We start from the raw sequence: 113,819 nt of genomic DNA on the forward strand, positions 1-113,819 counted from the left end.
GACAAAAGGAGGCAAAAGCGCGTCAGGCTTGCCCTAACGGGCGAATATTTATCGTAGTGGGGTCAGGGTGTTGTACGGGTATGAGCTTCAGAGTGCGTCACGCTGCCTGCCGCGTGGGGCACGACCGTGAGAGGGAATACAGCGCTGATTGAACGAGCCCCGAAACTGTCCGTGGACCCTGCTGCTACCGCTATCGGGTGATCGCCTTCGGCTGCGCTACGCGCAGAGTTCAAGTCTGAGCGCGGGAGCCCAGGGCAAACCGCGCCTCGGCAACGATGCCCGCGCTGCATGCGCGAAGTAGAGAGAAGGAGTAGAAAACGGACCTGGGGCGCCCGCCGTTGATGAGCTTGCACCCAGACGACGACGTGCGCGCAGCGCAGCCGAAGGCGTCCCACCACTGACGTTGTTGAAACGCTGTACCCGAGTCCAACTTGGGGATCGTTCAAAAGTCGTACCGCGCCAGGCACAGGTTCTGACTCACATAGCGTGAGCAGGCTTGAACGATGACCACGTCTCGCGAGACCCAAGCCGCTTGATAACAAGAAGCGTACCGTTGATGGCCAGCCGCCAGGCGACGCGTTCTTTGGTTACTTTCTGTCGCTCGGACAGAAAGTGACTCGCCGGCTACGCCGGCGAAACAGCGGCGCCTGTCAAGAACGCCCCCCTACGCTGGCTGGCAGCGGGCCTGGCCTGCCTGGCAGGCCTTGGCTGGTACCAGGCAATCTCGCCGGACTACCGAATCCGCGTTGTGCTGCTGGCATGCACCGTGGCAGCGGTGTGCCTCGCACACGCACGACTGATGTGGCGTCACGGCAAGGGCTTCGGGCCGCGTTTCACTGTGGCGATCCTGCTGCTTCAGGTCCTGATCCTGTGCGGCAGGCTTTGCGCCACACTGACCAGCTCGGCCGCTTCGGCGGCGAGGAATTCGTGGTGCTGATGCCGCAGACCGACCGTCCGACCGCGCTCGCCACGGCTGAACGCCTGCGGCAGGCCGTCGCGAACCAGCAGGCCCGCGACGGCTGGCCCACGTGTACGGCAAGCGTTGGCCTGGCCAGTGTCGAGGCCGGCGAAACCACGCTCGATGGCGTCCTGTCGCGCGCCGACGCGGCGCTGTACCGCGCCAAAGCGGACGGGCGAGACCGCGTGGCGGTGGGCTGACGCTGCACGCCGTCGCGCTGTTTCATGGGTTAACCCCGCCCTTCTTCGGAGGGGTCAAACTTTGCGGAACCTCGCCGTTAGCGGAACAACAGGTTTTGAACGAATGTGGTCATCGTGTGCGCTGTCTCGGCGGCGCCGCGCATGAACCCCTTGCCGGCGTGGCATGGCAGTGGCCGCGCAGGGCTTTGGAACGGGCGCAAGGCGTTACACGGTGGGCATGCCTGCCGGGTCTGTCTGGAGGATTGGCAATCAACCGCAGCGCTTGCGTCCGACGGACGCGAAGGGGGGCATTCATGAACTTCAGGGATTTCTCGATCAAGGCCCGGCTCCTCGCCGGCTTTGGCACGCTTGCCAGCATCGTGCTGGCTGTATCCGCCTATTCCCTGCACGCACTGGGTGAATCGACGGATGGCTTCACACAGTATCTGAACGGTCTCAATGCACGTTCCGAACTGTCCGCGGAAGTGCGTGCCGCAGTGGACCGCCGCGCCATCGCCGCGCGCAATATGGTGCTCGCAACCGTGCCGGCCGAGATCGACAAGGAAAAAGCGGAAGCGCTGCGTGCGCATGAAGATGTGCAGAGCCGCCTTGGCAAGCTCAGCCAGATGGTGCAGGACAAATCCGCCAGCGACGAAGCGCGCCAGCGCATCGCGGACGTGGTTCGCGTCGAGGCCCAGTACGGACCCGTGGCGACGGCCATCGTCACGCTGGCCGCGGACAAGCACGCCGAGGAGGCCATTACCCGCATCAACACGCAATGCCGGCCATTGCTCGCGTCGCTGCTGCGTGCGGTCGACGCCTATGACGACCTGACCCATCGCCGGCAGCGGGATATGGAAGCACAGCTCGCCGCGGATTATGTCAGCCGGCGCAACCTGCTGATCGTGATCGCGCTGGCCGCGGTGGCCCTCGCATGGATCGGCGGTGTGCTGATCACGCGCGCGATCACGCGGCCTATCGGGCAGGCCGTGGACGTGGCGCGCACGGTGGCCAGCGGCGATCTCGGCGCGCGCATCGAAGTCACCAGCAACGACGAGACCGGGCGCCTGCTCGCGGCGTTGCGCGACATGAATGAACGGCTCACCGAAACGGTCACGCGCGTGCGGTCGGGCAGCGCCAGCATTGCCGGCGCGACGCGCGAGATCGCGCAGGGGAATGCGGACCTGAGCAGCCGCACCGAAGAGCAGGCCGCGTCGCTGGAACAAACCGCTGCCAGCATGGAAGAGCTGACCGAGACCGTCAGGCAAAACACCGACAACGCGCGCCATGCCACGGAACTGGCCCGCAACGCGGCCAATGTCGCGCAGGAGGGCAGCGGCACCGTGGGCCGCGTAGTGGAGACCATGCAGGGCATCAGCGCGAGTTCCGCCAAGATCGCCGAGATCACCGGCATCATCGAAGGCATTGCATTCCAGACCAACATCCTTGCGCTCAATGCCGCCGTCGAAGCTGCGCGTGCGGGGGAGCAGGGCCGCGGGTTTGCGGTGGTAGCGAGCGAGGTGCGTGCGCTGGCACAGCGCTCGTCCGGTGCGGCCAAGGAGATCAAGGCTCTCATCGATACGTCGGGCCAGCAGGTTGCCACGGGCGCGGAACTGGCCGGCGAGGCGGGTCACGCCATGGCGTCCGTCACGCAGGCCGTGGCCCAGGTCATGGCCATTGTCGAAGAGATTGCCACCGCATCGTCGGAACAAGGACGCGGCATCGAGCAGGTGAACCAGGCCATCGTCCAGATCGACCAGGTCACGCAGCACAACGCTTCGCTCGTCAGCGAGGCAGCGTCGGCGTCGCGCTCGCTCGAGGAGCAAGGACGCGAACTGAACGAACTGGTGTCGGTCTTCCGGCTGCCTGGGGAATCGCATGCGCGGCATGAACCAGGCACAAGGGCGATTCAGGCTTCGGGGCGCGTTGTCATGGCGTAGTGGAATAGTGCGGCGGCAGGACAGGTGAGGTACGGGTCCTGCCTGTCGCTCCCGTCGCGCAGGACCCGGCCCTGCTGTGTCTTTAAGCGGGTTGTCTTTAAGCGTGTTCCCTGACGCCGGATGCCGGTTTCCTCACTTCGGGATTTGACTGCGGGCCTGACCGTCTAAACTGCAGCCGATCCGACCCGGAGACATCCATGACGCAACAGGCCCGCTACGAACTGCTGAAGACCGACAAGGGCCGCCCGGTCAAGATGTGGACCCGCGGCGTGCCCGTGGAGGAAGAGGCGCGCCGCCAGCTTGCCAACACCGCGCAGTTGCCGTTCATCTTCAGCCATCTCGCGGTGATGCCCGATGTGCATCTCGGCAAGGGCTCGACCATCGGCTCGGTGATTCCTACTGTAGGTGCCGTGATTCCGGCGGCGGTCGGCGTAGATATCGGCTGCGGCATGATGGCCGTGCGTACATCGCTGCACGCATCCGACCTGCCCGATAACCTTGGCCCGCTGCGCAGCGCCATCGAACACGCGGTGCCGCATGGGCGCACCGGGCAGGGCGGCCGGCGCGACGAAGGCGCCTGGGGAAAGATCCCGGACCAGGTCGACAGCGTCTGGGCCGGGATGGCCCCCGACTTCCGCCGCATCACCGACAAGTATCCGCAACTCGCCCGCACCAACAACCGCAGCCATCTCGGCACGCTCGGCACCGGCAATCACTTCATCGAAGTCTGCCTCGACGAGGCCGATGCCGTCTGGTTCATGCTGCATTCGGGTTCGCGCGGCGTGGGCAACGCGATCGGCACCACCTTCATCGCGCTGGCGCAGCAGGACATGCGCCGGCACCTGGCCAACCTGCCCGACCGCGACCTCGCTTACCTGACCGAAGGGTCGGAGCACTATGACGACTATGTGTTCGCTGTCTCATGGGCGCAGCAGTTCGCTCGGCGAAACCGCGAGCTGATGATGGCCAACGTGCTGGCTGCCGCCCAGCGCGTGATCCGCAAGCCGTTCACCACGCAGGCAGAGGCCGTTAACTGCCACCACAACTACGTGCAGAAGGAGCGCCACTTCGGCCAGGACGTGCTGGTCACGCGCAAAGGTGCCGTCAGTGCGCGCGCGGGAGAGCTGGGCATTATTCCGGGGTCGATGGGCGCGCGATCGTTCATCGTACGCGGCAAGGGCAACCCGGAGTCGTTCTGCTCATGCAGTCACGGCGCAGGTCGCACCATGAGCCGCACGGAGGCGAAGCGCCGCTTCAGCGTGGCCGACCAGGTGCGCGCGACCGAAGGCGTGGAATGCCGCAAGGACGCCGCCGTGATCGACGAGATCCCGATGGCCTACAAGGACATTGAAGCGGTAATGGCTGCGCAGTCAGACCTTGTGGAGATCGTGCACACGCTCCGGCAGCTTGTGTGCGTGAAAGGCTAGCCGGACGACAGGCAGTGCGAAGGCGTGTGTCATTTTGTTGCATTGTGTGGCGTATTGTTGTAATTTGAGGAGGACCCCCACCCCTCGGATGACTCCATGCGCCCCTTCTGGCTAGAACAGGCCCTTCTCGGCGATACCGATCTTGCCCCCGCCTTGCGCGGAACCCGACAGGCCGAGATCTGCATCGTAGGCGGCGGTTTCACCGGGCTATGGACAGCGCTGCAGATCAGGCAAAGGCGCCCCGCCGCGAGAATTACCATCCTCGAGGCCGACATTTGCGGCGCAGGCGCGAGCGGCCGCAACGGCGGCTGCATGCTGACGTGGTCTACCAAACTCTTTACGTTGACGCGGCTGTTCGGCGAAGCCGAAGCCATGCGGCTGGTACGGGCGTCCGAGGATGCGATCCCTGCCATCGCGGATTTCTGCCGCCTGCATGGTATCGATGCCGATCTGCGCATGGACGGCACGATCTATACCGCCACCAATCCCGCCCAGGAGGGTTTGCTCGATCCGGTCGTGCAGGCGCTGGAGGACTGGGGGCTCAATAGCTGGCACCGCCTGAGCAGTGGCGAGGTTGCCGCGCGAACGGGCTCGGCCCGCAACCGCTCCGGCTTCTTTTCGCCGTTGGCCGGCACGGTGCACCCCGGAAAGCTGGTGCGCGGACTGCGTCGCGTGGCGCTGAGCCAGGGCATCGACATCCATGAGCGCTCGCCAATGATTTCGCTGGTCGATGCCGCGCGTCCCGCGGTCGTGACGCCATGCGGGCGCGTGGAAGCCGACCACGTCGTGCTGGCGCTCAATGCCTGGATGCCTACGCTGTTTCCGCAATTCGAGCGGTCGGTGGCCATTGTGTCGAGCGACATGATCATGACCGACCGCTGCCCCGACCTGCTGGCAAGCATCGGGCTCGATCACGGCACTTCGGTACTGGATTCGCGCACCTTTGTCTACTATTACCGCACCACGCGCGACGGGCGGCTCATGCTTGGCAAGGGCGGCAATACGTTTTCCTACCGCGGACGCATCGCGCCGGTCTTCAATCAGGCATCCCCGTACGAGACGATGCTCACGCAAAGCCTGCGCGCGTTCTTTCCAGCCCTGAGCGATGTGCCCGTGATTGCCAGCTGGAATGGCCCCTCGGACCGCTCGTCTACCGGCTTTCCGTTTTTCGGCTACCTGAACGGAAACCGGGCAATCTCCTATGGTTTCGGCTATTCTGGCAATGGCGTGGCGCCGAGCTATATGGGCGGCCAGTTGCTGTCGTCGCTGGCATTGGGCGAGGACAATGCCTGGACGCGTTCAGGCCTGGCGAAGGGGCCGCGTGGCCAGTTCCCTCCCGAACCGGTGCGCTATCTCGGGTCGCTGCTGGTACGCAACGCGATTCGGCGCAAGGAAAGCGCCGAAGACCGTCACACGGAACCGTTCTTGCTCGACAAATTTCTGGCCCGTTTTGCCCAGGCCGCTGGCAAAGCCGACAAGGTGGCCTGAGCGCCGGCGGGTATCGAGTCTTGCCTGACAAGCCGCACTGCGGAGCAGCGCAGTGCCAATAAAAAATGGCCAGGATCGCATCGGCTGCTTCGCCGGTGTGTCCTGGCCATGTCAGTCAAGCTCAAATCAATGGCGCAGGCGCCGACCGTCACGCGGCAACGGTCATCCCGATCTCGACGCCCATCCCCGCCAGGACTTCGCCGATGGCCTTCACCGCGCCGGGGATGCCCGCGTCGCCGAAATGGCCGATGCATCCCACGCGGAAGGTCTCGATTTCGGTGAGCTTGCCCGGATACAGGATGTAGCCGCGCTGCTTGACGGCCTGATAGAAGGTCTTGAAGTCATAGCGCGGGTCGGCCGGCGCATGAAACGTGACGATGATCGGGGCCTGTACCTTGCGCTCGAGGTAAGGCTTCAGGCCGAGCGTCTCCATGCCGTCCACCAGCAACTGGCAGTTGCGGGCGTAGCGCGCGCCGCGTGCCGGAAGTCCGCCTTCTTCCACATACTGCTGGAGCGCCTGGTCAAGCGCCGCGACCACATGCGTCGGCGGCGTGAAGCGCCACTGCGTGGTCCGTTCCATGTATTTCCACTGGTCATAGAGGTCAAGCGAAAGGGAATGGCTGTTGCCTTCACAGCGCTCCAGCGCCGTGCGCCGCGCGATTACGAAGCCCATGCCGGGCACGCCTTCCAGGCATTTGCCGGAGGCCGCAATGACGGCATCGAACGGGGTCGTGCGGGCGTCGATGTCGATGGCGCCGAAGGAGCTCATCGCATCGACGATCAGGCCGCGCCCATGCCGGGCTACGACCTGGGCGATCTCGTCCAGCGGGTTGAGCACGCCGGTGCCGGTTTCGCAGTGGACGACCGCGACGTGGGTGATGGTGCTGTCCGCAGCCAGTTGGCGGTCGATGTCCGCTGCCCGCATGGGGCGGTCCTCGGCATAGTCGATGGTGGACAGGCGCCGGCCAAGGGTCTTGCAGATTTTCGCGATGCGCTGGCAATAGGCGCCGTTCACAGGCACCAGCACATGGCCGTCGCGCGGCACCAGCGTGCCGATGGCGGCCTCCACGGAGAAGGTGCCGCTGCCCTGCAGGGGCACGCATTCATGCGTGTCGTCGCCGTGGACGATCGCCAGCACCTGCTGGCGAATGCGGGCGGTAATGGCGTTGAAGTCAGTGTCCCACGAGCCCCAGTCGCGCAGCATGGCAGCGCGGGTGCGGTCCGAGGTAGTGAGGGGGCCGGGAGTGAGCAGGATGGGGTAGGGCGTGGCGGTCATGGGTGTCTCCTGACGTTGGGTTCTGGTCTGTCGGCTTGTCGGTATCTCGGTATTCCGGGATCGCGGCGCTCAGTGGCGGGCCAGGTCGCGCCAGCCCTGCGTGCGTCGCAGCAGCACGCGGGTGCACAGGGCATAGACCAGGCAGATGGCGGTGGACGTGAGCACGATCAGGCTGGCAAGCGCCGCCGCGGGACCAATGTCGCCGGCATCGTCCATGTGCATGATGGCGACGGAGGCGAGGATGGTTTCCGGCGTGTAGAGGAAGATCACGCACGACAGCGTCGACATTGACACCACGAAGTAATAGCGGGCGATGTCCAGTACGGCAGGCAGGCATACCGGCAGCGTGACGCGCAGGAACGTGCGCCATTGCGGCACCTTGAGCGAGGCCGAGACCGCTTCGAACTCGTTATCGATCTGCTTGAGCGCGGTGATGGCCGTGAGGTGGCTCGACGTGTAGTAGTGGATGATGGTCGACTGGATCACCAGGATCATCGTGTTGTAAAGGAAGTTGAGCGGGTTCGACGGGTGGTTGAAGAAGATCACATAGCCTAGCCCAAGCACCAGACCCGGCACGGCCATCGACAGCACCGCCAGGAAATGCATGACCGGCCGCATCAGCCCGAGGTTGCGGGTTTTCTCGATCAGGTAGGCGCCGGTGAAGACGATGAGCGAACCCGACAGCGCCGTGGCGGTGGCGAGTACCAGGCTGTTCTTGTAGGCGCCGGCCATATCGCTTTCGAACAGCACGATGTGGTAGTTCTGCAGGCTCAGCGTCAGGTCGTAGGGCCACAGCTTGATCAGCGAGGTATAGATCGCCATGCCGACCACGGAGAGCAACAGTGCGCAAACCAGCATGCAGTAGCCGCCGAGGAGCGCGTTGGCCAAGGCATTGGGCTTGGGCGCGTAGGGTACCGAACGTGCGGTGAGCTGGGCGCGCAGCTTGCGGCGCACCACGGCGTCGATCATGAACGAGAGGACCGACGGCACCAGCAGGAGCACACCGACTACCGCACCCATCGAGAAGTTCTGCTGGCCGATCACCTGCTTGAAGACATCGATGGACAGCACGTTGAAGTCGCCGCCAATCACCTTGGGCGCGCCGAAGTCGGAGATGACATAGGTGAAGGTCACGGTCGCCGCGCTGATCAGGCCGTATTTGCAGGAGGGCAGGGTCACGCTGAAGAACTTGCGCCGGGTACTGGCGCCAAGGGCGCTGGCGGCTTCGTAGAGGCGCCCGTCAGCGAGCGACAGCGCCGTGACAAGGATCATCAACGCATGGGGAAAGGTGTTGTAGACCTCCGCGATGATGATGCCCCGCGCGCCGTAGATCGATGCCCCGCCCAGCAGCGGCTTGAGCACGCCTTGGTTGCCGAACCACTGCACGAAAGAGATGGCGGAAAGCAGGGACGGGGCCAGCAGCGGGATCAGTGCAATCAGCCGGAAGGCGGCTTTCAGCGGCGCTGGCAGCGTGCTGCGTGTCAGCGCATAGGCGAAGACGAAGGCCAGTGGCACGGAGATGCCGACCACGCTCGCGGCCAGCATTACCGAGTTGCGTGCCGACTGCAGCAGCGACGGTGTGCGGATGTAGGCAGCGAAGTGGGCCAGTCCGACGAAATGGCCGTCACGATCGAGCACGGCATTGGCGAGGATGGCGCACATCGGCGCCAGCAGGAAGAGGAACAGCGCTAGCAGCACGCAGGCCAGCACCGCGCGCGCGATGATTTCGTCCCAGTTCCAGCGGGCCAGCCAGCTTGTCGTGGTGGTCTTGGGTGTCTGGGACGGCATCTGGGGAAGTACGATCTCTTTCATCGTTTTGCTCCAGTCGCTGCGAAGGCCTGGATGCGGCTGGCCCGCAGCGCAATACGCAGCGGCTGGCCGGCGCGGATGCCGTGATCGTGGAACTGGTCGAGGGTGAATTGCAGGCACAGCGACTGACCGCCAAGGTGCTCGCAGCTCGCCTCGGCCATGCAGGTGTCACCCAGGAATTCGACCTTCTCGATGTTGACGGTCAGCTGGTTGGGTGTGTCGCCGCCGAACTGTCCGATGTGGCGGTCTTCGGGACGAAGATAGAGATTGACGGCCGTGCCGGGCTCGAATTCGCGGCTGCAGCCCTCGCAGGTCAGCTCCAGCGTGCCCACGCGGAAGCGGCGGCCACCGAGCGCCGTGCCGGCCAGCACATTCACGCGCCCGACAAAGTCCGCCACGAACGGCGTGGCCGGGCGTTCGTAGACCTCCAGCGGCGTGCCGACCTGCTCGATGACACCGTGGTTCATGACGACGATCCGGTCGGCCATGGACAGTGCCTCTTCCTGGTCGTGCGTGACCATGATGGTCGTTACGCCCACTTGCTGCTGCAGGCGCCGGATCTCACCGCGCAGGCGCACACGTTCCAGCGCATCGAGCGCGGACAGCGGTTCGTCGAGCAGCAGCAGGCCCGGCCGGGTCGCCAGCGCACGCGCCAGCGCGACGCGCTGCTGCTGGCCCCCCGAAAGCTGGCTGGGGTACTTGCGTCCGGAGGTCGGCAGGCCCACCAGGTCAAGCAGTTCCTGCACCCGCTGCGCGATCTCGGCCCGGCCGGTGCGACGGTTCACGAGGCCGTAGGCCACGTTATCGGCGATCGTCAGGTTCGGGAACAGCGCATACGACTGGAACACGATGCCGTAGTCGCGCCTGGAAGGAGGCAGGGCGGAGATATCGCGCCCGAGCTGGAGGATGGTGCCGGCGGTCTGCTTCTCCAGTCCGGCAATGATGCGCAGCAACGTGGTCTTGCCGCAGCCCGACGGGCCGAGGAAGCACAGCATCTCGCCCTGGTAGACGGTCAGGTCGATATGCCGCAGGGCGGTGAAGGTTTCGAATTCCTTGCGCACGCCCTGGATCTCGAGGGCGGGCACGCTGCCGGCGCGCGTGGCGACGAACTTGGCGCTGGTCATTTCCATGGGTTCCCCACAATCTGGTGATGGCTGCGATGGCGATGGCGATGGCGATGAGGGTAAAGACAGTACTGATGGGAGCGGCGCGCCCCCCCTCGCGTGGCTTACTTGGCTTCAGCCTTGCTGTCGTAGCGCTTGCTCCACTCGGCCAGGATGCGAGAGCGGTTCTTGGCGGCCCACTGGAAGTCGTTGCGGGCGAAGCGGCTTTCGTAGTTGGGCGGAATGCCGTCCAGTGGCTTGGCGACGCCGGGGTACGCCACCACGGCCCACCACGTGGCGCTGATCTGGTTCGCATCGCGGCTGGCCATCCAGTCGGCGAAGCGCCTGGCTTCCGGCAGCTTCTTGGTCGTCTTCATGATGCTCGTGGCCTCGATGTCCCAGCCGAGGCCCTCGGTTGGGAAGATCAGGTCGACCGGGGCACCGGACTTGCGCACCTGGTGGCCACGGAATTCGAACGAGATGCCGATCGGGAATTCGCCGGTCGCCGCCTGCTTGCACGGCTTGGAGCCGGAGTGCACATACTGGGCGATGTTCTCGTGCAGGCCGTCCATGTACTTCCAGCCATCGTTTTCTCCCCACATCTGCAGCCAGGCCGCCACGTCGAGGTAGCCGGTGCCGCTGGAGGCCGGATGCGGCATCGTGATACGGCCTTTATAGATCGGCTTGGTCAGGTCCTTCCAGCTCTCCGGCTTGGGCAGGCCCAGCTTCTGGGCCTCCACGCGGTTGAAGCAGATCGCGGCCGCCCAGACGTCCATGCCGACCCACTGCGGCGGCCGCGCGGTATCGGAATAGTTGGGACTCAGTTGCTGGAAACCCTTGGGCTCGTAGGCCTGCAACATGCCTTCCTGTGACAGCAGCACCAGGCTGCTCGCCGCCAGCCCGGCTACCACATCCGCCTGCGGATTGGCCTTTTCGGCCAGCAGGCGCGCGGTCACGATGCCGGTGGAGTCACGTACCCAGCGCACTTCAATATCCGGATTGGCTTTCTCGAAGCCGTCCTTGTAGAGCTTCATCGCGTCCGTTTCCAGCGCTGTGTAGACCGTGAGGGTGGTCTTTTGCTGCGCGGAAGCGCTGCCAGCCGTGCATACCAGCGCGGAAGCGCAAAGCGCCATGGCGAGTGAGTGTTTCATGCTCTGTCTCCTGTTAGTCAGATCTGTTGTCTGCACTACGGCCTTCCGCGGTGTGTCGTGCCGCACCCTGCGGTAAGATGAACTCAATGTAGAACGTAGTCTGAAGACTGTCAACGTAAGATTGAAAACTGTTGACAATCTACAGACGGGGAACTTTAATGGAGCCATGGGAATGACCGACGCCATCCAACTGTTGCGTTCAAGCTCGCTGCCGATGCTGGTGCAGGAGGAAATCGAACGCCTGATCATGACCGGCGAACTGCCACCGGGCACGCGTATCAACGAGAGCGATATCGCGGCGCGCTTTGGCACTAGCCGCGGTCCGATCCGTGAAGCGCTGCGCGCGCTGGAGGAAGCGGGGCTGGTCCGCAACGAGAAGAACCGCGGGGTCTTCGTGCGCGAGATTTCGGTGGAAGAGGCCGATGAGATCTATGAACTGCGCGAGGCCCTGGAGGAAATCATCGGCAAGCGGGTGGCGCAGCGCGTCAACCCGACGCTGGTCAGTGAACTGAACCAGCTGTTGGGCGCCATGGAAGACGTCGCCAACAAGAAAGAGGCGGCCGAGTACGCATCGCTGAACCTGCGGTTCCATGAACTACTGCTGCAACACGCGGGCAGCAACAAGCTCACCGAGACCTACCGGCGGCTCGTGAAAGAGTTGCACCTGTTCCGCATGCAGGCGCTGACCCAGGGCGGAGGGCTTGATGTGTCTGCCGACGAACACCGCGCGATCGTGGACGCCATTGTGGCGGGCAATGCCAGGCATGCCGGCGCCGCGCTGCGCGCACACGTGGCCGCCAGCCGCGTACGCATGCTCAAGGCGCACCGCAAGGTGCATCCGGAAAGCAACAACGAACCATGAGCTGACGCTCATCACCAAGGGGATTGGAAATGGGAACGACCAAGGCTGAACGCATTGAAGTCAACGGCAGGACCTACCGCTGGATGAACCGCCCGGTGGTCGTGGTATGCGTCGACGGCTGCGCACCAGAATATCTGCACGCGGCCACGGAAGCGGGCGTGGCACCTTTCCTGCGGACCGTCATGCAGCACGGCACGAGCCTGCTGGGCGACTGCGTGATTCCCTCGTTCACCAACCCCAACAACCTGTCCATCGTCACAGGGGCGCCGCCGTCGGTCCACGGCATCTGCGGCAACTATTTCTTCGATCGGGAACTGGGCGCCGAAGTGATGATGAATGATCCCAAGTACCTGCGCGCCGGCACCGTGCTCGCGGCCTTCGCGAACGCCGGGGCGAAAGTGGCTGTGGTCACGGCCAAGGACAAGCTGCGCAAGCTGCTCGGCCATGGCATGACGGGAATCTGCTTCTCGTCGGAGAAGGCTGACCAGGTCACGCAGGAGGAAAACGGCATCACCGGCGTCGTGGAGATGGTGGGCATGCCGGTGCCGTCGGTCTACAGTGCGGCGCTGTCAGAGTTCGTCTTCGCGGCCGGCGTCAAGCTGATGGAGCGCGAGCGGCCCGACCTGATGTACCTGTCCACCACGGACTACGTACAACACAAGGCGGCTCCGGGCAGCCCGGCCGCCAACGCCTTCTACCAGATGATGGACGGCTACCTGAGCCAGCTCGACGCGCTTGGCGCCACGATCGTGCTGACTGCCGACCACGGCATGAACGACAAGCACGGCGCCACCGGCGAGCCCAACGTCATCTACCTGCAGGACCAGCTCGACAGCTGGTACGGCGAGGGCGCGGCCCGCGTGATCCTGCCCATTACCGATCCCTACGTGGTCCACCACGGCGCGCTGGGCTCGTTCGCGACCATCTATACGCCGGACGCCGAGAGCGCCGCCCGCTGGATTTCGCGGATCGCCGACATCGACGGCATGGAAAGCGTGCTGACCCGCCAGGAGGCCGCGGAGCGCTTCGGGCTGCCGCCAGACCGCATCGGCGACATCGTCGCGGTATCGCGGCAGAACGTCGTGATCGGCACATCGAAGTCCAGGCATGACCTGTCCGGACTTGACGCACCGCTGCGCTCCCACGGCGGGGTGTCCGAGCAAGTCGTGCCGCTGCTCTGCAATCGTTCAATGGTCGGCCTGCAGCCGGACCGCCGCCTGCGCAACTTCGACGCACTCGACCTCGCGTTGAATCACGCCGCCTGACGGCGGCTTCCAGCCTACCTGCCTGCTGTCCTGATACGCCCCTTGCGCAGGGGCGGGGGGACAGTCGCGCCTGCCGAACGAGATCAACAGGAGACAAACATGAGCACGCCAGCCACTTCCAACATCCGCCATGAAGCGCTGCGCATTGCCGGCGAAAAGGTCTATCGCGATCGCGTGATCGAAGTGACCTATCCCTACACCGGCGAAGTCATCGCCACCGTGCCGAAGGCCAATATCGAAGACGTGCGCCGCGCGCTGCGCATCGCGCACCAATACCGCTCGACGCTGACCCGCTACGAGCGCTATCGCATCCTGATGCGTGCCGGCGAGATCATCGCAAAGCGCAAGGAAGAGATCGCGACGCTGATTACGCTCGAATCAGGACTGTCGCTCAAGGACACGCTTTACGAAGTCGGCCGCGCTTCCGACGTGCTGCTGTTCGCCGCTAACCAGGCGCTCGTGGACGACGGCCAGGTCTTCTCATGCGATCTCACGCCCCACGGCAAGAGCCGCAAGGTCTATACGCTCAAGGAGCCGCTGCTGGGCGCCATCTCGGCTATCACGCCGTTCAATCACCCGCTCAATCAGGTGATCCACAAGGTGGCGCCGGCCGTGGCGACCAACAACCGCATGGTGCTCAAGCCGAGCGAGAAGACGCCGCTGGCCGCGTTCGCGCTGGCCGACATCCTCTATGAGGCCGGCTTGCCCCCGCAGATGCTGTCGGTGGTCACCGGCGATCCGCGCGAGATTGCCGACGAGCTGCTGACCAGCCAGTACGTGGATCTGGTGACCTTTACCGGCGGCGTGTCGATCGGCAAGTACATCGCGGCCAAGGCGGCCTACAAACGCCAGGTGCTGGAACTGGGCGGCAACGATCCGATCATCGTAATGGAAGACGCCGACCTGGAGGAAGCCGCCACGCTGGCAGCGGGCGGCTCGTACAAGAACTCCGGCCAGCGCTGCACGGCGGTGAAGCGGATGCTGGTGCAGGAGTCCGTGGCCGACCGCTTTGTCGAGTTGCTGGTGGCCAAGACGCAGGAAGTGAAGTACGGCGACCCGCTGGACCCGGCAACCGATATGGGCACGGTGATCGACGAGGCCGCGGCCATCCAGTTCGAGTCCGTCGTGAATGCCGCCATCGCCGGCGGCGCGCGCCTGCTGGCTGGCCACACGCGCGACGGCGCACTTTACGCGCCGACCGTGCTCGATCACGTGGACCCGGAAATGGCCGTGGTCAGGCACGAGACCTTTGGCCCGGTTTCGCCGGTGATCCGCTTCAAGGATATCGACGACGCCATCCGGATTTCCAACGGCACGGCCTACGGGCTGTCGTCGTCGGTCTGCACCAACCGTCTCGACTACATCACGCGCTTTATCCGCGAATTGCAGGTGGGCACAGTCAATGTCCGCGAAGTCCCGGGCTACCGGCTCGAGATGACGCCGTTTGGCGGCATCAAGGACTCGGGGCTGGGCTACAAGGAAGGCGTGCTCGAAGCAATGAAGAGCTTCTGCAATACCAAGACCTACTCGCTGCCCTGGTAAGACAGCAGCGCCACCGTACCGGATTTGCATACCATTCAAACAGGAGACAGCAATGAGGATCGGAGTACCGAAGGAAATCAAGAATCATGAGTATCGCGTCGGCCTGACGCCATCGTCTGTGCGCGAGATGACGGCACACGGCCACCACGTGCTCGTACAGACGACGGCTGGCGCCGGCATCGGCGCAAGCGATGCCGATTACCGCAAGGCCGGCGCCACCATCGTCGACACGGCGCAGGAGATCTTCGCCAAGGCGGAAATGATCGTGAAGGTCAAGGAGCCGCAGGCCAACGAGCGCGCCATGCTGCGCGAGGGGCAGATTCTCTATACCTACCTGCACCTGGCGCCGGATCCGGACCAGTGCGCTGACCTCGTCCGCAGCGGCGCGGTGTGCATCGCCTACGAGACCGTCACCCAGGCGGGCGGCGGGCTGCCGCTGCTGGCGCCCATGTCTGAGGTCGCGGGCCGCATGTCGGTGCAGGCCGGAGCGCACTGCCTGGAGAAGGCGCGCGGCGGCATGGGCGTGCTGCTGGGCGGCGTGGCGGGCGTGGAGCCGGCCAAGATCGTGATCCTCGGTGGCGGCGTGGTGGGCAGCAACGCGGCGCAGATCGCCGTGGGCACCGGCGCCCACGTAGTGGTGATCGACCGCAATATCGACGTGCTGCGCCGCATGGACCGTCTGCTCGGCGCCCGTGTGACGACGGTCTACTCCAACCAGGACAACGTCGAACGCCACGTGCTGTCGGCCGATCTCGTCATCGGCGGCGTGCTGATTCCTGGCGCGGCCGCGCCCAAGCTGGTCACGGCCGGCATGGTGGACGCGATGAAGCCGGGGTCGGTCATCGTGGATGTGGCGATCGACCAGGGCGGCTGCTGCGAGACGGCAAAGGCGACGACACATGCGGAACCGACCTATCTGGTCGGCCAGGTGCTGCACTACTGCGTCGCGAATATGCCCGGCGCGGTGCCGCGTACCTCGACCTACGCACTCAACAACGCCACGCTGCCATTCGCGCTGCAGATCGCGGACAAAGGCTGGAAGGCGGCATTGGCGGACAACCCGCATCTTGCCAACGGCCTGAACGTGGCGTTCGGCATGGTGACATGCAAGGAGGTCGCGCACGATCTTGGCTATGAATGCCACGATGCTGCGAAACTGCTGGCGCATTGAGTGGGTGGCGAACGAATCGGTCCCTGTGAGGAGATCGCGTCCCGCCATGTCCGGCGGGACGGTTCGCCACGCGCGCATTAGCGCGCGAACTGGCTCAGCACCGTGTTCACCGCGTCCAGTCCCGCTTCGATCATGTGCTGCATGTAGCTGCCCATCTGCGGCATCACCAGCGCCAGCACGAGCAGACCGCCCGACAGCGTGACCGGGAAGCCGACCGCGAAAATCGACAGCTGCGGCGACGCGCGGTTCAGAATGCCCATGGCAAGGTTCAGCGTCAGCAGCGCGGCAATCATCGGTAGCGCGAGCAGCAGCCCCGACGAGAACACCATGCCGCCTGCACGCGCTACCGCGTGCCAGCCTTCGCCCGACACCGGCGTGGCGCCGATAGGCAATCCATGGAAGCTGTCGACGAGCGCGCCAAGCATCAGCAGGTGGCCATCCATGGCCAGGAACAGCAGCACAGCGATGATATTGAGGAAGCGCGCCAGCACCATGGTCTGGCCGCCGGCGGCGCGGTCGAAGAACGAGGCGAAGCCCAGACCCATCTGCATGCCGATGATTTCGCCGGCCTGCTGCACGATCGCAAATACCAGCCGCATGGTGAAGCCGGTAGCCAGTCCGATGCCAACTTCGTTGAGGATGATGATCAGGCCTTCCCACGAGTAGACCGGCACCACGGGCAGGTTGCCGAGCGTGGGCGAAACCACCATCGCGGTGATGGCGGCTAGCCCAACCTTGACGCGGCCAGGGATGGTGGATTCACCGAACAGCGGCGCCGTGCCGATCAGCGCGAGCAGCCGGAAGAACGGCCACAGGAAGGTCGCGATCCAGCCATAGAGCTGCGCGTTGGTGACTTCGATCACGGCAGGATGCGGATTGCGACGAGGACAGCGTCAGTGCGCCATCGCAGGAATGCTCTGGAGGACTTCACGCATGTAGTCCACCATGGTGTTGATCATCCACGGGCCGGCCAGCACCAGCGTGGCGAACAGCGCGACCAGCTTCGGAATGAAGGTCAGCGTCATTTCGTTGATCTGGGTGGCGGCCTGGAACAGGCTCACCACCAGACCGGCGGCAAGCGCCACCAGCAGCGGCGGCGCCGCCAGCATCAACGTCATCTTCATCGCGTGGGTCGCGATGGTCATTACGGTTTCCGGAGTCATGGCCAGGTTCAGTCGGGGCGGGTCAATTCATGAAGCTCTGCGCGAGCGAGCCCAGCAGCAGCTGCCAGCCATCCACGAGCACGAACAGCATCAGCTTGAACGGCAGCGAGATCGTGGCGGGCGGCACCATCATCATGCCCATCGCCATCAGCACGCTGGCGACGACGAGGTCGATGATCAGGAACGGAATAAAGATGGTGAAGCCGATCTGGAATGCGGTCTTGAGTTCGCTCGTGACGAACGCGGGAACCAGGATGCTCATCGGCACCTCTTCGGGGCCCTGCATTTCAGGCGCCTTTGCCATCTGCGCGAACATGGCGAGATCCTTCTCGCGGGTCTGCTTGAGCATGAAACCCTTGAGCGGCTCGGCTGCCTTGGCCATCGCGGTCTCGAGGCTGATCCTGTTTTCGGACAGCGGCTTGTACGCGTCGTTGTAGACCCGGTCGAGCACGGGGCTCATCACGAAGAATGTCAGGAACAGCGACAAGCCCACCAGCACCTGGTTCGGCGGCGACGATGCCGTGCCGAGCGCGTTGCGCAGCAGGCCCAGCACGATGACGATGCGGGTGAAGCCGGTCATCATCAGCACGGCCGCCGGCAGGAAGCTTAGCGAAGTCAGCAGGACCAGCGTCTGGATCGACAGCGACCAGATCTGGCCGCCCCCCGGGCCGGGTTTGCTGGTCACGCCGGGCAGTGCCTGTGCCAGCACGGGTGCCGGCGCGAGCGCCAGTGCCAGCACGGCCACCAGTAGCGCGCTGCCGATGGCCAGCGCACGGAATTGCGTCTTGCGCCGCGGTGTGGCGGCGCGCTCGGTGTTCATGACTTGAAGTTTTCCTGCATCGAGCGCAGCAGCTTTTCGGCAAAGCTGCCGCCGGAAGTCTTGCCGCCGGGGCCGGACGGCGCCGATGGCGTCGCCTGTCCTGCCGGCATGCTGTGCAAGGTGCGGATTTCACCAGCGCTCACGCCGAGCACCAGCCAGGTGTCGCCCACCTCGACCAGCACCAGCCGCTGGCGTGCGCCAAGCATGGTGCTGCCGATCACCTTCATCATGCCTTGCGGGCCGTGGCGCACCAGGCCCGCGCGGCGCGCCACCCAGGCCAGGCCCAGGATCAGCGCAATGACGCCAAACAGCCCGAGCCCGGCCTGGGCCAGGCTGCCCGCGCCGCTGATGGCGGGCCCGTTGCCTTCGGCGGCATGCGCCAGGCACGGCGCCGCCACCGCCGCGAGCGGCAGGGCGGCGCGCCGCAGGCGGCCGACGGCGTTCATTTGTTGAGCTTGCGGATGCGTTCGGACGGCGTGATGATGTCCGTCAGGCGAATGCCAAACTTGTCGTTCACCACCACCACCTCACCCTGCGCAATCAGGTAGCCGTTGACCAGCACGTCCATCGGCTCGCCGGCCAGGCCGTCCAGTTCCACCACGGATCCCTGCGCAAGCTGTAGCAGGTTCTTGATGGGCACCTTGGTGCGGCCAAGCTCGACCGTGAGCTGTACCGGGATATCGAGGATCATCTCGATATCGTTCTGGAAGCCGCTCGGTGCTTCCTTGGCCAGCGGCGGGAAAACGGTGGCGGCGGCCGGGATGGCGGCCGCTACCGGGGCTTCGGCCGCAGTGGCGCTGGTCTGTTCCGCCAGCGCGCTGGCCCAGTCGTCCATCGGATCGACCGGCTTGTCCTCGATGCCGTCAGTCATGATCGGTTTCCTTGTTGGAATCGCTGTCTTGGTGATTGATCATTCGCTCTACCCGCAGCGCGTACTGGCCATTGATCGTGCCGAATCCGCATTGCATGACGGGCACGCCGTTCACCTTGCCGAACACGTGCTCCGGCAGCTCGATCGGCAGCACGTCGCCGGCGCGCAGCGCCAGGACTTCCGCGACGGTGCTTTGCACGTGCGTGAACTCGGCCACGACTTCCACATCGGCCGCGCGCAACTGCGTGGACAGTTTCGCGAGCCAGCTCTTGTCGACCTCCTTCTCGTCCTGCAGCGGATTCATCAGCAGGTCCTTGAGCGGCTCGATCATGGCGTAGGGCAGGCAGACATGCAGCTGTCCGCCCACGGCGCCGAGTTCGATGTGGAAGGCGGTGGTGATCACGGCCTCATTGACCGTGGCGACGTTTGCAAACTTGGTGTGCATCTCCGAGCGGACGTATTCGGTCTCGATCGGATACACGGTGCGCCAGGCATTGCCGTAGCTGGTCAGCGTCATCTCCAGCATGCGCTGGATAATGCGCTGCTCGGTCTGGGTGAAGTCACGGCCTTCCACGCGGGTGTGGAAGCGGCCGTCGCCTCCGAACAGGTTGTCGACCACCAGGAACACCAGGTTCGGGTCGTACACGAATAGTGCCGTGCCACGCAGCGGCTTCATGTGGACCAGGTTCAGGTTGGTCGGCATCGGCAGGTTGCGCGCGAAATCGCCGAACTTCTCGATGCGCACGCTCCCCACGGTAATGTCCGCGCCACGGCGGATGAAATTGAACAGTGCAGTACGCAGCGAACGCGCAAAGCGCTCGTTGATGATCTCGAGCGTGTGCAGGCGCCCGCGGATCACGCGTTCCTGCGTAGCGAGGTTGTACGGGCGCACGCCGCCCTCGTCGGGCGCGGCGGGCTCGCTCGCCTTGGGCGTGTCCGCTTCGCCGGAAACGCCCTTGAGCAGCTCGTCTACCTCGTCCTGCGAGAGGAACTTGTCATAGGCCATCTGGTGTCCTGCCCCTTATGCTGCGGTGTGAATCGAACTGTCCATATCCGCGTCAGCGCGCACGGCGGCCCGCAAGCATGCGGGTGCGGTGGTGGCGTTGCTGGCAGGCGGATGGCAGTTTCATATCGGGTTGGCTGTCGGGGCAGGGCAAGTGCTTACTGCACCACGAAGGAGGTGAACAACACGTCGAGCACGCGCTGCGGCGGCAGTCCTGTCGCGAACGGCTGATTGATCGCGTTGCGGATGTCATCGGCCAGCTTGCGCTTGCCTTCCACCGTGGCGAGATCCGCCGGTTGCCGGGCTGACAGCAGCAGCAGGATGCGGCTGCGGGCTTCGGGCAGGTACTGCGTCATGCGTGCCTGCGTGTCGGCGTCCGCCACTTTGAGCGACAGGCCGGTATGCAGGAAGCGATCGCCGTCCTCGCCCTTGAGGTTCACGGTGAAGGCGTCCAGCGGCACGAAGATGGGCGGCGGGATCACGGGCGCGGCCGGTGCGGCGGGTACCGCCGGCTGCCGGTTGCTCAGGATGCTGCCCAGCACGAATCCTCCGGCGCCCAGAGCCAGGATCAGCACGCCGCCGCCAATCAGCAGCATGCGGCCTCGCTTGCTTGAGGTGCCGCCAATCTGGGAAGGAGAAGCCGTGTTCGCCATGAGAAGCCTGTATCGGAATGCCTGCCATTCTTGCGGAATCGCAGGCCAGCAAAGGGCCGAAAAAAAGGGAGAAACCCTTTCAGCTTGGCCGTTTGAGCGGAAAGGGAGCAGGCATGGCTGCGCCAGCAGGCGTGCGGTGCACGCCTGCTGCATGGTTAACGCGTATTGCTCGCGGAACTTGAGTTGCCGGTGCGCGTCCGGCCCGCCCCCGATCGGCGTGAGTTTCCGGCCGGTGCCAAATAACTGGCGCCACCATCAATCCCCACTACACTACTCGGGTAGTCGATCATGCTGATCGACAGATTTGATGGTTTGTAAGTGGTTGTTAAGAAAGAGATTTTTATTTTTCACTCTTATATAAGATATAAGACATTTGACCGAGGCGGCGCTTCCGACTACAATCGCGACGTCAACGGAATTTCTACAACCCAATTACTAAGCAGGTTCCCATGCTTGAAAACTATCGCGCCCATGTTGCCGAACGCGCCGCGCTTGGCATTCCTCCGCTGCCGCTGTCGGCAAAGCAGACCGCCGAGCTGGTCGACCTGCTGAAGAACCCGCCGGCCGGCGAAGAACAGGTCCTGGTCGACCTGATCACCAACCGCGTGCCTGCCGGTGTGGATGACGCCGCCAAGGTCAAGGCTGCCTTCCTGGCCGCCGTTGCCCAGGGCAAGGACAGCTGCAAGCTGATCTCGCGCGCCAAGGCGACCGAACTGCTGGGCACCATGCTCGGCGGCTACAACATCGCCCCGCTGATTTCGCTGCTGGCCGATGCCGAAGTCGGCACCGTCGCCGCTGATGCGCTCAAGAAGACCCTGCTGATGTTCGACGCCTTCCACGACGTCAAGGAACTCGCAGACAAGGGCAACGCCAACGCCAAGGCCGTGCTGCAGAGCTGGGCCGACGCCGAGTGGTTCACGAGCCGCCCGGAAGTGCCGCAGAGCCTGACCATCACCGTGTTCAAGGTGCCGGGCGAAACCAACACCGACGACCTGTCGCCGGCTCCGGACGCCACCACGCGCCCGGACATCCCGATGCACGCGCTGGCCATGCTGAAGAACAAGCGTGAAGGCGCGGCGTTCCAGCCCGAAGAAGACGGCAAGCGCGGCCCGATCAAGTTCATCCAGTCGCTGGCCGAGAAGGGCAATCTGGTTGCCTACGTCGGCGACGTGGTCGGTACCGGTTCGAGCCGCAAGTCGGCCACTAACTCGGTGCTGTGGTTCACCGGCGAAGACATCCCCTTCATCCCGAACAAGCGCTTTGGCGGCGTGTGCCTGGGCAGCAAGATCGCCCCGATCTTCTACAACACTATGGAAGACGCCGGCGCGCTGCCGATCGAGCTGGACGTGTCGAAGATGGAAATGGGCGACGTGGTGGAACTGCGCCCGTACGAAGGCAAGGCCCTGAAGAACGGTGAAGTGATCGCCGAGTTCAAGGTCAAGTCCGACGTGCTGTTCGACGAAGTCCGCGCCGGCGGCCGCATTCCGCTGATCGTCGGCCGTGGCCTGACCGCCAAGGCCCGCGAAGCGTTGGGCCTGGCCCCGTCGACGCTGTTCCGCCTGCCGCAGAACCCGGCCGACACTGGCAAGGGCTTCACGCTGGCCCAGAAGATGGTCGGCCGCGCCTGCGGCCTGCCGGAAGGCAAGGGCATCCGTCCGGGCACGTACTGCGAACCGAAGATGACCTCGGTGGGCTCGCAAGACACCACCGGCCCGATGACCCGCGACGAGCTGAAGGACCTGGCCTGCCTGGGCTTCTCGGCCGACCTGGTGATGCAGTCGTTCTGCCACACTGCGGCGTATCCGAAGCCGGTCGACGTCAAGACCCACCACACGCTGCCCGAATTCATTTCGACCCGCGGCGGTATCTCGCTGCGTCCGGGCGACGGCGTGATCCACTCGTGGCTGAACCGCATGCTGCTGCCCGACACCGTCGGCACGGGCGGCGACTCGCACACCCGCTTCCCGATCGGCATCAGCTTCCCGGCCGGTTCGGGCCTGGTCGCCTTTGCCGCTGCCACCGGCGTGATGCCGCTGGACATGCCGGAATCGGTGCTGGTCCGCTTCAAGGGCAAGATGCAGCCTGGCGTGACCCTGCGTGACCTGGTCAACGCGATCCCGCTGTACGCAATCAAGCAAGGCCTGCTGACCGTGGCCAAGCAAGGCAAGACGAACATCTTCTCGGGCCGCATCCTCGAAATCGAAGGCCTGCCTGACCTGAAGGTCGAGCAAGCGTTCGAACTGTCAGATGCTTCCGCCGAGCGTTCGGCCGCCGGTTGCTCGGTGCACCTGAACAAGGAACCGATCATCGAATACATCAACAGCAACATCACGCTGCTGAAGTGGATGATCGCCCAGGGCTACCAGGACCCGCGCAGCCTGCAGCGCCGCATCGAAGCCATGCAAGCATGGCTGGCCAAGCCGGAACTGCTGGCTCCGGATGCCGACGCCGAATACGCTGCCGTGATCGAGATCGACCTGGCCGACATCCATGAGCCAATCGTGGCTTGCCCGAACGATCCGGACGACGTGAAGACGCTGTCGGACGTGGCTGGCGCCAAGATTGACGAAGTGTTCATCGGTTCGTGCATGACCAACATCGGCCACTTCCGTGCCGCTTCGAAGCTGCTGGAAGGCAAGCGCGACATCCCGGTCAAGCTGTGGGTGGCCCCGCCGACCAAGATGGACCAGAAGCAGCTGACCGAAGAAGGCCACTACGGCGTGTTCGGCACGGCCGGTGCGCGTACCGAAATGCCGGGCTGCTCGCTGTGCATGGGTAACCAGGCACAGGTGCGCGAGGGCGCGACGGTGATGTCGACCTCGACCCGCAACTTCCCGAACCGTCTGGGCAAGAACACCAACGTGTACCTGGGTTCGGCCGAACTGGCCGCGATCTGCTCGCGTCTGGGCAAGATCCCTTCGAAGGAAGAGTACATGGCCGATATTGGCGTCATTAACCAGAATGGCGACAAGATCTACAAGTACATGAACTTCGACCAGATCGAGGACTTCAAGGAAGTCGCTGATGGCGTGAACCTGTAAGGTTCTCCGCGGCACCCCGACGCCACCACCACCAATGGCGCCCCCTGTTTTCGGGGGCGCCATTGGCGACAACGGATGCATAGTCGGGTGTGAGAATTTTGCCTTGGGCAACCCTTGTGGTTGCCCTTTGTTTTTTATTCAGCCGAAGATCTGCTCTCGTCGGACAGTCTCCTAGCGTGCCGGTGCCGAAGGGCTGCGCGTGTCGCGCTCGGACCGCGGTGCCGGGTACTGGTCATCGCTGCTTGGGATTGGCTGACGAGGCGGAGGCGGCGTCGCAGTGGTATCTCGCGGAACGCCTTCGCAGCCGCCGAGAGCGAGCGCCACCCCAAGGAGAATCGCGGGTCCAACCATCGCGGCGCCCAGGACGTGACAAGCGCGAAACACCTGGCGGCGGGACTGGGACATGGCAAGGCTCCTCCTGTTCGTTCTGTCGAAAGTTTAGGCGAACCGTCCTGTCTTCGCCTTACTCTTGCAGCGGGCTACCCTCATAGGCCGGTACTGGCGTACCATCATCGACGGACTCGTCGTTTGAGAACCTTCGCTTTCCGACGATGCCGCAAGTTAGCGCATGACGCATGACGTTAGCAAAGGCTCTTCCTATGCAAGTTCGGCTGGCCTTAAGAAGAACGCCGCTCATTGCCGCGCTGATCTACTGCGTGATTCTGGTGTGGATGTATGTGCGCCAGGATCACTTCATCTATTTCCCGGTGACGGCCGACGAGTCACTGTGGCGGGAAAAGGCGGTAGAAGCCAAAGCCCGGATCATTCCAGGCTTGAATGCGATCGTGGTGGAGCCTCCGGTCGTTGATGCATCGACGAAAACAGCGCTCTTCTTTCACGGAAACGACGGCAATGCCTTCGAGCGGCTCAGCCTGGCCAAGGTCTTCAACACCAGAGGGTACCGGCTTGTTCTGGCCGAGTATCCCGGCTTTGGCCCCAATCGGGGAAAGCCTTCGCAGGCCACCATTGTTCCCTCTGCGATGGCTTTGATGCGCGAGATTTCCCAGCGCTGGCCCGGCCGCGTGACACTTGTGGGCGAGTCTTTGGGAAGTGGCGTGGCGGCGCAAGTTGCAGCGGCCATGCCAGAGCGTGTTGACAGGCTGGTGCTGATTACGCCGTTCTCCAGCCTGCGAGAGACAGCGGCTCGGAAAATGTGGTTTATCCCGGTCCGCCTGCTATTGAAGTCTCCGTTCGATTCCAGCGTGGCGCTTGCGAACTATCACGGGCTTTCCGCCGTTCTGGTAGCCGGTCAGGACGAGTTGGTGGGCCCTCAGGCGGGACTGGCACTTCAAAAACAACTCGCCAGCCGGGGATCATCCACGCTACTCGTGTTGCCCACGGCGACACACAATACCTGGATATCCGGCATGACAGACGCGCATTGGGACCAGCTGCTCATGGCTCGTACTGCGATAAGTTCCGCTCCCCTGATGCCTCTCCAGGCGACCGGCCGCTAGCGGTTCTTCAACTGCAAGGGGAAGCTCAGGCGATCAAGCCAAGCGAGCAGCTCCGCCGCCCGAAAAGACTGGAGTTTCCCGCAAAGCGCCAGGAGCAGATCTGATTGCGACGTCCCGAGCATGGCGGCGGCGTCCGACAGCGTCAGTCCGGCACACCGAATCCGATCGGTGATGTCCTTCACGATTCCCGCCTTGAGGGGGATTTCTTCGGCGTCCTCGAAGCCAAGCTGTACATAAACATTGCTCGGTCCATACTCGAAGCGGAACATCGGGGCTACCTCTTTATCCTTTGCTGACCACGCCTTGCTGCGCCTGCACGATGGTGGTTGAGGGCGCGATTATTAGGGTAAGGCACGGTCAGGACAATCTCGGGGAAACACCGAGGGGTTGCGAGGCTGTCCGATCTCTGCGCGTCATCATGGTGACACACGGGACAAGCGAGGATCCTTTGAGCGCCGACTCACTCCGTTGGTCCTGTCTGGTCGTCTCCTGTCAGAGCTTTTCATGTTCGGTTTGATTTCGCCCGCTTCCGTGCCAGCGCATTGGCGACGTGGTAGCCGGACGTACCGCCAAGCCCCGGCCCCGGATGGGTAGAGGCGCCGATGTGGTGCAAATGTTTAACCGGCGTTGCATGATTCCTGGCGCCCCGAAGCGGCCGCCAGACCATGAACTGATCAATGCTGCATTCGCCGGAATAAGGATCGCCGCCGACGAGATTGATGTTCATCGCTTCGAGGTCCGCGGGCGACAGGACAGTCCGACCGACGATGCTTGCCTTCAGGTTGGGCACCTGACGCGCAATGCGGTCGATGATCCGGTCGGCGTAGCGCTCTCTGATTTCCGGTGTCCAGCGGCCGTCCGCCGGGGCGTCGATTTCTCCCAAGGCATCGCCTTTGATCGTGCGCGGGCACTCGGGGACCTGGATCCAGAGCACCCAGCCGCCAGCCGGGCTCCGGGACGGGTCAACTGCGCAAGGCTGCGCCACACAGATCGTGCCTTCGGCCGGAAGCAGTCCGCGCTCCGCTTCGCTGACTGCCCTGGAGACGCCGTCCAGACCCGAGGTAAGGTGCAGGTAGATGACGTTCCGCAAATGCGCGTGGGGCCAGTCCGGCGGGGCTGACAACGACAGGTGGATCTGCATATTGCCCTTGCCATACCGATATTCCGCCGCTTGCTGCCGCAGGGCTGGTGGAACATGCGCGGGGGCCAGCAGCTTGCCGTAGAGCTGCCCGGGCGTGACGTTGCAGATGATCTCCTTGCCCATGAATACGCGATCGTCCCGCGTCCGTACGCCGCGCGCCGAGCCGTTTTCGACCAGGACGTCCTCGACGTCGGCATTGACGTGGAAAGCACCGCCGTGGCTTTCCACGATTTGGCGGAATGCCTCCACAGTGCGGGCATTTCCACCCTGGACGATCGGAAGTCCCACCGCCTCCAGGCTGAACGCGACCACTTTACCCATCAGCGCGGACATGGCGCTCTCCGGACCAAGGCCGGTATGCAATACCCAGGGCGCCAGCAGCGCCCGGACCAGGTCGGACCGGATGCGGGTCTCCAGCCAGCTCCGGCAACTCATCAGTGCAGGGGAAAAGAAGGCGACCGTGTCATGCACACCCTGCTTCCAGAGGCGGCCGGCCACCGTCTTTGCTACATCGGCACTCCACAGTTCGTTGCCGAGCAGCGAGAACACGAGGCCGGCATTCTGCTCGACCTCCTGCATGGCGGCCAGATAGGCATCGCCGTCGCCGCTTGCCAGGGCATTGAAGGCGCTGACATTGCGCTCGCGGGACGTAGCCAGAATCAGCGAGCGATTGTCGGGCAGCAATACGCCTGTGGGCGTGTCGTTATTGGCATAGCTGAGTCCCGCCTGATGGAGATCGTCCTTCAGCTCCGCATAGCCGGGCGACGTGACGAACAGCGGGTGTGCCGTGGACAACGTATCGTGCAGGTAGCCCGGTGCGTGCAGGGCCTCGGTGCGAATGCATCCGCCCAGCGTGCTGTTGCGTTCGAGCACGCAGACGCGCTTGCCGCGCCGCGCCAGGACGGCAGCGCAGACAAGCGAATTGATACCACTGCCGACAATCACGGCGTCATAGGTTGACATGGATGATCCCGGGGGCAAGGATAAGAAGGGGCAGGGCAATGCGTCTGGTGGCTGCATTGGCCTGCAGTCGGCCTGCGCGCACGGCCGCGCGTGGCATTCAGGCCGCTGCGACCTGTTCGCTGCGGATGCGTTCTGCAAGGTCGGTGAGCGAGTTGGCGGCGCGGGTATAGCTGCCCTGATAGAAGAGCAGGGATTCGCGGTCCGATGTGTCGAAATGATGGACCTCGCCAATGAATATGATGTGGTCGCCGCCGTCGTACTGCTGTGCGTTGCGGCACTGGAAGACCGCTGCGCAGCCTGGCAGAACAGGGGCTCCCCCGATACCGTCGGTGCACGAGATTCCAGCGAACTTGCCGTCCGTACCGCGCGCAAAGCGGTTCGAGACGTCTTCCTGATCGGACGCCAGGACGTGGATCACGAAACTGCCGGACTTGCGGAATGCCTCGAGGCTGTATGACTTTTTTGCGAGGCTCCACAGCACCAGGCGCGGCTCCAGGGATACCGAGCTGAAACTGTTGACAGTCACGCCCCACGGTTCGCCATCGGCGGTACGGGTTGTGACGATGGCTACGCCAGTGGCGAAGCGGCCGAGGGCATTCCGAAACCCGCGAGCATCGGTCATGGTTGTCTCCTGTGGCCTGCTGCCGCCATGAGGGCGCAAGCAGGCGACTTGTTCTGGTGGGGCGGTGATGTATTCAGGCGGCCCGGGACTGGGACGCTTGTGCGATCCAGGCGTCGGTGGCGTCTTCGTCGAACCAGTAGCTGCCGTAGTCGCGCGGATCGTTGAAGCCGTTGGCTATGCGCTGGGCGACGCGCGGCGCGTGCTGCGCGGTGGCCAGCAGCCTGACGATGTGGTCCGGCGGCGGGAACAGCAATGAGTTGGTCCAACGGATCACAGGCTCTGCGTAGCTCTCGTAAAGGCCGTCGAAGGTGGATTGCATCCAGGCCTTGTCGAAGGGTTTGTCAGTGTTGCGCAGGATGGCGTCGAAATAGTGCAGGGCGCCCTTGGTCGCGTTATTGGAGCCTTGCCCCGTGATCGGATCATTGACCATGACGGCGTCGCCGAGGCCCATCACAATCCGGCCGGAGGGCAGCGTAAGGGTGGGATTACGCACGGTCGGCGTGACACGCCCGCTCAGGATGCCATTCGCATCGGTGAGCTGGACATTGGCGCACCGTTCGATTTCCCAGGGAAGGTAGTCGCGCAGGATACCCAGGCAAACGTCCAGATGCTGGTCGGCAGATTTGACATCCGCCCAGCGGTCCATGGGACCGCCCGGAATGGCTTCGAAGACCATGATGTCACAGGCCTGCGTTTCGCTGCTGCCCTTGGTGGTGAGGGCTGGGAACACGAAATACTCGCCAACGCCGGGAATCAGGTTGAAATTGACGCATTCGAACGGGCCGCTGCGCTCCATCCCCGTCACGTATGCGAGTGCCAGTTGGCGTTGCGGTTGGCGAACGGGAGAGCGCGCATCATTGCGGGTCAGCAGGTTGACGATCTCGCCCTTGCCGCCGGCCAGCAGGACCAGATCATGGCTTTCGCTCAATGCTTCGAGCTGGGGAATTTCGACGTTCTCGATACGCAGATCTCCGCCGCGACGCTCGAACTCCGCCATCCATCCGGGCATCTTGACGCGCTGGTCCACCGACTGTGCATAGGCATTCAGGCGAGCACGCCAGTGGATGGCCATCTCGCCCTTGCCATCGGAAGTCGGGATCGTCAGCCCAATGCCGTTCACGCTGGGGCACTGCGATTCCCACTGGTTCATCCCGAAACTGCGCTCGATCTGGAGCGCCTGGTCGAATATGCACTGCGATGACATCACCTTGCCGCTCCAGACTTCTTCTGCGGTTCGGTTGGTCACCAGCGTGACCGCATAACCTTGATGGAGCAAGGCGCATCCGAGCAACAGGCCGGCCTGGCCTGCGCCGACGATGGCAATCTTGCGCGGCGTGATCTTGGCAAAGGAATGGGTTGTCATGTGTGTCTCCAGTGGGGGCTTGTCTTTGTCTGACGCTTGGGCACGATCCGGACGCCCTCGCGGCGATTCATCTGGCGCTGCTACGCCATGAGGCGTTGGATGGCGGCATGCCGGCCTTCCGGTCCCAACGCGCCATAGCCGCCATCACACGCGTAGTCGGTACCGGTGACGAACGCGGCTGCGTCGGACAGCAGGAACAGGACAACCTGCGCAACTTCTTCGGGCTTGCCGAGGCGTCCGAGCGGATGGAAGTCGGCGGCGACACTGTCGGCCTTTGCCTTGTCGCCGCCGCTGAGAGCGCTGATGACCGAGGACCACGTCCATCCCGGCGAAACCGAGTTCACGCGAATATTGTCCGGGGCCAAGTCAAGCGCCGCGCTGCGGGTGAACTGCTGCATCGCGGCCTTGCTGATCGGATACAGCCAACGCCCAGACTGCGCCACGCCGGCCGAGATCGAGGCAAAGTTCACGACCGCTCCGCCGCCGCGCTTCTTCATCTCCGGCACGCAGGCCTTGAGCATCATTGCCGCGCCGACGACATTGACGTTGTAGGAATCCAGCCACTGCTCCCGGGTGGAATCGGCGCCATTGTCCACATACGTGCAGGCACAGTTGATAAGCAGGTCGATGCCGTGAAATGCCTCGACGGTCCGGGTGATACAGGTCGCGATGTCCGCATCGCTGGTGACGTCCACCGCGGCAAATCGGCAACGCGACGGATGACGCTGCGCAATCTGATTGCCACCTGCCTGGTCGATGTCAACGACAACAACGTTCGCGCCTGCCGAAATCAGGGCCGAAACCACCGCCTCGCCAATCATCGTTGCACCGCCGGTCACGATGGCCGTCTTGCCTTCCATGCCTTGCATGTCTGTCTCCGCTTGTTTTCTGGCTTGTACGTCGCCATGTGGAAGGTAGTTTGGTTTAGCGATGACGAGGTTGCTATCCGGAATCCGCTGGCCTGATATCCGGATTGCGCGCCTTTGCCGACAGCAGGGATGTCGGGCGGAAAGGTGTGGGCGGGGAGGTGGGCGGGATGCAGGCAGACAGGCAGAAAGAAGAGGGCCACCTGGCAGACAGCTCGCCCGCCGGTGCTAGTGTGCGGCGTGCGCTGCCCTATTGTCGTATCAACGACGCAGACCGATGCCTCTCAACGCCGCGTATCGCCGGAAGGGCGTTCCGTCGCCTCGCCACGCAAAGTCGCCGAGGGAGAAACGCCGAAGCGCTGCTTGTAATAGGCCGCAAAGCGGCCCAGATGCGTAAAGCCAAACCGATATGCGATATCCGTGATGGAGGCGTGCTCGGCTCCCGCTGCGGCGATCAGTGCTTGTCGCACCCCGTCCAGCCTGACGTCGCGCAGATATCCAACCGGCGTGGTATTGAGATGACGTCGGAAGCCTTCCTCCAGTGCCCGGACACTGACGCACGCGATCTGCGCCAGATCTGCCACCGTCAGGGGCGTTTCCGCATTCGCGTGGACGTAGTCGATGACCCGCTGCATATGACGCGGCCTGGCCGGTTCGGCGCTGCGCGCGAGGAGATAGGTGTAGGTGTGCGGCTGAAGCAGCAGCAGTGTCCGCAAGAGATAGTCTTCCATCGAAGCCACCGCTGCGGGAAACGCGAGCCAGTGCGTGCCGTGCTGATCGATATTCCGTGCGAGGTCGAGCACAGCCTGCGTCCAGGGGCTGGCAAGACCTGCGTGCTGGGGCAGCGACGGATCGAAGGCGAGCGAGCCCACGGGGTCGCGCCCTGTCAACAAGGCGAAGCGGTGCTCCATTGCCGCCTTCTCTATCCAGAGCAACACTTGCGCGCAGTCCTGGTGCCAGTGCATTCGCGTGGGGGTGTCCGGGCTGAGCAAACTGGCTGTCCTGACGTCAGACACCAGGCTTTGCGCGCCACACTGGATGTCTGCATGGCCTGCGACAGGAATCTGCGCCAGGTAAAAGTTGCCCAGCCGGCCCGGGTCGATGTCTACGTCCGCACCGTACGACAGGAAATTGATAGCGGTGTCATGCAGCTTTACCAGGTTGTGCTGGACGCGCAGATGCTGCGTCGCACCAACGACGCGAAGCACGTGCGGGCAAAACACCGCCGCAACCTTGCCCTGCGTTTCCTCGACATCCTTGGAGCGAAACAAGGGATAGTGGGCGAGCAGATCCGGAAACGCGTCTTGTTCGATGCTTTGACGGGGCGGCATTGCGTCGGAATGTTCGAGGGCTGTCTGTATCGTTGGAGCCTGCGAGGATGATCGCCGCATTCCGGGCTTAGGACAATCATAATTTAAGACTAAATAATTCCAAAATCATATTTGTGGCCGGGCTGACGGAGGGAATGGGATCACGGGAAAGATACGACATCAGCCCCCGATCGTGCGCGGACAAGTCTGCGGTGTGACGGCACGGCTAGCCGCCAGCGCCGGCAGCCTCTTCTACACGGTGCCTGCCCTGCAACCAAAGCACCTTGTGCGCCATGGCAACCAGCCGGTCCCAGGGGCTTGAACGGCGCATCGGTACACTTGGCGACCGGATCGGCGCCGGCGCCGTGTATGCCTGGGCGTGCGCTTGCGTCACAGGCTCCGCCAGGACGGCGTACCGACTGTACTCGGCCAGCAACGCTTCCCGTTCGACTTCTTGCACCCCACCGCCCCAGCCCGGCAGTGCAACCAGGAAGCGCCCATACCCACGACGCTCCAGCAATACGCAAGGCCTTCCCTTTCGCAGCAGCAGGATCGCGGGCAGTACGCTGTCCGCGATGTCGTCGAGCCCCATTTCAACCAGCTCGGTTGACCAGCCGGCATTTGCCGCTGCCGAGCCAAGGAACTCCAATGTGAGGCGGTGCCCTTCGCGTGACAGTGCCTTCACCAGGGCGGCTGGCGAAACCGGGCACTGCCATGTCCGGTTAATGATCAACAAGCAGCCCAGAAACGGATCATCCGCGCCCGACGGATATTTCGCCGGATTTCGCACCGGCGTTCCAGCCATGCCTGACTCCGGCGCCTTGCATAAGGTTGCCTCCGCAGGCTCCCACGGCTCGCAGTCGCAGTCGCTCTGATTCATGTTTCCCCCCGGTTTTAGTGGCGTCGTTGTTTCAGGCAAGCGTATGCCACGAGGCACTCTGTTCCCATCATTCAGACAGGGGAATGCAGGTTGATTCGACTTTGAAACAGGTGCGGAAATCAGTTGCTCCAGCCGCAGCGAGGACGGTGAAAACAGCCGGGAGCCGACCTGGGGCCGAGTAGGTGCTGTACCGTCCTCCTTGTCAGGCGGTGCGGGTTCGTGTGCCAGCGAATTGAGGCCGTTTTGACCCTGTGACGTCCGAATTGGCGAGGGTGCGTGGCACATAAGATGGGGCCGCACACCATCGGGCCTTGTTTGCCGCCGGCCCTCTCCAACCATGAACCGGCCCGCCAACGCGCGCGCGAAAGCGGGAATGCAATGAAAATCGCCGTCACCTCCATTCAGCGCGACCGCAATCCCTGGATTGTCGAATGGCTGGCCTTCCATATGCTGGTGGGCTTCAACCAGTTCTACATCTACAGCCACAAGTGCCGCGACGGTATGTCCGATACGCTGCTGAAGCTGACCCAGCGGTATCCCATCCAGGTCTACGGGCTCGAATCGGATGACAAGCCGCAGCTCGCGGCCTACCACCATGCCTGGAATACGCACGGCCAGGACGTCGACTGGATGGCGTTTATCGACGGCGATGAATTCCTCTTTCCGACGGCACAATCCAGCATGGCCGAAGCGCTGGCGCCGTATGCCGGCAAGCCGCTGTCGGCACTGGCGGTGTACTGGATGTGCTATGGCAGCAGCGGCCATATCGAAGAGCCCGCGGGCCTGATCATGGAGAACTACACGCGCCACAGCGCCCGTTCGTTCCAGGACAACCGCCATATCAAGTCCATCGTGCGGGGCGGGCAGCAGATCGAGATTGCGAGTTCGCACCTGTTCCGGACGTCGCACGGGACGTATGACGAGCAGATGCGCCTGATCACGGACCCGATCATCCGCGACAACCCCGATGCGCAACCGTCCTGGGACAAGTTCCGCATCAACCATTACAGCGTGCAGAGCTACTCGTTCTTCAAGCAGACCAAGCAGAACATGGGCGCGGCGGACTTCAATGCTGCGTACGTCCGGCCGGACGAGTGGTTCCACAAGTACGACCGCAACGAGTGTGATGACGGGGTGTCGTATAACTTCCTGGTCCGGCTCAAGCTGAAGGTGAGGGAACTCGAGGCCGCCATCGAAGAAGTCTCCCTGCAGCAAGCCGCCTGACAGGCGCTGGCACTCGCAGCAAAGAAGAAGGCCCCGCAAATGCGGGGCCTCCTTGCATATTGGCGGTGTCGCGCCTGCAACGCCGCGGTTCGGGCTCAGACCTTCACGTCAACGTTCTGGCCAAGATGGGGCGGGTTGCTGGCCACCGGTGCCGCGGCAGCGGCCGTCTGCACCAGGCTGGCCACGCTCTGGGCCTGCAGGTCCAGCGTCTTGCGCAGCATCAGCAGCGATACCGGGTCCGAGCCCGGATCGGCGGCATTGAGCGCGCTGACAATGGATGTGCTCATGTTTTCAGTTCCTGAAAAAGGTTTAGGGATAAGGGGCGTCCCTGGCATCGCGGCCGGGATGCCCGCATCCTGGTTTTCGTCCGGAATCCTTTCCACCTTGAGCACCATCTCGCATCGCGGGATTTCCGCTGGCGCCGTGCGTGTTACCTACCGCAGCGAACGGAGACCGCGAATGCGCCGTGCGGACAGCGACGATCACGAACGTCATCGCTAGCCCTTCTTTCCGATAACGCCTTAATCCACCGCCACGATCACGCTCGAAGCCTTGAAGACGGCCACGGCTGCCTTGCCCAAGGCGAGCCCCAGCCGGTCGCTGCTGCTGTTCGTGATGATCGCGGAAATCGCCAGGCCCTTGTCGTCGGTGATGGTCACGTCGGTATTGACCGCGCCTTTCTTGATATCGGTAACTTTGCCGCTGACCGCGTTGCGTGCCGACACCTTGCTTGCATCCACATCGACCATGACGATCACGGACGTGGCCTTGACCATCGCGGCCGCTTTCTTGCCGGGGGCGAGCGCGAGCCGCGTGGCGCTTTCGCTGGTCACCGTGGCGACGATCTCCTGGCCGCCGGCCAGACGCAGGATGACTTCATCATTGACCGCGCCGTGGCGGGCCAGGGCGACTTCGCCGGAGAAGTGATTGCGTGCGCTGGTGATCATGGTGTGACTTCCTTGTTCATTCGGATTGACCGGGATCGGCGTGAGGCCTGGGGCCTGGGGCCATGCCAGCCGGACTTCCCTACCGGGCAGCGATAGTGTGCCTGCTCCTCCGGCGATCGGGAAGGATAGGTCGGGCCAACCTGCCGATACCGCGGCGCCACGGCGTATGATCGATGCCATTCCGAACGATCTCTGCGGGACGCCTGCGATGGCCGACGTGCCTCATCTGTCACCGAAGCTCCACCTGACCGCGACACATGGGTTTGCCCTGCACGACAGCCGCCAGCCCGGTTTCCGCCGTGAATGGCACATCCACGACTGCGGCATGCTGCTGTGGCCGCGCATGGGCCGGCTCCGGACGTTGTGGGAGGAAATGCCCGGCGAGTCCGATGGCCGGCATGCCGCCACGCTCGTGCGCGGCACCGCGGTGCTGTTGCCAGCGTCCACGTCGCACCTGACGGCGTCCGAGCCCGGACGCCAGCAGCACGGCGAACTTTATCTGCCGCCGGATCGCCTGGCCGGGTGCCGGCCGTTCGGCGCGGTCAGGCTCGATGCGGCGACCATCGCGATGCTCGAGGCACTGCTTGCGCCGACGATTTCCGCGTCGAGCGCATCGTGGCTGGTGCGCGCCATCGTCGAGCAGATCATGGCGAGCCGGCCGCTTGCGATGCCGGAGGAACCCGCGTCGCTGGCGCTGCGCATGGTACGCCGCTTCACCGTCGCGCTCGAGCGCGATTTGCGCCTGCCGTCGGTCGATGCCGTGGCCGCGGAATTCGGCGTATCGGTCCGCCATTTGCAGCGAGCCTGCCGGATCGAGTTCGGTGTCAGCCCCGTAGCGGTCCGGCGACGCATGCTGGCGACCCATGCGCGCGCACTGATCGCAGCGGGCTGGTCAGCGGCCAGCGTCAGCGTGCATCTCGGCTTTGCCTCCAGCGGACATCTGCATCGGCTGCTGCGTGAGTTGCCCGATGCGCCATAGCCGCGGTATCCGGTAGCGTCAGGGGGCGGTCACGATGGCATCGATTTCGATTTCCGTCCATGCGCAATCAGGCAGGCTGGCCACACCCAGCGCGCTGCGTGCCGGGAGCGGCTGATCGGGGAACGCGACGCGCAGGACAGCGGAGGCCGCGTCGAGTACCGCCGGGTGGCTGCCAAAGTCCGCCGAGGCGCGAATGAATCCATGCAGACGGACGATCTGCGTCACGCGGGACAGCTCGCCATCGCATGCCAGTTGCAGGGCTGCAAGCGCGTTGAGGATGGAGACTTCGGCAGCCCGGCGCGCGGGCTCCAGGTCGTCGCTAGTCCGGCATAGCCCGGACATGGCCACGCCGTCCTCGCGACAGACCTGCCCAGAGATCGACACCCAGCGGCAAGGGCCGACCGGTATCGCGCAGAAGGGCGCGTAGTTGCCGCGCGGTGCGGGCACCGCGGGCAGATCAAAGCCGGCGGCGACAAGCCGCGCTTCAGGTGTGTCGATCGTCATTCCTGGCTCCATGCTGCCTTGCCGCTGAGCCAGCAGCCGTCAGGCTCGCCATCATCTGAGCGGCGTGGCGCAACGAGGATTTCCGACGGGCTGCCCATGGCATCGCCCTGCCATATTGCGATGTGCCCGGCGGGCGCGCCATCGCATGCTAGCGCACCTTCGCCGGCCAGGTATCCCCAGAGCGCGGCTGCCGCAATACCGGTGGCGGCGTCCTCGGGATAGCCCGAGGATTTCGGAAACTGCCGAGCGTGAACCACGGGTCGGCCATCGTCCTGCGGCGTGCCGAATGCATACGGATATAGTCCGGTCGAGCCGATGGCACCGCACAACGCCTCCATTGCCGGGAAGTCGGGTTGCAGGCCATCGAGTTCTGCTACGGACGGCAACGCAACGAGTGTCTTCACGCGGCTGGTCGCGGCGTTGACGATCGTGCGAGTCCCCGGAGGCAGACCGAGCGTTTCGGCCACTCGCGTACTCGCGTGCGCATCGAGTATTTCGGTGCGCACCTCCGGCTGGGAGATCCACGCGCATTCCCGTGCCGCGTCCCAGTAGGCCAGCACCACACCACTGATGGTCGCGATGCGTGCGGTTGGCGTCGTCCAGCGGCCCCACTGGCGCAATGCCCACAGCGTGCCGACGGTTGCGTGGCCGCACATCTCCATTTCGTGCAGCGGGACGAAGAAGCGGAAGCGCCAGTCGCAGCCGGCGTCGTCGCCCGGCAGGACGAACGCGGATTCATGCCCGTATGCGGCGGCGACGGCCTGCATCTGGGCCGCGCTCATGCCGCGGGCGTCGGCAACCAATGGCACCGGATTGCCACCGCCGGCACGACGCACAAAGACCTGGATCAGGTTGACGTCACTCACCGGTCGCTCCTACGGACTTCGCAATGGCGCCCCAGTAAGGGATGTCCTTCTGCACGGCGGCCTGCAGTGCTGCCGGCGTGCCGGGACGCGCGGTCACGCCCTTGCTCTCCAGATCGTTCGCGACAGCCTTGTCGCCAAGCACCTTGTTCAGTGCCGCGTTGAAGCGCGCGACGATGGGCGCGGGCGTTCCCTTCGGGAAGACGATGCCGTACCAGAGCTGTTGTTCGAAGCCTGGCACGCCCTGGCTCGCGAACGTGGGTACATCGGGCAGGAGCGCTGTAGGGGCGGTCGTCGCGATCGCGGCGATCTTTCGTGCCTTGATATACGGTGCGAGACCGACGGGGTTGTCGAACATGAATTGCACCTGTCCGCCGATCAGGTCGGTGTAGGCAGGCGCCGCGCCTCGGTAGGGCACATGAACCAGCGGCGTGCCGGCAAGCTTCTGGAACTGCTCGCCCATCAGGTGCGACACGGTGCCTACGCCTACCGAACCGAAGCTGTGCAGCGACTTGTCGGCCTTGAGCCGGGCGAGCAGCGCCTTGACATCGGTGGCCTGCCACGCCTGGTTGACCGCGAGTACATACGGCGACGTGCCGATGAATCCCGCGTAGGCGAAATCCTGAGCGGGGTTGTAGCCGAGCTTAGGATAGAGTGCCACGCTCACCGCATGCGTGCTCGTGGTGACCACACCGGCGGTGTAGCCGTCGGCCGCCGCACGTGCCACGTAGCCGGATCCGATCGTGCCGCCCGCACCACTGCGATTGTCGATCACGACCGGCTGGCCCAGCTCCCGTTGCAGCATGGGCTGGATCGAGCGGACCACCAGGTCCGTGCCGCCGCCGGCGGGGAATGGCACAACCACGGTGACGGGTTTGGTCGGCCATGTCTCGGCGTAGGCAGGGCCGAAGCAAAGGCCCGCGGCGATCGCAAGCACGGCGCAGCGGGCCTTGCAGGATGGAATGGATGGAACGGATGGAATTGGCACGTGCAGTCTCCTTGTCTGAATGGAAGGAGTCTAGGAACGTGCGCGGCCATTCTCGAACCAGAACACGACAGGTTCGATCCGAAAAGCGGCTGGCTGCCGATCGCGCGGCTGTCTGACGTGCGGTGGCGCGCATCGCGCTATCATGCGGGCCTGTCCATCCGGGCCATCCGGCCCATCCGGACCCCACTCCGACGTACGACTCATGCATCACGCTGTACCGCGCCGGCTGGCGGCCCTGACTTGCCTTGCCGTGGCTTTTGCCGCTTCCGCCGCTTCCGCCGCTTCTTCCGCTTCCGCCGCCGACATCCAGGCCGGCAAGGCGCTGTTTGCTACCCGTTGCGCGTCGTGCCACAGCGTGGGCCCGTCCGCACGCGGCGCCTTCGGCCCGCAGCTCAACGCCGTCTTCGGCCGGCGCGCGGGCAGCACTTCCGACTATCGCTATTCGCCCGCCATGACCGCGTCCGGCGTGGTGTGGACGGCCGACACGCTGCGCGCGTTCATCAAATCGCCGGGCAAGGTCGTGCCAGGTACGCGCATGCGCTTCTGGGGCATCGGCAACGACCAGCAGATCGACGACCTGCTGGCCTACCTGCAGACTTACCGGTAACCGTCCGCCTCGATCGCATCGACGGCATAGACAGCGTCAGGGAAAGCCGTATCCCACCGTGGCCAGGAACTGGTTCTTCTGGCTGACGCCGAAGCGGTTCTTGCCGCCAAGGATCCACTGGATGCCAACATTGAACGGTGTCTCGGGAATCGGGGCCGCAAGCGCCAGCGTGAGATGGCGGAAGGCGCCGCCGACCGGAGCGTTGCCCGCATAGCAGCCATTGACGACAAACGCGGCACCAGGGCCGCAGGACGTGCCGCTGAGCGTGTCGGTCGTGCCGAGATACTTGCCTTCCTTGCGGTAGGTGTAGGCACCAGCCGTGGCGGTGAACGTCATGCCGTACGGCAGGGGCTGGGTGAATACGAGCGTCCAGTACGTGTCGCCCTTGTTGCCCCAAACTACGTCGTTGAGCAGCGTTTGCGCGTTGAAGCTCACCGGCCCGTAGGACAGGCCGATTTTGGTTTCGAGCGCATTGGCATGGCTGCCGTTGATGTAGTAGTACGCGGTCATGCCAGCCGTATAGCCGATGCCGCCGGGCAGCTTGCCACTGTAGGCGCCGTAGAAATCATTCTCGATCGAGCGGTCTTTCTGGAAGTCGGTGATGCTGCGATCGCTGTACGAATTACCGAGCTGCCGGTACGAGTAGTTGATCATCGACGCCCAGTAGCCGACGCTCCAGCCGCTTTCATGGGCAAGATCCGCGCCCCACTGGAGCGCGGGGCGCGAGGACTCGGGCGCGTCACCGCCCGCATTGCCGAGCGGTGTGCCGTTTCCATAGGTGCTGGTGGCACCGCGCAACACATAGCGCGACACCGCCTCGACGTGGCCCGTGAAGGTATACGGGCTTGCCGGGGTTGGGTCGGCCGGCGGCGGATTGTCTTCGGCGTGTGCCGCGGTGGAAAGGTGAACTGCAGCAAGCAACAGGACAGCGGCGCAAAAGGGGCGCGCGAGGCGGTAGGCGGGGAATCCCGACATGAAATGGCTCCGGTCAGTGACAAAGGCAGGGAAGCCACCTCTCTGCGAAGTGAACCTCCCGGGCTTTTGTCCCGCCGTGGAGCCGCCGGCGGATCAGGTGCCGGTGGCCGGTCGCTCTCGGACCAGCCATCGCGCGCATGGCACGACCGGAACCCTAGCTACCCTTCGGTGAGCGACACGCGGCCGCTTCCCCGCTTGCATTCAGCAACATGCATGCCACGTATTTGCCGTGCACGGCGCGCCAGACCGATGCATGGCGCGCGGCCGGCGCACCGATCTGGCGGCGTGGGGGGGCAACGTGCGGGTGCCTCGGCCCCATGCCGGTGCGCGGCGTCATGGCGCCGGCAGCAGCGCTTCCGCCGACATGCCCGGCAGGTTCTCGACACGCAGCGTCTGCGGCATGGTCAGCGAAATGCCGGCGGCACGCAGGCGCTTGAGGATCTCGAACAGCAGATCACTCTTGGTCGACGCGGCAATGCGCGGGTTGGCCACGAAGCCCGTCACACTCAGCGTGATGCCGTTGGGTGCAAGCTGGCTGAAGGTGACCGATGGCACCGGGTGGTCGAGGATGGTTTCGTTATCCAGATAAGTGTCGAGCAGCAGGTCGCGCACCTGCTCCGGATCGGTGTTGAGCGGGAACGTGAGCTGCAATGAGGCCACGCCCTGCGTGCTTTGGCTCATGGTCACGTTGCGCACGTTCTGCGAGATGAGCTGCGAGTTCGGCACGATCATCGTGGAGCGGTCGCCGAGCTGGATCTCGGTTGCGCGCACGTTGATGCGGCGGATATCGCCTTCCACGCCGCTGATGCTGACCATGTCGCCAACCTTCACCGGGCGCTCGGTCAGCAGGATCAGGCCCGACACGAAGTTCTTGACGATTTCCTGCAGGCCGAAGCCGATGCCCACCGACAGCGCGCTGACGATCCATGCCAGGTTCTCCCACTTCACCCCCAGCTGGGCCAGCGTCAGCAGTACGATCAGCACGTAGCCGACATTGCTGAACAGCGTGACCAGCGACGCGCGCAGGCCCGGCTCCATGCACATGCGCGGCAGCAGCTCCGCATCGAGCCAGCGCCGCACCGAACGCAGCAGCCAGATGCCCACCGACAGCGCGATCACGGCATTGATGATGCGCTCCGGCATGATGTTATAGCTGCGCAGCTTGTCGCCGCCGAGCACGGTCAGCAGGCTGTCGAGCAGTTCCGCCGGCGTGGTGCCGAAGCCGCCGGTCAGCAGCGCGATGATGGCAACGATCGTCAGCACGCTGGTGCCAAGGCCCGACAGCAGCGTCGATGCCTGCTCCAGGCGGTTGTCGTCCACGCCGAACAGCTGCCGGATCACGCGGCCGCTTGCGTGCTGCGTCGACAGCAGGCTTTCGAAGATGTCGCGCGTGAGCTGGGTCAGCAGGTACAGCGTGCACAGCACGATGTCGAACCACACCAGTTCGTAGGTCACGAAGCGGGCGAAGCTGACATAGCCCGCGAGCAGCGCAATCAGCGCAACGATGACGGCGAGCGTGACGCCGGCGTGGATCATGCCCGCCAGCGTGGCGCGTGCCTCGGCGCGCTCGCCGGCCGCGGCCAGCCCGCTGCGCACGCGGTTGGCGCGCAACAGCGCGGCGCCGATCGTGAACACCACCACCAGCGACACCAGGCCGCGGCCCAGCAGCGTGAACGGCACGCTGGTATCGGCAATATGGTTCAGCAATTCGAGCGTGCCCGCCAGCAGCAACAGCCCGGCCAGTGCGCGCGGGAACGGCTTGAGTGCGCGCGCCACCGGGTCCGCCATCGCCGGCAGTCGCCACGAAGGGTGATGCGTACACAGCAGCGCGCGGCCGAGCCCCGCAATCAGCGCACTGGTCAGCATGAGCCTGGCCAGTGCGCCGAGCAGGTCCTGCAGGTCAGTCGGCGGCTCGTAGCCGCGCGTGAAGGCGTAGTAGACCAGCTGCACCGCGAGCGCCGTCGTGACGACGGTGGTAAGCGCGGTGGCGAGCGCGAGCGCGCTGCGCCGCAAGCGGGTTTCGGGCAGGCGCGTCAGGCAGAACCAGGCGGCGCCACGTTCGGCAAGTCGCCGGCCGAGCGTCCAGACCGCGAGTGCCAGTACGAGCAGCAGCGCGGTGGCGCCGCGCTGCTCCGGTTCCCATGCGGTCTTGATCAGCGGCACAACTTCATCCACGAACGCTTCCAGGCGGGCGCTGTCGTCATCGGATGGCTTGAACAACGGCGCCCAGAACTGCGGGTTCAGGATGCTTTCCGAGCGCAGCGCAAGCTGGTCCTTCATGCGGCTGCGCTCCAGCTTGGCGAGCTGTGCGTTCAGGTTCTCGATGTTCTCCTTGCCTTCTGCTGCCTGTTTCAGCGCGTTGTCGAGCTGGACCTTGCGCGCATTGAGCTCGGCCCGCTGGCGTGCCACGGCGGGCATTTCCGGCGGCGTGGCGCCCGCTGCGGGCGGGGGGCCGAGCACGTCGAGCTGGGCCTGCAACTGCGCACGCTGCGGCGTCAGCGCGGCGGTCAGCTTGTCGACGTCCTTGGCGAGCTGGTGCAGGCCTTCGTCGAGGTCACCGAGGCGCGTTGTGCCGTTGACGCTTGATGCCGACTGCTTGATGCGATCCTGCTCGGTCTGCAGGCGCTTGAGTTCGGTGATGGCCTCTGCGTGCGTGAGGGCCGGAGGCTGATCCGCTTCGGGCGCGGACGCCGGCTCGGCCGCCAGCGCGACCGGCATCAGGTGGAACAGTGCGGTGAGCACAAGGCTCAGGGCGAGCCAGGAAAGTCTGCGCATGGCGGATTCACGTGGTGACGTGGCCGCCCGGAAACTGCCGCCGCGCTCCGGCAAGCCACTGTGCGCCGGATGGCGGGGAGCGAATGCCTGAGGATGCGGATTGGCCCGGGGGCGCGGGAGACGGACACAGGAAGCGAGACCACGCTGTGGCCGGGCCGCTTCCACGAAATTAGCCAGCGACGTGCGGCGCTGCCGCATGGCTTGGCCTCGGGCCTGTCTGGCGCGCGGCAAGCCGGCTGGTTAAGTGGCGGTCGGTGTGGCTGGCCGCCGGACGGGTGATTATATGAAAGCGTTCAGATCACACGGCCCCGCATGCGCCTTCCTCGTCGCCTCGTAGTTGTAATTGTCCGTTACCGGCGGAAGCGCGCGTTACATCGCTAACAACTGGGGGCGCCGGCCGAAACACCTGACCGCGCGATTCTTGTGCATGATGACATCACGAAATCAGTACCGAAGTACCCCCTGAAACAGGAGTCAGACATGCGCCCCTCTATCCGTATCGCTTCCGCTGCCGCCGTGTCGCTTGCCCTGCTGGCTGCCGGGCCGGCGTCGGCGCATGACCGCTATCACCATAGCGGCGGCTCTCAGGCCGGCGTGGCCCTTGCCGTTGGCGCGCTGGTCGGCCTCGCATTTGGTGCGGCCATGGCCACGCCTGTGGTGGCTGCTCCCGTCGCCGTCGCCCCCGCGCCAGTCGCCTACGCACCGCCCGCCCGCGTGAGCTATGCCGCGCCGGCCGTTCCGCCGGGCTACTGCTATCGCGGCGACATCGGCGGCTACGTGCCGTGCGGCCCGCAGCCGGGCGGCTATTACCAGGCGCCCGTGGACTACGGCTACTAAGCTCAGGTGACAGCGAAGCCGGTATCGAACGTGGCGCGCGCGTCTAGCCGCTGTTTGAGCAGGCCCGTCTTCAGGTAGAAATCGGCGGTGCGCTGCTGCTCGGCAATGAGCGCATCGTCGATCTTCTGCCACTGCGTGTGCCTGCGCTCGAACTGCAGGCGCGCCGCCTCCGGAGAAATCCCAATGATGCGCGCAAGCGTCGCGGAGAACTCCGGCACATGCTGATAGGACCAGGCCTGCGCGCGCACCACGCGCTGCAGGAAATCGGCCAGCACCGCGCGTTTTGCCGCCAGCGCCGTGTCGGTCGCCGCCACATAGCTCAGTCCCGACCACAGGCCGCGCCCGTTGACCAGCACGCGTGCATGGCCGCTGGTTTCCGCCATGGCGGTATAGGGTTCCCAGGTGGCCCATGCATCGACCGAACCACTGGTCAGCGCGAGCTTGGCATCGGCCGGTGGCAGGAAGCGGATGTTGGCATCCTCCGGCCGCAGTCCGGCCGATTCCAGCGCCTTGAGCGCGACGAAATGGCCGATCGAACCGCGATTGGTGCCGATGCTCTTGCCCTTCAGGTCCGCCGCATTCTTCAGCGGCGAGTCGGGGCGTACGAGGATGGCGGTGCCATAAGGATCGGAACGATTGGCGCCGATCAATCGGATGCGCGTGCCTGCGGCGAGCGCGAAGATCGCCGGCGCATCGCCGATCGGGCCGCAGTCGACGGCGCCCGCGTTGAGCGCTTCAGCGAGCGGCGCCGCGGCAGGGAACTCTGTCCACTGGATGTCGTAGGACAGTCCGCGCAGAGCATTGGCGGACTCGAGCAAGGCACGCAGGCCGCCTTTCTGGTCGCCCGCTTTCAATAACGGGCGTCCCTGTGCGCGGACTGCGCCGGCGCCGGGAAGTGCGGCAAGAAGAAGCGTGTCGGTGGCGATGGCGGCGGTAGCCACCGTGCCGTAGCGGAGGAATTGTCTTCGGGATGCAGTCATCGGTTATGCGTGCCATGTCAATCATTCGGACTGCAGCCAGCCCGGTCAGCATGCAACCGTAACGCGATCGATCCCTTGCGCGAACGAATATTGAGGTGTTCTGTCTAGAGCGGACACGTCTGGTTCATGCTGCAGCTAGTCGATTGAGGTAGCTTGCAGCGACTTCGCCTGGCGTTTGGTACCCCAACTTGGAATGCCGCCGTTGGCGATTGTAAAAAATTTCAATGTACTCACGAACAGAGGCCATGGCTTCCATCCGGGTGGCATACCGATGGTGGTACACCAGCTCTGCTTTCAGACTGCCCCAGAAGCTTTCCATGGGCGCATTGTCGTAGCAATTTCCCTTGCGTGACATCGATGCCTGCATGCCGAACTGCGCCAGCAACCTGCGATAGCCGTGAGCACAGTATTGGCTACCCCTGTCCGAATGATGTATCAGGCCGGGCCGCGGCCGCTTGCTACGCACCGCCCGGAACAGCGCCTCGCCTACCAGTTCCTGTGTCATTCTGGGCCCCATCGCGTAGCCCACGATCTCGCATGTGTACAGGTCCTTGATTCCTGCCAGGTACAACCACCCCTCGTCGGTTGCGATATACGTGATGTCAGTCACCCACGCGGCGTTTGGCCTGTCGGCTTCAAACTTCTGCTCCAGTAGGTTGGGCGCCACTGGCAGATTATGTGCCGAGCGCGTTGTCGCCACGAATCGACGCTTTTGCCGACACCGAATCCCCATCTCATTGCGCAGTCGGGCCAGCCGGTCACGACCGACCATGAATCCATCGCCAGCCAGTTCTCGCTGCAGGCGCCGCGTGCCATACGTCTGACGCGTGCGCTTGTGGGCCGCCCGGATCGCCAGATGCAACCGCTCCTGTTCCGGACTGAGCCCGTGAGGTCTGTGCGTCCAGTCGTAATAACCACTGCGCGAGACTCCCAATACCCGGCACATCATCTTCACCGGATACACTTCTCGCCATTGCCTCACGAACGCGTACCGGGCAGTGATTCCCTGGCGAAGTACGCTGCGGCTTTTTTTACAATATCGCGCTCCAGCTTCGCTTCTGCCAGCTCCTTGCGCAGCCTCGCATTCTCCGCCGCCAGCTCCGCCACTGTCACGCCTCCTGGTGCCGCTGTTGCTCCAGGCGCTTTGGCTCTCAACACCCAATTCGTCAACGTGCCCTTCGGAATCCCAAGACGCTGGGCGGCCGACTGCAGCGTCAGCCCCTGTTCCAGCACCAGTCTCACGGCCTCTGCCTGAAACTCTTCCGTGTACGTCTGTCTTGCCTTGCTCATCTTCGCGCGCTCCTGATCCACGATCTTAATCTAAGGACCAGGCGTGTCTGTCTCGATCAGGCTACCTCATATATCCGCGCTTTCTTATGCAGGACGCTTAGGCAGGCGACGTCTGTCCCATGGGACCAGTCCCGCCGATTTCCACGTTTTTTTCCGCGTCCCCGGCGTCAAGCCGTTCCATCGAACGCAATTCGGTTTGCCGGAATACGCCGTCCACGGTGATCCATGGAAAGCGCACGCCGGTCACCACATTCTCGAATGCAATGTAGGGCGTTTCGCCATCGAACACGCACGTGAAGACGCGCGGAGACTCCTGTCCATGGCGCACGCGGTAGCGTGCCCCGTGTTCCAGCCGGAACAGCATGTCGCCCTGGCGCAGCAAGCGCGACGTGGGCTGGCATACGCCGTGGCCGGCCTCGGTCGCAGCGCGCTGGTGCTGTTCATCGAGAACCTGCTGAAGCCAGTCGTCGAAGCCTAGCGTGGTCTTGTGCTGGCCGACCAGCGTCATCCATTCATCGATGCGCCGGCGCTGGCCGTCCTGGCTCTCGGCTGGTGCGCCGACGCTATAGTCCTTACGCCTGCTCATACCGTCTGTCTGGCTATCCTGTCGCGGCCCGATGGGCGTGAAGCGGGCACTATGACGGCAGCGCAGCAGTTCAGGAAAGAGTAGAACTACTCAACTGCCTGCTGCGTACGCGATTCCCGGTTGCACGGCGTCCTGCGCGCGTCCGTCGGATCGGGAAAAAGGCCGGCGGCCGGCCAGCGGCCGCCGGTCCCGAACGATCGGGCAATGTTTGGGGAATCGTGTGCCGCAGTAGCACACTGGATGCAATGACGGTATCCACGCGATGAACCGTATCCCTGCGAAGGTGGGGGCAACTCAGGCGGCGAAGCCACCGTCGATATTCAGGCTGGCACCGGTGACGAAGCCTGCTTCCGGGCCGGCGAGGTACGCCACCATGCCAGCGATCTCTTCGGGCCGCGCGTGGCGCTGCAATGCCATCAGGCCATGCAGCGATGTCGCAAAGTCGCTGTGCTCGGGGTTCATGTCGGTGTTGGTCGGACCCGGCTGCACGTTGTTCACGGTAATGCCCCTGGGCCCGAGATCGCGCGCCATGCCCTGCACCAGGCCCTTCAGCGCGGCCTTGCTCATGGCGTAGGCGCTGCCTCCGGCGAACGGAATGCGATCCGCGTTGACGCTGCCGATATTGATGATGCGGCCGCCGTCGCCCATGTGGGGCAGTGCTGCCTTGGCTGCCACGAACACGCCGCGCACATTCACCGCAAGCGTCTTGTCGAAATCTTCGAGCGAAAAGTCGTCAACCGGGCCCAGCAGCAGCACGCCGGCACTATTGACGAGGATGTCGATCTTGCCGAACTGCCGGGCGGCATCATCGACGGCACGCGTCACGGAAGCCGCGTTCGCCGCATCAGCCTGGAAGGCCAGTGCGCGTCCGCCGGTGGCATGGATTTCCTCCGCCAGTGCGTGCGCACCAGCTCCCGAACTCTGATAGGTAAAGGCCACAGCCGCGCCTTCGCGCGCCAGCCGGCGTACGACCGAAGCGCCGATACCGCGCGCGCCGCCGGTGACGAAGGCAATCTTGCCGGAAAGAGTGGTGCTCATGATGTTTGCTCCTGAAAGCGTTGGGGTTGGTGCGTCGAAGTATGGTCAGTGGATTCCCCTACCGGTAGGCATCGCTGTGGATCATTTTTTTCAACCATTGGTATAAGCTGGGGGCATGGAAGCCCTGAACCTGCTCGAATCCTTTGTCCATAGCGCTGAAACGGGTAGCTTCTCGGCGGCGGCACGCCGGCTGGGGCTGACCCCGGCCGCGGTCAGCAAGAATGTCGCGCGCCTGGAGCGTCACCTTGGGCTGCGGCTGTTCCATCGGAGCACGCGGCGCCTGACGCTGACCTCGGGCGGCGAGCAGTTCTTTTCGCAGGTGTCCAACCCGTTCTCGGCATTGCGCGATGCATTTGCCGGCGCGGCCGAGGATGCTGGCAAGCCCGCCGGCGTGCTCAAGGTCGGCATGGCGCTGGCGTTCGGGCGCGAGTACCTGGTGCCGCTGCTGGGCGAGTTCCTGGCGCTCTATCCCGGCATCGTGCCGGACTGGCACTTCGAGAACCGTCCCACGGACCTGATCCGGGACGGCTTCGATGCCGCCATTGGCGGTGGCATCGAATTGACCGAGGGCGTGGTCGCGCGCGAGCTTGCCCGAACGCACGTGGTCGCGGTGGCATCGCCGGCGTTCATGCAGGGAAAGGCGCTGCCCAGGCACCCGTCGGATCTGCTCGCATTTGACGGCATCGTGCGGCGTTCAGGCGCCACCGGCCGCTTGCGCGCGTGGACCTTGCGCAACCAGGTCGGCGAACAGGCGCCAGCGGAACACCGCGCGCGATTGATCTTCGACGACCCCGAAGCCATGGCCCACGCGGCCATGCACGGGCTAGGCATCGCGCTGCTGCCGATGCCCCATGCCGCGCCACGGCTAGAGAGCGGGGCGCTGATGCGGCTGCTGCCCGGCTGGTACGCCGACAACGGGCCGATCGCGCTCTACTACCCGAGCCGCACGCTGCTGCCGCCGCGCACGCGCGTATTCATCGAGTTCGTGGTCGACGCGTTTCGCAGCAAGGGGTTGTCGCGGCGATTTGATGGGCGGTGAGCGCAACTTCACGTTGCATTCCATGGCATTGGATTAACCTGTAGCCATGCGCGCTTTAGCGCGACACAACCACGAAAGTGGATCCTGAAACACTGCGCTCCGGCTCCCCGTAGCCGGCCGCGCACTCACGGAGGCATGACGATGCGTGTGATGGTGATCGTGAAGGCAACCAGACAGTCAGAGGCTGGCGAAATGCCCGGCACTGAATTGCTTGCGGCCATGGGCAAGTTCAACGAGGAACTCGTCAAGGCGGGCGTCATGCTCGCGGGCGAGGGTCTGCACCCGAGCTCGCGTGGCAAGCGGGTCCGCTTTTCGGGAAGCAACCGGACCGTGGTCGATGGCCCGTTCGCGGCAACCAATGAACTGATCGCCGGCTTCTGGCTGTGGCAGGTCAAATCCATGGACGAGGCCGTGGAGTGGGTCAGGCGCTGTCCCAATCCGATGGACGGCGACTCCGAGATCGAAATCCGCCAGGTGTTCGAGGCCGATGACTTCGGCGAGGCATTCACCCCGGAGCTGCGCGAGCAGGAAGAGCGCCTGCGCGCCGACATCGACAGGAAGTCCGGCAACCCTGGCTGATCCGGGCGCGGATTCGTCTTGCGGCTTGCTGGCTGGATACGGGCCTTCTATATCCGGCAGCAGTGCCAGTGATGGCCAATGGCCGGGTTGTCCCGGCAGAAAGGAAGGGAATGAACATGGAACACACCGGACCCGTCACCACCGTGGACGAAATTGCTGACGGTATCTTCCGCATCTCCACGCCCGTCCCGCCGCAGGACATGCCGGGCGGCTTCTCATTCAACCAATACCTTGTGGTGGATGACAGGCCGTTGCTTTACCACACGGGTCCGCGCAAGCTGTTCACGCAGGTGCGCGCAGCCATCGAGCGTGTGATGCCGGTGTCGCGACTGGCCTATGTCGGGTTCTCTCACGTGGAGTCCGATGAATGCGGCACACTCAATGACTTTCTCGAACTCGCACCCGATGCCGTGCCGCTGTGCGGCCAGATCGCCGCGATGGTGTCGATCGACGACATCGCCATTCGTCCGGCGCGCGCCATGGCCGATGGAGAAGTCATCAGTCTTGGCACGCACCGCATCCGCTGGCTTGCCACGCCGCACGTGCCGCATGGCTGGGAATGCTCGATGGCGTTCGAGGAAACCACGCGTACACTGCTGTGCGGCGATCTCTTTACGCAGCCCGGCGACGCAAATCCGCCGCTGACCGAAGGCGACATCCTCGAATCGAGCGAGGCGTTCCGTCTGCAGATGGACTATTACGCGCACAGCCCGGATACGGGGATGCATCTGCAGCGGCTGGCCGATCTGCACCCGGCTACGCTGGCGTGCATGCATGGCAGCGCGTGGCGCGGCGACGGTGCGGCACTGCTGGGCCGCTTGTCGCAGCGGCTGGCGCAACGGTAGGTGACGTGCACGCGCATGCTACAGTCGGCCCGACATTGGCGAGCATGAGCGTGCACGAATGAAGACCCTGCTGATCGTCTATCACACCATGACTGGCGGTACCGCGCAGATGGCGCTGGCCGCGGCCGACGCGGCCAGCGAGCAACCAGACGTCACGGTCAGGCTGCTGCGTGCGGTTGATGCAGGACCGGACGATGTACTTGCCGCCGACGGCTACCTGTTCGCGACGCCGGAGAACCTGGCCGCGATGTCGGGCCTGATGAAGGATTTCTTCGACCGCTGCTACTACGCCGCACTCGATCGCGTGAACGGGCGTCCTTACGCCGCCATGATCTGCGCGGGTAGCGACGGGCAGAACGCCTTGCGGCAGATCGACCGCATCGCGACCGGCTGGCGCCTGAAGAGCGTGGCGCCGGGTTTGATCGTCTGCACGCACGCGCAGACGCCGGAGCGCATCCTCGCTCCCAAGAATATTGGCGCCGACGATCTGGAGCGCTGCGCTGAAGTCGGCGCGGGCCTGGCGGCCGGCCTTGCGCTCGGCGTGTTCTGAGCCGGAGTGCCGGTCAGATTTGTTCAACTCGCTGTCATTCCGGAGGTAACCATGCTGCTGTATGCGCACCCGTTTTCCTCGTACTGCCAGAAGGTTCTGATTGCCTTGTATGAAAACGGCACGCCGTTCGAATTTCGGATGCTGTCGCCGGAGCATCCCGACACGCTGGCCGAGCACGCCGCGCTCTGGCCAATGCAACGCATGCCGGTGCTGGTCGACGCGGGGCGCACGGTGGTCGAGTCGACCATCATCATCGAGTACCTCGACATCCACCATCGCGGTCCCGTGCAATGGATTCCGCCGGACCCCGACGACGCGTTGGAGGTCCGCATGATGGACCGCTTCTTCGACAACTACGTCATGACGCCGATGCAGCGCATCGTGTTCGACTACATCCGCGCGCCTGGGCAGCGCGATGCGGCAGGCGTGGCCGACGCCAGGCGGTTGCTGGACCGTTCATACCAGTGGCTCGACCGTGCCATGGCCGGGCGCGAATGGGCTGCGGCCGGTGCCTTCGGCCTTGCGGATTGCGCGGCGGCACCGGCCCTGTTCTATGCCGACTGGGTGCATCCCATCGCCCCGGCCCTGACCAACGCGCGCGCTTACCGCAGCCGGCTGCTGGCGCGGCCCGCATTTGCGCGGGCGGTAGACGAGGCGCGCCCGTACCGCAAGCTGTTTCCACCCGGCGCGCCGGACCGGGACTAAGGTTCCGCACAAATCGGGGCGACGTTACTGCTGCGCGAACCGGTCTGTGGCCCGAATCAACTGATCCAGGATACCCGGCTCGGTCCACGCATGTCCCGCACCTTCGATCAGATGGAAGTCTGCGTCAGGCCATGCGTTGTGTAACGCGAACGCGTAGCGCGCAGGGCAAGGCATATCGTAGCGGCCGTGCACGATTACGCCGGGAATCCCAGCCAGGCGATGCGCGTCGCGCAGCAGTTGCCCGTCTTCAAGCCACGCGCGGTGCGTGAAGTAGTGGTTCTCGAGCCGTGCGAAGGCCAGCGCGAAATGCGCATCATCGTGCTTCGCGCTGTTGTCCGCGTCCGGCAGCAGGGTGATGGTTTCCCCTTCCCAGACGCTCCACGCGCGCGCCGCTTGCAGTTGTTTTGCCTCGTCGTCGCCCGTCAGCAGCTTGCGATAGGCGGCCATCATGTTGCCGCGTTCCGCTTCCGGCACCGGCGCCTGAAAGCGCGCCCACTTCTCGGGGAACATCTCCGACACGCCGAACTGGTAGTACCAGTCCAACTCCGCTTGCGACACCGTATAGACGCCGCGCAGCACGAGTTCGCTCGCGCGCTGCGGATGCTTCTGCGCGTAGGCGAGCGCCAGCGTCGAGCCCCATGAGCCGCCGAACACGAGCCAGCGCTCGACACCCGCGAGTTCGCGCAAGCGCTCGATATCGTCGACGAGATGCCACGTGGTGTTTGCCTCCAGTCCTGCATGCGGCGTGGAGCGGCCGCAGCCACGCTGGTCGAACAGCAGCACGTCGTAGTGCGCGGGATCGAACAGCCGGCGATGATCGGCACTGATGCCGCCGCCGGGTCCGCCATGCAGGAAAACTGCAGGCTTGGCGCCAGGCGTGCCGACGCGCTCGTAATGGATCACGTGGCCGTCGCCGACATCGAGCGTGCCCGTGGCATACGGTTCGATGGCAGGGTAGAGGGTGCGAAGGGTTGGCATGGGGTTGGGCTCCGGGTGCGTCATGGTTCAGTGTAGCGCTGGGCGTGCGCGATCACGCGGCCACCGTTGCGTCGATCTTTGTGAAAGGCGAAGCAGTCGCGGCCATAAAGACCCGTGGCGCACGGAGTGACGGAGACTTCAAAAAATCTTGCGCCATCGCTTGACACCTTGCCGGTCAATCGTTGTACAATCCGGCCTCCTCTCAACGAGGAAGCGTTGATTCCCCGATAGCTCAGTCGGTAGAGCGCCGGACTGTTAATCCGTAGGTCCCTGGTTCGAGCCCAGGTCGGGGAGCCAAACAACGCGGGAGTAGCTCAGTTGGTAGAGCGCAACCTTGCCAAGGTTGAGGTCGCGAGTTCGAGACTCGTCTCCCGCTCCAGTGCCCAGCACCGGACGTCGCCCATGTGGCTCAGTGGTAGAGCACTCCCTTGGTAAGGGAGAGGTCGGCAGTTCGATCCTGCCCATGGGCACCACCTCCCTTTTTCCGTATTTTCCTTTTCTCTTTCCGGCTGATTTTCTTCTGCCGGTATCCCGATTTTCTTTTTGCTTTGATTCCGGTGTATCGCGCAATAAGGCCCCGGCCTGCAGCGCCTGCACGGGCGGTTTATCATCGGACATTCAGGCGCGGCATTGATGCCGTGCCGCCAGTTGCCAGGAGTTTTTGTGTCCGACCTGTCCGCCTATCCCATCGCCAGCAAATGGCCAGCGCAGCATCCCGACCGCATCCAGCTTTATTCGCTGCCCACGCCGAACGGCGTGAAAGTATCCACGATGCTGGAAGAGACCGGGCTGCCCTACGAGCCGCACCTTGTGCGCTTCGACCACAACGACCAGTTGTCGCCCGAGTTCCTTTCGCTGAATCCCAATAACAAGATCCCGGCCATCATCGATCCCAACGGACCCGGCGGAAAGCCGCTGCCGCTGTGGGAATCCGGTGCCATCCTGCTGTACCTGGCCGACAAGTCGGGGCAGCTGATTCCTGCCGATCCCGCGGAACGTTACGAGACCATCCAGTGGCTCATGTTCCAGATGGGCGGCATCGGTCCCATGTTTGGCCAGGTGGGATTCTTCAACCGTTTTGCGGGCAAGGAGTACGAGGACAAGCGTCCGCGCGACCGTTATGCGGCCGAGAGCCGCCGCTTGCTCAACGTGCTGAACCAGCGCCTGGCCGACCGGTCGTGGATCATGGGCGAGCAATACACGATCGCCGACATCGCGACGTTCCCTTGGGTGCGCAATCTGGTGGGTTTCTATGAAGCGGGCGAACTCGTCGGCATCGGCGATTTCCCGCATGTGACGCGCGCACTCGAAGCCTTCGTGGCCCGTCCCGCAGTAATCAAGGGCCTCGACACGCCGCATCGCGGCTGAGATATCGCCGCGTAGGCATCGCGGGGCTCGGCACATGTGTCGGGCAACGTCCTACAGCGCGCTACTTGCGCGCTGACAGAGACGGGCAAGGCGCGCACCTATAGTCAAAGCAAGGCCGCTTTGTCCGGAGGTGCCACTATGCCGCATCCACGTCTTTCCGTGTCGCGTTCGCCGGCGAACGCCATTGCCGCGGTCGCCATCGCCATGGCCCTGGCCCTGGCCGGGTGCGGCGAATCGGCAAAGCTTCCGTCGGAAGCGGGCTTCGGCCCCACGCCGCAATTGCCGCCGCCCGATAAGACGCTCATTCCAACCATCCATATCGCACCTGCAAAAGGGTGGGCGGACGGCGCGCGGCCGACGGCTGCCGAGGGTTTGTCCGTGGCGGCGTTTGCCGACAAGCTCGATCATCCGCGCTGGGTCTACGTGCTGCCCAATGGAGACGTGCTCGTTGCAGAGACCAACGCGCCGCCGAAACCGGATGACCACAAGGGCATTCGCGGCTGGGTCATGAAGAAGGTCCAGGAGCGCGCGGGTGCGGGCACGCCCAGCGCCAACCGCATCACGCTGCTGCGGGACACCAATGGCGACGGCGTGGCCGACGAGCGTTCGGTATTCCTCAAGGACCTGCACTCGCCGTTTGGCATGGTGCTCGTGGGCAATGACTTCTACGTGGCCGATACCGATGCCGTGCTGCGTTTTCCGTACCAGCCAGGACAAACCAGCATCACGGCATCCCCGCAAAAGGTAGTGGACCTGCCGGCAGGCACGATCAACCACCACTGGACCAAGAACATCATCGCGAGCCCGGATGGCAGCAAGCTCTATGTGACGGTCGGTTCAAACAGCAATGCGGGCGAGAACGGCATCGACAAGGAGGCAGGCCGCGCCGCGATCTGGGAGGTGGATCGCAAGACCGGACAGCACCGCATCTTCGCAAGCGGCCTGCGCAATCCCAACGGCATGGCGTGGGAACCTTCAAGCGGTGCACTGTGGACCTCGGTCAACGAGAGAGACGAAATCGGCAGTGACCTCGTGCCCGACTACATCACTTCAGTCAGGGATGGCGGCTTCTATGGCTGGCCATACAGCTACTACGGCCAGCACGTCGATACGCGCGTCAAGCCGCCCGCGCCCGACATGGTGGCCAAGGCGATCGTGCCGGACTATGCGGTCGGCGCGCATACGGCATCGCTCGGCATGACCGGGGCCGTCGGCAACAGCCTGCCCGCGCGGTTTCAGCACGGCATGTTCGTGAGCCAGCACGGTTCGTGGAACCGCAAGCCCTTTGCTGGATACAAGGTGATCTTCGTGCCGTTCGACAACGGCCGTCCCAATGGCGCGCCGTTCGACGTTCTCACCGGCTTCGTCGGCCAGAACGGCGACGCGCAGGGCCGCCCGGTTGGCGTTGCAGTCGACAAGCGTGGAGGCCTGCTTGTGGCGGACGATGTCGGCAATACCGTATGGCGGGTGACCGGCGCGAGATAGCGGCTGACTGACCGGCGGTGCGGCGGCGCAGCGCGAACGGCGGTTGCGCGGTGGCTGACCGCGTGGCCCGTGATGACTATACTTCGCCTGTCTGGCGACCGGCGTGCCGGGGGGGCGCGCGCGCCAGACAGGGCGGCAGGCCAGCGCCCCGCAGCGAATTTCGCCAAGGGAGGGTGCAATGGATCACACGGGGGAGAGTTTCCGTGATTTCGAGCTGGCCGGCTGGGAAGATCCCGGCGTCGTCAGCCGCTACCACGAGCAGCTCACGGTCGTCACGACGCAATCAGTCGATGCCTTGCTCGACAGCGCGCACGTCGGCAGCGGCCAGCGCGTGCTCGATGTGGCCAGCGGCGCTGGCTATGTTGCCGCTGCTGCGGCCCGGCGGGGCGCGGACACGGTCGGCATCGATTTCTCTGCCACGCAGGTGGAGCTGGCACGCAAGACCCATCCAGGCCTGCACTTCGAACAGGCCGATGCGCAGGACCTGCCGTTCGATGCGGACAGCTTCGACGCCGTGGTCAATGGTTTCGGCATGTGCCACCTGACCGATCCGGACCAGGCGCTGCGCGAGGCATTCCGCGTACTGCGTCCCGGCGGGCGCATCGGCTTCACGGTGTGGGACGCGCCCGAACGCGCGATCGGCTTCGGCGCCGTTTACGCGGCGATCCGGGCCTATGGGTCGATGGATGTCGGCCTGCCGGCCGGCCCCAACTTCTTCCAGTTCAGCGATCCGCCGCAATGCATCAGCGCCTTGCAGAACGCCGGCTTCACTGGCGCAGCCTGCAGGCAGGTGCCGCAGCTGTGGCGCTTCTCGGCGCCCGACCAGCTCTTCGACGCGCTGGCACAGGGCACCGTGCGTGCCGCGGCCACCATCCGTGCGCAAAGTCCCAAGGCGCGCGATGAGATCCGGGCCGTGCTGCGCGGCACGGTTGCGTCGTACATGAAGGGCAATGACTTTGTCGTGCCGATGCCGGCGGTGCTGGCGTGGGCGGAGAAGCCCGCGTAACCCACGTAACCCGCGCCGCAGATCCGCATTCTAGCGCCGTCGCCTCTGCCGGCTAACCGGGAGGGGGCCTGCGGGACGTGCCGCCAGGCCGGGGGCGCCGAATCCCATTTCAGGCAATTCGCCGAGCCGAGCGTTTTTTCTGGCGGCTGCCTTGATTGTGTTCCGCAAAACACATCCAGACGCACGGAGTGATTGCGCAGCGCGACAAGCTGGCGCAATCTGTGGCATCCCGAGTCCGCCAGGAGACGCGCATGCGACCCCACGCCGCCCTGTTGACCGTCACGGTTGCCGCGTTGCTGTGCGCGTGCGCCCACAAGCAGGAACGCCACAAGCAGGAACCTGTGCCGTCGGCAAGCACGACCGCCGACCAGGACGTGGCCGACGCCTATGTCTACCTGCTCGGGCGCCTGCTGGTATTGCGGCAGGAGCAGGTCGATTTCCAGAAGGAGCGCTTTCGCTGGAACGAGATGCGGCACCGGGACGTTGGCGGCGTGAGCTGGGCCAATCCCAATCTCGACGTGGTGTACAGCGAAGCGTGGATCGGCGTGGACGAACGCACGTGCATGGTGTTCAGCGTGCCGCTGATCAAAGGGCGTTACTACACCGTGCAGTTCCTCAATGGATGGGGCGAGACGGTCGCCAATATCAACCAGCGCAACTATCCGCAGCGGGCGGCAGCGCGCTACGGGCTGTGCCTGAAGGGTGCGAGCGTAGAACTGCAGCCCGATGTCCACCGCATTGACCTGCCTGGCAAGACGGCGAGGGTGCTGGCGCGTGTCGAGATCGGCAAGAACCGCAAGCAGGCGGTGCAGTTGCAACGCCAGATCCAGATCCGCATGACCGGCACGCCGCGCATCGATCCGGTACCGGCCACGCCGGCGTTTGCCAATACGCGGTTGCCGGGCGTGGAGGCATTCGATTCGGCCGCCCTGGCGCTAGACTCGGAGCCCGACATCAATCCGGGCATGGAGCCGTTGCAGGCGCGCGTGCGCCAGATCGCGGCGGACGTGGCGGCCGATCCGGCCCAGCGCGAACGCATTGATCGGGTGATCCGCGACAAGGCGATCCCGCAATTCATGCAGTCGCTGACGACGGAGATCGGGACGGCGCGCAACGGGTGGGCGCGGCCCACGGTCGTCGGACAGTACGGGAGCGACTACAAGGCCCGCACACGGACCAACTTTGCCGGCATCTGGGCCAACACGGCGCAGGAAGTCGTGTACTTTCAGGGCGTGACTGACGGCGAGGGCGGGCGGCTCAATGGGGCCAATACCTACACGATGACCTTCCCGAAGGCCGACCTTCCGGCGGCCCACGTGCGGTACTTCTGGTCGGTCATCGCGGTCGATGCCGTCAATTTTCGGGTGATGGAGAATCCGAAGAAGCGCTACCTGCTCAACAAGGAGTCGCGCCTTCAGTACGGCAGCGACGGCTCGCTGACGCTGTACTTTGCGCCGGCGAAGCCGTCCGGCGCGCCGGATGGCAACTGGTTGCCGACGCCGGGCGGACAGGATTACCACCTGACGTTCCGCACGTATGGACCTGATGCTGCCGTGAGCGGCGGCAACTGGTATCCGCCGCCAATGGTGCGGCCCCGGTAGCGCTACCGCTATCGCTATCGGTATTGACATCGCTCACCGGTTTGTTGGTCCGCAGCCAACACCCCAAACGGCGCCTGTTGGTGCCGTTCGTTCTTCTGGCAGCCCGCGAGTGACGCAATACGTGCGGCAGGCCCCATTCTGTCCGTGGCACGGTCATTGCGAAATAAGCCTCGAGCGCGGGGCCAACGCTCGATGTCCCAACCGGAGCGATGGCTCCCCAGGAGAACCGCAATGACCACCCATACCGAATCCCAAGAGCCGCAGCCGCGCGCCCGTACCGTACTGCGCCGCGCGCGGCGTGCCATGATCCTGCTGCGTGTGCTGGGCATGTGCGCAAACAGCGTGGCGCTGGCGCAAGGCACCTTGCCGGGCCCATCCGCCGTCACGCCCGAACAGAAGTTTCCGTCAGGCTATCTTGAGGCCGTGGCGACCGGTTATGACAACGGCCAGGCCATGCACCCGGCTGAAGGCATGGCGCCATTGCGTCCGCGCGCCGCTGCCACGCGTGTCGAACTGCCGCCCGTGTCGTCGCCGATGGGGCAAGTACGTGCCGTCACGACTGCCGCGCCAGCGCCTGCTGTCCCCGCAAGGTGAGTGGCGCGCCCTCCGCCCGGGCATGGTAAGGTTGGCAGCCACGCCGCCGTGCGGCGCATGGCACTCCACCTGTCCAGCCCGCTTCGTTTTGCATGGATATCGAACTTGCCCGCACCTTTCTGCAAGTGGTACGGACCGGCAGCCTTCTCGCGGCGGCCGACAAGCTGCATGTGACGCAGACCGCCGTCACGGCGCGCATCAAGAGCCTGGAATCGCAACTCAACTGCCGGCTGTTCGACCGCAACAAGGCAGGCGCCAGGCTGACGGCCGATGGTCAGCGCTTTCTCGGGTATGCCAGCCAGCTCGTGCAGACTTGGGAAGCGGCATGCCGAGACCTGCCGCTGCCCGCTGGACTCGGCAGCATGCTGACGTTCGGCGCGGAGATCAGCCTGGGTAACCCCCTTGTGCTGTTGTGGGCTACGCGCCTGCGCCAGCAGATGCCGGATCACGCAGTGCGCGCCGAAGTCGGCGATGGCGCGGAATTACAACGCAAGCTGCAGTCGGGCACGCTGGACGCCGCGCTGGTCTACCAGCCGGAATACGCGGCTGGCCTGCACGTCGAGCATCTCATGGAAGAGAAGCTGATCCAGATCCGCTCCACGCAGCGCGCTGGATCTTATGTCTATGTCGACTGGGGGCCAGAATTCCGCCGGCAGCATGACAGCGCGTTGCCGGGGTACGCCAGGTCATCGCTGTACTTCAATCTCGGGCCGCTGGCGCTGCAGTACATCCTGCAATATGGCGGCAGCGGCTATTTCCGCACGCGGGTTGTGCAGAGCTATCTGGACAGCGGCGTGCTGGAACGCGTCGAGGACGCATCGGAATTCTCGTATCCGGTATTCCTCGTCCATGCCGGTTCGCCAGGGAGACAAGCCCTGGACGACGCGGTCCGGATTCTCCACGACATCGTGCGTGAAGAATCGGACTGGTCGCAGCGCTGGGATTTTCCGCTGTCTTGAAGGGGGCCGAGACGCTCAGGCGCGCACCGGCACCAAGCGCGGGACGGGATGCGCGGCCGGCAAGATGCGCAAGCGCCGGATACGCTTGCCGCCGCCACGGCGCTTTTGCGTCGCTGCGCCCAGACCGGCATAACGCCCATGCTGCTGGGCGCGTTCGAATACCGGTTCCGGCACGGCCATGCCGATCAGGTACGTCACCGTCGCGCCAAGCGCCATCAGGCCGAGCGCCCCGGCAATCCACAGGGTGACTTCCATTTCCCGCTCCATGTCGATGTTTTGTATGCATTGAGTATCGGTGCGGGCGGATGGAATGATTAGTGAAAGTTATGTTGGTTTCATATCAAAAACTCTGCATTGAAGGCGTTTTTGGTTCGTGGCGGCATTGATCAATGCGCAGATAAGTCCTTCCGGACTGGCTACCCATTTTTCCCGCCTTGATCCCGACGTGTACTTGCCGGCGCTACTCGCAGAATTTCCGGTCTCAAGGCGCTAGGCTGTTTTTCGATGCACCCTTGCCCAGCACGGCGCACCCAAAATCATCCTTTCCGACGAACCTGACAACGGCCGCAAGGCCGACACTGGTCCGATTCCGTCAGCCAAAAACGAGAAAGGAGACAACCCATGCAACGCCTAATCTTCGACGCCGAACACGAGAGCTTTCGCGAGTCCGCGCGCCGTTTCTACCAGCGCGAGGTTGGTCCGCACGGCGAGCGATGGCGCGAGCAGGGTTGCGTGGACCGGGACGTGTTTCGCAAGGCTGGGGACCAGGGCTATCTGCTGATGTGGGCGGACGAGAAGTACGGCGGCGCGGGCGTGGATGACTTCCGCTACGAACAGATCCTGATCGAGGAAAATGCGCGCCATGGCGATACGGGTTTCTTCGGCACGCTGCATTCGCGGCTTGTGGCGCCCTATGTCGGCCGCATCGGCAACGAGGAGCAGCGCCAGCGTTTGCTGCCGGCCGCGGCGCGCGGCGAGAAGATCTTCGCCATTGCGATGACCGAGCCGCAGACCGGCTCGGATCTGGCCGGCATACGCACCCGCGCGGAGGATAAGGGCGACCACTGGCTGCTCAATGGCGCCAAGACCTATATCTCGAACGGGCAACTCGCCGACTACGTGGTCGTGGTGGCGCGCACCGATCCGGAACGCAGCCATGGGCTCGGCCTGTTCATCGTCGAGCGCGACATGCCCGGGTTCCAGCGCGGACGCAAGCTGCGCAAAATGGGCCTGCACTCGCAAGATACTTCCGAACTCTTCTTCGATAACGTCAGGGTGCCGAAGTCCAATGTGCTCGGCGAACCGGGACAGGGCTTCCGCTATCTGACGCGCCACCTGGCCGAGGAGCGGCTGATCGGCGCCTGCGGCTACATGGCGTCGGCCCAGGTGGCGTTCGATATCACGCTGGATTACGTCAAGGAGCGCAAGGCGTTCGGCCGGGCGATCGGCACGTTCCAGGATTCCCGCTTCAGGCTGGCGGAGTTGCGTGCGCAGCTCGACGCACTGCAGACCTTCGTCGACCAGTGCGTGCTGCAGCACAACGCCGGCACGCTGACAGTCGAAACCGCGGCTTCGGCCAAACTACTGACTTCGGAACTGCAGGGGCGGGTGGTCGACGAAGGCGTTCAGTTTCACGGCGGCGCGGGTTATATGGAGGAGTACCGCATCTGCCGCATGTACACCGATGCGCGAATCTCCCGAATCTATGCGGGCAGCAGCGAGATCATGAAAGAGATCATCGGCCGTAGCCTTGGACTCGATGACCGGGCGAGGGCATAGCGACCTCGCTGTCATGAATGCACCTATATGGTGCATTCTGTGGGCCGAGCTACTGGGATTTTCCCTTGATTTTGCGTTTTCGCAGCAATTAACGTAGTTTTTTGCAAGGATGAAAGCGCTTTGTAATCCGATTCGGTTTGAATGCGGGCGGGAGATCGTGCGAAGGTCCCGTAGATAGCGGATAACACGCGACGGGAACGCGCCAGATGACGAAATATCGTCAGTTCGGTGCACCAATCGGCGGGCACGGTCGTTTACCTTTGACTGTTGTCGAACCCGAGCCAGATCGAACCGTGCCTTTTCCTGTTTCAAGCGCTACTGCTGCCGCCATCCTGGCGGTCGTGGCCGGCCTGACGGCCCCGTTGGCCCACGGGGCGAGCCAGCCGCTGCCGCCCGATGGGCCCTGCCTGCCGCCGCCCCCGAAGGCCACCCTGACCCTGGCGCAGGCGCGTCAGGATGCTCTGCGCTGCAACCGCGACATCATTGCCGCGCGCCGCGGCGAGGAAGCGAGCCAGGCGGATATCCAGATCGCGTCGCAGCGCCCGAATCCCGTGTTGAGCGTTGGTGTGCAGAACATCAATCCGCACGCCGGCGTCGGCTCCGGCAACCTGCGCAGCAAGACCGTGGATTCCACGTTCCGCATCGACCAGCTGATCGAAACCGCGAACAAGGGCAACCTGCGCAAGGACGCCGCGCAGAAGGCGAGCGTGGCGGCCGGCGAGGCCGTGCAGGCCGTGGTGGCCCAGCAGACCGGCGCCGTCGAGCAGGCGTTCTACGATGCCGTGGTAAGCCAGGAGCGCGTCCAGGTGCTGAGCGAGACCGTAGCGCTCTATACCCGCACGCAGCAGGCTAACGAGACTCGCCTGAAGGCCGGCGACGTGTCGCGCGCCGACGTGACCAAGCTCCAGCTCGACAACCTGCGTGCGCAGAACGACATGCGCCAGGCCATGGCCGACCATATGCGCGACAAGGCGCAACTGGCCCAGGCCATGGGGGTGCCGGGCACGCTGGCCGACAACCGCCTAGTGGCGGACTGGCCGTCGCTCGACGAGCCGACCCCGCCGGTCGATCTCGAAATTGCGCAGCGCCGCCCCGACGTGACCGCGGCCGAGGCCCGTCTGGCTGCCGCCGCCTCGGCGCGTGACCTTGCCCGTGCCGGCCGCGTGCCCGATGTGACCGTGGGTGCGCAATACGAGCACTACCCGATTTCCGAAACCAATACGAACGGCAGCGGCAACAGCTACGGCGTCTTTGTCTCGATTCCGCTGTTCGTGCGCCACAGCAATGGCGGCGAAGCGCGCCGCGCCGAGGTCGACTATTACGCCGCGCTCGACGATCGCAACCGCGTGCTGCTCGAGGCGCAGAATGAGGTCGAACGCTTGCGCAACCAGCTCGAAGCCGCACGCCTGTCGCTGAGGCAGATGCGCGAATCCGTCGTGCCCGCCGCCGAATCGGTAGCAGGAAGCGCCGAATTTGCCTATACGAAGGGCGCAACCGGCGTGCTCGACTTGCTCGATGCACGCCGCGCGCTGCGCCAGACCCGGCTGGACGCCACCAATGCCCAGGGCGACTACGCCAAGGCCCTGTCGGCTTACCGCACGGCGTTGCAGTCCACCACCACTCCCGTCAGCTCCATCCCGAATTCCCAGGTCCGTACCGATGCGCCGCGTCCCTAATCTGCTGTCCGAAGTGTTTCGAGTTTCTCCCGCCGGCCTGCCTGCGCGCGTGGCCGCCTTGTCCCTGTGCGCGCTGGCGCTTGCCGCTTGCGGCAAGGAAGAAGCGCCCAAGGCCGATGACGAGCCCAAGGTCACGGGCGAAACCGTCCAGTTCCCGGCGAGCGTGAAGACTCTGCCCGGCATCGCGGGCGAAGCCGCCCGCACCGGTGGCCAGCGCATGCTGAACCTGCCGGGCCGCCTGGGGTGGAACGAGGACAAGACCGTGCGCGTCTCCACGCCGTTTGCCGGCCGCGTGACGGAAATCCTGGTTCAGCCGGGCGCTACGGTAAAAGCCGGCCAGCCGCTGGCAAACCTGACCTCGTCGGACTTTGGCGTGGCCCAGGCCGATGCGCGCAAAGCTGCCGCCGACAATTCGGTCGCAGCCAAGGCGCTGGCGCGCCAACGCGAGCTGTACGCAGCAGGCGTGATTGCCCAGAAGGACCTGGAGCAGTCCCAGGCCGACGCCGCACGCACGGCGGCCGACCTGGCGCGCACGCAGGCGGCGCTGCGGCAGTACGGCGGCGCGGCTGGCGACGGTGCCAACCGCTTCTCGCTGCGCAGCCCCATCGACGGACTGGTGGTGGAGCGCAACATCAACCCCGGCATGGAACTGCGCCCTGACCAGCCGCCCACCGCGCCGCTGTTCCTGGTAACCGATCCGACCACGCTGTGGGCACAGGTCGATGCCGGCGAGGCCGACCTTGGCCTGTTCAAGCCCGGCGTGACCGTGCAGCTCATCTCTGCCGCCTATCCGGGCGAGACCTTCCCTGGCACCGTGGTGAAGATCGCCGATTATGTCGACCCGACTTCGCGCAGCATCAAGGTGCGCCTTGCCGTGCCCAATGCCGACCGCCGGCTCAAGGCCGAGATGTTCGTCACGGCCCGGCTGCAGGCGGCGTCGTTCCAGGGTATTGCCGTGCCGTCCAAGGCAGTGTTCCTGGCCGACAACCGCAACTATGTATTCGTGCGCACCGCGCCCAACACCTTCGTGCGCCGTCCGGTGAAGCTCGGCGTGTCGTTGCCTGGTGTCAGCGAGGTGGTTGACGGCATCAAGGATGGCGAAACCGTGGTGACCGACGGCAATCTCTACCTGCAGGACATCCTGCGCGACGCCACCGCCGTCAACAACGCGCGCGCTGCGGCCAAGCAATAAGGACGGCCGCCAGATGATTTCGCGTATCGTCAATTTTGCCCTGCACCAGAAGCTGTTTGTCTGGCTGGGCCTGCTGATCTTTGTGGGCGGCGGCCTGGCCGCGTTCAAGAACCTGCCGATCGAGGCCTTCCCGGATGTGTCCGACATCCAGGTCAACATCATCACGCTCTACCCCGGCCGCGCGGCCGAAGAAGTGGAGCGCCAGGTGACCATCCCGATCGAAACCGCGATGGCCGGCACGCCGAATTCGGTGCGCGTGTTCTCGCACACGCAGTTCGGCCTGTCGTTCATGATGGTGACCTTCAACGACAAGGCCACCGACGTGACCGCGCGCCAGCAGATCCTGGAACGCCTGCGCGGCGTGGACCTGCCGGACGGGGTGCATCCCGACCTGGCGCCGCTGTCCACGGCAATCGGCGAAATTTACCGATTCCGACTGACCGGCAAGGGCTACACCGCGCAGGAACTGCGTACGCTGCAGGACTGGGTGGTCGAGAAGAACCTGCGCCAGGTGCCTGGCGTGGCCGACCTGGTGACCATTGGCGGCACTACCAAGCAGTATGAGGTGAACCCGAACCTGGCGCGCATGCGCGACGCCAAGATATCCCTGTCGCAGCTGTTCACCGCGCTGCAGCGCGCCAACTCCAACGCGGGCGGCGGCGCCGTGGCACACGGCCGACAGCAGTTCCTGCTGCGTTCGCTGGGCAGCTTCCGTACCTCGGCCGACATCGCTAACGTGGTGGTGGCGGAGAACAACGGCACGCCGATCCTGGTCAAGGACATCGCCGATGTGAAGATCGGCGCGGCGCCGCCGCAGGGCCTGATGGGGCAGGACGATGAAGACGACATCGTCTCGGGCATCGTGGTGATGCGCAAGGGCGAGAACCCGTCGCTGGTGCTCGAAGCGCTCAAGAAGAAGATCGAGCTGCTCGACGACCAGATCCTGCCCAAGGGCGTGAAGATCGTGCCGTACTACGATCGCTCCACGCTGATCGACAAGACACTGCACACGGTGTTCGGCAACCTGGTCGAAGGCGCGCTGCTGGTGATGGCGGTGCTGTACCTGTTCCTCGCCAACGTGCGCGCGGCGGCCATCGTCGCGCTGGTGATCCCGCTGGCGCTGCTGTCGACGTTCATCGGGCTGACGTGGGTCGGCATCCCGGCCAACCTGCTGTCTTTGGGGGCGATGGACTTCGGTATCATCGTCGACGGCGCGGTGATCGTGGTCGAGAACATCTTCAAACGCCTCGGCGAACTGAAGGAACAGCAGATCCAGGACAGCAAGGCGCGGCTCTACGCGATCCTGCAGGCCACGACCGAAGTCGGCCGTCCGACCGTGTTTTCAATGGTGATCATCATCGCCGCGCACATCCCGATCTTCACGCTGCAACGGCATGAAGGGAAGATCTTCGCGCCGATGGCCTACACCGTGACCGGTGCGCTGGTCGGCTCGCTGATCATCTCGCTGACGCTGGTGCCGCTGCTGTGCCACCTGCTGCTGAAGAAGAACATCGCCCACGACGACAACTTCGTGGTGCGCCATTGCAAGCGGGTGTACGAGCCGATGCTGGCCTGGGCGCTCGACCACAAGAAGATGGTGGTCGGCGTGGCGCTGGGTTTGCTGGTGGCGACCGTGGGCGTAGGCAAGTTCCTGGGCAGCGAATTCCTTCCCGAACTCGACGAAGGTTCGATGTGGGTCAGCTTCGACCTGCCGGCCTCGGTTTCGATCGACGAGGCACGCGACCAGGCGCGCAAGCTGCGCGGCGTGATCCGTAAGACGCCGGAAGTCAACACCACGATTTCCAAGGTGGGTCGTCCCGATGACGGTACCGATCCGAAGCTGATCAATACCGTGGAAATTCTTGTCGACCTGAAGAACGACAAGCAATGGCGCGCGGGCTACGACAAGCGCAAGATCATCGAGGAGATCAACCACAACTTGCGGCAGCTGCCGGGCATCGAGCCCAATTTCTCGCAGCCAGTGCGTGACAACATCCTCGAGTCGATCTCGCAGATCAAGGGTCAGATCGTCATCAAGGTGCAGAGCGACAGCCTGCAGCACAACAAGCAGGTGGCGGACCAGATTCTCGCCAACGTGCAGTCAGTCAAGGGCGTGATGCGTGCGTTCATCGACCGTGACGGCGAACTGCCGCAGTACGTGCTCGAGTTCGATCGTGCCCAGGCTGCGCGCTACGGCATCAACGTGGCCGATGTGCAGGACCTGATGGAAACCGCGCTGGCCGGCAAGGCTGCGACGGAGCTGTGGGAAGGGGAAAAGCACTTCAGCGTCGCTGTGCGCCTGAAGCCGTCGGAGCGCGAGTTGCCGAACCTGCCGAACATCTTCATGCAGACCGCCGATGGCGCGCAGGTCCCGTTGTCGCAGCTGGTGACGTTCCGTGCCGCCTCCGGCGCCATGAACATCAGCCGCGAAAACGGCCAGCGCACGACGTCGATCGGCATCTTCATCCACGACCGCGACATGGGCAGTGTGGTGAAAGACATGCAGGCCCTGGTCAAGAAAAACGTGAATGCTGAAGACGTCAAGATCAGTTGGTCGGGCGAGTTCGAGAACCAGGAGCGCGCCATGGCACGGCTGTCGATCGTGGTGCCGTTGTCGGTGCTGGTGATCTTCCTGCTGCTGTTCAATGCGTTCAAGTCGTTCAAGAGCGCCACGCTGATCATCTCGAACATTCCGTTCGCGCTGATCGGCGGCGTGTTCGCGCTGTTCCTGACGGGCATTCCGCTGTCGGTGTCGGCGGCCATCGGGTTTATCGCGCTCTTCGGGCAGGCCGTGCTGAACGGGGTGGTGATGGTGACCTACTTCAACCAACTGCGCGATGAAGGCATGCCGGTGCGCCAGGCCGTGCTGACCGGATCCATGGACCGGCTGCGCACGGTGCTGATGACGGCGCTGCTGGCCATGCTAGGTCTCTTCCCGATGGCGATTTCTCGCGCCATCGGCGCGGAAACCCAGCGGCCGCTGGCGATCGTGATCATCGGTGGCCTGATTACCGCCACGATGCTGACGCTGATCGTGCTGCCCACGCTGTATGAATGGATGGTCGGAAGAAACTGGCCGGACGAGGAAGTCGACGAGCCGAACAACCGGTTGTCGGATTCGCTGTCATCCTGATACCTGATTTCCCCGATGTAACAAGGCCCGTCCCCCAAGGACGGGCCTTTTTCTTTGGGCGCCGTGGCGTTTCCTGTCGGAATCCTCTGACGCACCTTTCGGAACCCCACTTCTGCATGTCGCACGGCACAAAACCTAACCTGAACACATGCAGTAAGGCGGGCAGCACCCCGCTGTCGGCTGTGCCGGCAAATCCCGCCAATCATTCACTTGGAAGGAGCCCGACATGATGAAGAAATGGCTGTCAGCAGCAGTATGTTCGATGATGTTCGCCGCCCCCGCAGGCTTCGCCGTGGCCCAGACCCACACCGGTTCAAAGGCCGATTACGACACTGCGGTCAAGCAGGCCAACGACAATTACAAGGCGGCCATGGGCAAATGCGATGGCATGAAGGGTAATGCCAAGGACGTGTGCAAGGCCGAAGCCAAGCGCGACCGCGATGTCGCCAAGGCCGACGCCGAGGCAACTCGCGATGGCACGGAGAAGGCGCACGCCAAAGCCCTGAAGACCAAGGCCGACCGCGACTATGACGTAGCCAAGGAAATGTGCGACGACAAGTCCGGCAACGACAAGGACGTGTGCAAGAAGGACGCCAAGACCGCGCATGAGAAGGCGCTCGGCGAAGCCAAGGTAGAGAAGGCAGCTGCGACCGGTACGCGGACCGATGTCGCCGAGGCGCGCCGCGATGCCCGCAAGGACACCACCGACGCTGCTTACAAGGCTGACAAGGAACGCTGCGATGCCATGACCGGCGACAGCAAGGACAAGTGCCAGGCTGACGTGAAGGCGAAGTACGCGCGCTAATCCGGTTCTGACAGATGCCAGCATCCGCCACCATCGCGGAACATCGACGACCCATCGACGACCTCAAGGAGCACCACATGAACTGGGAACAGATCGAAGGCAAGTGGGACCAGGCCAAGGGCAAGATCAAGGAGAAGTGGGGCAAGCTCACCGATGACGACATCGCCCAGATCAACGGCAAGCGCGACCAGCTCGCCGGCCGCATCCGCGAGCGCTACGGCTACACGAAGGAACGCGCCGAAGACGAGATGAAGGCCTGGGAAAACGACTCGCGCTGGTAAGCGTCGGCATCCCACTACAGGGCGGCGGCCGGGTACGAAATGTGTCCGGCCGCCGCCCTGCTGTTTTGGCAATCCCCGGGTAGTAGGGAGCGCGTTAAGCGCAGGTTAGCTCAGAATGCAATCAAATGATGCACGCCGCAGCCTGTCGCGACTTAATATGTCATGTTGCTTCGGAGACACCCCTAATCGCGCCACGCATGTACGCCGCCCTGCCAGCCTTCGTCTCGTCCACCTTTCTTGGTTACGGCCTTTATGTGCTCGTGACCAAGGGCGTGACGCGCGTGTCGGCGTCGTTCTTCCTGCTGTGCGTGACCACGTTTGCGTGGCAGGGAACCTGGGTCTTCCTGTTCCAGGCCGAACATCCCGACGTGGCGACGCTGCTGGCGCGGCTCGGCTACCTGTTCATCCTGTTCCTGCCGACCACGTATTACCACTTCATTGCCGAAGTCACCGAACGGCGCCAGGAACGGCCGATCCTGCTCGCCTCATACGGCATGAGCCTGCTGCTTGCCGTGATGCTGCTCACCAGCAACAAGGTGGTGGCGGGCTACTACACATACTTTTTCGGCGACTATCCGAAGGCTGGACCCCTGCATCCACTGCATCTGGTGCAGACCGTCCTGGTCGCGATGCGCAGCGCATGGATCCTCTTCGAAGCGCGCCGAAACGCCACTGCGGAACGCCGCAAGCGCTATAACCTGTGCCTCGTGGCGGTGGTGCTCTACTCGATCGCGGCAGTCGATTACGCGGTCAACTATGGCTACGCCTTCTATCCGCCTGGCGTGGTGTTCGTGGCGCTGAGCCTTGGCATCCTCGCGCTGAGCGTGGTGCGCTACGACCTCATGCATCCGTATTCGCTCGCCGCCACGGTCGCACACGAAGTGCGCACGCCGCTCGCGTCGATCCGCATGCAGGCGCAGGAAATGGCGCGGACCTGGCCGGAAGTGCTGCAGGGCTATCGGCTCGCCGTCGAACATGGGCTGTGCGAAGACCGCATGCGCCCGGGGCAGCTCGAACGCGTGTCCAGCCTTGTGGGCGCAATCACCCGCGAGGTTGATGGCACCAGCACGGTCATCGACATGGCGCTGGCCTCGGTCACGCTCGAGCGGCTGGACCGCAGCACGTTCGCACCGCATGGCATCGGCGAATGCGTACACGAGGCGCTGGAGCGCTATCCGTTCCAGGGCGACGACAGGGTGCGCGTGCAGGTGCGTGGCATCGACGACGCCTGGCGCTTCGTGGGATCGGACACGCTGCTGGTCTACGTCCTGTTCAACCTGCTCAAGAACGCACTACATGCGATCCGCGCCCGGGGTGACGGTAGTATCGAGATCGCAGGCGCGGCCGAAGGCCCGTACCACGTCGTGCGCTTCCGCGACACCGGCTGCGGCATTCCCGCCAATGTGCTGCCGCGCATTTTCGACCCGTTCTTCTCGACCAAGGCCCATGGCAGTGGCGCCGGCCTGGGGCTGGCCTTCTGCCGCCGCGCGATCGAGTCGTTCGGCGGCCGCATTGAATGCGAGTCCATGCCGGGCTCCCATACCACCTTCACGCTGAAGCTGCCGCGCTTCACGCCCATGGCCGACAGCCAGTTGCGCGCCAGCGCCGCCGGCTGACCAGTCCGGCGGCGCTGTGCTTGCGTATCGGCCAGCGGCTTTGCCCAGCCGCCGGCCTTAACTAGCTGCTTCGCAGGCACTTAGCTGGCCAGCCCCGGCAGCACCAGTTCATATTCCTTCACGCGCTCGATGATGCCGTGCGGGAAGCGGCTGATCCGCTTGTCCCGGTCGGCAAAGACGATCTGCTGGTAGCCCAGCGAGACCGGCTTGCCGCCGACGCAGAAGCGGAACAGCAGATATGCCGAGCACTGCTTTACCTGGAACGTGTTCAGGTAGCAGTCCACGCGCTGGAACGGGAACGTTTCCTCGACATACTCCTGGTGCGCGCGCTTGGTCACGAAGACGCCGCCGGCGGCCAGCAGGTTGTCATGGATGCATTCGTGGAACCAGCGTTCCCGGCAAATGCCCTGCCATTCGAAATAGCGGGCAAAGTAGGTGTTCATGAAGGCATTCGAATCCTTGAGATAGATATCGATAGCGTGGTGGAACGTCTTCTGCGGGGGTGTCTCCAGCAGGTCCTGCGTCAGCATGGCAGTACCGCGGTTCAGCACTTGGGGGATCACGTCTCGCATCAACATGGATTGACTCCTGAGAATGACTGCGAAGCGGCAGTCGCGCACGCCCCGGGGAAGGTCGGGGCATAACGCATTCTGGCCGCTTGCCGCATTGCTTAGGCGCAAGGATGTGGTGACTTTGGCACTGTCATGATACCGGCCACGGCTGTGGTGGCGCCGGGCCGTCGGCCGACATGGCGATGGAAAGACGTGCGCGGGCAGGGCGTCCGCGCGTTCCCTGGGGAAGATACCGGGTCAGCGGCTCGTTGCGAGCCGCTCGCCGTGGTCCGGCGTGGCCGTCTTAGACGGGAGTAGGAACGCGATGCCGACCTGATGGACGGAGGCCGGTCCGCGCACGGAAACATCGGGCTGCAGTGCCGCGCCGGGAAACTGCCCGGCAATGATGGGCGGGATGTCGGCGCCCTCGCTTGCGGCATCCCAGACCAGGACTGCGCCCTCCTTTTTTAGCTTTTCCGGTGTCACCCACGGGTTGAACCGATACCCGCCATGCACGAACAAGGCGGACGGCCGGTCATCGGAGTAGAACGCGGCATTGCCGGCATACCATGTATCCCCGATCACGTACTTCATCGGGGTTCCTGTCTCGGCATGCCATCTGTCTGTCACCTCCGCGGCGAGCGATCGCCCGGGGAAATGGCTGCGGTTTTCCTTGCCCATAACATATGGCCGGGCCACTTGTTCCAGCGTGAACAGCAGCGCCGGAAGCAGCAGCACGGCGATCCATGCCCGACCAAAGGTACGCAAGCGCTGGGCCGTGAGCACCGGGCGGATCGAGGTGGCGATGAATAGTCCCACGTAGCACAACAGCGGCGCTGCCCACATGACCCGCGGGGGCCTTTGCGTCATGGCCGAAAGGATCACCGAGAAGACGATCGGACCAAAGGCCAGCGCCGCAAGGTAGGCACGGTCAAACTCGCGCGAATCCGACGGCGATTGCGGATTGGGGTTCTTCCAGCGCCAGAGCATCAGCGCGAGCAGCAGCATCGGGATCAGTGCGGCAAGCTGCGCCCCGATAAACGAGGAAAGCCTGGCCACATAATGCAGCCCGTTCGTTGCCTCAGGCGCCCGTCTCGCAACATATTCGATCGAGATAAAGCCACTGTCCACGATCCAGGCCATATGCGGCAGAAAGGTGAGAAGCGCCGTAGCTACCAGAACCCACGGACCCGCCTCGGCGAGACGGCGGCGTGCCACCGGGTGTAGCAGCACAAAGATGGCCATGGGGATGAGATAAGCCCCCATCGAGTAGCGGGCCCATAGTCCCAGGCCGGCAACGAATCCGGCCAGGCACCAGTCGCGAAGCCGGTTGTCGGTCAATGCGCGATGCAACAGCCAACCGAACAGCGCCGCAAACGGCATCTGCAGGACAATGTCGTTGAATTCGGGAGTGGGAAAGTTGAAGTAATAGATACCCTCGAGCAGAAGGGCACCCAGCAGTGCCTCACGCCTGGAGGCGATACGGCAACCCAGCTGCCAGACAGAGACGAACACGGTCCCGATGCAGACCTGTGCGGCAAGATAGCAGGCCCACAGATTCTTGCCCGGCCACACGGTCAGGGCTTCGGTCACCCACGGCCAGAGTGGGGGATCCTTCTCGTAACCGAGTTGCCACTCATGCCCCCACGCCAGCGCTTCGATGATGTCCAGCGAAGCGTTTTTCAGCAGCAGGCTTGGCAACAGCGTCCACAGGATCATGTGGGCGAGCAGCGCGATGACAAAAATGCTGGCGGCGGACTGCTGTTGCGCGAGCTTATTCGCGAGAAGAGGCCACTTCTGGACGGTAGTCGGCAAAGCGGTGCCGACTTGAGCGGCGTTTCCCCGACCTGATAAAGCTGAAAAATCTTCCACGTCTGTCCTGGCGTCCTGCGAGGGCGCAGGGATTCGGTCTTAGTCTCCCGCATCCACCGTGATGCGAATCCACGCGGTTCCGGACTGGCAACCGTTTTTGGCTGTGGGATTATCTCAGTACATTACAGATGATTACAAAGCGCGAATGTGCGAGTTGACGCATTAAGAACAAGGTGTTAATCGGCGGTCCAATGCTCCTTGGAGTGTCACATTTCCCTCCATCCCTCGCAGACATGGTGTGGATCAAGGAGCGCTTCGGGTGGTAAACCCTAGTAGTCTAGGTTTATATACCTTTATAAAGTTTCGGCACGCCGCCCCGCGTATAAATGTGCCTGGGCGGCCTTTGCAACAGACAGGCGAATCAGCCTGGACTTCCCATGCCGGAACACCCTTCGACCGAACTCCTTTCCCGCAGCCGCCAGCCCGTCTATCTGCAGCTGGCGACCATCTTCCGTCGGCAGATCGAAAGCGGCGCCTGGGTGCCCGGCGCGCAGATCCCGTCGCTCGACGCGCTGTGCCGCCAGTACGGCGTGGCGCGAATGACCATGCACCAGGCGCTGTCGATGCTCGACGAGGAGGGTCTGCTGGAGCGCTCGCGGGGCCGTGGGACATTCGTCAAGGCGGGCAGCCGGACGCAGCGGCGCGTGTCGCTATCCACTAGCTGGGACGAGGCTGTCGCCGTTGGCGATGCCATTGATACGGAAGCGTTGGTCGAATCCCGCGGGAACGTGGCGTTGCCCGCTGACCTTGGCCTGCCATGCAGCGGGCAGCGTGCCGCCGAATACCATTTCCTGCGCCGCCTGCATCGCGCAGACGGGCGGCCTTTTGCGATGTGCGAGGTGTACATCGAGGCCGGCGTCTTCGCACGCGAGCCCGATGCCTTCCGGCATGGCGCTTCGGTGCAGGTACTCGACCGTTTTCCCGGCCTGCAGGTCAGCGCGGCGCGACAGCGCCTGACCATTGTCGCGGCCGGGGCGGAATCCGCGGTCGGGCTCGATCTTGCCGTGGGCTCGCCAGTGGCCGAACTACGCCGCTACGCCTGCGTCGACGATGTGATCGTCTACTACGCCCGCATCGAATTCCCCACGGAGTTCGTCTGTCTCGATTTTGATCTGCTGGCCTCCTCCGGCCCGCAGTCTGATGCCAACCCGTCTTGAATCACGAAACCGACTCATGGAAACTTCCCAAGCGATGAACGGCGCCGAAAGCCTGGTCAAGACTCTGCTGTCCAGCGGTGTGGATACCTGCTTTGCCAATCCCGGCACGAGCGAAATGCACTTCGTCGCGGCGCTCGACCGTATTCCCGGCATGCGCTGCGTGCTGGGATTGTTCGAAGGCGTGGTGACTGGGGCCGCCGACGGCTATGCACGCATGGCGGACAAGCCGGCCGCCACGCTGCTGCACTGCGGCCCGGGACTGGCGAATGGCCTGGCCAATCTGCACAATGCCCGCCGCGCGCAGACGCCGGTCGTGAACATCATCGGTGACCAGGCGACTTACCATCGCCCGCTCGACGCGCCGCTCACCGCCGATACCGAAGGCTGGGCCCGCCCGGTCTCGGTGTGGACGCGCACGGCGACGCGCGCAGCCTCGGTGGGGGCGGACGCCGCCGCGGCCGTGCAGGCGGCCCGCGCTGCGCCAGGCGGCGTGGCCAGCCTGATCCTGCCGTCGGATGTGTGCTGGGACGCCGGCGGTGAAGTGGCCGCGCCGCTGCCGCCGCTGCCTGTGCCGAAGGTCGCGCCGGATGCGGTGCAGAACGCCGCGCGCGTGCTGCGCTCTGGCCAGCCCACGCTGATTGTGCTCGCAGGCAGCGCATTGCGCGAAGCGCCGCTGGCCGATGCACACCGCATCGCCGCCGCCATGCAGGCAAGGCTGATCACGCCGATGTCCAACGCACGCGTATCGCGGGGGAGAGGGCGCCTGGCAGTGGACCGCATTCCTTACTCCGGCGATGTAGCGCGTGACAGGCTCGCCGGCATCCGCAATGTGATTCTTGTCGGTGCCCAGGCGCCTGTGACGTTCTTCGCCTATCCGGGCAAGTCGCCGCGGCCTTATCCAGAAGATGCGGTCGTGCACGTGCTGGCCCGCGAGGAAGAAGACCTCGCCGATGCTCTGGCTCGCCTTGCCGACGAAGTGGGCGGACGAAACGTGGGGCTGCCGGCATCTGCCGCGGTGGCGCCTGCCGACATTGCGCGCGGCGCCGTCACATCGGAAGCCGTGGCCAGGACACTGACCGCGCTGCTGCCCGAACAGGCCATCGTGGTGGAGGAGAGCGTCAGTTTCGGGCGTGCGTTCTATCCGGGGACCGTGAACGCTGCGCCACATGACTGGCTGCAGCTCACGGGCGGCGCGATCGGCGCCGGCCTGCCGCTGGCCACCGGTGCCGCCGTGGCCGCGCCCGGTCGCCGCGTGGTCGCATTGCAGGCCGATGGTTCCGGCATGTACACGCTGCAGTCGCTGTGGACCATGGCGCGCGAGCAGCTCGACGTCACGGTCGTGCTGCTGGCCAACCGCAAATACGCGATCCTGCTCGGCGAGCTGGCCGGTGTCGGCGCCAATCCGGGCAAGACCGCGCTCGACATGCTCGACATCGGCAACCCCGACCTGAACTGGGTGCAGATGGCCAACGGCATGGGTGTGGAAGGTGCGCGCGCGCACGACATGGAGACCTTTGCCGACCTGTTCCGCATGGCCAACCAGCGCAAGGGGCCGTTCCTGATCGAGCTGGTGATCTGAGCGCCGGCACGCCTCGGCAAAGCAGGCTTTCCGCATTCGGGAATCCTGCCTTTGGCAGATGCGAATTGCTGCACCGCGCATAGTGCGGCAATCTGGCAGCTGTGCCATGGAAGCCCCGTGGCGGCATCATTTGTGAAGGAGACACCATGCCCCAAGAAGGATCGGCAGCGGGTCCGGACAAGGTCTATGCGGAAATGCTCGCCGCCGGCCAATTCCGCATCCAGCACTGCCAGGACTGCAAGAAGCACGTTTTTTTCCCGCGCAACATCTGCCCGCACTGCGGCGGTGACGCGCTCGACTGGACCGAGCCGGAGGGCACGGGCACGGTCTACTCCACCAGCGTGATCCGTCGCAAGGCGGAGGCCGGCGGCGACTACAACATCGTGCTGGTCGACCTGGACGAAGGCGTGCGCATGATGAGCCGGGTCGAAGGCATTGCGCCGACTTCTGTGCGCATCGGCATGCGCGTCAAGGCGCGCGTGGCGCCTGGCAAGGCAGAAGGCGAGCCCGCTCTCGTCGTGTTCGATCCGGTGGAGGGCTAAGCAAAATGAGTCTGTCTTCTTTGCGCGGCAGCGTCGCCATCGTCGGCGTGGGCCAGGCAGGCCTGGGCGAAGCCCATGGCAAGACTGAAATGGAAATCCTCGTGGAGGCCGCCAAGGCCGCCGTGAAGGATGCGGGCATGTCGATGCGCGACATCGATGGCATCGCCACCGCGAGCGTCGGCGCCACCATGTGGGTGATGCCGGTGGCCGAGTACCTCGGCATCAAGCCGAAGTTCGTCGACAGCACCATGATCGGCGGCTCGAGCTTCGTCTCGCACATGCTGCCCGCCATGATGGCGCTCGAAGCCGGCCTGTGCGACGCGGTGCTGGTCTGCTACGGCAGCAACCAGCGCACCTCGACGGTGGGCCGTGCCGGCATCAGCAAAGTGCGCGCCGTGCTCGACCCGCAGCCGTACGAGAATCCGTACCAGCCGCTGAGCCCGATCACGTCCTATGCACTGGCTGCCGCACGCCACATGCATCAGTACGGCACCACGCGCGAACACCTGGCTGAAGTGGCGGTGGCCGCGCGCAAATGGGCGCAGCTCAATCCGGAAGCGCAGATGCGCGATCCGCTTTCTATCGAGGACGTGCTCAACGCGCGCATGGTGTCGGACCCGCTGTCCGTGCGTGACTGCTGCCTCGTGACCGACGGTGCCGGCGCCTACGTGATGGTCCGCGCCGACCGCGCCAAGGACATGGCGAAGCCGCCGGTCTACGTGCTCGGCAACGCGACAGCAACCTGGCACCGCCAGATCTCGTGCATGCCCGACGTCACCGTCACGGCAGCCAAGGAATCCGGCGAGCGCGCCTTCGCGATGGCCGGCCTCAAGCCGTCGGATGTCGATGTGGCCGAGTTGTACGACGCGTTCACGATCAACACGCTGCTGTTCCTCGAAGACCTTGGCTTCTGCCCGAAGGGCGAGGGCGGTCACTTCGTCAGTGGCGGTGGCATCGCCCCGGGCGGCCGCCTGCCGGTGAACACCAACGGTGGCGGTCTGTCTTGCGTGCATCCGGGCATGTACGGCATGTTCATCACGATAGAAGCCGTGCGCCAGCTGCGTGGCGAATGCGGTGACCGCCAGGTCAAGGACGCGGAAGTTGCCGTGGTCCACGGCAACGGCGGCACGCTGTCGAGCCAGGCAACGGCGATCCTGGGGACGGCCGCCACGCTGTAAGGCGATCCGGGTTTAAAGGGAAGAAGGCGCAACGGCGGGGAAGTCCAATCGGATTTCCCCGCCGTTGTGTTTTTGGCGGATGCGGTGGCGCCGGCTGTCAGTCGGCGAGCCGGATGCCTAGCTCCTCGACAAAGCGCTTGTCGCTGGCAAATTGCGTTTGCGCATACTGGCGGTACTCGGCGGTGCCCAGGTAGACGTTCGGCATCGATTCCGCCTGCAACGCCTGCTGGTAACCGGGGTCGGACAGCGATGCCTTGAACGCGTCATGCAATGCCTGCACGACTGCAGGGGGCATGCCCTTCGGGCCGGCCAGCCCGACCTCGGACTGGATAGCGATGTCATAGCCCAGCTCCTTGAGCGTTGGCACCTGCGGCCAGCGTTTCAGGCGCTCATTCAGCGCAACGGCGAGCAGCCGCACCTTGCCGCTTTCGGCCATGGCCCCCCAACCCGCTTCGATCATCGCGTCGACATGGCCGCCGATCAGCGCGACCAGCGCGTCCGCGCCGCCCTTGAACGGTACGAAGTTGACCTTGATGCCGGCCATCTTCGCGAGCCGTTCCGTGGCGATATGGCCCGAGGTGCCATTGCCGACCGATGCGATGCTGAGCTTGCCGGGATTGGCGCGGGCATAGGCGATCAGGTCTTCCACACGCTTCCAGCGCGAGTCCGCGGCCACCGACACGCCATACACATAGCTGTTGAGACCCATGATGAACGTAAAGTCGGTCAGCGCGTTGTACGAAACGCGCTGGATATGCGGCAGCCGGAACAGCGCCGCATTGATGACGGAGATCGTGTAGCCGTCCGGCGCGGCGGTGCGCGCCATGGTGGCAGGTCCGAGCGTGCCGCCCACGCCGGGCTGGTTGACGATGACGATCGGCTGGCCCAATCGCTTCGACGTCGCGAGCGCCAGCGAGCGCATCTGCACATCGGTGGCGCCGCCCGCCGGATACGGCACGATCAGCGTGACGGGTTTGGCCGGAAAAGCCTGTGCACGCGCGGCCGGCGCATGCAGGGTAGCCGCAGCGCCGCCCAGCAGCAGGCTCGCCGGGGCCAGCTTCAGGAACTGGCGGCGCGGATGTCGGAAAGTGTGGTTCATGAAAGCAAATCCTGTTTAGTCCGCCGGCCTCAGTTGACCCGGCGCGTATAGCCTTGCCAGTACGGTTCGCGCAATTGGCGCCGCAGCACCTTGCCCGACGGATTGCGCGGCAGCGCATCGACGAAATCGATGCTCTTGGGCAACTTGAATCCCGCCAGCCGTTCGCGCGCCCACTGCAGGATGTCTCGCGCATCTGGCGTGGCGCCGTCGCGCGGCACGACGATGGCCTTCACCGCCTCGCCCCATCGGGCGTCGGGCACGCCGATCACGGCGACTTCGGCTACATGCGGGTGGCCATAGATCGCGTTCTCGACTTCCGCGGGGTAGACGTTCTCGCCACCGCTGATGATCATGTCCTTTACGCGATCGTGGATATAGAGGTAGTCGTCCGCGTCCATGTAGCCAGCATCGCCAGTGCGCAGCCAGCCGTCGGCATCGATCGCGCGTGCGGTCTCTTCGGGCTGCTTCCAGTAGCCGGCCATGGTCTGCAAGGAACGCACGATGACCTCGCCGACTTCGCCAGGCGGCACGTGTTTGCCCGCCGCGTCGACCACCGCCACTTCGGCCCACGGCAGTGCCCGGCCGGCGGCGCGCAGCAGCGCGGTGTTGCCGCTCGCATGGTCCTCCGGCATCAATCCGGTCACGCTGCCGGTGGTCTCGGTCATGCCATAGGTCTGCACGAAGCCGCAGCCGAACACTTCCATGCCTTCGCGCAGCAAGTCGGCCGGCATCGGCGCGGAACCGTAGATCAGGTAGCGCAAGCGCGAATAGTTCACCTGCCGCGCACGTGGATCGCGCAGCACGATCTGAATTGCCGACGGCACCAGGAACAGCTTGCTGATGCGGTCGTTGGCGATGAAGTCGAGCACGCGGCGCGGATCGAAGTCGCGGACCACGATACCCTTCGCGCCCGCCAGCAGTCCGCGCAGGCCCCAGCCTGTGCCGCCGATGTGGGCGACCGGCATGGCCACGAGCGAGACATCGTCGGGCACCCAGCGCAGCCAGGCGATGTTCTCGCGCTCGGCGATGATCGCGCTGACGGTCAGGTTGCGGTGCGTGAGCATCGCGCCCTTCGGGCGGCCGGTGGTGCCCGACGTGTAGAGCTGCAGCACGACGTCGTCAGGCCGGCTGACGTGCGTCGGCGGCGTGGTGGCCTGTCCGTCGCGCCAGTCCTGGTATGCGGGCCAGTCGACCACGGCGTCTTCCATGGCTACTACTCCGCGCAGCGCGGGCAGCTGCGATGCGATCGACTGTGCGAGTTCGACCGATTCGTTGCCAACGAACAGCAGCGCCGCATCGCAATGGGCGGCGATGTACTCCACCTCCGGCGCGGCGAGCCGCCAGCTGATCGGCGTTATCACGACGCCCGCCTTGGCAGCGCCGATCAGCAGCTCGAAGTAGTGGTCGCAGTTCTTGCCCAGGTACGCAATGCGGTCGCCCGGTGCCAGCCCCGCAGCCAGCAGGCCGTTGGCGACGCGGTCCGTATGCGTGCCGAATGCGCCGTATGTGGTTTCCCTGCCTTCGAATACATAGGCAATCTGCGTCTTCTGCACGCGCGCCAGATGCTGCACGGCGCGCGGCAGTGTGGCCAAATGGTCCACGTTCATCTAGGTCTCCGTCCCTTCGTTCAGGCTTTCGATTCGCGGCTGATATAGCCGAACAGGTAAGCCGCCACCTTGCGCATCTGGATCTCGTCCGAGCCTTCGGTAATGCGGTAGCGGCGGTGGTGACGGTAGATGTGCTCGAACGGCTTGTGGCGCGAATAGCCAATGCCGCCGTGCACCTGCATGGCCAGGTCGGCAGCCTCGCAGCACAGGCGGTTGGCGGTGTAGTTGCACATCGAGACCTTGTCCGAGAGCTGCTTCTCCACCTCCTTCTTCGGGATGCGGTCCATCTCCCATGCGGTCTGGCGGATAAACGCACGCAGCATCTGCGCACGCGTGGCCAGCTCGACCAACGGGAACTGTATGCCCTGGTTGCGCGCGAGTTCCTGCCCGAACGGCTTGCGCTCGCGCGCATAGCGCACGCTTTCGCGGATGCAGTACTCGGCCGCGCCGAGGCTCGCGGCCGCTTGCCGGATGCGGTTCTCGTGCACGAAATGCTGGGCCACGGATAGCCCCGAACCGGCCTTGGCGAGCACTGCGTCGGCTGGCACCCACACGCCGGTGAAGCTCACGCGCGGGTGGTCCGTCGGCATGTTGAAGGTCCACAGGTACTCTTCCACGCGTACGCCCGCGGTGTCCGACGGCACGAGGAAAGCCGTGATGCCGCGTGCGTCGCCGTCCTCGCCGCTGGTGCGCGCGAAAACCACGCAATGCGTGGCGGTGTGCATGCCCGTGGTCCACATCTTCTCGCCATCGATGCGCCAGCCTTCCTTGCCATCGCGCTTCTCGGGAATGGCACGCGTTGCCATGTGCGTGGCATCGGAGCCGTGTTCGGGCTCGGTCAGGCCGAACGCGAGCTTGACGGTTTCATCGAGCATGCCGGGGATAAAGAACGCCTTCTGCGCATCGGTGCCGTAGTCGCGCATGACCAGCACGAACGGCTTGTTGCCGACGATCGAATGCTCGTTCTGCAGGTCGTTATGCAGGCCCAGTCCCTTTGCTGCCAGATGTTCGCGGATCACGGCCATCCACAGGTTGCCGCCTCCCTTGCCGCCGTACTCCGGCGGCAGCGCGAAGCGCAGGTGCCCAGCGCGATCGGCGCGGCGGCGCGCTTCGGCGAGTAGCGCTTCCCATTCGGGACGCGGCAGGCCCTGGTTGTCGAAGTCCGTGCGCGCCCACTCGCGGCGGTGGTCGAAGAAGCGCTGGTTGTCATTTTCGGCTTGCAGTGGGGCAATCTCGGCTTCGATGAAGCGGTCGAGTTCCTCCAGGTAGGCGACGAGTTCTGCGGGAAGCTGGAAATCCATTCATTGCTCCATGGCTTGCAACGCCGCGCGATAGCTGCTGTACGCAGGCTGGTCGATGGCGAGCTTGTTCAGGGTAGTGGTCCACAGATGCGCGGCGAGGCCGGGCGTCTGCAAATCGATGAGACCGGCGGCGATGGCTTCGCACAGTTGCCGGTTCAGGGCTTCGAGCGTGCCGTCAGCGCCGAGCAGCGCGCGCAGGCGATCGTGTTCGGCAGCATTGGCATCGGGCGCCAGCCGCAGTTCGCGCTCGACGATGTCGAGCACATTGGCGGCAACGCGCGCATCGAAGGCCTCGCGTCCCGACAGCTTCGGGATGGCGGCATGGCGCAGGAAAGCCGTGACCGACCGCAGCAGGTCGGCGGCGTTGGGTGCGTCTTGCATCAGCGTGCTCCCTGGCGCGGCGCCAGCAGGTTCAGCAGGTCGATCTCGGTCTCGGAGCTGCGCCGGCCGATGGCCGCGCGCTCCACGGTACGCGGCGCGCCACCACCTGGCGCCTGCGCCATGCTTTCACAGCCGATGCCCCATTTGAGCGAGCCGAACACCTCCCAGAAATGCACGCGCGCCGCGTCCACGGTGCCGCCGCCGGCCTCATAGCCGGCGAACAGGTCTTCGCGCGTGCCGAAGCCTCCGACGGGCAGGCTCGTGTGCCCGAAGCGCCAGGAGTTGACGCATAGCCAGCCGAGGTCTTCCATTGGATCGCCGAGATGGGCGAGTTCCCAGTCGAGCACGGCGCGCAGGCCATCCTCGCCGACCATCAGGTTGCCGTTGCGGAAGTCGCCGTGGACGAGCGCTTTGCGCTCGGGAGCGGGGGGCAGATTCCGCTGCAGCCACTGGAAGGCCAGCTCAAAAACAGGCTTGGCAGAGCCGCCAGCGCGGTGGCGTGCGAGGTAGTTCGCGACTTCTTCTGCGGCCGCGGCTTCGCGCAATGGCGGCAAATCCGCGTGCGCGATGCGGTGGATTGCCGCCAGCGCACGCCCGCACTGGTGGGCCAGCACCGTGCGTGCATGCGCCAGGGAGGGATCGCGAACGATGCGTCCGCCCAGTGTTTCGCCGGCGACAAGATCCATGATGAAGCCGTCGCCGATGCCATCGGCAGGCGCAAGCTGTGCCCGCACCACCGGCACCGGCACGCCAGCGCGTGCGGCGCGATCGAGCAAGGCCGCTTCGGTCGCCATGCCAGTGAAGCCTGCGGCGCCGGTGCCCGAAGGGCGCGCCGTTTGCGGCGGACAGCGCCGCAGGATCATCGGTGCAATACCGTCTGCCCGTTCGAGGCTGAAAGACCAGGTTTCCTGGTTGGCGCCACCTGACAGCCGGCGCAGCGCACTGATGCCGGTGGCGCGCGCGTCGAGGCGGCGCGCGATGCGATGCAGGCCCGAGGACAGCATGTCCTCAGACTGCACGGGGGTTGTCTCCACGTTTGTTGTTCTCCCGAATGGCGTCAATGGCGCGGCATGAAGCGCGCCGTTGAATTCATAATCAAGATTATGTTTTTAAGACTAAAGACGCCTGTTAAGCTTGTCAACACTGGGAAAACACGGACACAGACGCCGGCCACGATGAGACAAGCCCTCACGCCTCTGGAAGGTCAGGAAGGATTCGCGGTGCCGCGCTACTCGCGCGGCAAGCGCACGACGGAACGGTTGCTCGAGGCGGGCCGCCGCCTGCTGAAAGACCGCACGCTCGACCAGGTCCCGATCCAGGACATCTGCGCCCACGCCGGCGTAACGACCGGTGCGTTCTACAGTCGCTTCGACGGCAAGGAAAGCTACTTCCGTGCGCTGCAGACGCTGCTGGTGGCGCAGTTGCGTGACGGGATGGCGCAGCGCGTGGCGCTGTTCGACGCGGGCGAGAAGACGCTGCGCGAGGTGGTGGAATCGCTCGCACGCAGCAACCGCATGTGGGCGTACCGCAACGAGGGTGTGCTGCGCGCCTCGCTGATCGAGCGCGCGATCACGGGGGAAGATCCGCTCAAGCGGATGAACCAGGACTACGTGGAGCTGGTGGTGCCACGGCTGGCGCGGCTGCATCCGGCGGGCGCGTCGCCGGAACTGGAAACGCGCATCCGCTTCGCGTATCAGGCGATGGTTGGAACGCTGATCTACACGCTGGTGAACCGGTCAGGCACGTACCGGTTGTCGGACCGCAGGCTGGAAGCAGAAATGGCGCGCGCGTTCTACCTCTACATCACGCAGGAACTCGGCTAGGCGTGGTCGTCGTTCCCGGCCAGCACGGGGACTGCGCTGTCATAGCCGAGCAGGCTCGCCAGTAGCGGCCACCGCTGCGCCGCCGCGCGTGCCGCCTGCAGGTCCTGCTGGTCGAAGTACCGATTCGGATCGAAGCCGGCCACCTCCTTGCCGAGGACGTCGATGTCGCTGCGAGCGAGCGCGAGCCCGCGGGCATTGGCCGGTTTCATCATTTCCCCTCGATCCACACGCCATCGGGCGTGTGCACCATGTATCCGCTTCCGTCGCGCATGGTGACCGTGACTTCGTTTTCGCCGACCATCTGGGTCTGGGGCAGGTCCGCGGCATACTGATCGAGCGTCTGCGCGCCGGGCTGGAACGGGTTCTCTGCCACCAGGTTCGAAATCAGCTGCGACAGCGCCAGATAGCTGGTCGGTGTATCGATCGTCACGGTCTTGCCGGATGGCGACTGGCCTTCGGGCAAGCCGACGAGCTTCACGCCCACCGGCACATGGATGATACGCGGCGTGGGGATTTCGCGCATGCCCGCAATCTGGTTTGCATCGCCGCGCAACGCCGCGCCGTGTTCGGGAACGAACACAATGACCGCCTTGCGCCCCGAACTGGCCACCATGTCGATGACCTTGTCGACATCGCCGAGCAACTTCGACAGCCGCAGCGGATACGATTCCAGGCTCGACATCTTCGTGTCCGGCAAGCGGTTGCCGTCATGCAGCGTCACAGTGTTGTAGTACAGCGCCTGCGGGCCGCCGCCTTCGGCGAGCCGCTTCTTGTACCAGCGCTGCAGCACGTCGAAGTCACCGGCGACAGGGGAGTTGTCGAACGAACGCATGGCGACCGGCAGGCCATCGTTCGATGGCGGTTTCACGCCCGGCACACCGACTTCCTGTTCCACTTCCTGCAGGAAGTTGTCGAAGTGTCCGTCGTGGTTGAGCAGCATCCGCGTGCTGAAGCCTGCATCGGCCAGTGCCGAAAAGATGTGGCATTCGGCCGGCGCCGAATCGTACAGGTCCTTGTGCTGCGGCTGCCCGCACGCAGCGCGCAGCACACGGATGGCTGCCGGGCCGCTGTAGCTGGCGGCCGAACTGAAGTTGGTGAACAAGAAATCGAAGCGCGACAGCAGCGGGTTGTCGCGCGCTTTGGCGACATCCAGGTCATCCCACGACAAGGAGCAGATATGCAGCACGATGATGTCGTACTGCGTATCGGGCGTCGCGGCAAGCGGGCCGAAGTGCACCGAGCGTTGGACTTCCTGCTGCCGGAACGCGTTCAGGCGGGCATCCCAGCCGGCCTCGCCCGGTGCACTGCCGGCGGCGGCCGTTTCGGTGCCCGCGATCGCCTGCTGTCCGCCGCCGACCACCGGCCCCACCGACAGCACCTGCCACAGCGGCACCAACACCAGCGCCGCGAACACCAGCGTGGTCACGCGCACCCAGCGATTCACCAGCAGGAAGACAACCAGCACCGCCAGCGCCGTGAGCAGCATTTCCCGGCTGACCAGCCGGCCGAGCAGTTCGACCATATACGCAGGCGTGAACGCCTGCAGGTTGGAGAACTGCGATATCGCGCGTTCGAACGGCGGCAGGTTCGCTTCCCAGTACAGCAGCGCGGCGCCGGCGACCACCGCCACAACTTGCCGCAGTGCGGCCAGCGCGCGGTTCGGGATGCGGATGGCCAGCGCGAGCGCGAACAGGATATTGAGCAGCCATTGCGGCTCGACCCGTCCGATATGGAACAGGTAGAGCTTGACGATGAAGTAGAGGTTCCAGATTCCCATGTCGGTGTCAGTGAGGTCAGCAGGTCGGCCTCAGGGTTGCCGCGGCCCCACGCGGCCGAAGATGCCGGCGACCGAGGCGCGCGCGGCGTCGACCAGTCGCAGCAGGCCCTGGTATCCCATCTCGATGACTTCCTTCAGTCCATTCAGCGGTACGTCCACGGGCTGCTCGTCGATCCAGTTGATCCACGCGTCGGCGCGGCCGAACGTGCATTGGATCAGCTGCTGTTCGGCCAGCGCGTCCATGTCTTCAAAGCGCACGCCGAGATGGCGGTCCGCATTGCGCGTCACCACGGCGGGGAAGTGGTAGCTGCGCTTGCCGCGCGACAGGCAGACGCCGACCTGTTCCCCTGGATCGACGCGGGTCTCGACAGGCAACATCAGGCCGAGTCCGCCCAGCGAATAGTTCTCGGTCCGGCAGGCCAGCGTGCGTCCATCGGGCAGCAGCAGCGTGGCCGGCACGCGCATGGGAATGCGGTGCGAAATCCGCACCTGCCGCGCCTCGCGCGCGACGCCGATGGCCGCGCCCAGCATCACCAGGTTGAACAGTGCCCATCCCATGTTCATGATCACTGCCGAGGCCTCGAAGCTGTCGTCGAACAGCACACGGCCCGCACCGAGCGCCAGGCCTACGACGTTCAGCGCCAGCAGCAGCACGTAAGGCTTGGAGATAGTCCAGTCAAGGTAGTCTTCCTCGATCTGTCCGCCCTTGGCGGTCACGTTGAACTTGCCGAGGCGCGGGTTGACGAAGGCCATGGTCGTGGGCAGCACGATGTACCACGCCAGCACCGATTCATAGACCTCGGCCCAGAACGAATGCCGGTACCGGCCCTGCAGCCGCGAATTCGTGATGCTGGCGACCATCAGGTATGGGATCACGTAAGCCATGAGCAGTACCGCTGAGGTGTGGATCACGTGCAGCCCGAAATACAGGTAGGCAATCGGCATGGTCAGGAAGATCAGCCGCGGAATGCCGTAGAAGAAATGCAGCATGGCGTTGCTGTAGCACAGCCGCTGGAACAGGTGCAGGCCTTTGCCGAACATCGGGTTGTCGATGCGGAAGATCTGCGCCATGCCGCGCGCCCAGCGGATGCGCTGGCCGATGTGCCCGGCCAGGTTTTCGGTGGCCAGGCCGGCGGCCTGCACCGTGCGCAGGTAGGCGCTGTTGTAGCCGAGCCGGTGCAGCTTGAGCGCGGTATGCGCATCCTCGGTCACGGTCTCGACTGCAATGCCGCCGATCTCGGTCAGCGGCGCGCGCTTGATGACAGCGCAGGAGCCGCAGAAGAACGTCGCGTTCCAGAAATCGTTGCCATCCTGGATCAGGCCGTAGAACAGGCTGCCTTCATTGGGCACGCGGCGGAACGTATCGAAGTTGCGCTCGAACGGGTCCGGCGAGAAGAAGTGGTGCGGCGTCTGCACCATGGCGCAATTCGGGTCTGCCAGGAACTCGCCCATCGTCATCTGCAGGAAGGAGCGCGTGGGAATGTGGTCGCAGTCGAAGATCGCCACGTACTCGCCCGCGGTCTGCTTCAGCGCGGAGTTGATGTTGCCGGCTTTGGCGTGCGAGTGTTCATCGCGCGCCAGGTAGTGCACGCCCGCTTCCTCGGCGAAGGCGCGGATCTCTTCGCGGCCGCCGTCGTCGAGCACATAGACGTTCATCTTGCCGGCGGGCCAGTCCATGCTGCGTGCGGCATAGACGGTGGGCTGCAGCACGCGCAACGGTTCGTTGTAGGTCGGGATGAACACATCCACGGTAGGCCAGTCGGCCGGATCCGGCGACAGCGCTGCCGGCCTGCGGTTCAGCGGCCAGATGGTCTGAAGGTACCCGAGGAACAGCACGATCCACGTGTAGAGTTCCGCAATCAGCAGCAGGTAGCCGAACACGGCTTCGACGGTGGTCTCGAAGCGCAGCGTGGTTGTCAGTCGCCACCAGATGTAGCGGCCCGCCATCAGCACCGACAGCGCAGCCATCGACAACGTGGCGAGCCGGCCCGGAATGCGGCGCAGGAAAAAGAGGCCGGTCAGGATCAGCACGACCAGCAGGAACTGGTCGCGCAGCGGCAGGGGGGTGGTGCAGAGCAGGATGCCCGAGACCGCGGCCAGCACCAGCAGGATCGGCATCAGCAGAGGGACCTGTCCGAGTGTGGGCGACAGCGCTTCCAGTCGGTTGGCGATGCCGTGCCAGTCCACCGTGGGCAGGCGCGCCATCAGCCGGTGCCGCAGCCGCTTCACGCGGAAGTAGGCCGGTTCCAGCCAGCTGCGGAACCAGCGCCGCAATGCGCTGGGTTCGGGCGCGGCCTGCGGCTGGCGGCGCTGCCGCAAATCTGCCGCGAGCGGGCGGATCGCACGCGGTGCGCGTAACAGCAGCCGTTGCAGCCAGATGCGAGCACCATGCGCGCGGCCGATCTCGAGGCGCACGTGCGCGCGCTCGCTCAGCCAGACCGCGCAGTGCAGCGGCACGTCGGGCCGTCCCGGCGGCGGGGCACGGAACAGCAGCCGCAGCCACCACAGGCCCGCGGGCGCGCTGACAGAGATGCCGAGTTCCCGCGCGAGCTGGCGGCGCAAGGCCTCCCACATGCCGGATACCGATGGCAGTCTCATGGCGCCACCCCGCGCTGCACCTGGCCGCCGGCCTGTCCCTTGCCGGCGCGTGCGCCGTTCAGCAGCCAGCCTGACACCCACGAGGCCAGTCCCTGCAAGTCATGCGCGGTCTGCGAATGCGGCGTGCTGCGGCAGAAGCATTCGCCGCGGGCCAGCGCTTCGGGCACGCCTGCATCCTCATGGATCTCGTAGGGCAACAGTGCGTCGCCAAGCGTGGCGCGCAGTAGCACGGAGACGTCGGTGTGCAACTGGCGGCCCGGCTGCAAGCGCGTGACGACGTAAGCGCTGGCGATGCCGCCATCGTCGAGCGCCTGGCGCAGCGGCGCGAGCGTAGCGCAGCTTTCCGGCAACGAGGGCAGCAGTACCAGGGCGAGGTCCGCGGCGGCCAGCGCCTGCTCCGCGAACGGCGATGGCCACGGCGCGCTGTCCACGAGTGTCACGGCATCGCCGGCCAGGTCGACGTCCTGCAACAGCCGGCGCAGCCAGTGCGGATCTTCATGCAGGCGCATGGCGATATCCGCGCGCGCGGCGCGCGCGCCCGGCTCGCCCCACGGCACGAACAGCACGCCGTCGTCGCTGCGGTGGCCGCATGCAGCCCAGTCAGCCGTGTTGGACAGGCCCTGGCGCACACGCTCGCGCAGCCCGAAATGAAAGCCGAGCAGGCCGCGCGGGTCGCATTCGATGGCCAGTGGCGCGTGCCCATGCCAGCGCAGCAGCGAAGCGAGTTCCGCCGTGATCGTGGTGCGCCCGGCGCCGCCGACGGCGGAAATGATGGCGATGGTCTTCATTCGCGGCCTCCCGCGATGTCGCGCCACGGCCGACCGCGGATCACGACCGGGCGCAGCTGTGCCGGCAGACGCACGGAACGGCGCGAGCGCGGCAACCGCCAGCGCGGCAGCAGGCGCAGCAGGCGGAAGCGCCAGACCAGCCAGGTGACGGGCACAGCCAGAATCACGCCCCAGATGAAATAGCCCAGGAAGATCGCCATGATGGTCTAGCCTTGCGGTTTGATCGGAATGGAAAACGGCTGCGGCGCGCTACGCGGCCTCCGGCGCTGGCCGCCCGATGGCTGCGGCATGATGCCGGCGACCACCGGCTGGCTGGCCGGTGCATCGGCACAGTCGTTCGCATGCTGGGCCAGCCAGCCGCTGTAGTCCTGTGGGGGGCGTTGTGCGATGTCGGCTTCCAGTCGCTGCAGGGTGCCAAGGATCGACTCGGTATCCCCGCAGCGCAGCTCGCCGCTGAACAATTCGGACATGGGGCGCTGGAATACGTGCTGGCAGGCAATCTCCACGTTCTCAAGCCGGCACGCGAAGAAGAAGGCGTAGACACTGTTGCTGCCCGCGGTACAGAGATCCCCCGCGTCGCGCATCTGGCATGCGCGCAGCGCATCCACGTGCGCGACCTCGGCCAGCAACGGCAGCTCGAGCAGCACGTGCGGCAGGCGCACCACGGTGCTGCGCTCGAGCGTGCTGCGCACCAGCGCAATGAATTCGGCCGCGGGCAGGTAGCCAGTTGCTGCCGTGGCCAGCACTGCGGACAGCGCGCTCTTGTAGTCGGGAAGGATCGGCCGCTGGAACACCTGGCCCTGCAGCGAATCGATGCGCGTCTGCATGCGCGCGAATGGCGTGTTGCGCAGGATCACCATATTGGCGCCGAGCGTTATCATCAGCAGCTCATAGCGCTGGCGCAGCATCTCCTTGTCTTCGCGCACGACGATCTTCAGCGCCTTGCCGCCGTGGTGGCGCAGCTTGTGGACCTGCGCGGCCAGCGGCTCCAATTCCTGGCGGTCACCATAGTGCAGAATCACGGTGGCCGCCACGGCACCGGACGCGGCCGCCACGACGGCGTCATTGTCGGGCACCACCTGCCATTCGGCGGGAATCCAGCGCTCGCGCAGCACCGCATCGCGGCTGACGATGACGCGGTGTTCGTCGGGCGCGAGCAGGCCGACCGGTACGCCGTCCGCGGCATCGGCATTGCCGGTGCCTGCCATCAGGCCGTGGTCTTCCGGCGAGAAGCGCAGCGGCACGACTTCGCGCGGCAGAACGGCATTCTTGTGGCGCCAGAAGCCGACTTCCCAGACGTACTGGCCTTGTACTTGTGCCAGCCTGGCCGCGCCGGCGAAGTGCTGGTGAAAGCGGGCGAGGGTCGCGAGATCGAGCGTTTCCGCGCCGTCGGGCGGGGCGGCCAGCAGCAACAGGCCGCAGCCCTGCGCGGCGCACCAATGCGCCAGCCGTGCGCCGGCATCTGCAAGGGCCGTCGCGTCATCCCAGGGCAGGAAGGCTTCGGCACCTTCGAGCAAGATTTCACCGCCCGCCGCGCCGCATTGATCGACCATCGCCTGCATGGCCTCCAGCAACACGTCCGAGCCCGTACGGTCGGGCACGGCGCGCAGCGTGCAGACATTGGCACGGCTGTGCAGCGTGCGGCAGCTGTCGATGTCCAGGCCGTGCTGGCGCAGCATCGCGCCGATTTCGGCCGGCTCGCGCGAGGACAGCACCGTGGTGCGCGCGCGCAGCAGTTGTGCGGCGCTTTGCCAGAACAGTGCGTCGCGCGCCGGCGAGGCGTCGGCGTAGACGGCATGCACCGCGCCGGGCTGCAGCGCGGCCAGCGCGGGCGGCAGTGCATCGATGGCGAGCGCGTGGCGCGCCTGCAGCCATGGGCTGGAGGCAGCGTTTCGGGAGCGGGCTGGACGCGTATCGTTCATGCGGGCCCTCAGTAAGTGGAGTACGGCCGCACCGGCGTGGGCGGGTAGGGAACCGCTCCCTGCTGGCGCTCGAAGAAGTAGCGCAAGTAGGCAAAGGCGCGGTTCGGCGCGTAGTCGCGCGAACGGTCGATGTCGAAGCCGGCACCTGCCACCCAGTGCGGTGCGAAGCGGTACTCGACGATACCGCCGACCGTATAGCTGAAGCCGCCGCCGGAGCCGCCTTCGTACTGCGCGCCGCCGACCATCGCCTGCAGGTCGGGCCGGGTCGGGTAGATGTCCATGGACTTCTCGTAGGTGCTGGACATGCCGACCGAGCCGCGCAGCCGCCACGACAGCAGGCCGCGTCGCCCGGTCCAGTCCAGCGGAATCAGGAACGACAGGTATTTCTGCGGACTGTAGTAGCCACCGTGGCCGAACGTGTAGAAGCGCTCATTCTCGGCATAGCGCCAGTAGTTCAGCACCACGCCGCTCGTGATGCGCTGGTCGCGCCGGACGAACACGGGCACGTCGAAGCCGGTGCGCACGGTGAACTCTTGGTTGGTGAGGACATTCGTTCCAGTGTAGACGCCGTAGCCAAGGTCGGCGAAGAGGCCAAAACGCCCTACGTCGCGCGCATATCGCGCATGGATGCCGTTGCGCACCACGTTGCCCCAGCTCTCGGCGGGCGTGACGGCGCCGGTCTGCGCATCCACGTGGCGCGGGTCGGTCGCGCCGGCGTATGACACCAGGCTGCTCGTTACTGCGCGGCGAGAAATGTCCACCGTCGCCGACGCAGGGCCCATCTCCGCGCGGTAGCGGAAACCGCCAACCACGGTCTGCAGCGTGAAGCCGAGCGGCGTGGTGCCGATGTCGGCGCGCCAGCTGTTGTACGCGCCGTTGAACTCGTAGCCCGCGGCCAATGCCACCCCGCGGTCGCTCTGGCTGATCGGGCCAAGCCCGTTGTTGCCCAGCGCACGGATCTTGCCGAAGTCGCGAGAGCCCGGGAGGCTGTCGGCAGGCAAGGTACCCGCGTCGAGCAAGACCGTGTCGGCATGGAAGAAAGCGTGGCCGGTGTAGCCGTTCGGAATGCGCACATACAGCGGGATCTCGGTCGCGTTGAGGCGCGAGATGCCCGGGTCGCCGGACTTGTTCGAAAACAGCACGGCGGTTGAGACCTGGCCTTCGCGGCGTGCCTCGAGCGCGCCCAGTGCGCGCTCGGCCGAGGTGCCCTGGGGCCTGGGAATCTCGTTCTCGCGCTGCTCCTGCACGCGCGCTTCGCGGTAGAGCACGGCGGCGCCATTGAAGTCGCCGCGCGACTGAGCGATGCGGCCAGCCTGCATGGTGACGTCGGAACGCTCCGGAAAGCGTTCGCGCAAGGGCGTGACCACGGCCAGCGCCTCGTCCTCGCGCCGCATGGCGGTGAAGCGGCGTGCGACGGCGAGACGCGTATCGATATCGTCCTCGGGCGTGTCGGCCAGTACCGCGCGCACTTCCTCGAGCGCCTGGTCGTCCTTGCCCTGTCGTTCCAGCATCCGTGCGACCGTGAGGCGCGCATCGGCATCTTGCGGATGGGTCGTCAGCACCTCGCGCGCGGCCTGCGCGGCACCGTCGTAGTCGCCCTGGGCTTCGCGCAGGTCGGCCAGTTCCAGCAGCCAGCGCCGGTCATTCTGCTGCGCAGCGGGCACCGCATAGAGCATCCGCTCGGCGCCCTTGAGGTCGCCGTCGGCGATGCGGCGGTCCGTGTCGCGCAGCGCCAGCCGCAGCAACTGGTCATCGAAATCGGCACGCTGTTCCGGCGTAATGCCGGGCAGGGCGCTGGACTCTGCAATCCAGGCGCGCAGTTCGTCGTCGCGCTCGGCCGACGCAAGCAACTCGCCATAGCGGATGCGCACGTCGATGGCCGGGTCCTGCGGATGCGCGTCAAGCCAGTCGCGCACCAGCCTGAGACCGGTGTCGGGCTGGCCGATCGCGATCCACTCGCGCCCGACCGACGCCAGCATCTGCGGATCGTCGCGCGCGGCGTCTGCGGCGGCGCGCAGTTTGTCTTCCGCTTCCTGTTCGCGTCCCGCAGCGACAAGCTGGCGCGCCTCGCGCAACAGCCGCTGCGCCTGCAGGTTGCCAGCCAGGCGCCGCATGGAATCGGAACGCTCGGCTTCCGGCACACCCGCCAGCACGCTGCTGGCGGCATCGATATCGTCGACCGAATTCAGGTACAGCGCGATGGCGTAGCGCATCTCGCTCGTGGGCGACGCGGCCAGGCCGTCTTCCATCACGCGGCGGCCCAGCGCGGGCAGCGCGAGGTCGCGATAGGCGCGAGCGAGTGTGAAGCGTGTCCACGGATCGTTGGGGGCGAGCCGGATCGATTCCTCCAGCCTTGCCAGCGCGGGGCTTTGCTTGCGCTGCGCGAGCAGCTGTTCGCCCTGCAGCGACAGCAAGTCCGCGCGCAAGCTGCGCAGCTCGTCCGCCGAGCCCTTTAACCGGCTCCCAGTGCTCGCGATCAACGGTCCGACTTCGTCGCTGCGCTGGCTGTCGTTGAGCAGCTTGACCAGTGTGCGCAGCGTGCCGATATCGGGTTCGGGTCCTGCCAGCGTTTCGCGCAGCAGCGCCTCGGCTTCGGGCAGCTTGTTCTGCGCGATCAGTGCGTCGGCCAGCACGCCGCGCGCATTGGCATTGCCGGGCTGTAGCGCGAGCGCTTCCCGTGCAAGGGCTTCACCCTGCGCGGGTTTGCCCTGGGCATTCGCTTCACGCGCCTTGGCCACGGTGCCCCAGAACCTGGCGGTGTCCTTCAGGCTGTGCCACTTGCCACGGTTGCCGCTGTCGAGTTGCTCGGCACGCGCGAACAGTTCGCGCGCTTCGTCGTGGCGGCCCTGGCGCAATCGCACGAGCCCCAGGTTGCCGAGCGTCTCGCCATCGTTGCGGCGCTTGCGGTTGGCACTTTCCAGCGCGGTTTCCGCCTCACGCACGTTGCCGCGTGCAAGCTGCTGTTCGCCACGGCGCCGTGCCTGCGAGGCCGGGCTGGCGGCGCCACCCTTTTTGGCGAGTTCCGCGAGCGTCTGCCGGGCGGAGGTGTCGTCGGGTACTTCCTTCACATAGAGCTCGAACCACTTGAAGTACGCCGGGTCATCGCTGACGCCGTACAGCGTACGCCTCCACATTTCTAGTGCCGACTTGCGGTCGCCGTCGGGACGCTGGACGATGCGGTACAGGATGCTCAACCCTTCCTGGCGCGTGGCTTCGCGGTCGGTCAGCAGGCTGGCCAGTGCCATGGCCAGGCGCAGGTCATCGGGGTCCTGGCGCACGCGCGCGCGCAACTCGGCAATGCTGGCCGTGCGACCGGCGGGCGTGCCGGCCATGATGCGGTAGTAGTCGACAGCCAGTTCGCCGCGCGGAGCGCCACGCGGAAACAGTTGCCTGAGCCATGCGATGGCCTCCTCGGACTTGCCCGCGCGCGCGAGGAGCCGGATGCGCGCCATCTCCTGCTTGTCGCGCGTGGCAATGCGATAGGCGTCTTCGAGCTCCAGCGTGGCCGGATGGTTCGGTGCGCGTTGGCGCAGCGTGCGCAGGATCTTGTCCGCTTCCAGCGGCCGGTTCGAGCGAATTTCGATCAGGCCGAGCAGCATCAGTGCATCCGGCTGGTTCGGATCGATCAGCAGCGCCTTGTCCAGGATGCCGCGTGCGATATCGGTACGGTTCTTGGCTTCCCACATGCGCGCAGCGGCCAGCAACTGCGTCATCTCCGGCGACGGCTTCTCTGCCTGCTGCGCCATGGCGGGCACCGCCAGCGCGCTGACGACGGTGAGTACGAGGGGCGTCAGCGCGCGGGACATCCGGTCTTCCAGGCTGGCAGCAGGGCGCCGTCCCCTGCAAAGCGGTACAGGCCGTCCAGGTGGCCGAGGCCGAACAGCGCAAGCGCCTGGCTGTAGTAGCCGAGCGGCTCGCGTGCAGTCAGTTCGCGCGTGCGCTGCGCCTGCGCGCGCGCCTGGTCGGTGCGGCCGAGCGCGGCCAGGTAGGGCGCGACCGCCGCCGAGAAACCGGCATTGCCGGAATCGGGGCCTGGCTGACCGGTCTGCGTGTCGACGCGTTCAGGCGCATATCCGTGGGCTGCGACGTAGTCTGCCAGCGGCATGAACTGCTGCAGCATGCGGGCTCGCTGCGGATCGTCGGCGGCAAGCGTGCCCGCCCACAGATAGACGCGGATCGCGTTGTAGGCGCTTTCGGCCTTGGTTGCGGTATCGGGCAGAAAGCCGCGGCTGTTGTCGTACTCGGCCCAGTCCGGCGAGAAGCCGCGCGGCGCGGTTTCCAGGATGACCTTCAACGAGCTGGCCACAAGCTGGTCCCAGCCAGACTCTTTTGCCAGCAACACAGCAAGGCGCCGCATGACCTGCAGCGGCACATAGCTCGGATTTACGCGCCAGCGGCCTTCACTCAGCGAAAAGCCGACCGGGCCAGGCAGCACGGTGCGGCCCAGGCCGCGCATGGCCGCAGTCTCTTCGCGCATGATGCGGCGCGCCGTCAGCGTGCCGAGCGCGGTGAAGCGCCGCTCGTTCCACAGGCGGCCCGCTTCCAGCAGCGTGTAGGCGATCCACAGGTCGGCGTCGGAAGCGGAGTTGGTGTCGATCACGCCCCACGTCTCCTTGCCGTCCTTGGCCTTGTCGGCGGGAATACGGCCCCAGATCCAGGCGGGCAGATGGGCGATGAGATCGCCCTGCGCAAGGTTGTTCTCGGTCCACGCGAGGAGCTTGTCGAACGTGGTGCGGTCGTTCGCCACAAGCGCGAAGAACAGGCCATAGGCCTGCCCTTCAGACACGGTGACCTTGTCGTCTGTGCTCGCGTCGATGACGCGCCCGTCGGCGCTGATCAGCGTGCGTTTGAAGGTGTCCCAGTCGGCCCAGCCGCATGTGGCGGCATGCGCGGGCAACGCGGCGACGCAGGCACACGCGAGCGCGCCGGCCGCGAGCCACCTGGTCAGACCCGGCAAGGCGCGCCACATGTCAGCCTCCGTTGCGCCGTGCCGCAAGCTTGCCCAGCGTCCAGAACAGCGACAGCGCCACGACCAGCCCGGCGAGCAGGCCGGCAATGGCCATCAGGCTCGGGAACGCCGAGACCCGGACCCAGACGCGCGCATACCATGGCAGGTCGCCGACGTAATAGCGTTCACCGAGACGCAGGCCGTCGACCTGGTCCTGGCGAACCACAGTCAGGTCGCCGCGCATCTGCGCGACCTTGCCCGGGTTTTCCAGCGAGTCGAGCAGGTCTGCGACGCGACCGTCTTCGGTTGCGGTCAGCGCTACCACGCTGTTGCCTTCGGCATAGGGAGACTGGAAGCCGACCAGCGCGGCCAGCGGGCCATCGGCGGTCAGGATGGCGCGCCCGGTTGGCGTGATCGGATCCTCCTCGATGCCGCTGAGCCAGTTGGACCAGGCATGGCTGCGCTGGTCGCGCAGCGTGATCTCGGTGCGGCTGCGTTCGATCAGCATCGGCAGCGACTTGCCCCATTTGCCGAGCACGCCCGCGGCGCTGCCGGTGCCCACGATCAGCAGGTTACGTCCACGCACGCTGTCGATCTGCGCAGCGGGCACCACCGACACGCGCAGCGACGGCAGGCCGGTCCACTTGCCCATGTGGCCGAGCAGCGTCAACAAGGCTTCCTGGTCGAGTGCCGTGGGCGCGTCGGGCATGACGACCGCGGTGTCGGCCAGGTCGGCCAGCCGCGTGAACGGATAGCCGCTGTTGGCGAAGAACGCGAGATTGGGCAGGCCGGTGTAGTGCGAGAAGGCGCTGAAGTCGATGGTCGAATCGGGATCGATCGCGGCGCGCGCCACGTTTGTAGCGGTCGACGTGCACAGGCCGGTCTTCTGCGAGTCGATGTGGAAATTGAACTGCATCTGGTTGTTGCTGCCCACGCGGAACGCCGGGATGCCGATCAGGTTCGCGGCCGACACACTGCTGCCTGACAGCAGCGGCACGCTGACCAGGTTCTGGTCGTCCTTCATCGCAAGCGGCTTGAGCCGGTACGAGCGCACGAGCTGGTCGTTGATGTCGATGCTGATCACCGAATCGTTGTATGTGGGCGGCGCGGTGTAGCGGTAGCGTACGTTCAGCGGTACGTTACTGCGCGTCCAGTCGTACAGGTCGGCCGGCACGCGCAGGTTCACGCGGATCGGGTTGGGGTTGTAGCCTGCGACCTGCAACTGCTGCGGGTCGGACACCAGTTCCTTGAACAGGATCGGGCGGTCCGTTGGCGCCCAGGCAGGTGCGTCGTAAGGCTGGCGCGGGTTGCCGATATCCACGGACTGCACCTGCGAGCTGCTGCCGGCCATCGCCGTCTTGCTCAGCACGAGCCCGTTGGCCGCCGTCTGCAGTTCCTGCGGGTTGCGGCCCGCAATGACCAGCAGCTTGCGGTGAGGACTGGCGGGGTTGGGCATGACGCTGACCGACGGGCCCTTGATTTCCGGCAGCGCGATGCCGGCAGGCAGGGCCCCGGGCAGCACGAAGGCAATCGAGTCGGTATCCGCCGGTGCGCTGCGTGCCACCGGGAAGCGTGCTTCGCGGTACGACGCCAGCGCGCCCAGCCACGACGCGACCACGCCGGCCGCGCGCAGCGTTGCCGCGTCGGCGTTGGCCGGCAGGACGAACGGCACGGTCACGCGCCGGTTATCGCGCCGGTCGAAGAACGGCGCCGGCAGCAAGGCGAGACTGTCCGGCAGCGTCATATGCGCCTTGCTCAGCGTGAGCGTGGTGGCGGGACTGATATCGGCCCACAGGCTGGAGTGCAGCGGGTCCTCGCAATGATCCATCGTGTAGTGCGCGATCAGCTGCACCGTCAGATGGTTGAAGTCGGTGAAGAAGCGCGGGTCCAGCTCGATCTCGCGCGTGACCAGGCGGCCGGCCTCCTTTTCCTCTAGCGGCACGCTCGCGATCACCTCGTCATTGAGCGTGATCTTGATATGCGACAACGGGAAAATCAGTGCCGGCGAATACGTGAACACAAGCTTGAGCTTCGCCGCGGTGACCACTTCATCGAGCCGCACGCCGACATCGAGCGAGCGGTCATCGTCGACGCCGCGCAATGCAATTGGTCCATACGAGCCCATTTGGCGCAGGGTCAGGACCTGGGTGCTGGTAGCTGTCGGCAACGCAGGCGGGGTTTCGGCCGGCTGCGGAGCCGCTGCCGCGGTGGTGGACGTGGCGGCGGAAGTGGGCGCGGCAAGCACGCCATGCCATGGCCATGTCGGCGCGGACAGCATCATCAGGGCGAGGCTGGCGGATAGCAGGCGGCGGCGGGGTGTCTGGGCGTACGCTGAGCGGGGCATGGCGGAAGGCCTTTTCCTGTTCATGCGAACGGTGGAGGCATCGCCTGTTGGCGCGTCAGCGTCCCGCCGCCGTTCGAGTCGTTGATTTCCGGCAGTCGGGCTCGCCGGCCGGGATGACAAGACCAGCCGTTCAACGGTTCGGCTGAGTGTAGACCCAATGCTTCGCCTGATGCACATGACCGATGCCTTTCACGAAAACATTCATGTCCGCTTCCCCAAAAAGTGAAAAGGCGTTGGCGACAGAAACATCTGTCAAAAGTGCCTATTTTGGCCTAATTGCGTGGATAACCGTATTGAAATGTGATTATTACATCTCTTTGATGGTGGCGCCAGCATGCCAGGTAGTCGACGAAGACTGTCGGCGCGCAGCCTGGCCAAAGGCGCCCGATCGGCAACGCTCTTCCAACGCCGTACCGGAGTCCTGCTAGCGGATCGTCCAAGAGCGGCTCCTTCACACCGTTCGTCTACGAAATCCTTTATTCATACAACTCATATATATGAGCTAGTTGACATAGACCGATCTCCCTCCTAACATCAATCCCACACACCGACCCACAACCGAGGAGACAAGAAATGATTCATGTCGTGCTGCATGACGCCAAGGACACCGTCGCGGTGGCCGTGGTGGAGGGCATCCAGGCGGGCACCAGGCTCAATGCGTGGATCATGGATGAGGACAAGATCATCACGGTGACGGCGCTGCAGCCGATTCCCATCGGCCACAAGGTGGCGCTGTGCGACATGTCGCCCAATGACACCGTCTACAAGTACGGCATCGACATTGGCAAGGTGGTGGCCCCGATCAAGGCCGGCGAGCACGCCCACGTCCACAACATCAAGACCAAGCGCTGGTAATTCGCCGCGCCGCTGTCACCCCATCCATCTGATCCCCATTCCAAATCCGAGGGCCACGTCATGTCCGTGATCGACCAAAACACCACCTTCTGGGGCTACCGCCGCGACAATGGCCGCGTTGGTGTGCGCAACCACGTCATCATCCTGCCGCTGGACGACCTGTCCAATGCCGCCGCCGAAGCCGTGGCCGCCTCCATCAAAGGCACTATGGCGATTCCGCACCCGTATGGCCGCCTGCAGTTTGGGCCGGACCTGGACCTGCACTTCCGCACGCTGATTGGTGCGGGCAGCAATCCGAACGTCGCCGCGGTGGTGGTGATCGGCATCGAAGACGGCTGGACCAAGCGTGTCGTCGACGGCATCGCGAAGACTGGCAAGCCCGTGGTCGGTTTCGGCATCGAAGGCCACGGCGACCACGAGACCATCATGCGCGCCTCGAAGGCGGCCAAGGAATACGTGCAGTACGCCACCGCGCTGCATCGCGTCGAATGCCCGATCAGCGAACTGTGGGTATCGACCAAGTGCGGCGAGTCCGATACCACGTCCGGCTGCGGCGCCAACCCTACGGTCGGCAACGCGTTCGACAAGCTCCATCCGCTCGGCACGACGCTGGTGTTCGGCGAGACTTCGGAACTGACCGGCGGCGAGCACATCGTCGCGGCGCGCTGCGTCAATGACACGGTGCGCCACGAGTTCATGGCGATGTTCGAGCGCTACCAGGGCATGATTGACCGCTGGAAGACCTCGGACCTCTCGGAATCCCAGCCGACCAAGGGCAATATCGCGGGCGGCCTGACCACGATCGAAGAGAAGGCGCTCGGCAATATCCAGAAGATCGGCAAGAAGTGCACGGTCGACGGTGTGCTGGACAAGGCGGAGGAACCGACCCATCCGGGCCTGTGGTTCATGGATTCGTCGTCCGCCGCGGCTGAAATGGTGACGCTGTGCGCCGCCGCCGGCTACGTCGTGCACTTCTTCCCGACGGGGCAGGGCAACGTGATCGGCAACCCGATCGTCCCGGTCATCAAGCTCTGCGCGAATCCGCGTACGGTGCGGCTGATGAGCGAGCACATGGACGTCGATTGCTCAGGCTTGCTGCAACGCGAACAGACGCTCGACCAGACCGGCGACAAGCTGCTCGAGTGCATGCTGGCCACGGCCAACGGGCGCTGGACCGCTGCCGAGGCGCTCGGCCACCGCGAATTCGTGCTGACGCGCATCCACGAGTCCGCATGATGAAGCGCATCTGCATCAGCGAGTTCATGGACCCGGCCGCGGTGCAGGCGCTCACGCCCGGCTTCGACGTGCGCTACGAGCCGGGCTGGGTGGACCAGCGCGGCGCCTTGCTCGACGCGCTGGCCGGTGCGGATGCGCTGATCGTGCGCAACCGCACCCAGGTCGACGCGGCGCTGCTTGAGCGGGCGCCCGCGCTGCGCGTGGTCGGCCGGCTTGGCGTGGGGCTCGACAATATCGATGTCGCAGCATGCCGTGACCGCGGTATCCGCGTGATTCCGGCGAGTGGCGCAAATGCGCGATCCGTTGCCGAGTACGTGGTGACCACGGCGGCGCTGCTGCTGCGTGGCGCGTATCTCGGCAGCGCCGAGGTAGCCGGCGGCAAGTGGCCGCGTGCCCGCTTGTCGGAAGGGCGCGAGGCCTTGGGCAAGACGCTGGGCCTGATTGGCTTCGGCGATATCGGCCGGCAGGCCGCCGCGCTCGCGCAGGCGTTCGGCATGCGAGTCGTCGCGCATGATCCGATGCTCGCACCAGACGATCCGGTCTGGTCAGCTACCGGCGTGGTGTGCATGACGCTGGATGCCTTGCTGGCCCAATCCGATGCGGTAAGCCTGCATGTTCCGCTTGTGGCGGCCACACGGCACCTGATGAACGCGCAGCGCATTGGCGCGATGAAGCGGGGCGCCGTGCTGATCAACACGGCGCGTGGCGGCGTGGTGGACGAGGGCGCGCTGGCTGGCGCCTTGCTCGAAGGGCACCTTGCCGGCGCGGCGCTGGACGTGTTCGAGGCAGAGCCGCTACCCGCGGACAGCGTGCTCGCAGACGTGCCGAACCTGGTGTTGACTCCGCATATCGGCGGCGTCACGCGTGAGGCCAATGCGCGCGTGTCGATGATGATTGCCGAGAAGGTGCGGCAAACGCTGGAGGCGCTGCCATGAGCCGTATCCCGATGGAGAAGCTGGAAGTACTGGCCCGATCCGCTTTGCGGAGGGCCGGTGCGAGCCAATTGCAGTCGCACGCCACAGCCGCGGCGCTGGTGCGGGCCGATGCCATGGGACTTGCCTCCCATGGCGTATCGCGCGTGCCGATGTATGTCGGACACCTGAGGCACGATCGCGTGGACGGACAAGCGGTGCCGACCGTGCGCAGTACACGCGCCAGCGCCGTGCTGGTCGATGCGGCTTGCGGGTTTGCGTTCCCGGCCTGTGAGCTGGCGATCGCCGAGGCCATGCGCCGGGCGCGAGAGACCGGCGTCGGCGTCGGCGCGGTCACCAACAGCCATCACTTCGGCGCCGCTGGCTTGCCGCTCCATACCGTGGCCCGTGCCGGCATGGTCGGCATCGCCATGGGCAACTCGCCTGCGGCGATGCCGGCGTGGGGCGGCAAGCGCGCGCTCTTCGGCACCAATCCGATTGCCGCGGCATTTCCGCGGCAGGGGCGGCTGCCGGTCCTGATCGACCTGTCCCTGTCGGAGGTCGCGCGCGGCAAGATCATGGTCGCGGCCAAGCAGGGCAAGCCTATCCCGCCCGGCTGGGCGCTGGACGAGCACGGGCAGCCGACCACCGATGCGCGGGCGGCGCTGCGCGGCTCGATGCTGCCGGCCGGCGGCGTCAAAGGCGCGATGCTGGCCCTGATGGTCGAACTGCTGGTGACCACGCTGGCCGGCGCGCAGTTCGGCGCCGAGGCCGATTCGTTCTTCACGGATGCCGGCAACCGGCCGCGCATCGGGCAACTGTTCCTCGTGCTCGACCCGGGCGCCTTCGCGGGATCGGACGTATATGGCGAGCGGGTCGAAGCGTTGTTGCAGGTGATGCTCGACGATACCGGCACGCGGCTACCCGGTGCGCGGCGTTACGCGCTGCAAACCGAGGCGCAGCAACACGGCATTGAAATACCGGAAGCGCAGCTTGCAGAACTGCTGTCGCTTGCGGGCGAGGAGGTGAAGGCATAGCAGTCATTCCACAACGAAGACGGACCCGCCAGTCGACAAAAAAGGCGGGCCGGCGACCCCAAACGGAGACACACCATGCATCGAGGCTTGATTCGCCCGGCGCTGAGGCTTGCCGCCCGCGCGCTTGTTGCATTGTCCGCAGTTTCGACGCTCGCCTGGCTGGCCGCATCGCCGGCAGCAGCACAGACAAGCGGCCCGGCACCGGCCGCCAGTGACTACCCCAGCAAGCCGATTCGTTACGTCGTGCCGTTCTCGGCCGGCGGGCTGACGGACATCATGGCGCGGCTGGTGGGGCAGCAGCTCGCGGAGGAATGGAAGAAGCCCATCGTCGTCGACAACAAGCCCGGCGGCAATGCCAATATCGGTGCCGATCAGGTCGCCAAGTCGCCGGCCGATGGCTACACGTGGCTCGCCGTTACGCTGACCCACGCGTCCAACGTGACCTTGTTCCCGAAGCTGCCGTTCAGCATGCAGAAGGACCTGGTGGCCGTGGCGCGTATTGCGTCGTCGCCGATGCTCGTGGTCGTGCCTGCGAATTCGCCGATCAAATCGATGAAGGACCTGGCAGCCGCAGCGCAGAAGGCGAGGCTCAATGCCGGCTCGAGCGGCAACGGCACGCCGCCGCATCTGACGCTCGCGCTATTCGAAAGCCAGACCCGCACCAACATGACTCATGTGCCGTATAAAGGCGGGGCGCCATCGATGACGGACCTGATCGGCGGGCAGCTCGATGTGGTGTTCTCCAATTTTCCGGAGTCGATCGCCTACGTGAAGGGCGGCAAGCTGCGCGCGCTCGCGGTGACGACGCGTGAGCGGCATCCGCAATTGCCCGATGTGCCCACGGTGGCCGAGGCCGGGTTCCCGGATCTGATCGTCGAGAACTGGACGGGCCTGATGATGCCGTCGGGCACACCGCGGCCGATTGTGGAGAAGGTGACGGCGTCGGTCGGACGCTTGCTACAGACCGATGGCATGCGTGAGCGGATCGTGGCGGCGGGCTTCACGCCGGCGCCGCAGAGCCCGCCGTTCAACGAGTATTTCAATACCGAAGTGACGCGCTGGGCGAAGCTGATCGAGGAGAAGCACATCCGCGTCGAGTAGTGCTGATAGCAAGGTCGGACGGCGAAGGAGCGCCGGCGCATGGGGTTCGCGCCGGTGACAGGCATGGCGCGGCGGCAGGAAATTGCTTTGATATGATCCGGCCTATCTAAGGAATTGCATCTCAGGGGATCCTCAACGTGGGCGCGAGATTCGAAGCGGGCAGCGCCATCGGCGGTGTCCTGTACAAGGATGTGAAGCAGGCGATACTCGCCGCGCTGGCGGGCGGGGAATGGAAGCCGGGCGAGGTCATCCCGTCCGAACGCAAGCTGATCGAACGCTTCGGTGTGTCGATCGGCACGCTGCGCAAGGCGATCGACGAACTCGTGGCGGAGAACATCCTGATCCGCCATCAGGGCCGCGGCACGTTCGTGGCGACGCATCGGCTCGAAGACCATTTCTTCCGCTTCTTCCGCATCGTCCGGCAGGACGGGCATCGCGAATATCCGACCGTGCAGCTGGCCAGGTTCCGCCGGGCCAAGGCAGACAAGGACGAGGCGGCCGCACTGGGGCTGGCGGTCGGCGAGCCCGTGTTCCGGTTCACCAACGTCCTGTCGCTGGAAGGCAAGCCGGTCATGATCGACGCCATCACGGTCCCAGAGGAACGGTTTAAAGCGCTGTCCGAGAAGCAACTGCGCGAGCGTCCCAATACGCTCTACAACTTCTACCAGGATGCGTTCGGCATCAACATCATCCGCACCGAGGAACGCCTGCGTTCGGCGCTCGCCGACGAGGATGACGAGGCATTGCTCGGCGTGCCGGTCGGCAGCCCGCTGCTGAAGATCCTGCGAGTCGCATCGTCGTATCACGACGAGCGCATCGAATATCGCGTGTCGCGGCTCGATACCACCGGCCACGAGTTCGTGCTGTCGCAGCCCTGAGACGCTGAGCCCTGAATCCTGAATCCTGAAGCTGAAACGCAGCGCGGCGAACGCGAACCGGACTAGGTCCGGCTCAGGTTCGCCGCGCTGGACGACGCTCCTGCAAGACTGCGGGAGCGCCGGTCTGACTACGCTGGCCTCAGGCAGCGGTTTCCATCACTTCGCCAAAGCGCTGCAGATGGTAGTCGCTGTCGCCAAGCAGCTGGTCGAGCATGGTCAGGCGCTTGAAGTAATCACCCACGGACAGTTCATCGGTCATGCCCATGCCGCCATGCAGCTGCACGGCCTGCTGGCCGACGTAGCGGCCGGCACGCGCGAGCGTGACCTTCGCGGCCGACAGCATGCGGCGGCGACGTGCCGGGTCGGTTTCGTCGATCGCCTGGACGGCCACATAGGCCATCGACAGCGCCAGTTCCTTTTGCACGAGCATGTCGGCCATGCGGTGTTGCAGTGCCTGGAACGCTGCAAGCGGCTTGCCGAACTGCTGGCGCGTGGCCAGGTATTCGCCGGTGATCTCGATCAGCTTTTCCATCGCACCTGCGCCTTCTGCGCACAGCGCGGCGACGCCGTGCTCCATGCCTACGCCCAGGGCCGCCAAGCCATCAGCCGGCTGGCCCACCAGGGCGTCGGCGCTCACGGTGACGTTCTGCAGCGACAGGTCGGCGGCGCGCAGGCCGTCGATGGTCGGGTAGCCGGTCACGGTCAGGCCGGCGCTGTCGCGCGGCACCAGGAACAACGCGACGTCATTGCTGCCGGCGATGCGCGCGGTCAGCAGGTAGGCATCGGCCGAAGCGCCGTGCCAGACCAGGCTCTTGGTGCCGTTCAGCACGTAGCCGCTGCCGCTGCGCTCGGCGCTGGCGCGGGCGGTCTCGGGACGATAGCGCGTGGTCGGTTCCAGGTAGGCGAGGGTGACGATGCGCTCGCCGCTAGCGATTGCCGGCAGCCATTCTTCCTTCTGCTGCAGGCTGCCGTAGGCCGACAGGATCGCCGCCGACATGACGCCGCTGGGCGTGACCGGTTCCAGCACCAGGCCGCGGCCCAGCTCACGCTGCACCACGAGCTGGCTCGCGGCGCCTTCGCCGAACCCGCCGAAGTCGGCCGGCACGGTCAGGCCCAGCACGCCCATTTCGGCAAGCTTGTTCCACAGGTTGCGGTCCAGCGCCTCGCCGGCGCGCGAGCTCTTGCGGCGCGCGTCGAAGGTGTATTCGGTATCGATGAAGCGGCGCAGGCTGTCCGCCAGCATCTGCTGCTCTTCGCTGTAGGTGAAGTCCATGTCTGCTATCCCTTCAGAAACCCAGGATCATCTTGGAGATGATGTTCTTCTGCACTTCGGTGGCGCCGCCGTAGATGGAGGTCTTGCGCATGTCGTAGTAGGTCGACGATGCGGACGAAGCCCACTCCGGACCCGACACCGGCTCTTCGACACCGGGCTCCAGCCACGTGGGCGAGTACGGCCACGCGTTGGGGCCGGCTACTTCCATCATCAGCATGGCCAGGTCCTGCTGGATTTCCGAGCCGCGGATCTTGACGATCGAGGCCTCGGGACCCGGCTGGCCGCCCGACTGCGTTGCCACGCGCAGCAGCAGCATTTCGAGCGCCATGATGTCCATCTCGATGCGCGAGATCTTGTCGCGCATGCGCACGTCCTCGATCAGCGGGCGGCCGGCACCGTCGGTGGTCTGGGCCGCGTAATGCTTGAGCTGGCGCAGTTCGCGGTGGCAATGGCCGATGCCGGCGATGCCGGTGCGCTCATGGCCAAGCAGGTACTTGGCGTAGGTCCAGGCTTTGTTCTCTTCGCCGAGCAGGTTCTCGACGGGGACTTCCACGTCCTCGAACCAGGTTTCATTGACGTCGTGGCCACCGTCGAGCGTCTTGATCGGACGCACGGTGACGCCGGGCGACTTCATGTCGATCAGCAGCATCGAGATGCCTTCCTGGGCCTTGGCTTCCGGGTCGGTGCGGACCAGGCAGAAGATCCAGTCGGCGAAGTGGGCCATGGTGGTCCACGTCTTCTGGCCGTTGACGATGTACTTGTCGCCCTTGCGCACGGCGCGGGTCTTGAGCGAGGCGAGGTCCGAACCGGAACCCGGCTCGGAGTAGCCCTGGCACCAGAAGTCTTCGACCGTCGGAATGCGCGGCAGGAAGCGTTCCTTGTGTTCCTGGCTCGCATACTTCATCAGCACGGGGCCGATCATGGTCAGGCCGAACGGCAGCATGCGCGGCGCGCCGGCGCGCAAGGTCTCGATCTCGAAGATCAGGCGCTGCAGCGCGTTCCAGCCCGTGCCGCCCCATTCCTTGGGCCACGTCGGCGCGCCCCAGCCGTGCGCATGCAGGATGCGGTGCCACCGGACATAGTCGTCCTTCTCAACGCGCTGGTGGTTCAGCACCTTGTTGCGGATGTCCTCCGGCAGATTGGCCTGGACGAACGCCCGGACTTCCTCGCGGAAGGCCTGTTCCTCAGCGGTAAAACGCAAATCCATCTGAATGTCCCCTGTGGTACGCGGGCCGCATGGCGTATGCGCGGCGGCCCTTCACTGTGCCGGCCGATTGTATGAGGGGCTTGCCGTTCGGTTCTTCATCAATGGCAAAGGTGCCCTTCGTTCAGGCAGAACCGCTGTGCCGTGCGAAGCGCCGCCGAAGACGGCCTTAGCGAATTCGAAATGGCTTCCCCGGAATACATGGCGCACACTCCATGACCTGCGGCAAGTGCGTTGCAGTGCATTCTTCGACGCATTTGGCGCATTCCAATCCCGATCGAGCAGCGAGCATCATGTCTTCCTTCCGCCCCGAGTTCATCCACGATATTCCCCGTCACTGGGCCACGCAAACGCCGCAGGCGCCTTGCCTGCACGAAAGCGGCAACGTCATCAGCTACGGCGACCTGTGGCGCCGCATCGAGAGCGCACGGGACTGGCTCGCCGCGCAGGGCGTGGGCGAGGGTGACCGCGTAATGGTGGTCGGCGAGAACTGCAACGAGATGGTCATTACCATGTTCGCCTGCAGCACGCTGCATGCATGGCCGATCCAGGTCAATGCCCGCCTGTCGGCGCGCGAAATCGACAATATCCGCGATCATGCGCAGCCAGCGCTGGTGCTGTTCACGGGGCACGTTTCCGACGTGGCCGCCGCGCATGGCCGCCGGCTCGATGCGAAGGTCACGGCCTGCCCGGTGTATGACGAGGGCATGACCGTGGTCCGCGCCGCAACCGCGCCCGACCGCGTACCGGCCGGACAGGCGCGCAAAGTTGCCACGCTGATCTACACCTCGGGCACGACCGGTGCCCCGAAGGGCGTCATGGTGCCGCATGAAGGCCTGGCGCACTTCGCGCGCATTTCCGCGACCTCGCGCAACATGGGGCAAGCCGATGTCGCGTACGGCGCGCTGCCGATGTCGCATATCTTCGGCATTGCCACGGTGCTGCTGGCCACGCTGTACGGGGGTGCCAGCCTGTTCCTGCGTCCGCGCTTCGATGCGGACGAGGTGTTCGACGCGCTGGAATCGCCGGGCGTCACCATCCTGCAGGGCGTGCCCACGATGTTCACGCGCATCATGGCGGTCGCGCAGCAGCGCGAGCGCAAGACCTATCCGCGGCTGCGCTATCTCTACACCGGCGGCGCGCCGCTGGATCCGACCCTCAAGGGCGACGTGGAAACGTACTTCGGCCAGCCGCTGCACCATGGCTATGGCATCACCGAATACGCCGGCTCGCTGTTCATCACGCGCATGGAAGCACCGCGTGCCGACTGCTCGGCCGGCTACATCGTCGAAGGCGTCGAGATCAATATCACCGATGGCGACGGCAATCTGCTGCCGGCCGGCGAGCGCGGCCAGATCCGTGTGCGCGGCCCGGGTGTGATGCTCGGCTACTACCGCAACCCCGATCAGACCGCCGAAGCGTTGTTGCCGGGCGGCTGGCTCAATACCGGCGACCTTGGCTACCTCGACGCCGACGGCGCGCTGTTCATCTCGGGCCGTTCGAAGGACCTGATCATCCGCTCGGGCTTCAATGTGTACCCGATCGAAGTGGAATCCGTGATCAACGCGTTCCCGGGCGTGCGGCAGTCGGCCGTGGTCGGTCGCAACACCAGCGACGGCAATGAAGAAGTCGTGGCCTTCATCGAGATGCAGGACGGCGTCGAACCCGATCGCGCCAAGCTCGACGCTTATCTGCGGGACAGCCTCGCACCGTACAAGCGCCCGGCGGAAGTGCGCGTGATCGATGTGATTCCCACGACGGCGAGCGGCAAGCTGCTCAAGCAGCCGCTGCGGGCCCTGCTGGGCTGATTGCCCGGCCCTTTTTTCTTGCCGCCGGACGCGAATCGCGAATCGCGATTCGCGTTCGGCGGGTAATACAAAGTCAATCTGGAGGAGACAACATGAAACGTTGGATGACCGTTGCCGCGATGATGGCAACGCTGCTGCACGGGGCTGCATGGGCGGCCGATGCGTATCCGTCGCGCCCGATCAAGCTGATCGTGGGCTATGCACCTGGCGGTCCGGTCGACACCGCGGCGCGCATCTATGCCGACCAGCTCGGCCGTGCGCTGCACCAGCCAGTGGTCGTGGACAACCGTGCCGGGGCAAGCGGCGCCATTGCCGCCGACCTGACCGCCAAGTCGGCACCGGATGGTTACACGCTGTATTTCGTGGCTAGCCCGACCATGACCATGACGCCGCTGATCCAGCGCTCGGTCAATTTCAATCCGCTCAAGGACTTTACGTACATCGGCCTGATCACGGACTACACCAATGTGCTGCTCGTGAACAAGGACTTCCCGGCGAAGAACGTCGGCGAACTGGTCGACTACGCGCGCAAGCATCCGGACGATGTGTCGTTCGGCTCGGCGGGCGTCGGAGCGTCCAACCACCTGTCCGCTGAACTGCTCGCGCAAATGAGCCACGTCAAGATGCTGCATGTGCCGTACAAGGGCAACTCGCCGGCGATGGCCGACGTGATGAGCGGCAAGGTGACGTTCATGTTCGACATCACCGGTACGGCCATCGGCCATATCAACGGTGGCAAGGTACGGGCACTGGCGGTCACGTCGAAGACGCGCAACCCGGCGCTGCCGAACGTGCCGACTATGATCGAGTCCGGTCTGAAGGACTATGACCTGACCGGCTGGTATGCGCTGATCGGCCCGCAGAAGCTGCCTGCCGACGTGGTCGACAAGCTCATCAAGGCGCAGAAGACCATCGGCGACGATCCGGCGTTCAAGCAGCGCATGACGGCCGGTGGCTACGACCTCAACATCTCCGGTCCGAAGCCGCTCGCTGACCGCATCCAGCGGGAACTGAAGCTGTGGGGTGGCGTGGTCAAGACGGCGAATATCCAGGCTGATTGATCGAAGATCGGGTGTGCTGCGCTGTCTTGTGCGGTACACCGATGGTTCATCGCCGAAATTGCGAAGGTAGTGCTTTGCTTTTGGCTGGCGCCGTGGTTGGGTGGTTTTGCCGGTTTTAGGGGTCTGGGTTGGATTGAATGGTCGTGCTTGACAGACGCCGCTGTTTCGCCGGCGTAGCCGGCGACTTACTCTTTTGTCCGAGCGACAAAAGAGTAAGCAGAAAAACGCGTCGTTGCCGCTGGCCATCAATTCCACGGCGGCAGTGGTTCCAACGGCTTTGGACGCCTGTCACGGTGGTCAGCCGTTCCACCCTGCTAACGCTATGTGAGTCAGAAACTGTGCCTGGCGCGGGACGGCTTTTGGACGATCCCCAAGACGGACACGGGTACAGCGTTCCAATGAGGGCAGTGGTGGGACGCCTTCGGCTGCGCTGCGCGCGGTCGTAGTCGGCGGCAAGCTCATCAACTTCGCTGGCGCCCGAGGTCTGCTTTTCTCTCTCTCTTCCTTCGCGCATGCCGGCCATTCGGCCGGAGGACCAACAAAAAAGGGGCAAGCCTGACGCTTGCCCCTTTTGCGCTTCTGCAATCGAGAACTTGATCAGCTTTCGATCTCGGCCCACCCTTGCATCGCCTGGCCCCCAGCATCGTCTCCGGTCCAGAGGATCAGCTTGCCGGCTTGTGCCGGATCGGCCGTGCCGCCAACGGTGATGATGTCCTGGTCGAACAGCGGTGCCAGTCCGCGGAAACCGAAGCGCCGCACATGTGCCTGGGGCTGTTCGCGCGCCACCAGGTCGAGCATCAGCATGGCCTGCATCGGGCCGTGCACGACGAGGCCCGGGTAGCCTTCCACGTCCCGCGTGTACTCGCGGTCGTAGTGGATGCGGTGGCCGTTGAAGGTCAGCGCCGAATAACGGAACAGCATGACCGGATCGGCGCGCAGCGTGCGTTGCCATTGCGCCGTATGCTCCAGGCGCGGACGCGGCGGCTGCGGCTTGCCGATTTCCGGCATGGCGCGATAGACGATGTCGTGGCGCTCGCGCACGGCAATCTGGCCGTTGACGCTCAGTTCGTGGTCAACGGCGACGAACCACAGTTCGCCGCTGCGGCCGGACTTGTGCTGGACGTCCTGGATGGTCGAAGTACGCGTCACGGTGTCGCCGACGTGAATCGGGCGTTCGAACGACAGCTCGCTGCCGGCCCACATGCGGCGCGGCAGCGGCACGGGCGGCATGAAGCCACCGAGAGCCGGATGGCCGTCGGCGCCGATATCACGCTGCGGCGCGCGCGGCAGGAAGTAGAGCCAGTGCCACAGCGGCGGCAGCGGCCCCCGCACCACGGCTTCCGTGTCAAGGTCAAAGGTGGCGGCCAGGCCGATCACCGGTTCCGGCGTCAGTGTCTCGGTGCGCGATTCGCTGCGGCCGATCCATGTGCGCAGATGGTCGAGTTGGGAGTTCTGGGTCATGACGACTACCTTCGTGTTCAGTGTGCCGCTGACGGTTGCGCCAGCGCGAGCAGGCGACGCGCCTGTTCGATGACGGGGCGATCCACCATCTTGCCGTCCACCTGCACGGCATGGCTGCCGCTGGCGGTCGCTTCCAGCACGCGCCGCGCCCAGTCGAGTTGCTCGGGCGAGGGCAGGAAGCCGGCACGAACCGCACCGAGCTGTGCCGGGTGGATGCAGAGCTTGCCGCCAAAGCCAAGTGCGCGGGCATAGGCCACGTCGTCGGCCAGGACGGACTCATCCTTCAGCGCCGTGGTGACGCCGTCGACGGGAGGCGTCAGGCCAGCCACGCGCGATGCCAGAACGATACGCGCACGCGCATAGGCCAGCGCATCGCGCGTGTGGCTGCAGCCCAGGTCGACCGCATAGTCGAGCGAACCGAATGCCAGCCGGGCAACACCGTTGGCAGTCGCCACGGCATCAACCTGATGCAGCCCGAGCGCGGTTTCGATGATGGCGATCAGCTCGGCTTCCGGATTGATCCCGCGCAGGACCTCGGTGATCGCAGCCAGTGCCGCGGCGTCTTCCGCCTTTGGCACCATCAGGCCCGCCAATGGCGTGCCCTTCGGCAAACTGCGCAGCCATTCGATGTCGGCGGCGAAGCCCGCAGCGGCGCTGTCATTGATGCGTACATTGGCATTGGCAGCGGCGCCCGCGGCTAGCCAATCCGCAATGGCCTGGCGCGCCGCCGGCTTGGCGTCCGGATGCACGGCATCCTCGAGGTCGAGGACCATCACATCGGGCTTCGCCGCGGCGGCCTTGTCAAAGCGTTCGGGCCGGTCGCCCGGCACAAACAGGTAGGTGACTGCAGTGGACATGGTCTGTGCCTCAGCGTGCGGGCAGCCAGTCGTTGACGGTCGGTGCGCTTTCCAGGGCCCACACGCGCGCAATGATCACACGCATCTCGGCCTCGGTCGCACCGTGGCGGAATGCGCCCAGCTGCAGCGCCTTGGCCTCAAGCTCGGGGCGCGAGAGCGTGTTGTCCGGATCGCCCTTGGGCACATCGACGCGCGCGGCCAGCGTGCGGCCGTCGGTGGTGCGCACCGTCACGCGGCCGATCCACTGGCGCGGGTAGGCGGCGTTGATCTCGTCGTCAAGCTCCATCTCCACCTTGCCGCGGAAGCAGGCAACCTTCGCGTCCTGCAGCGCGTGCTGCTCGAACTCGGGCAGGCCGGCGTGACCGTGCACGGCAACCAGGCCCAGCACCGTACCCATCGAGAACTTGGCCTGATGGATAGTGGTCGGGTTGACCACCGGGCCGAGAACATCGATGGCGCCCTGGTGCACATGCGTCGTGACGCTGGCGATCTGGTCGGCGCTGACGCCCTCGCGTTGCATCAGCACCTTCAGCGCGTCGGCAGCCGGATGGGTGTGGCGGCACGAGGCGAAGAACTTGAACGAGGTCTCGGCCGTGGCCCAGCGCGTGCCCAGGCCATCGGTCAGGCAGGCCGGGTTCGCATCGCTCGACATGCCGGCGGCCATGCCCTGTGCGCCTTCAAGGATCTGCTTCGCACCGGTGAAGCCGGCACGGGCCAGCCACGCGGATTGCAGGCCGTCGGCGGCGGCCTTGGCGGTGTGCAACTGCTTCGAGTCCGCAGCATCGCGCAGGAATTCCCACAGGCCGGCGGCTTGCGTGCCGGCCGAGCCCAGCGCCTGGTTGATGCCTTCGGCGTCGAGGTTGTAGAGCTTCGCGACCGCTGCAGCGGCAGCCAGCGTGCCGACCGTGCCCGTGGTGTGGAAGATGCGGTAGTGCGACCGGCCCATGAATTCGCCGATGCGGATGCCTGCTTCGTAACCGGCGATGGACGCCAGCAGCACCTCCGCGCCGGTCTTGCCTTCCGCCTGCGCGGCGGCGACCACGGCCGGGAACACCACGGCAGCCGGGTGCAGCACCGAGCCATTGTGCACATCGTCCTGCTCGACCACGTGCGACGACGCGCCGTTGATCAGCGCGGCAAAGTACGGCGAGGTGCGGCGACGGTCGACGAAGACTTCAGCGTCGCCGGTCGACGGGCCCATGGCGGCCGCGAATTCCTGGATCTTGCATACGGCGGGAGCATCTTTGCCGGCAATCGCCGAGGCGATCCAGTCAAGGAACAGGTCCTTGGTGCGCTCGATGACAGGGGCGGGTACGTCAGCCAGCGTGAAGCGGGCGAGGAATTCGCAGAGCTGGCGGGTCGGGTAGGTGTGGTCAGCGCTCATGTTGGCTGGGTGCCGGTAACGTTTGAAAAAGGGAAAGGCCCGGGCGAAGCCGGACCCTTCCGCTCAGACGACTTTCTTGGCGGCCAGGGCTTCGACGTCCGAAGCGCCATAGCCGAGTTCGGCCAGGATGGAAGCGGTGTGCGCGCCCAGGGCGGGGATGGCGCCCATCGCCGGCTCCACGCCGGAAAGATTGGCCGGCGGCAGCAGCGCGTCGACGGTGCCATTCGGCGTCTCCACCTTGCGCCAGCGCTCGCGCGCCTGCAACTGCGGATGATTCCACACGCCTTCGATGTCGTTCATCGGGGCGTTGGCAATCTGTGCCTGGTCGAGCAATTCCTCGACCTGTGCCACGGTCAGCGTCGAGAAGCGATCCTCGATGATGGTGGTGAGTTCGGGCCGGTTGCGCACGCGCGCGGTATTGCTTGAGAACCGCTCGTCCTGTGCGAGTTCGCGATTGCCGAGCACGATCTCGCAGAAGTTGGCGAACTCGCGCTCGTTCTGCACGCTGAAGATCACGCTGCCATTGGCAGTGCGATGAATGCCATACGGCGCGATGGTCGGGTGCGAGGCGCCGACGCGCGCCGGCGGCTTGCCGCCGTAGTGACCGAGGTAGAGCACCTGGTTCATCCACTCCGCCATGGTTTCCAGCATGGTGACCTGCACGCGCAGGCCCTTGCCGGTGCGCCCGCGCTGCAGCAGCGCCGAGAGGATGCCGCTGTAGGCGTACATGCCGGCCGAGATGTCGGCAATCGACACGCCGGCACGCGACGGCTCGTTCGGGCCGCCAGTCAGGCCGACCAGGCCGGCCGCGGCCTGGATCAGCAGGTCATAGGCCTTCTTGTCGCGATAGGGGCCCGCGTCGCCGTAGCCCGAGATATCGCAGACGATCAGCTTTTCGTAGCGCGGATGCAGGGTGTCGAAGTCGAGGCCCATGCGCGCGGCGGCGCCAGGGGCGAGGTTCTGCACCAGTACGTCGGCATCGGCCAGCAACTTGTGCAGGATGGCTTGTGCCTCGGCGTCTTTCAGGTCGAGCGTCAGGCTCTCCTTGCCGCGGTTGAGCCAGACAAAGTACGACGACTGGCCGTGCACGGTCTCGTCATAGCCGCGGGCGAAATCGCCCACGCCAGGGCGCTCGATCTTGATCACGCGCGCACCGAGATCGGCAAGCTGGCGCGTGGCGAAAGGGGCCGCGACCGCGTGTTCGAGCGACACCACGCGGATGCCGTCGAGCGGCCGGATGCCGTTGGGCGTAGATGCAGTCATGCGCGGCCTCAGAACGAACGCGGCAGCTCGAGCACGTGCTCGGCCACGTAGGACAGGATCAGGTTGGTCGAGATCGGTGCGACCTGGTACAGGCGGGTCTCGCGGAACTTGCGCTCGATGTCGTACTCGGCCGCGAAGCCGAAGCCGCCGTGCGTCTGCAGGCAGACGTTGGCCGCCTCCCACGATGCATCGGCGGCGAGCAGCTTGGAGATGTTGGCTTCCTTGCCGCACGGCTTGCCGGCGTCGAACAGCGCTGCAGCCTTGTAGCGCATCAGGCTGGCGGCTTCGACGTTGACGTAGGAGCGTGCGATCGGGAACTGAATGCCCTGGTTCTGGCCGATCGGGCGGTCGAACACAATGCGCTCGCGTGCATAGTTGCTCGCGCGCTCGACGAACCAGTAGCCATCGCCGATGCACTCGGCGGCGATCAGGATGCGCTCGGCGTTCATGCCGTCGAGGATGTACTTGAGGCCCTTGCCTTCCTCGCCGATCAGGTTTTCGGCCGGCACTTCGAGGTTGTCGAAGAACAGTTCGTTGGTCTCGTGGTTGACCATGTTGCGGATCGGCCGAACTGTCAGGCCCTTGCCGATGGCTTCACGCAGGTCGACCACGAACACCGACAGACCCTCGGACTTGCGCTTGACCTGGTCGAGCGGCGTGGTGCGGGCCAGCAGCAGCATCAGGTCCGAGTGCTGCACGCGCGAAATCCACACCTTCGAGCCGTTGACGACGTACTTGTCGCCCTTGCGCACGGCAGTGGTCTTGAGTTTGGTGGTGTCGGTGCCGGTGGTCGGCTCGGTCACAGCCATCGACTGCATGCGCAGTTCGCCCGAGGCGATGCCCGGCAGCCAGCGCTTCTTTTGCTCTTCCGAACCGTGGCGCAGCAGGCAGCCCATCACGTACATCTGGCCGTGG

Annotated in this window: 100 protein-coding genes, 3 tRNA genes and 1 riboswitch (1 of these 104 running past the window's edge); of the genes, 49 read left to right on the forward strand and 54 right to left on the reverse strand. The window is 65.0% G+C overall.

Going from position 1 to position 113,819, the window contains the following annotated elements:
• Positions 1 to 870 precede the first annotated feature (870 nt).
• The 4 genes from ACIGJG_RS17775 (at position 871) to ACIGJG_RS17790 (ending at position 5,992) form a co-directional block, all read left to right on the forward strand.
• Positions 871 to 1,158 carry a GGDEF domain-containing protein gene (locus ACIGJG_RS17775; RefSeq protein WP_483673689.1) on the forward strand — a complete coding sequence of 96 codons (288 nt, stop codon included), beginning with the start codon at positions 871 to 873 and terminating at the stop codon, positions 1,156 to 1,158.
• Between the two features lie 293 nt (positions 1,159 to 1,451).
• Positions 1,452 to 3,077: a methyl-accepting chemotaxis protein gene (locus ACIGJG_RS17780; protein ID WP_220630527.1), complete on the forward strand. Its 1,626-nt coding sequence runs from the start codon at positions 1,452 to 1,454 to the stop codon at positions 3,075 to 3,077.
• Positions 3,078 to 3,274: 197 nt separating this feature from the next.
• The gene (locus tag ACIGJG_RS17785; RefSeq protein WP_011301974.1) at positions 3,275 to 4,504 is read left to right on the forward strand and encodes an RtcB family protein; all 1,230 of its coding nucleotides are present in this window, start codon (positions 3,275 to 3,277) and stop codon (positions 4,502 to 4,504) included.
• 96 nt (positions 4,505 to 4,600) lie between these two features.
• Positions 4,601 to 5,992, forward strand: a complete 1,392-nt coding sequence (locus tag ACIGJG_RS17790; RefSeq protein ID WP_140948808.1) for an FAD-dependent oxidoreductase — start codon at positions 4,601 to 4,603, stop codon at positions 5,990 to 5,992.
• Between the two features lie 148 nt (positions 5,993 to 6,140).
• Here the strand turns inward: ACIGJG_RS17790 and ACIGJG_RS17795 are convergent, their stop codons facing one another.
• The 4 genes from ACIGJG_RS17795 to ACIGJG_RS17810 form a co-directional block, all read right to left on the reverse strand.
• Complete coding sequence (locus ACIGJG_RS17795) at positions 6,141 to 7,268, reverse strand: 2-aminoethylphosphonate--pyruvate transaminase (protein ID WP_220630526.1); 1,128 nt, start codon at positions 7,266 to 7,268, stop codon at positions 6,141 to 6,143.
• 69 nt (positions 7,269 to 7,337) lie between these two features.
• A complete protein-coding gene (locus tag ACIGJG_RS17800) occupies positions 7,338 to 9,080 on the reverse strand; it encodes a putative 2-aminoethylphosphonate ABC transporter permease subunit (RefSeq protein WP_140948806.1) in 1,743 nt (580 codons plus the stop codon).
• Positions 9,077 to 10,207 (reverse strand): putative 2-aminoethylphosphonate ABC transporter ATP-binding protein, encoded by a 1,131-nt coding sequence (locus ACIGJG_RS17805; protein ID WP_140948805.1) that lies wholly within the window; start codon positions 10,205 to 10,207, stop codon positions 9,077 to 9,079. Before ACIGJG_RS17805 ends, ACIGJG_RS17800 begins: the two co-directional genes overlap by 4 nt.
• 98 nt (positions 10,208 to 10,305) lie before the next feature.
• Entirely contained in the window at positions 10,306 to 11,331 is a 1,026-nt protein-coding gene (locus ACIGJG_RS17810) for a putative 2-aminoethylphosphonate ABC transporter substrate-binding protein (protein ID WP_011301979.1), read from the reverse strand.
• A gap of 172 nt (positions 11,332 to 11,503) precedes the next feature.
• On the opposite strand from ACIGJG_RS17810, the gene ACIGJG_RS17815 reads away from it, so the two are divergent.
• The 4 genes from ACIGJG_RS17815 (at position 11,504) to ald (ending at position 16,171) form a co-directional block, all read left to right on the forward strand.
• Positions 11,504 to 12,193 carry a phosphonate utilization associated transcriptional regulator gene (locus tag ACIGJG_RS17815; protein WP_011301980.1) on the forward strand — a complete coding sequence of 230 codons (690 nt, stop codon included), beginning with the start codon at positions 11,504 to 11,506 and terminating at the stop codon, positions 12,191 to 12,193.
• 29 nt (positions 12,194 to 12,222) lie between these two features.
• Entirely contained in the window at positions 12,223 to 13,458 is a 1,236-nt protein-coding gene (phnA, locus tag ACIGJG_RS17820; RefSeq protein WP_011301981.1) for a phosphonoacetate hydrolase, read from the forward strand.
• A 99-nt stretch (positions 13,459 to 13,557) separates the two neighbouring features.
• Positions 13,558 to 15,000 (forward strand): phosphonoacetaldehyde dehydrogenase, encoded by a 1,443-nt coding sequence (gene phnY / locus ACIGJG_RS17825; protein ID WP_011301982.1) that lies wholly within the window; start codon positions 13,558 to 13,560, stop codon positions 14,998 to 15,000.
• A 52-nt stretch (positions 15,001 to 15,052) separates the two neighbouring features.
• A complete protein-coding gene (ald, locus tag ACIGJG_RS17830) occupies positions 15,053 to 16,171 on the forward strand; it encodes an alanine dehydrogenase (RefSeq protein WP_483673691.1) in 1,119 nt (372 codons plus the stop codon).
• 77 nt (positions 16,172 to 16,248) lie between these two features.
• Here the strand turns inward: ald and fliR are convergent, their stop codons facing one another.
• The 7 genes from fliR to fliL form a co-directional block, all read right to left on the reverse strand.
• A complete protein-coding gene (fliR, locus tag ACIGJG_RS17835; RefSeq protein WP_483673693.1) occupies positions 16,249 to 17,034 on the reverse strand; it encodes a flagellar biosynthetic protein FliR in 786 nt (261 codons plus the stop codon).
• Between the two features lie 30 nt (positions 17,035 to 17,064).
• A complete protein-coding gene (fliQ, locus tag ACIGJG_RS17840) occupies positions 17,065 to 17,334 on the reverse strand; it encodes a flagellar biosynthesis protein FliQ (RefSeq protein WP_011301985.1) in 270 nt (89 codons plus the stop codon).
• Positions 17,335 to 17,356: 22 nt separating this feature from the next.
• Positions 17,357 to 18,154 (reverse strand): flagellar type III secretion system pore protein FliP, encoded by a 798-nt coding sequence (gene fliP / locus ACIGJG_RS17845; protein WP_011301986.1) that lies wholly within the window; start codon positions 18,152 to 18,154, stop codon positions 17,357 to 17,359.
• Positions 18,151 to 18,600, reverse strand: coding sequence for a flagellar biosynthetic protein FliO (fliO, locus tag ACIGJG_RS17850; RefSeq protein ID WP_011301987.1), 450 nt, complete (start codon positions 18,598 to 18,600; stop codon positions 18,151 to 18,153). Before fliO ends, fliP begins: the two co-directional genes overlap by 4 nt.
• Positions 18,597 to 19,025 (reverse strand): flagellar motor switch protein FliN, encoded by a 429-nt coding sequence (gene fliN, locus ACIGJG_RS17855; RefSeq protein ID WP_011301988.1) that lies wholly within the window; start codon positions 19,023 to 19,025, stop codon positions 18,597 to 18,599. The genes fliO and fliN overlap by 4 nt, the downstream gene beginning before the upstream one ends.
• Positions 19,018 to 20,031 carry a flagellar motor switch protein FliM gene (gene fliM, locus ACIGJG_RS17860; protein ID WP_011301989.1) on the reverse strand — a complete coding sequence of 338 codons (1,014 nt, stop codon included), beginning with the start codon at positions 20,029 to 20,031 and terminating at the stop codon, positions 19,018 to 19,020. The genes fliN and fliM overlap by 8 nt, the downstream gene beginning before the upstream one ends.
• A 155-nt stretch (positions 20,032 to 20,186) precedes the next feature.
• A complete protein-coding gene (fliL, locus tag ACIGJG_RS17865; RefSeq protein WP_041680375.1) occupies positions 20,187 to 20,681 on the reverse strand; it encodes a flagellar basal body-associated protein FliL in 495 nt (164 codons plus the stop codon).
• A gap of 449 nt (positions 20,682 to 21,130) precedes the next feature.
• Between fliL and acnB the strand changes: the two genes are divergently transcribed.
• Positions 21,131 to 23,722 carry a bifunctional aconitate hydratase 2/2-methylisocitrate dehydratase gene (gene acnB, locus ACIGJG_RS17870; RefSeq protein ID WP_140948798.1) on the forward strand — a complete coding sequence of 864 codons (2,592 nt, stop codon included), beginning with the start codon at positions 21,131 to 21,133 and terminating at the stop codon, positions 23,720 to 23,722.
• A gap of 599 nt (positions 23,723 to 24,321) precedes the next feature.
• Positions 24,322 to 25,179, forward strand: coding sequence for an alpha/beta hydrolase (locus ACIGJG_RS17875; RefSeq protein WP_049796480.1), 858 nt, complete (start codon positions 24,322 to 24,324; stop codon positions 25,177 to 25,179).
• On the opposite strand, the gene ACIGJG_RS17880 is transcribed toward ACIGJG_RS17875, so the two are convergent.
• From ACIGJG_RS17880 to ACIGJG_RS17910, 7 genes are all read right to left on the reverse strand, one after another.
• Positions 25,176 to 25,448, reverse strand: a complete 273-nt coding sequence (locus tag ACIGJG_RS17880) for an XRE family transcriptional regulator (RefSeq protein WP_011299591.1) — start codon at positions 25,446 to 25,448, stop codon at positions 25,176 to 25,178. The genes ACIGJG_RS17875 and ACIGJG_RS17880 overlap by 4 nt on opposite strands.
• Positions 25,449 to 25,681: 233 nt before the next feature.
• Entirely contained in the window at positions 25,682 to 27,283 is a 1,602-nt protein-coding gene (locus ACIGJG_RS17885) for a phytoene desaturase family protein (protein ID WP_220630522.1), read from the reverse strand.
• Between the two features lie 97 nt (positions 27,284 to 27,380).
• A complete protein-coding gene (locus tag ACIGJG_RS17890; protein WP_011299593.1) occupies positions 27,381 to 27,905 on the reverse strand; it encodes a flavin reductase family protein in 525 nt (174 codons plus the stop codon).
• A 73-nt stretch (positions 27,906 to 27,978) separates the two neighbouring features.
• Entirely contained in the window at positions 27,979 to 29,268 is a 1,290-nt protein-coding gene (locus tag ACIGJG_RS17895) for a styrene monooxygenase/indole monooxygenase family protein (protein WP_140948794.1), read from the reverse strand.
• Positions 29,269 to 29,348: 80 nt separating this feature from the next.
• On the reverse strand, positions 29,349 to 30,137 hold the full coding sequence (locus ACIGJG_RS17900) for an SDR family oxidoreductase (protein ID WP_011299595.1): 789 nt from the start codon (positions 30,135 to 30,137) through the stop codon (positions 29,349 to 29,351).
• Positions 30,138 to 30,418: 281 nt separating this feature from the next.
• Positions 30,419 to 31,525 (reverse strand): AraC family transcriptional regulator, encoded by a 1,107-nt coding sequence (locus tag ACIGJG_RS17905; RefSeq protein WP_011299596.1) that lies wholly within the window; start codon positions 31,523 to 31,525, stop codon positions 30,419 to 30,421.
• Between the two features lie 145 nt (positions 31,526 to 31,670).
• A complete protein-coding gene (locus ACIGJG_RS17910) occupies positions 31,671 to 32,249 on the reverse strand; it encodes a cysteine peptidase family C39 domain-containing protein (RefSeq protein WP_483673696.1) in 579 nt (192 codons plus the stop codon).
• A gap of 453 nt (positions 32,250 to 32,702) precedes the next feature.
• Between ACIGJG_RS17910 and ACIGJG_RS17915 the strand changes: the two genes are divergently transcribed.
• Complete coding sequence (locus ACIGJG_RS17915) at positions 32,703 to 33,548, forward strand: glycosyltransferase family 92 protein (RefSeq protein WP_483673698.1); 846 nt, start codon at positions 32,703 to 32,705, stop codon at positions 33,546 to 33,548.
• A 95-nt stretch (positions 33,549 to 33,643) separates the two neighbouring features.
• Here ACIGJG_RS17915 and ACIGJG_RS17920 read toward each other — a convergent pair whose 3' ends face one another.
• Positions 33,644 to 33,835, reverse strand: coding sequence for a YjfB family protein (locus ACIGJG_RS17920; RefSeq protein ID WP_011299599.1), 192 nt, complete (start codon positions 33,833 to 33,835; stop codon positions 33,644 to 33,646).
• A 234-nt stretch (positions 33,836 to 34,069) separates the two neighbouring features.
• Entirely contained in the window at positions 34,070 to 34,495 is a 426-nt protein-coding gene (locus ACIGJG_RS17925) for a TOBE domain-containing protein (RefSeq protein WP_011299600.1), read from the reverse strand.
• A 166-nt stretch (positions 34,496 to 34,661) separates the two neighbouring features.
• Between ACIGJG_RS17925 and ACIGJG_RS17930 the strand changes: the two genes are divergently transcribed.
• Positions 34,662 to 35,474, forward strand: coding sequence for a helix-turn-helix transcriptional regulator (locus ACIGJG_RS17930; RefSeq protein ID WP_483673699.1), 813 nt, complete (start codon positions 34,662 to 34,664; stop codon positions 35,472 to 35,474).
• A gap of 18 nt (positions 35,475 to 35,492) precedes the next feature.
• Here the strand turns inward: ACIGJG_RS17930 and ACIGJG_RS17935 are convergent, their stop codons facing one another.
• Genes ACIGJG_RS17935 through ACIGJG_RS17945 form a run of 3 tightly spaced genes read right to left on the reverse strand, consistent with a single transcriptional unit; the run spans position 35,493 to position 37,829 of the window.
• Positions 35,493 to 35,978: a RidA family protein gene (locus ACIGJG_RS17935; RefSeq protein WP_483673700.1), complete on the reverse strand. Its 486-nt coding sequence runs from the start codon at positions 35,976 to 35,978 to the stop codon at positions 35,493 to 35,495.
• The gene (locus tag ACIGJG_RS17940) at positions 35,975 to 36,844 is read right to left on the reverse strand and encodes a PhzF family phenazine biosynthesis protein (protein ID WP_483673701.1); all 870 of its coding nucleotides are present in this window, start codon (positions 36,842 to 36,844) and stop codon (positions 35,975 to 35,977) included. Before ACIGJG_RS17940 ends, ACIGJG_RS17935 begins: the two co-directional genes overlap by 4 nt.
• Entirely contained in the window at positions 36,837 to 37,829 is a 993-nt protein-coding gene (locus ACIGJG_RS17945) for a Bug family tripartite tricarboxylate transporter substrate binding protein (protein ID WP_011299604.1), read from the reverse strand. Before ACIGJG_RS17945 ends, ACIGJG_RS17940 begins: the two co-directional genes overlap by 8 nt.
• Before the next feature lie 202 nt (positions 37,830 to 38,031).
• Between ACIGJG_RS17945 and ACIGJG_RS17950 the strand changes: the two genes are divergently transcribed.
• The gene (locus ACIGJG_RS17950; RefSeq protein WP_041680100.1) at positions 38,032 to 38,436 is read left to right on the forward strand and encodes a c-type cytochrome; all 405 of its coding nucleotides are present in this window, start codon (positions 38,032 to 38,034) and stop codon (positions 38,434 to 38,436) included.
• Positions 38,437 to 38,472: 36 nt separating this feature from the next.
• Here the strand turns inward: ACIGJG_RS17950 and ACIGJG_RS17955 are convergent, their stop codons facing one another.
• Positions 38,473 to 39,411, reverse strand: a complete 939-nt coding sequence (locus tag ACIGJG_RS17955) for a TorF family putative porin (RefSeq protein WP_140948788.1) — start codon at positions 39,409 to 39,411, stop codon at positions 38,473 to 38,475.
• A 53-nt stretch (positions 39,412 to 39,464) separates the two neighbouring features.
• Positions 39,465 to 39,580: riboswitch (guanidine-I (ykkC/yxkD leader) on the reverse strand.
• 164 nt (positions 39,581 to 39,744) lie between these two features.
• A complete protein-coding gene (locus ACIGJG_RS17960) occupies positions 39,745 to 42,186 on the reverse strand; it encodes a DUF3772 domain-containing protein (RefSeq protein WP_140948787.1) in 2,442 nt (813 codons plus the stop codon).
• Positions 42,187 to 42,666: 480 nt separating this feature from the next.
• Here ACIGJG_RS17960 and ACIGJG_RS17965 point away from each other — a divergent pair, with 480 nt between their 5' ends.
• Positions 42,667 to 43,023 (forward strand): mechanosensitive ion channel protein MscS, encoded by a 357-nt coding sequence (locus ACIGJG_RS17965; RefSeq protein ID WP_483673702.1) that lies wholly within the window; start codon positions 42,667 to 42,669, stop codon positions 43,021 to 43,023.
• Positions 43,024 to 43,025: 2 nt separating this feature from the next.
• On the opposite strand, the gene ACIGJG_RS17970 is transcribed toward ACIGJG_RS17965, so the two are convergent.
• The 4 genes from ACIGJG_RS17970 to ACIGJG_RS17985 form a co-directional block, all read right to left on the reverse strand.
• Positions 43,026 to 44,003 carry an ABC transporter substrate-binding protein gene (locus ACIGJG_RS17970; protein ID WP_140948785.1) on the reverse strand — a complete coding sequence of 326 codons (978 nt, stop codon included), beginning with the start codon at positions 44,001 to 44,003 and terminating at the stop codon, positions 43,026 to 43,028.
• A gap of 124 nt (positions 44,004 to 44,127) precedes the next feature.
• Positions 44,128 to 45,293 (reverse strand): IS3 family transposase gene (locus tag ACIGJG_RS17975; RefSeq protein WP_483673311.1). Its coding sequence is split into 2 segments (ribosomal slippage): positions 44,128 to 45,029 and positions 45,029 to 45,293, totalling 1,167 coding nucleotides; the frame shifts between segments, so codons are not numbered across the junction.
• A gap of 97 nt (positions 45,294 to 45,390) precedes the next feature.
• Entirely contained in the window at positions 45,391 to 45,879 is a 489-nt protein-coding gene (locus tag ACIGJG_RS17980; protein WP_011299610.1) for a hypothetical protein, read from the reverse strand.
• Between the two features lie 294 nt (positions 45,880 to 46,173).
• The gene (locus tag ACIGJG_RS17985; RefSeq protein ID WP_483673703.1) at positions 46,174 to 46,917 is read right to left on the reverse strand and encodes an SDR family oxidoreductase; all 744 of its coding nucleotides are present in this window, start codon (positions 46,915 to 46,917) and stop codon (positions 46,174 to 46,176) included.
• A 115-nt stretch (positions 46,918 to 47,032) separates the two neighbouring features.
• Here ACIGJG_RS17985 and ACIGJG_RS17990 point away from each other — a divergent pair, with 115 nt between their 5' ends.
• From ACIGJG_RS17990 to ACIGJG_RS18010, 5 genes are all read left to right on the forward strand, one after another.
• Entirely contained in the window at positions 47,033 to 47,956 is a 924-nt protein-coding gene (locus tag ACIGJG_RS17990; protein ID WP_483673704.1) for a LysR family transcriptional regulator, read from the forward strand.
• A gap of 141 nt (positions 47,957 to 48,097) precedes the next feature.
• Complete coding sequence (locus ACIGJG_RS17995) at positions 48,098 to 48,535, forward strand: YciI family protein (protein WP_011299613.1); 438 nt, start codon at positions 48,098 to 48,100, stop codon at positions 48,533 to 48,535.
• Positions 48,536 to 48,651: 116 nt separating this feature from the next.
• The gene (locus tag ACIGJG_RS18000) at positions 48,652 to 49,380 is read left to right on the forward strand and encodes an oxygen-binding di-iron domain-containing protein (RefSeq protein ID WP_011299614.1); all 729 of its coding nucleotides are present in this window, start codon (positions 48,652 to 48,654) and stop codon (positions 49,378 to 49,380) included.
• Positions 49,381 to 49,438: 58 nt separating this feature from the next.
• Positions 49,439 to 49,930, forward strand: coding sequence for a flavodoxin family protein (locus ACIGJG_RS18005; protein ID WP_011299615.1), 492 nt, complete (start codon positions 49,439 to 49,441; stop codon positions 49,928 to 49,930).
• Between the two features lie 51 nt (positions 49,931 to 49,981).
• Complete coding sequence (locus ACIGJG_RS18010; RefSeq protein WP_011299616.1) at positions 49,982 to 50,635, forward strand: glutathione S-transferase family protein; 654 nt, start codon at positions 49,982 to 49,984, stop codon at positions 50,633 to 50,635.
• Between the two features lie 24 nt (positions 50,636 to 50,659).
• Here the strand turns inward: ACIGJG_RS18010 and pip are convergent, their stop codons facing one another.
• Positions 50,660 to 51,613, reverse strand: coding sequence for a prolyl aminopeptidase (gene pip, locus ACIGJG_RS18015; protein WP_220630514.1), 954 nt, complete (start codon positions 51,611 to 51,613; stop codon positions 50,660 to 50,662).
• A gap of 221 nt (positions 51,614 to 51,834) precedes the next feature.
• Here pip and ACIGJG_RS18020 point away from each other — a divergent pair.
• The 10 genes from ACIGJG_RS18020 to ACIGJG_RS18065 all read left to right on the forward strand — a co-directional run bounded on the left by ACIGJG_RS18020 (position 51,835) and on the right by ACIGJG_RS18065 (position 58,626).
• Positions 51,835 to 51,910: transfer RNA gene (locus tag ACIGJG_RS18020), tRNA-Asn, on the forward strand.
• A gap of 6 nt (positions 51,911 to 51,916) precedes the next feature.
• Positions 51,917 to 51,992 (forward strand) — tRNA-Gly (locus tag ACIGJG_RS18025).
• Positions 51,993 to 52,011: 19 nt separating this feature from the next.
• Positions 52,012 to 52,086, forward strand: a tRNA-Thr gene (locus ACIGJG_RS18030).
• Positions 52,077 to 52,247 carry a hypothetical protein gene (locus tag ACIGJG_RS18035; protein WP_166487063.1) on the forward strand — a complete coding sequence of 57 codons (171 nt, stop codon included), beginning with the start codon at positions 52,077 to 52,079 and terminating at the stop codon, positions 52,245 to 52,247. Before ACIGJG_RS18030 ends, ACIGJG_RS18035 begins: the two co-directional genes overlap by 10 nt.
• Positions 52,248 to 52,276: 29 nt before the next feature.
• Positions 52,277 to 52,981 carry a glutathione S-transferase N-terminal domain-containing protein gene (locus ACIGJG_RS18040; RefSeq protein WP_140948780.1) on the forward strand — a complete coding sequence of 235 codons (705 nt, stop codon included), beginning with the start codon at positions 52,277 to 52,279 and terminating at the stop codon, positions 52,979 to 52,981.
• A gap of 204 nt (positions 52,982 to 53,185) precedes the next feature.
• Positions 53,186 to 54,466: a PQQ-dependent sugar dehydrogenase gene (locus ACIGJG_RS18045; protein WP_373460800.1), complete on the forward strand. Its 1,281-nt coding sequence runs from the start codon at positions 53,186 to 53,188 to the stop codon at positions 54,464 to 54,466.
• A 178-nt stretch (positions 54,467 to 54,644) separates the two neighbouring features.
• Positions 54,645 to 55,472, forward strand: coding sequence for a class I SAM-dependent methyltransferase (locus ACIGJG_RS18050; protein ID WP_140948778.1), 828 nt, complete (start codon positions 54,645 to 54,647; stop codon positions 55,470 to 55,472).
• Between the two features lie 251 nt (positions 55,473 to 55,723).
• The gene (locus ACIGJG_RS18055; RefSeq protein ID WP_220630513.1) at positions 55,724 to 57,073 is read left to right on the forward strand and encodes a DUF1214 domain-containing protein; all 1,350 of its coding nucleotides are present in this window, start codon (positions 55,724 to 55,726) and stop codon (positions 57,071 to 57,073) included.
• Between the two features lie 231 nt (positions 57,074 to 57,304).
• Positions 57,305 to 57,667: a hypothetical protein gene (locus ACIGJG_RS18060; RefSeq protein ID WP_011299622.1), complete on the forward strand. Its 363-nt coding sequence runs from the start codon at positions 57,305 to 57,307 to the stop codon at positions 57,665 to 57,667.
• Between the two features lie 92 nt (positions 57,668 to 57,759).
• Positions 57,760 to 58,626 (forward strand): LysR family transcriptional regulator, encoded by an 867-nt coding sequence (locus ACIGJG_RS18065; protein ID WP_011299623.1) that lies wholly within the window; start codon positions 57,760 to 57,762, stop codon positions 58,624 to 58,626.
• A gap of 15 nt (positions 58,627 to 58,641) precedes the next feature.
• Here the strand turns inward: ACIGJG_RS18065 and ACIGJG_RS18070 are convergent, their stop codons facing one another.
• Positions 58,642 to 58,881, reverse strand: a complete 240-nt coding sequence (locus tag ACIGJG_RS18070; protein ID WP_140948776.1) for a hypothetical protein — start codon at positions 58,879 to 58,881, stop codon at positions 58,642 to 58,644.
• A gap of 366 nt (positions 58,882 to 59,247) precedes the next feature.
• On the opposite strand from ACIGJG_RS18070, the gene ACIGJG_RS18075 reads away from it, so the two are divergent.
• From ACIGJG_RS18075 to ACIGJG_RS18105, 7 genes are all read left to right on the forward strand, one after another.
• Positions 59,248 to 60,405, forward strand: a complete 1,158-nt coding sequence (locus ACIGJG_RS18075; RefSeq protein WP_220630512.1) for an acyl-CoA dehydrogenase family protein — start codon at positions 59,248 to 59,250, stop codon at positions 60,403 to 60,405.
• Between the two features lie 293 nt (positions 60,406 to 60,698).
• Entirely contained in the window at positions 60,699 to 62,081 is a 1,383-nt protein-coding gene (locus tag ACIGJG_RS18080; RefSeq protein ID WP_041680103.1) for a TolC family protein, read from the forward strand.
• Positions 62,065 to 63,273: an efflux RND transporter periplasmic adaptor subunit gene (locus tag ACIGJG_RS18085; protein WP_011299627.1), complete on the forward strand. Its 1,209-nt coding sequence runs from the start codon at positions 62,065 to 62,067 to the stop codon at positions 63,271 to 63,273. The genes ACIGJG_RS18080 and ACIGJG_RS18085 overlap by 17 nt, the downstream gene beginning before the upstream one ends.
• A gap of 13 nt (positions 63,274 to 63,286) precedes the next feature.
• The gene (locus ACIGJG_RS18090) at positions 63,287 to 66,406 is read left to right on the forward strand and encodes an efflux RND transporter permease subunit (RefSeq protein ID WP_011299628.1); all 3,120 of its coding nucleotides are present in this window, start codon (positions 63,287 to 63,289) and stop codon (positions 66,404 to 66,406) included.
• A gap of 226 nt (positions 66,407 to 66,632) precedes the next feature.
• Positions 66,633 to 67,211, forward strand: coding sequence for a hypothetical protein (locus ACIGJG_RS18095; RefSeq protein ID WP_011299629.1), 579 nt, complete (start codon positions 66,633 to 66,635; stop codon positions 67,209 to 67,211).
• A gap of 77 nt (positions 67,212 to 67,288) precedes the next feature.
• Entirely contained in the window at positions 67,289 to 67,492 is a 204-nt protein-coding gene (locus ACIGJG_RS18100) for a CsbD family protein (RefSeq protein ID WP_041680104.1), read from the forward strand.
• Positions 67,493 to 67,689: 197 nt separating this feature from the next.
• Entirely contained in the window at positions 67,690 to 69,108 is a 1,419-nt protein-coding gene (locus tag ACIGJG_RS18105; protein WP_041680105.1) for a sensor histidine kinase, read from the forward strand.
• Positions 69,109 to 69,188: 80 nt separating this feature from the next.
• On the opposite strand, the gene ACIGJG_RS18110 is transcribed toward ACIGJG_RS18105, so the two are convergent.
• Both ACIGJG_RS18110 and ACIGJG_RS18115 read right to left on the reverse strand, forming a co-directional pair.
• Positions 69,189 to 69,686 (reverse strand): acyl-CoA thioesterase, encoded by a 498-nt coding sequence (locus ACIGJG_RS18110; RefSeq protein WP_011299632.1) that lies wholly within the window; start codon positions 69,684 to 69,686, stop codon positions 69,189 to 69,191.
• Positions 69,687 to 69,917: 231 nt separating this feature from the next.
• The gene (locus tag ACIGJG_RS18115; protein ID WP_011299633.1) at positions 69,918 to 71,531 is read right to left on the reverse strand and encodes a glycosyltransferase family 39 protein; all 1,614 of its coding nucleotides are present in this window, start codon (positions 71,529 to 71,531) and stop codon (positions 69,918 to 69,920) included.
• A 377-nt stretch (positions 71,532 to 71,908) separates the two neighbouring features.
• On the opposite strand from ACIGJG_RS18115, the gene ACIGJG_RS18120 reads away from it, so the two are divergent.
• The 4 genes from ACIGJG_RS18120 to ACIGJG_RS18135 all read left to right on the forward strand — a co-directional run bounded on the left by ACIGJG_RS18120 (position 71,909) and on the right by ACIGJG_RS18135 (position 75,987).
• A complete protein-coding gene (locus ACIGJG_RS18120) occupies positions 71,909 to 72,688 on the forward strand; it encodes a GntR family transcriptional regulator (protein WP_140948773.1) in 780 nt (259 codons plus the stop codon).
• 34 nt (positions 72,689 to 72,722) lie between these two features.
• On the forward strand, positions 72,723 to 74,267 hold the full coding sequence (locus ACIGJG_RS18125; RefSeq protein ID WP_220630655.1) for an acetolactate synthase large subunit: 1,545 nt from the start codon (positions 72,723 to 72,725) through the stop codon (positions 74,265 to 74,267).
• A gap of 146 nt (positions 74,268 to 74,413) precedes the next feature.
• Positions 74,414 to 74,809 (forward strand): Zn-ribbon domain-containing OB-fold protein, encoded by a 396-nt coding sequence (locus tag ACIGJG_RS18130; RefSeq protein ID WP_011299636.1) that lies wholly within the window; start codon positions 74,414 to 74,416, stop codon positions 74,807 to 74,809.
• Between the two features lie 5 nt (positions 74,810 to 74,814).
• Complete coding sequence (locus ACIGJG_RS18135) at positions 74,815 to 75,987, forward strand: thiolase (RefSeq protein ID WP_011299637.1); 1,173 nt, start codon at positions 74,815 to 74,817, stop codon at positions 75,985 to 75,987.
• A gap of 97 nt (positions 75,988 to 76,084) precedes the next feature.
• Here the strand turns inward: ACIGJG_RS18135 and ACIGJG_RS18140 are convergent, their stop codons facing one another.
• The 5 genes from ACIGJG_RS18140 to ACIGJG_RS18160 are packed head-to-tail and all read right to left on the reverse strand — an operon-like array spanning position 76,085 to position 81,409.
• Positions 76,085 to 77,086 carry a tripartite tricarboxylate transporter substrate binding protein gene (locus ACIGJG_RS18140; protein WP_220630510.1) on the reverse strand — a complete coding sequence of 334 codons (1,002 nt, stop codon included), beginning with the start codon at positions 77,084 to 77,086 and terminating at the stop codon, positions 76,085 to 76,087.
• Between the two features lie 29 nt (positions 77,087 to 77,115).
• A complete protein-coding gene (locus ACIGJG_RS18145) occupies positions 77,116 to 78,693 on the reverse strand; it encodes a fatty acid--CoA ligase (protein WP_220630509.1) in 1,578 nt (525 codons plus the stop codon).
• 20 nt (positions 78,694 to 78,713) lie between these two features.
• Positions 78,714 to 79,994, reverse strand: a complete 1,281-nt coding sequence (locus ACIGJG_RS18150) for an acyl-CoA dehydrogenase family protein (RefSeq protein ID WP_011299640.1) — start codon at positions 79,992 to 79,994, stop codon at positions 78,714 to 78,716.
• Complete coding sequence (locus ACIGJG_RS18155; RefSeq protein WP_011299641.1) at positions 79,995 to 80,375, reverse strand: DUF6285 domain-containing protein; 381 nt, start codon at positions 80,373 to 80,375, stop codon at positions 79,995 to 79,997.
• The gene (locus tag ACIGJG_RS18160; protein WP_207206588.1) at positions 80,375 to 81,409 is read right to left on the reverse strand and encodes a phosphotransferase family protein; all 1,035 of its coding nucleotides are present in this window, start codon (positions 81,407 to 81,409) and stop codon (positions 80,375 to 80,377) included. The genes ACIGJG_RS18155 and ACIGJG_RS18160 overlap by 1 nt, the downstream gene beginning before the upstream one ends.
• A 141-nt stretch (positions 81,410 to 81,550) precedes the next feature.
• On the opposite strand from ACIGJG_RS18160, the gene ACIGJG_RS18165 reads away from it, so the two are divergent.
• Entirely contained in the window at positions 81,551 to 82,198 is a 648-nt protein-coding gene (locus ACIGJG_RS18165; protein WP_483673709.1) for a TetR/AcrR family transcriptional regulator, read from the forward strand.
• On the opposite strand, the gene bcsR is transcribed toward ACIGJG_RS18165, so the two are convergent.
• The 9 genes from bcsR to bcsB are packed head-to-tail and all read right to left on the reverse strand — an operon-like array spanning position 82,195 to position 96,575.
• On the reverse strand, positions 82,195 to 82,410 hold the full coding sequence (gene bcsR / locus ACIGJG_RS18170; RefSeq protein ID WP_041680109.1) for a BcsR/BcsP family cellulose biosynthesis protein: 216 nt from the start codon (positions 82,408 to 82,410) through the stop codon (positions 82,195 to 82,197). The genes ACIGJG_RS18165 and bcsR overlap by 4 nt on opposite strands.
• Positions 82,407 to 83,975: a cellulose biosynthesis protein BcsG gene (bcsG, locus tag ACIGJG_RS18175; RefSeq protein WP_483673710.1), complete on the reverse strand. Its 1,569-nt coding sequence runs from the start codon at positions 83,973 to 83,975 to the stop codon at positions 82,407 to 82,409. Before bcsG ends, bcsR begins: the two co-directional genes overlap by 4 nt.
• A 30-nt stretch (positions 83,976 to 84,005) precedes the next feature.
• Positions 84,006 to 86,573 carry a UDP-forming cellulose synthase catalytic subunit gene (bcsA, locus tag ACIGJG_RS18180; protein ID WP_011299646.1) on the reverse strand — a complete coding sequence of 856 codons (2,568 nt, stop codon included), beginning with the start codon at positions 86,571 to 86,573 and terminating at the stop codon, positions 84,006 to 84,008.
• On the reverse strand, positions 86,570 to 87,361 hold the full coding sequence (bcsQ, locus tag ACIGJG_RS18185; protein ID WP_011299647.1) for a cellulose biosynthesis protein BcsQ: 792 nt from the start codon (positions 87,359 to 87,361) through the stop codon (positions 86,570 to 86,572). Before bcsQ ends, bcsA begins: the two co-directional genes overlap by 4 nt.
• The gene (locus tag ACIGJG_RS18190) at positions 87,358 to 87,561 is read right to left on the reverse strand and encodes a hypothetical protein (RefSeq protein ID WP_011299648.1); all 204 of its coding nucleotides are present in this window, start codon (positions 87,559 to 87,561) and stop codon (positions 87,358 to 87,360) included. Before ACIGJG_RS18190 ends, bcsQ begins: the two co-directional genes overlap by 4 nt.
• A gap of 6 nt (positions 87,562 to 87,567) precedes the next feature.
• Positions 87,568 to 89,283, reverse strand: coding sequence for a cellulose biosynthesis protein BcsE (bcsE, locus tag ACIGJG_RS18195; RefSeq protein ID WP_140949834.1), 1,716 nt, complete (start codon positions 89,281 to 89,283; stop codon positions 87,568 to 87,570).
• An 8-nt stretch (positions 89,284 to 89,291) separates the two neighbouring features.
• Positions 89,292 to 93,089: a cellulose synthase subunit BcsC-related outer membrane protein gene (locus ACIGJG_RS18200; RefSeq protein ID WP_483673711.1), complete on the reverse strand. Its 3,798-nt coding sequence runs from the start codon at positions 93,087 to 93,089 to the stop codon at positions 89,292 to 89,294.
• Positions 93,074 to 94,252, reverse strand: coding sequence for a cellulose synthase complex periplasmic endoglucanase BcsZ (gene bcsZ / locus ACIGJG_RS18205; protein ID WP_011299651.1), 1,179 nt, complete (start codon positions 94,250 to 94,252; stop codon positions 93,074 to 93,076). The genes ACIGJG_RS18200 and bcsZ overlap by 16 nt, the downstream gene beginning before the upstream one ends.
• 1 nt (position 94,253) lies before the next feature.
• Positions 94,254 to 96,575, reverse strand: coding sequence for a cellulose biosynthesis cyclic di-GMP-binding regulatory protein BcsB (bcsB, locus tag ACIGJG_RS18210; protein ID WP_235679828.1), 2,322 nt, complete (start codon positions 96,573 to 96,575; stop codon positions 94,254 to 94,256).
• A 573-nt stretch (positions 96,576 to 97,148) separates the two neighbouring features.
• On the opposite strand from bcsB, the gene ACIGJG_RS18215 reads away from it, so the two are divergent.
• The 6 genes from ACIGJG_RS18215 (at position 97,149) to ACIGJG_RS18240 (ending at position 102,593) form a co-directional block, all read left to right on the forward strand.
• Positions 97,149 to 97,430, forward strand: a complete 282-nt coding sequence (locus tag ACIGJG_RS18215; protein WP_011299653.1) for a UxaA family hydrolase — start codon at positions 97,149 to 97,151, stop codon at positions 97,428 to 97,430.
• A 60-nt stretch (positions 97,431 to 97,490) separates the two neighbouring features.
• Complete coding sequence (locus ACIGJG_RS18220; RefSeq protein WP_140949828.1) at positions 97,491 to 98,666, forward strand: UxaA family hydrolase; 1,176 nt, start codon at positions 97,491 to 97,493, stop codon at positions 98,664 to 98,666.
• A complete protein-coding gene (locus ACIGJG_RS18225) occupies positions 98,666 to 99,601 on the forward strand; it encodes a hydroxyacid dehydrogenase (RefSeq protein WP_041680383.1) in 936 nt (311 codons plus the stop codon). The genes ACIGJG_RS18220 and ACIGJG_RS18225 overlap by 1 nt, the downstream gene beginning before the upstream one ends.
• The gene (locus ACIGJG_RS18230; RefSeq protein WP_011299656.1) at positions 99,598 to 100,614 is read left to right on the forward strand and encodes an Ldh family oxidoreductase; all 1,017 of its coding nucleotides are present in this window, start codon (positions 99,598 to 99,600) and stop codon (positions 100,612 to 100,614) included. The genes ACIGJG_RS18225 and ACIGJG_RS18230 overlap by 4 nt, the downstream gene beginning before the upstream one ends.
• A gap of 75 nt (positions 100,615 to 100,689) precedes the next feature.
• Positions 100,690 to 101,715: a Bug family tripartite tricarboxylate transporter substrate binding protein gene (locus tag ACIGJG_RS18235; protein WP_011299657.1), complete on the forward strand. Its 1,026-nt coding sequence runs from the start codon at positions 100,690 to 100,692 to the stop codon at positions 101,713 to 101,715.
• 137 nt (positions 101,716 to 101,852) lie between these two features.
• Positions 101,853 to 102,593: a GntR family transcriptional regulator gene (locus ACIGJG_RS18240; RefSeq protein WP_011299658.1), complete on the forward strand. Its 741-nt coding sequence runs from the start codon at positions 101,853 to 101,855 to the stop codon at positions 102,591 to 102,593.
• Between the two features lie 139 nt (positions 102,594 to 102,732).
• On the opposite strand, the gene ACIGJG_RS18245 is transcribed toward ACIGJG_RS18240, so the two are convergent.
• The gene (locus tag ACIGJG_RS18245; protein ID WP_011299659.1) at positions 102,733 to 103,866 is read right to left on the reverse strand and encodes an acyl-CoA dehydrogenase family protein; all 1,134 of its coding nucleotides are present in this window, start codon (positions 103,864 to 103,866) and stop codon (positions 102,733 to 102,735) included.
• 13 nt (positions 103,867 to 103,879) lie between these two features.
• Complete coding sequence (locus tag ACIGJG_RS18250; protein WP_011299660.1) at positions 103,880 to 105,073, reverse strand: acyl-CoA dehydrogenase family protein; 1,194 nt, start codon at positions 105,071 to 105,073, stop codon at positions 103,880 to 103,882.
• Positions 105,074 to 105,363: 290 nt separating this feature from the next.
• On the opposite strand from ACIGJG_RS18250, the gene ACIGJG_RS18255 reads away from it, so the two are divergent.
• Positions 105,364 to 106,878 carry a class I adenylate-forming enzyme family protein gene (locus tag ACIGJG_RS18255; RefSeq protein ID WP_483673712.1) on the forward strand — a complete coding sequence of 505 codons (1,515 nt, stop codon included), beginning with the start codon at positions 105,364 to 105,366 and terminating at the stop codon, positions 106,876 to 106,878.
• A gap of 92 nt (positions 106,879 to 106,970) precedes the next feature.
• Positions 106,971 to 107,939: a Bug family tripartite tricarboxylate transporter substrate binding protein gene (locus tag ACIGJG_RS18260; protein ID WP_011299662.1), complete on the forward strand. Its 969-nt coding sequence runs from the start codon at positions 106,971 to 106,973 to the stop codon at positions 107,937 to 107,939.
• Positions 107,940 to 108,536: 597 nt separating this feature from the next.
• Here the strand turns inward: ACIGJG_RS18260 and ACIGJG_RS18265 are convergent.
• From ACIGJG_RS18265 to ACIGJG_RS18285, 5 genes are all read right to left on the reverse strand, one after another.
• Positions 108,537 to 109,400: an HTD2 family dehydratase gene (locus ACIGJG_RS18265; RefSeq protein ID WP_011299663.1), complete on the reverse strand. Its 864-nt coding sequence runs from the start codon at positions 109,398 to 109,400 to the stop codon at positions 108,537 to 108,539.
• Between the two features lie 17 nt (positions 109,401 to 109,417).
• The gene (locus ACIGJG_RS18270) at positions 109,418 to 110,257 is read right to left on the reverse strand and encodes an HpcH/HpaI aldolase/citrate lyase family protein (RefSeq protein ID WP_011299664.1); all 840 of its coding nucleotides are present in this window, start codon (positions 110,255 to 110,257) and stop codon (positions 109,418 to 109,420) included.
• Positions 110,258 to 110,267: 10 nt separating this feature from the next.
• Positions 110,268 to 111,641 (reverse strand): MmgE/PrpD family protein, encoded by a 1,374-nt coding sequence (locus tag ACIGJG_RS18275; RefSeq protein ID WP_011299665.1) that lies wholly within the window; start codon positions 111,639 to 111,641, stop codon positions 110,268 to 110,270.
• Positions 111,642 to 111,704: 63 nt separating this feature from the next.
• The gene (locus ACIGJG_RS18280) at positions 111,705 to 112,904 is read right to left on the reverse strand and encodes a CaiB/BaiF CoA transferase family protein (protein WP_011299666.1); all 1,200 of its coding nucleotides are present in this window, start codon (positions 112,902 to 112,904) and stop codon (positions 111,705 to 111,707) included.
• 8 nt (positions 112,905 to 112,912) lie between these two features.
• Positions 112,913 to 113,819, reverse strand: partial view of an acyl-CoA dehydrogenase family protein gene (locus tag ACIGJG_RS18285; RefSeq protein WP_011299667.1) — the 3' portion only. Its footprint extends 263 nt past the window's final position; the window shows 907 of its 1,170 coding nt (coding positions 264-1,170); its start codon lies beyond the right edge, outside the window; the stop codon is at positions 112,913 to 112,915.

The sequence above is a fragment of the Cupriavidus sp. C1SS-2L genome, assembly GCF_057073735.1.

Coding starts and splice junctions, on each gene's coding strand:
- ACIGJG_RS17995 (WP_011299613.1), top strand. CDS start 48,098: ATGCGTGTGATGGTGATCGTGAAGGCAACCAGACAGTCAGAGGCTGGC.
- ACIGJG_RS17895 (WP_140948794.1), bottom strand. CDS start 29,268: ATGACAACCCATTCCTTTGCCAAGATCACGCCGCGCAAGATTGCCATC.
- ACIGJG_RS18005 (WP_011299615.1), top strand. CDS start 49,439: ATGAAGACCCTGCTGATCGTCTATCACACCATGACTGGCGGTACCGCG.
- ACIGJG_RS18235 (WP_011299657.1), top strand. CDS start 100,690: ATGCATCGAGGCTTGATTCGCCCGGCGCTGAGGCTTGCCGCCCGCGCG.
- ACIGJG_RS18150 (WP_011299640.1), bottom strand. CDS start 79,994: ATGGATTTCCAGCTTCCCGCAGAACTCGTCGCCTACCTGGAGGAACTC.
- ACIGJG_RS17990 (WP_483673704.1), top strand. CDS start 47,033: ATGGAAGCCCTGAACCTGCTCGAATCCTTTGTCCATAGCGCTGAAACG.
- ACIGJG_RS18090 (WP_011299628.1), top strand. CDS start 63,287: ATGATTTCGCGTATCGTCAATTTTGCCCTGCACCAGAAGCTGTTTGTC.
- ACIGJG_RS17790 (WP_140948808.1), top strand. CDS start 4,601: ATGCGCCCCTTCTGGCTAGAACAGGCCCTTCTCGGCGATACCGATCTT.
- ACIGJG_RS17930 (WP_483673699.1), top strand. CDS start 34,662: ATGATCGATGCCATTCCGAACGATCTCTGCGGGACGCCTGCGATGGCC.
- ACIGJG_RS17980 (WP_011299610.1), bottom strand. CDS start 45,879: ATGAGCAGGCGTAAGGACTATAGCGTCGGCGCACCAGCCGAGAGCCAG.
- ACIGJG_RS18130 (WP_011299636.1), top strand. CDS start 74,414: ATGCCCCAAGAAGGATCGGCAGCGGGTCCGGACAAGGTCTATGCGGAA.
- ACIGJG_RS17965 (WP_483673702.1), top strand. CDS start 42,667: ATGCGCCCCTCTATCCGTATCGCTTCCGCTGCCGCCGTGTCGCTTGCC.
- ACIGJG_RS17920 (WP_011299599.1), bottom strand. CDS start 33,835: ATGAGCACATCCATTGTCAGCGCGCTCAATGCCGCCGATCCGGGCTCG.
- ACIGJG_RS18230 (WP_011299656.1), top strand. CDS start 99,598: ATGAGCCGTATCCCGATGGAGAAGCTGGAAGTACTGGCCCGATCCGCT.
- ACIGJG_RS18055 (WP_220630513.1), top strand. CDS start 55,724: ATGCGACCCCACGCCGCCCTGTTGACCGTCACGGTTGCCGCGTTGCTG.
- ACIGJG_RS18070 (WP_140948776.1), bottom strand. CDS start 58,881: ATGGAAGTCACCCTGTGGATTGCCGGGGCGCTCGGCCTGATGGCGCTT.
- ACIGJG_RS18145 (WP_220630509.1), bottom strand. CDS start 78,693: ATGAACGTGGACCATTTGGCCACACTGCCGCGCGCCGTGCAGCATCTG.
- ACIGJG_RS18280 (WP_011299666.1), bottom strand. CDS start 112,904: ATGACTGCATCTACGCCCAACGGCATCCGGCCGCTCGACGGCATCCGC.
- bcsZ (WP_011299651.1), bottom strand. CDS start 94,252: ATGTGGCGCGCCTTGCCGGGTCTGACCAGGTGGCTCGCGGCCGGCGCG.
- ACIGJG_RS18045 (WP_373460800.1), top strand. CDS start 53,186: ATGGCCCTGGCCCTGGCCGGGTGCGGCGAATCGGCAAAGCTTCCGTCG.
- acnB (WP_140948798.1), top strand. CDS start 21,131: ATGCTTGAAAACTATCGCGCCCATGTTGCCGAACGCGCCGCGCTTGGC.
- ACIGJG_RS18135 (WP_011299637.1), top strand. CDS start 74,815: ATGAGTCTGTCTTCTTTGCGCGGCAGCGTCGCCATCGTCGGCGTGGGC.
- ACIGJG_RS18010 (WP_011299616.1), top strand. CDS start 49,982: ATGCTGCTGTATGCGCACCCGTTTTCCTCGTACTGCCAGAAGGTTCTG.
- ACIGJG_RS17795 (WP_220630526.1), bottom strand. CDS start 7,268: ATGACCGCCACGCCCTACCCCATCCTGCTCACTCCCGGCCCCCTCACT.
- fliO (WP_011301987.1), bottom strand. CDS start 18,600: ATGAACGCCGTCGGCCGCCTGCGGCGCGCCGCCCTGCCGCTCGCGGCG.
- ACIGJG_RS17970 (WP_140948785.1), bottom strand. CDS start 44,003: ATGACTGCATCCCGAAGACAATTCCTCCGCTACGGCACGGTGGCTACC.
- bcsQ (WP_011299647.1), bottom strand. CDS start 87,361: ATGAAGACCATCGCCATCATTTCCGCCGTCGGCGGCGCCGGGCGCACC.
- ACIGJG_RS17905 (WP_011299596.1), bottom strand. CDS start 31,525: ATGCGGCGATCATCCTCGCAGGCTCCAACGATACAGACAGCCCTCGAA.
- phnA (WP_011301981.1), top strand. CDS start 12,223: ATGGGAACGACCAAGGCTGAACGCATTGAAGTCAACGGCAGGACCTAC.
- pip (WP_220630514.1), bottom strand. CDS start 51,613: ATGCCAACCCTTCGCACCCTCTACCCTGCCATCGAACCGTATGCCACG.
- ACIGJG_RS18075 (WP_220630512.1), top strand. CDS start 59,248: ATGCAACGCCTAATCTTCGACGCCGAACACGAGAGCTTTCGCGAGTCC.
- ACIGJG_RS17885 (WP_220630522.1), bottom strand. CDS start 27,283: ATGTCAACCTATGACGCCGTGATTGTCGGCAGTGGTATCAATTCGCTT.
- ACIGJG_RS18125 (WP_220630655.1), top strand. CDS start 72,723: ATGAACGGCGCCGAAAGCCTGGTCAAGACTCTGCTGTCCAGCGGTGTG.
- ACIGJG_RS18260 (WP_011299662.1), top strand. CDS start 106,971: ATGAAACGTTGGATGACCGTTGCCGCGATGATGGCAACGCTGCTGCAC.
- ACIGJG_RS17785 (WP_011301974.1), top strand. CDS start 3,275: ATGACGCAACAGGCCCGCTACGAACTGCTGAAGACCGACAAGGGCCGC.
- ACIGJG_RS17925 (WP_011299600.1), bottom strand. CDS start 34,495: ATGATCACCAGCGCACGCAATCACTTCTCCGGCGAAGTCGCCCTGGCC.
- ACIGJG_RS18255 (WP_483673712.1), top strand. CDS start 105,364: ATGTCTTCCTTCCGCCCCGAGTTCATCCACGATATTCCCCGTCACTGG.
- ald (WP_483673691.1), top strand. CDS start 15,053: ATGAGGATCGGAGTACCGAAGGAAATCAAGAATCATGAGTATCGCGTC.
- ACIGJG_RS18165 (WP_483673709.1), top strand. CDS start 81,551: ATGAGACAAGCCCTCACGCCTCTGGAAGGTCAGGAAGGATTCGCGGTG.
- ACIGJG_RS17915 (WP_483673698.1), top strand. CDS start 32,703: ATGAAAATCGCCGTCACCTCCATTCAGCGCGACCGCAATCCCTGGATT.
- ACIGJG_RS18190 (WP_011299648.1), bottom strand. CDS start 87,561: ATGGCGATCTTCCTGGGCTATTTCATCTGGGGCGTGATTCTGGCTGTG.
- ACIGJG_RS18060 (WP_011299622.1), top strand. CDS start 57,305: ATGACCACCCATACCGAATCCCAAGAGCCGCAGCCGCGCGCCCGTACC.
- ACIGJG_RS18245 (WP_011299659.1), bottom strand. CDS start 103,866: ATGGACTTCACCTACAGCGAAGAGCAGCAGATGCTGGCGGACAGCCTG.
- ACIGJG_RS17955 (WP_140948788.1), bottom strand. CDS start 39,411: ATGTCGGGATTCCCCGCCTACCGCCTCGCGCGCCCCTTTTGCGCCGCT.
- bcsB (WP_235679828.1), bottom strand. CDS start 96,575: ATGCCCCGCTCAGCGTACGCCCAGACACCCCGCCGCCGCCTGCTATCC.
- ACIGJG_RS17875 (WP_049796480.1), top strand. CDS start 24,322: ATGCAAGTTCGGCTGGCCTTAAGAAGAACGCCGCTCATTGCCGCGCTG.
- ACIGJG_RS18000 (WP_011299614.1), top strand. CDS start 48,652: ATGGAACACACCGGACCCGTCACCACCGTGGACGAAATTGCTGACGGT.
- ACIGJG_RS18065 (WP_011299623.1), top strand. CDS start 57,760: ATGGATATCGAACTTGCCCGCACCTTTCTGCAAGTGGTACGGACCGGC.
- bcsE (WP_140949834.1), bottom strand. CDS start 89,283: ATGAACGATACGCGTCCAGCCCGCTCCCGAAACGCTGCCTCCAGCCCA.
- ACIGJG_RS18085 (WP_011299627.1), top strand. CDS start 62,065: ATGCGCCGCGTCCCTAATCTGCTGTCCGAAGTGTTTCGAGTTTCTCCC.
- ACIGJG_RS17800 (WP_140948806.1), bottom strand. CDS start 9,080: ATGAAAGAGATCGTACTTCCCCAGATGCCGTCCCAGACACCCAAGACC.
- ACIGJG_RS18275 (WP_011299665.1), bottom strand. CDS start 111,641: ATGAGCGCTGACCACACCTACCCGACCCGCCAGCTCTGCGAATTCCTC.
- bcsR (WP_041680109.1), bottom strand. CDS start 82,410: ATGATGAAACCGGCCAATGCCCGCGGGCTCGCGCTCGCTCGCAGCGAC.
- ACIGJG_RS18250 (WP_011299660.1), bottom strand. CDS start 105,073: ATGGATTTGCGTTTTACCGCTGAGGAACAGGCCTTCCGCGAGGAAGTC.
- ACIGJG_RS18050 (WP_140948778.1), top strand. CDS start 54,645: ATGGATCACACGGGGGAGAGTTTCCGTGATTTCGAGCTGGCCGGCTGG.
- fliL (WP_041680375.1), bottom strand. CDS start 20,681: ATGGCGAACACGGCTTCTCCTTCCCAGATTGGCGGCACCTCAAGCAAG.
- ACIGJG_RS18225 (WP_041680383.1), top strand. CDS start 98,666: ATGAAGCGCATCTGCATCAGCGAGTTCATGGACCCGGCCGCGGTGCAG.
- ACIGJG_RS18110 (WP_011299632.1), bottom strand. CDS start 69,686: ATGTTGATGCGAGACGTGATCCCCCAAGTGCTGAACCGCGGTACTGCC.
- ACIGJG_RS17780 (WP_220630527.1), top strand. CDS start 1,452: ATGAACTTCAGGGATTTCTCGATCAAGGCCCGGCTCCTCGCCGGCTTT.
- fliN (WP_011301988.1), bottom strand. CDS start 19,025: ATGACTGACGGCATCGAGGACAAGCCGGTCGATCCGATGGACGACTGG.
- phnY (WP_011301982.1), top strand. CDS start 13,558: ATGAGCACGCCAGCCACTTCCAACATCCGCCATGAAGCGCTGCGCATT.
- ACIGJG_RS18140 (WP_220630510.1), bottom strand. CDS start 77,086: ATGAACCACACTTTCCGACATCCGCGCCGCCAGTTCCTGAAGCTGGCC.
- ACIGJG_RS18120 (WP_140948773.1), top strand. CDS start 71,909: ATGCCGGAACACCCTTCGACCGAACTCCTTTCCCGCAGCCGCCAGCCC.
- ACIGJG_RS17805 (WP_140948805.1), bottom strand. CDS start 10,207: ATGGAAATGACCAGCGCCAAGTTCGTCGCCACGCGCGCCGGCAGCGTG.
- ACIGJG_RS18100 (WP_041680104.1), top strand. CDS start 67,289: ATGAACTGGGAACAGATCGAAGGCAAGTGGGACCAGGCCAAGGGCAAG.
- ACIGJG_RS18200 (WP_483673711.1), bottom strand. CDS start 93,089: ATGTCCCGCGCGCTGACGCCCCTCGTACTCACCGTCGTCAGCGCGCTG.
- ACIGJG_RS17890 (WP_011299593.1), bottom strand. CDS start 27,905: ATGACCGATGCTCGCGGGTTTCGGAATGCCCTCGGCCGCTTCGCCACT.
- ACIGJG_RS18215 (WP_011299653.1), top strand. CDS start 97,149: ATGATTCATGTCGTGCTGCATGACGCCAAGGACACCGTCGCGGTGGCC.
- bcsA (WP_011299646.1), bottom strand. CDS start 86,573: ATGAGACTGCCATCGGTATCCGGCATGTGGGAGGCCTTGCGCCGCCAG.
- fliM (WP_011301989.1), bottom strand. CDS start 20,031: ATGGCCTATGACAAGTTCCTCTCGCAGGACGAGGTAGACGAGCTGCTC.
- ACIGJG_RS17960 (WP_140948787.1), bottom strand. CDS start 42,186: ATGCGCAGACTTTCCTGGCTCGCCCTGAGCCTTGTGCTCACCGCACTG.
- ACIGJG_RS18105 (WP_041680105.1), top strand. CDS start 67,690: ATGTACGCCGCCCTGCCAGCCTTCGTCTCGTCCACCTTTCTTGGTTAC.
- fliP (WP_011301986.1), bottom strand. CDS start 18,154: ATGAACACCGAGCGCGCCGCCACACCGCGGCGCAAGACGCAATTCCGT.
- ACIGJG_RS18095 (WP_011299629.1), top strand. CDS start 66,633: ATGATGAAGAAATGGCTGTCAGCAGCAGTATGTTCGATGATGTTCGCC.
- ACIGJG_RS17880 (WP_011299591.1), bottom strand. CDS start 25,448: ATGTTCCGCTTCGAGTATGGACCGAGCAATGTTTATGTACAGCTTGGC.
- ACIGJG_RS17985 (WP_483673703.1), bottom strand. CDS start 46,917: ATGAGCACCACTCTTTCCGGCAAGATTGCCTTCGTCACCGGCGGCGCG.
- ACIGJG_RS17910 (WP_483673696.1), bottom strand. CDS start 32,249: ATGGCTGGAACGCCGGTGCGAAATCCGGCGAAATATCCGTCGGGCGCG.
- ACIGJG_RS17950 (WP_041680100.1), top strand. CDS start 38,032: ATGCATCACGCTGTACCGCGCCGGCTGGCGGCCCTGACTTGCCTTGCC.
- bcsG (WP_483673710.1), bottom strand. CDS start 83,975: ATGGGAATCTGGAACCTCTACTTCATCGTCAAGCTCTACCTGTTCCAT.
- ACIGJG_RS18265 (WP_011299663.1), bottom strand. CDS start 109,400: ATGACCCAGAACTCCCAACTCGACCATCTGCGCACATGGATCGGCCGC.
- ACIGJG_RS17810 (WP_011301979.1), bottom strand. CDS start 11,331: ATGAAACACTCACTCGCCATGGCGCTTTGCGCTTCCGCGCTGGTATGC.
- ACIGJG_RS18155 (WP_011299641.1), bottom strand. CDS start 80,375: ATGCAAGACGCACCCAACGCCGCCGACCTGCTGCGGTCGGTCACGGCT.
- ACIGJG_RS18035 (WP_166487063.1), top strand. CDS start 52,077: ATGGGCACCACCTCCCTTTTTCCGTATTTTCCTTTTCTCTTTCCGGCT.
- ACIGJG_RS17935 (WP_483673700.1), bottom strand. CDS start 35,978: ATGACGATCGACACACCTGAAGCGCGGCTTGTCGCCGCCGGCTTTGAT.
- ACIGJG_RS18270 (WP_011299664.1), bottom strand. CDS start 110,257: ATGTCCACTGCAGTCACCTACCTGTTTGTGCCGGGCGACCGGCCCGAA.
- ACIGJG_RS17815 (WP_011301980.1), top strand. CDS start 11,504: ATGACCGACGCCATCCAACTGTTGCGTTCAAGCTCGCTGCCGATGCTG.
- fliQ (WP_011301985.1), bottom strand. CDS start 17,334: ATGACTCCGGAAACCGTAATGACCATCGCGACCCACGCGATGAAGATG.
- ACIGJG_RS18220 (WP_140949828.1), top strand. CDS start 97,491: ATGTCCGTGATCGACCAAAACACCACCTTCTGGGGCTACCGCCGCGAC.
- ACIGJG_RS17900 (WP_011299595.1), bottom strand. CDS start 30,137: ATGCAAGGCATGGAAGGCAAGACGGCCATCGTGACCGGCGGTGCAACG.